Genomic DNA, 115343 nt, shown 5'->3' with positions numbered 1-115343 from the left:
TCTCCGGCGGCGACTAGATGTGGAGCCTCAACAGGTTGTCCTGGGTAAGAGCGAGCCTAGTGATTGGTGGTTTTGAGTTTAGACTTCCGTGAGGCCTGTGCCAATTGTAGCGATGAAGCCATCGTGGCAGTTCGGCGGCGCGCATGTCCGAGTTGGGATAGGCGACGGCGTAGGCCCACTCTCTGAGGGCGGTCTGGATGAAGCGTTCGGCCTTTCCGTTGGTTTTAGGCGTATATGGTCTGGTGCGAACGTGCTTGAGGCCGTTGTCGCGACAAGCTTGGCCGAATGGCTTTGATGTGTAGCAGGGACCATTGTCGGTCATGACGCGCTCGACCGCGATCCCGAGGCTGGCATAATAGGCCAATGCCGCCTTCAAGAAGGCCACGGCGCTTTCTTTCGTCTCGTCCGGCGATATCTGTGAGAAAGCGATGCGAGAGGCATCGTCGATGGCCACATGAACGCATTCCCAACCGGCGCCCCAACTCTTGCCTCTGCGCGAACTCTGGCGAGTGCGATCGCCGGTGATGCGGTGGCCGACCTCATGAAACCGGCCGAGCTTCTTGATGTCGATATGAATCATCTCGCCGGGAGCCTGGCGTTCATGACGACGCACAGGCTCGGCCGGCTCGATATCCTTGAGGCGGGAGAGGCCTGCGCGCTTGAGAACCCGGCTCACCGTCGCTGCAGATACACCGGTTTCGATCGCGATGTGCTTGCCAGTCAGGCGCTGGCGGCGAAGCGTGATGATGCGCTCCGCCAGCGCCTGACTGGTCTGCCGGGGCATGGCATGAGGTCGGGAGGAACGATCGAGCATCGCCTCTCGACCACCGGCCTTGAAACGCTCGACCCAACGGGCGACGATCTTGGCCGCGACGCCATAGGCCTGTGCTGCCTGAGCCTGGGTCAGATGCCCTTCGATAACAGCAAGCGCCATTTGTTCCCGGCGCAACGGCGTCAGTCGGGCATTCTTATGAATGTTCATTCGCGGCGATCCTTCCGACTCGAGGTGTGATAGCTCCAGTCTCCTAAATCCGCTTTGAATGGACAACCTCCCGAAAGCTCACAACTAGAGCCTGCGCGCTCCGAGTACGCCAAGTGGCGGAAACGCGAAGCTTTCATCTCGCGCAGCGTTGGAGCCGGTTGCGGCAATGGTATCTGCATCACGTGCCCGGGTCTGGTCCGAGCGATGAGTGCGGCCGGAAGTGGTTGTAATCGTCGGCCCAGCAATGGCGCTTCGGGCATAATCGCAGCCGAGGAACAGGCTTTGGTTGACCATCTCGTCCCGCATCCGGCCGTTGAAGCTCTCGACATTAGCGTTTTGCATCGGCTTCCCGGCGTGATGCCGTGCGACTCGACACTATGATCCTTCGACCTGGCAAGGATGGCATTCGAGGTGAATTCCGTGCCGTTGTCGGAGACGATCATCCCCGGTTTGCCGCGCCGTTCGATGAGGACCGACAGTTCGCGAGCGACGCGACGACGCAAGATCGAGGTGCACGGGATCGCCGCCAGGCATTCGCGGGTCACGTCTTCGACGAAGTTGAGCACGCGAAACCGCCTTCCGCAAGCGAACTGGTCGTGAACGAGATTCAGCGAGCTTCGGGCATTGGCCTTCGCTTCGACCAGGATCGGGCCACGCGTGCCGACAGTGCCGCCCCGGCTTTTCTGCTTGCGAACGGAAAGTCCTTCTTCGCGATAGAGCCCGTAGATGCGGTCGACCCCAACGGCGCTCCCCCCCCCGCCGAAGCCGCCGGTCGCCGGTCGCCGGTCGCCGGTCGCGAGGTCGCGCAATAGGGCGACTTCTTTATGATGTGGGCGCGCCTGCCCGACCAACGCTTCGATCTTTTGTCGCGCGTCATGCATGACCATGCACTCATCGGCGGCTCTAAACTGCGTGATGTCGTAGAGACAGTTCGGTTCTGCGACACCCAAACGATCGAGCTGCGCGAGCGCGCCGACCGTCCGGCGCGGCAGGCAACGTTGTGCCTGCGCTTCGGCCAGGCGACGATCAGGCGACCGCAAAACCTGCGCGAAGAAGGGCTGCCCGACGGGGTTAGGCTCAGTTGGGTCGAGGTCGTCGAACCGGACGCACCCGACGGTGTCGAGCCCTTGCATTGGCTGCTCTTGACCACCCATGCGCTCTCCAGTGCGACTGACGCCTGGCAGATCGTCGCTTGGTACAAGCAGCGCTGGATGATCGAGCAGTTCTTCCGGGTGATGAAGACGCAGGGCTTCAAGATCGAAGACAGCCAATTGCAGTTAGCGCCGCGGCTGGAAAAGCTCGTCGCCATCGCCGCCAAGGCCGCGGCAATCGTCCTCCAACTCGTGCAGGACCGCAGTGGCGGCGATCCTCACCCGGCAAGCCTGGCAGTCAGTCCCCACGAGATCAACACGCTCGCCGCCCTCGAAAGCCGCTTCAAGGGCAAGACCAAGCTGCAATCCAATCCCCATCCCAAAGCTTCGCTCGCCTGGGCCGCTTGGATCGTCGCCAAACTCGGCGGCTGGAACGGCTATGCCTCCTCCAAGCCGCCTGGACCCATCACCTTCTTCAACGGACTCAAATACTGTGCCGATGGCTGGGCCTTGCGAGATAGGTATATGCCTCAGTCGTTCGGTGGAGAAATGTTCCACTGGATCATTTGCTTTTGGTCACGAACAAAATCCAGCGACCAGCGGGCAGAGCCTTCGCGTTGGCCAGGATCGGTGCGCGCGTGCCTGCAAGTTCGCTTACGGAAGGGGGTTTCGCGTGCTCAACATCGTCGATGACGCGACGCGAGAATGCCTCGCGGCGATCCCCGGACACCTCGATCTCCGGTCGTCGCCTCGCTCGAAACTCGCAATGATCTCTCCGACAACGGCACCAAACTCACCTCGAATGCCATTCTTGCCTGGTCAAAAGACCATAGGGTCGAGTGGCTCATTGCGTCACCTCGCCCAAGATAGCGGTTGATGAATTCTCCCAGTGTTGTGGAAGTGCCGCCGCGAATCAGCCCCGTAGATTCCGGCGCTGCGGATGGCAGCAGGTAGTTGTTCCTATTGCGTCCTATCCATGCGGCGCCATCGCCCACTCGCGATTAGCCGGCACAGCCGGCCGCCTTGCGATTTGCCGCGCCGGTGCCAATGAATTGATGAAAGGCGGCTGCCATTTCGTGCGAAGACTTCGCTCCTGGTCTTGTTCGTGCGCGACCTTGGGCGCGTTCGTATTGAGATCACGGTCTACTGTTCCCCTAAGAGGCGTCATTTGGCTCGGGAGCCAGACGGTAACCGGCACAATGCCTGCGACAAGCCGCCTTTGAAAGTTGGTGTTTTCCAAGAGGTTAGCTTGGTGGTCAGCTGACCACAACCGAAATCCTCAACGGCAGGAATAACGATCAGCCGCACTTACCCAGCCCTCAAACCGCCTTGCCCGTTGGCCTTCAACAACGCCATTATCATCGGGCCAAGCGAGAATTCACCGCGCTCACTTCGGCGCGTTAGATCCCGCAGATAGCCTCCAGGAGAGTTGATGAAGTTAGCCCTTTCCAGGATGCACGCAATTGCCACCGCAGCATTCTCCGGTCCTAGCGCCTCGCAGGCATCCTGGTAGGCGGAAGGGCTTACCCCCAGCATAGATCGAACCACCACAGCGGCAGACATCAGATCTCGCCAGCTTCCCACGCCGCGCGGTGCATAGTCGCTGATCATCGGGCACGCCTTGAGCACCAATCCCAAGGGGAACGCCCTTTGCGATTCATTCTTCGGCTGAAGGCTCAAGCTCGCCTTTGCCCCCTGCTCCTTTTCGGAGCGTGGTTCAGATTCATTTACGGATTCGGGTTTTGAATTCTGTATGTGCTGCTCGATATGAGCAGCATTGGTGCTAATTTTTTCAGCATTCTCGAGGTTTTCCAAACGATTAAGCACTTCCTCACGGAGCATCTCCATTTCATTGAGAACGCTAGTGACCCCTTCAAGGGTCGGAACGCGCGGAATTCTGCTCGCGAGCGCAATGTAGATGTCCTCGGTCGTCTTCCAATCGCCGTCGGCGCCCTCGACCATTGCAGCAGTAATAAGTTTGCGAACATCCCGCCGGCAAATTGTAAGGCTCTCTTTGGCTTTCCTGAGCGAGGCTCTCTCGGCCGCCACTCTTTGCGCCAACATCGCCAACTCTTCCGATCGCGCCAGGAGGGGCGACAGGTCGAAGCCAAAAGCATTCTCGATCTGGCCATCGTCGCCCTTGCGGGCGAAGCGCTTGCCATTGGCGCTATCCTTACGGACGATCAACCCCGACTCCACCAGAATGGCAATATGCCGCCGCAACGTTGCGCCCGCCATTGCATGCGCCCGAAGCGCCAGTTGGGCATTCGAGGGGAAGACAATCAATTGTGCATCCTGACGCAACTCATTGTCAGGATAAAAACTCAAAAGTGCGTCAAGAACAGCCAGACTGTTCGACTGGATCTTGAGCAGTTCCATCGCGGCGGAAGCGTCTCTCAACACTTTCCACTTATCGGCAGCTTTTCCATGCTTGATTTCCATTGCCGCCTGGCGCCGCACGAGCGCAAGCGTCATTGGCCGCCGCCCGAACGGCGTCGCTACATTCCCCGACTGCATTGTCTCTCACCTTTCAGCAGGCAAAGGAAATTCGCTCACCAAAACGGCGCCAAAGACTCTTGACGAGGATTCGAGGAAATGCGATTCTGTTCTTGCTACAGAGACAGAAGGGCTTCCACGACGGCGACGTTGAGGGAGCTCTTTTCTTTTGCGGGTTACACTCCCTGTTTCCGTTGATGCTTTGCGCGATGCTCCTGGTAAAGCGCCGGCAAATGCTCGAGTACGAAAGCCGCGAAATCCGGCGTGGCTTTCCTGTCAATGGTAATTTCTAGCTTGCTCTTGCTCTGCGTGACCTGCGCAAGCCTGTCGCCATCGGGGGTCGACAGGACGTCTGGCAACCCGCGCGCAGTCCGACGCGGTTTCAGATGGTCGATCACTGCCTTGAACCGTTCCGACGACGGCAGCGCCTGCACCTCCTCCGAGGCAGCATATTTCGCAGCGCCTGCCGGAGGCGATGCTTTCTCAACCAGCTCTGCCAATTGCTGCCAACTTGGGCGTCCAACGCCTGGAGCGGCGCCGATGGCATCGATCAATTCAGAGGGGAGGGCGTCAACAAGCAGGAGCATCTTCGACAAGTTGCTTTTATCGATTGACATAGCCGCGATGACGATTTCTCGTGGAAACTGCTTGTTTAGCTTGTGTGCGAAACGTGCCTTTTCGATGAAGGTGAGGTCTTCGCGCTCATTGTTTTCCTGACCCTGTGCGACAACCAACTGCTCGTCCGTCAAGTCTCGAACAACCGCCTTGACCGGCAGTCCTAGCTCCGAAACGGCGCGCAGCCGGCGGTGTCCAAAGGCAACTTGGTAGTGCGCGGGTTTAACGGGATGAGGTCTCACAAGGATTGGGACCTGCTGTCCTTGCTCGCGGATGGATGCAAGAAGTCCTTCGATATCACCTTGCATGCGATCCTGAACGAAGGACGGCTCGATTGACGACGCGTTCAGTTCAACCACGGCCTGACCTTCGGCGAGACGCCGCTCGATCTCCTCGGCACGACCAAGACGATCATTTTGCTCGCGCAACGCGTTACCGATGTTTGCAGTCAGCTTCGTCGCTGGATCTCGTTCTTTTCTGGTCACGCCGAGAAGCGGCATGGAGCGAGTCTTTGCCGCTCTGTGTTCAGCAGCTGATGAGCTGTCGGGCGCGTCCGTGGTGACGTCAAGGAGGTGCTTCCGACTCATGTGGTTCTACCCCATGCTTTTTTGATTAGAGTTTCGATCTCGTCGTTGACGGCGTTCATCGCCTCTAAGGCCCGATCATAGGTCGAGCGCGTGAACTGTCCGCGCTCAACCTCAAAGAGGGTTTGATTCGTCAGGCCAGCGTCCGAAACGGCGGTCGTCTTGAGCATCGGAAAATTGAGGACATTTTCGCCGAAGATCGAACGCAGATAGCCCACCATCTGGTTCTGCGGGCCATCGCTCGGTTCAAAACGAGTGACGAGGTAGCGCATCCAATTGAACTTGAACTGGGCGCCTGCGTTCTCGATTTCCCGAAGGAGATTCGAGGTCATCGCCAGAAACTGGTTCATCGACATTACATCCAACATCTGGGGATGGACGGTGACGAGGATCGAGGTTGCGGCGGTCAGAGCTGAAAGCGTGAGATAGCCAAGTTGGGGAGGGCAATCGATAACGACGACATCGTAGTTGTCCGCGATGTCTTCGATGACCTGACTGATCCGACCGTAAAAAAGCGTGTCACCTTCCTTCCGGTTCATAAGCGCGCGCGGGGTATCGTGCTCAAACTCCATCAGTTCAAGATTGCCAGGAATTAGATGAAGATCCGGGATGTACGTTCCTCGGACAACCTGCTCGATTGGGACCTGCTCGTCATCATACCGGATGGCGCCATAGAGTGTTTCGTTCGGACCAACGTCAGTTTCTGGCTGACTGCCGAAGAGTGCGGAAAGGCTTGCTTGGGGATCAAGATCAATCGCGAGAATCCGGTAGCCACGCATTGCCAGGTACTGTGCCAGATGCGCGGCTGTCGTCGTCTTGCCCGAGCCGCCTTTGAAATTCATCACCGAGACGACTTGAAGCTGCTCCCCCGTGCGACGATGGGGCAGGTAGCGCCGGTTCCCGCGGCCAATCAGGTCCAGGTGCTTACGGATTGAATGAATATCTTCGATCGTGAACGTGCGTCGACCGCCAGGGCTCATACTAACGTGCAGTTCAGGCATTTCCGAAGCAGTTTGTCTAAGATAAGACTCACCGATGCCAAGCAATTTTGAGGCTTCTGACGGTGCAAAGGATCGAATGCCCTTTTCGGACGTCGGCGGGAAGACCTTGAGATGATGTGCTTGAAGTTGGCTGGAGAGAGCGTCAGCATGACGCTCCATCAATGCGGTCAACCCTTCGACGACCGGCGCTGTGTTTGCTGCGGTTTTCGCCATCTCAAAATCCATTTCCTGCAAGTGGCGGAACTTTTCGCGAAACCGCTAAAGTTCCGCCACTAGCTATTAGAGCCGATTCTGCATTTTGAGCAAGGGGTTTTAGGTTAACGAAAGGCTAACGTGGATAAACCCGGAACGTAGAGTAAATGGATTTTTCCGTTTATATCCTGCAGCTTAGCAAGACCGCGGTACCGATTGGTCATGGTGTGTTTTATTGTGAATCCTACAAATGTGCCCCGGCGATTTAGACGAAAAGCAGAAGACCTCGGCAAAGTCGGTGATCCCCTTGCCGCGACTCACTCGCACAAAACCGTAAGCATTCGACAACGGACGCCCGATTCCAATTAGTGCAGAGTTCCCGGCGCCTAACGGCGGCGGAGAAATTCATGCAGGTATTCGCGATCTCGACACCAAAAATTTACTACGAAGCGTAGCTGCTTCAGGACGATCATAGGCTACGTGCGAGGATCTTTTCCACTCGCACTTGGGATGTAGAAGTAGTCGACGAGTGCGAGGCAGATGGGGTTGACGCTCTCGCCCCGACTGCCATCCTGGATGTCACCGCGGCTGGACCACTTGCAGGATGTGCACGCGATTTGTCTGCGATGGGACCGACCATGCTGGTAGACGTATTTCCGTCTCTGCTCCCGAAGGGCCGCCTGAACGCCAATCCCCTGATGGTCTAGAGTTCTCGCTTTTGCGTCGACACCTCGAAGAGTGGAGGGGAGGGGAGGGGAGATGGTTCCGTTCACGAGGCAACGCTGACCTTGTTCGCCGGCATCGTAGAATGGTGCCTGGGAGGTGGTCTCAGCGAAGTCGTTGCGGTAACGGATATCAGGTTCGAGCGAACTCTTGCTAGCGTCGAATGGCCTCTCCCGCGCTTGGGGCAGCCAGAGAAGATCGTTGCCACCACCGCCATCGCAGGCACGCGTCCAGCAAACGCTGAGACCTTTCTGATGTTGCGGCCGCCCAACTACCGATCTAGTTGCCGTCATCCTTCTCGGTGCGACTCGGATTGTTGGTCTGTTCGGTTCGAACCGGTGCGCCACGAAGGATGAAGCTTTGGACGATGTGGCGATAGGCTCTTAGGAGGGTTCGCGCGGGCAGATGAGGGAAGGCGACATGGCATCTTCGCAGAGATGAGGATGCATCGAAGAACGGGCTGGTAAACCGCGGCTCGTGTTTGAGGCTGGTGGCATTGACGCGGCCCAAGCGCTCCACTCTACCTTCAATAGTTTCGTCGCTCCTTGCGCAAGGGAACACTTCTGCCGCTTGAAACGTCCTTTGCCGTTTGCGCCGACGATATCTCCGAGAAGCTTGTCAAGACCCAGGACATAAGCAAGCCCGCCAGCAAGGCACGTGATTTCATCAGCTTTCTGACTGCCGCCTGTGGTTGTTGGCTAGATTCTGGATGCAAGTAAGTGTACATATTAGGATAGTCGGTGTGTCGGGGAGCGAGAGGTCTCGTATGGAGGTTCGTGGACTCGTAATTACTTGCCCCCGCAAGGTTGAAGAATGGACATTGTCGGTTCCACTCGCCGTATCGTCCGAAGTCGGTGTGCGGATAGAGTTGTGTGGACTCTGCACACCGGAGCAACGCGTTTATCGGGGCGCCAAGCCGACTTACCCCTATTGGGGCGGGCACGAGTTGTCAGGCACGATCGTGTCTCTGCCGGACGATGTACCGGATGGCCTGCGCGTAGGAGACCGCGTTGCGGTGCTTTTAATGCGCAGATGCGGCCAATGTCGTGCCTGCCGCCTCGGACTGGACAACCACTGTGCATATTTAAATCCTAAAGCGAGAGGAGGGGTGCCGCAGGGGCCGGGGGGATTGGCCAATTTTGTGGGCGTACCCGCCTATCAGGTTTTTTCCGTACCTTCCTTTTTGGCTCCCGAGCGTGCCGCGTTAGTTGAACCTGTCGCCTGCGTGGCACGCGGCATAAATAGGGCGCGTGCAAAGGCTGGAGACACTGTGGCCGTCATCGGCGGAGGCACGATGGGCCTTCTCCATTCGATACTTCTGACAACCAAAGGATGCGACGTTTACCTTTTCGATGACGACGTGGCAACGCATGGGCCTGTGATGTCGACCGGCGCCCATGCAACGGGGTCAGTTCATTCTCTGTCTGATCCGAAACTCGTCGAGAAATTAACGGATGGCTGGGGCTTCGACTGCATCTTTTGCACGCGCTTCGGTGTCAGAGGCATTCAGGGGGCCATAGCTGCGGCGTCACGCGGTGCCAGGATTGTACTCTACCAATCGATTCCGACGTCCGATTTGTTATCGGTAGGCGCTAACTTTCTGCATTACCGGGAAATTGAACTGATCGGCACCATAGCCCAAAGCGCGGACGACGTGAGAAATGCCATTCGAACCATCGTTGAACATGCCGCACGCTTCGACGTGCTGCAGGTCAATCTTTGGCCCTCGTCAAACGCCCAAGAGGCATTCGAGCAGGCGCTCGATCCACGTGTTAATCGCGTGATGCTAGATTTCAGGTAATGCTTCTCAGCGTGCCTGCAGCGCGCCTGCAATTTCGTTGCCGATCGAGACTACTTCGACACTGTCGGGGAAATTGTCGGTACGTCCGACGCTGTCGGTCACAACGATGCGGTCGATCTGAGACCGTCCCCAGTTTTCGTTCAGCGACGGCGTGAATATGGCATGGGCTGCGGCAAGGGTTATCTTGCGAGCGCCTGCCGCTTTGAGATGTGCGGCGGCTGAAAAAGCCGTCTGACCACTGTTGATTTCGTCGTCAATCAGGATGATCGTCCGGCCAGCAACGTCCCCCAGAATCTCGACGCTCTCCCGAAAGTCATCATCGTCTCTGCGGTGCTTGCGCATGACAGCGAATGGGCAGCCGAGCAGGGCCGCCAAGTGCTCAGCTCGCTTCGCTCCGCCGAAGTCCGGTGAAACGACCATGTCGCCATCGACGGCCGCAGAACCGAGATGGCGAACTAGGGCGGGAGCGAACTGAAGATTGACGACAGGACAGGCAAATGCGGCGCACAGCTGAGGAACATGGAGTTCGAAAGTTATCAGCCGATCTATACCGAGCGTTTCGATAATCCCCGCAAGGATTCGCACCGGTACAGGTCCGCCGTCGAAGGCAGGGCGATCCGAACGCGAATATGGGAGGTAGGGAAGAACAGCGGTAATCGTGCGGGGACCCCGCGCCCGCACGGCACCAAGCGCTAGGAACAACTCGAAAAGACGATCATGAACGCTGTCAGGAAATGTTTGCACGACCACCACATTTCCGCCAAGCCCGCCGTCGCGCGGAGTGACAGCCATCTGGCCATTGCTGAACACCTGCGTGTTTAGGATCGTTATTCCTGACCGCGTGAGGGCCCGATGGACTGTTGACGCAAACTTTGCAGAGGTTTCGGTTGCTGCGATACGAAGGTCGTTCGCCGCAGGATCTGTACGATATGGTGACTCGGGCGCCATATTTACGCCAGCTCAAGATCGTTAACAGTGGGAATAGACAGCAGTTTGGGCAACACGTCGCCCCAATCATGTTGAAGTGGTACCTCGGTTTGATCAGGTCGAATGAGCTCTAGGAACTCGGACGGTATGTCTATCCCACAGATGCGCTTCATCTGCGTCAGGACGAAATATAACGCCGGCCTCATCTCGTATTTGTAACCTATCGCAGCGACCTCCGCCCAGCTAATATTCGCCATTTCTTTGTGTAGAACCGCATGAAGATCGCCGAACATCAATAGTCGAAGCGAATTATAAAGGAAGGCCTCGTGATAAAGCCTGGCCGAAAGGAACCAGACGGCGCCAGTCGCGGATTGGACCTGCAATATGCGGCCTAGACCGTTTGCAAGACGCACGCCTGACCATATGTCTTCGACATCGATGCCGACGGAGAGATTTACATGCATATCAATGAAGATGGGCATGTGCAGCTTCTTCGCGGAATCGATGTATCCCTTTACGTGGCGGTAGCGCAGCTGGCGTGGCACCGCGGGACCAGGGAACGGAGATTCAACGGATTCTATCCTTACAAACACCGGCAAGGAATAGCTTTCGCGGAAGGTTTCGTCATCGAGTTCCTTTCGTTCCGGATGCCAGTTGCCATTTGAAGGGTCGAAAATACCGTGCCGGTAGCCGAGATCGAACATGAGCCGCTGCACGCGCTGCGCGTCAGCGGGCTTGACCATGATGTCGAGATCGGTCATCGGCCGTAGGAGTGGATCGGGATAGTGGAGAAGCGCGAGATCTGGTCCCTTCACCAGGAACCAGGCGATGCCGGCCCGATCCAGCGCATCCATGATTTCTGGCAGATTGCGAAATTCGAGTGCGGACCTGACCTTTGACATGACAGTCCAGCACTGAACGTAATGCGCCGCCTCAGTAGGCAATAGTGTCAACAAATCGAGGCGGCGCAAGTGATTCTCAAGCAGCGGCACCGTCCGATTATGCTCGGCGCGCCATACCACATAGGGCCAGTTGACAGGCTCCTTGCAGAGACGGACCAAACGCTCTTCATCCTCGGGTCGTAGGTAGGCCCGGCAGGTGATCAGCAAAATAGAGTCTTCTGGTGACAACCGAAGCATCGCGGAGACTCCTGATACGGCTGCGTGATTTATTTCGAACTTTCCGGGCTGCCGAATTCGGCTAGTGTCTGCCTCAGGTCGGCGAACTGTTGTTCGAAGGAAGCGAAACTCTGGTCGACGTTTTGTCCAAGCAACTGTTCAAGGCTGAGCGTTTCTTCAGCGCGTTCCTCTTGTCCAGACATAAGCTTGTAAACCGAACTTACCGGCAGCAATCGCGACAAGAGTTCACCACCGCGGCCCGTCTGGGCGCTGTCCCGAATTTGCCGGATGCAACTTTCGGCAAGCAATCCGTCAATCACGATTACCAGCTTGCCATCCTCTTCGTCAACGGCGTAGCCAAACAGTCGGGAACTAGCCATTGCCGCTACCTCTGAACCTTCTTGAGGTCTTCCACTTCACTGCGTATCTGCAGCAATTGTGCCTGAGCCGAGAGAAGTTTGGCGAATGCGGCGGTAACCGCCTTTGCCGATTGTGTGTCGGAACCAGTCATCCTAACCGGTCCTCGCCCAATGCGGCGTCCTACAAGACCTGAATCGGCGGCGCGCGGCCAATTGGCTTTGCCAAATTTCTTCGAGGCGGTTATATCAACGTAGTAGTCTTGTAGTTCGCCGTTAGCAGCGAGTGAGCCGGATTTCGACCGTTGCGATCTGCGTGACACCTTTAGCGATTGCTCTAATTTTACAAGGCCAGCCGTCAATTGCTGAGCTTGGTCATCCAAACCCGCCTGCAGCCGGGCGAGTCCTTCCGCAAGACGAGAAATCACCTGGGCTTGCTGGGCGGCTGCTTTGTTGCCGGATCGTATCGCGTTGTTCGCAAGTGTGTGCGCCACACCCGCCGCACCTCGGAAAGCTCTGCTCATCCTCAATCCTCCACGTTATTTTTGTTGACCTGGTTAAATTACGTCGTCGACACAGCAATTATTACGTCGCGCCTCCTGCGTTAGTGAGTGTGTTGCGCAGCAGCCGCGATTTCCTCCGAGAAGTTATAGACAGGAGCTTCGGCGGCGGGCCGACGCTCTTTCGCTATAACTCCGCGGCGGTAGGTGGAATCTTTCGTCGGGTCCACCAGGGCGTACTCCGGAAAACCTCCGTTATTGTAAAGTTCCTGGCACAGCGGATAGGGCGCGTCCTTTTCACCATAGTGCGACCAGCTACTCATCTTGCAGACGCCGCGACAGACTGGATAAAACACGCAGTTGCCGCAGACGCCCTTAACCTCGCCACTCACCACCTCGCGTAGCTCATGGAAGAACGGGCTGTTGCGCCAGATTTCCATCAAGGGCATTTCGAAGGCATTGCCGGCGATCATTTCCGGATCATCGTAGGAGGCACTGCACATCGAAACTTGTCCGTTCGACAGTATGCCCAGTACGTTGTCGCCCCAACCGCAAGTATGCACGCCGTTCAGATACTTGAGAGGCATCAGAGCCGGCGGCAGAGTCATGTATGCAGCGCCACTCTCAAAATGGGGAGATTTCAAAAGATCGCCTATCAGTAGCTTGCATTCCTCCAAGCTTATCGCATTGTCCTCATGGCTGCGCGCGTTGCCCATCGGATGTATGTTGAGCAGCGTCCGATGCTTCTTGATGCCCCAGCCGAGCACCAAATCTATAATCGAAATCACCTTGTCATAGTTGTTGCGATAGGCAGTCGTCGTTACCACCGTAGAGATGTCAGTTTTTCCAAGCCGCTGCAGGACAATCGCAGTCTTGGCGAACGCACCCGATTTTGCTCTGAAAGCGTCGTGCGCCTCTGGGTCGAAATGGTCGAGGCTGATGAAGACCGTCAAATTGGGGAGCCTACTTAGCTGCTCGATCGTGAACTCGTCAAAGAGGGTTCCATTCGTCTCGAAAACCAGCTCCTTCAGCCCACAGGATGCGAGATATTCCATGACTGCCATGAATTCCTTGTGAACCATCGGTTCACCCCCGGAAACCTTAACCTTGCGCAGCCCATTGGGTAGTGCTTGCTCGATCAGTCCTTGGATCGCCTCCAGGTTGAAATCAATGCCCTTGGCCTTGGGCCCGACGCCTGCGATATAACAGTGGTGGCATCCCAAATTGCACTTGCGGGTTAGAAACAGATAGATCGTTTTAATTTCGTTTTCCGAGACGACTCGTTTCGAAAGTTCACTTGTGACGAGGGCCTGTAGCGTCTGACTGGCTACATGCACGTCCTGCGGTGTCGAAAGCCAATCAGGGGTATTCATGCGCTTGCCTCCTTACGTCTATGTTGCTGCGCTAGCACGTCATCGCACTGATCACTGGTGCGTCGTCCAATTGACGCCTGCCTTTCAAAACTTCGATTTCGAGTATGAATGCGTATCCGGCGATCTCTCCGCCTTGGGACTTGACAAAATTCCCAGTCGCCCGAGCAGTGCCACCCGTCGCTAGAAGGTCATCAGCAATCAGGCATCGCAGGCCGTCACCGATGAGGCCGGCAGTTACCTCCAGGGTTCCGGAGCAGTATTCACAGCTGTATTCAAATGAGAGGACGTCCCCCGGCAGTTTACCGGGTTTCCTTACCATGATGAAACCGCAACCGAGCCTATCAGCCAATGAGGCGCCCAAGATGAAACCACGCGCATCAACCGCCAAAATGGCATCGATTTCTGTTCCCGACACTTGGCTTGCGACGGTAGAAACGACTTCGCCCAATGCACCTCTACCAGCCAGCATAGGCGCTATATCCTTGAACAAGATCCCGCCTATCGGAAAGTTAGGAAATTCTCGTAATGCTTCTACACCGGATTGGTTAATCCGTGACGCCCCGCTATTTGGAACAGCTACAATCATTTTACTATCCCCCACATGTAACCATCTAAGAGCCTCGTAAGGTGCGATGGCCTCGCGCACTTTGTGGCCAGCCACCAGATGAGGCCCTGGCAAGCTTATCAGCGGCGGCCGCCGCCGCGCCTACCACGTTCCTCCGGGCCGGCACGGGTCCGCTCTCTGACCAGATCACGCCGGAATTCGCCAGCGCCGCGAACAGATGAAACATCAGTCGGCCGCATAATGTTGTCTCCTCGAAAGCGGCTCCGATCATGATTCGTCCAGCCCTGATCTTAGTGCCGAGTCTACTTTACGTCGCTTTGGGGTTCGTCAGGACCTTGTCAAAAGCATCCTTGACCGGCTTTGAGATTTCCTCCACCGCCCTGCTTGAGAGCTCCCGGACTTCCTTGGCGTGCTGCAAACTTGTCTCAACGCGCTTGCGGAAAAAGGTCGACTGCTGTTCGAGGATCTGCGACGGCGAATTCGCGCCCAGCAAAGCTTGCAAATGTGAGAAGCCGGCCTCGGCGTCGGCTTGCAGTGCAGCGATCGTCTTCCACCACAATTCGTTGCCGAATAGACTTGTCGTTTCGAGGATCGGAGGCAGCATTTTCTGTGTCGCTTCAGCGCCGGACGCAAATTTCAAAAGAGCCTCTGTCACCTGCTTGTTCCCCTTTTCAACGGATGCGCCGAACTGATCTGGCACCTTGAGCGGCGATGACCCCGGGTTTTCGATCGTTTCAAATGATCTTTCGGAAATCTTGGTCATTGCATTTTCCTTCTCTTTGAGTTGGTTGCAAGCTGTGACATCGGGATTGACCCCTTCCGCCGGCGGACTATGCATGGCCGCTTTGGTAGAACGCGGATCCGATGACGAACGGTCAGGTGGCCTCCGTTCCGTTCGTTTCATGAACCGGCATCATGCAGACTGCTTTCTGCCGCTTGTAACCAGGGATCAGCAAACACCATGCCAACTGCTCCGACGCGCCAAGAAGATGATTTTCTTTTATCAATGGGCGGGTTGAGGGCAGGTTGATGTGTATTTGACGGAGAGACCGGCGAACAAAACGTTCCAATCACGACAAACCTGACAAAAGTGGCGGATGCCCGACATTTGCGAGAAATGTCGACGGTTGCGCTGGGGACAAGGGAATTCACGTGGACTTCAAATCGCGCCAAGGATCATGTGCCTGTTCGTGGCTAAGGGGCGTTACTCGACTTCTCGTGAACGTCCCTGGCGGTCTTATCAACCCTTGTCCTGGTTCCTGCTTTGCACCACCTTCCGCTTGGAGCCATGAAGAGGGTCGTTGTTTCGATAATTTGAGGATGGGCTGCTTGGCGATTTGTTCGTAGCCCAGCTCGGGTCCATACGTCTCGGTACGGTTCGCCTGCCTATCCTGTTCACGGCACTTTCGAACATAAGACCGAACGTCATCAGAGCGATCGCTGTGATGCGCAACATATTTCATTTGGTACGACGTTTGCTGGTGATCGGTGACGCTGGTTGACCATAGGCTCTGATGCCGATCTCGTCGGACAAGGACGCAATTGAAGTCAACTACGGAGGTTTTCGGGACCTGACACGATGATTGGTTCGGTGCATGCGGAACGCTTGGCGGCACGAGGATGACACCGAAAAGTACGTGGGGTCAAATCAATGGAGTGAAAAATGAAAAAGTATGTTTGCGAATTCTTCGGGACCTTCACACTTGTCTTCCTCGGCTGCGGCACATTGCTTTATATGCGTCAAGAGGTGGGCCTGTTGGGTGTCGCTTTAGCCTTCGGGACGACCGTGGTTGCAATGGCCTACACGATTGGCCCAGTCTCGGGCGCGCATCTCAATCCGGCGGTCAGCCTGGGTTTCCTCGTGTCGCGCCGATTGAGAGTGTGGGACTTTCTCGCGTATGTCTCCGCCCAATGTGCAGGAGCTATCGCGGCGGCAGGCACGCTCTACCTTATCGCTATGAACAAGGTCGGCGGTTACGATATCACCCTAGAAGGTTTCGCCCAAACCGGCTGGGTAGTCTACGGATGGAGAGCTGCGTTCCTATTCGAGTTTATCGCCACGTTCCTGTTCGTAACTGTATTCCTCAAATGCACGGCTGGACGCGGCGCTGTTGCACGATTGGCGATTGGACTTGCCTTAGTTGCGATCCACCTTGGCGGTATCACCGTTTCGGGTTCTTCTGTGAATCCAGCACGATCGATCGGCCCAGCACTTTTCGCAGGAGGGGCGGCACTCTCTCAACTCTGGCTTTATATATGTGCGCCAATGCTCGGCGCTATTGCGGCCGGCCTTCTTCAGCTCAGGGGGATCGTCGCGTCAAGCGAGCCGCAAAGTCTGCGCCAATTTGAATCGCGCGAAATGACCAGCGACATATCCAGCCCGGTTTCATTCTTTCGCCACCGAAGGAGAGGTATCCCAAAAAGGGAAAGCCACTGATCGAGGAGGGGGTCTCGACCTTGACAGGGGAGCGCATCCCCAGACACTCGCCGTTGCATCCCGCATATCTTGACGCTTACTGCGATCTTCCTACGGATTGGGACCACGGTCGTCTCTGACGTATCGACAAACGTCGCATACGGATCGACAATGGCAGCCCAACGTCCAGCTATCATTGGCGGCGATCCAAAACGGCGGCGATCGCGGCCAAAGCCTCGTGTATCGCGATACTCACCGACCTTCCGCTCAAGGTTGTCAAGGGTCCGCGATACTCATCCATACCGCAGATGCGTGTCATTAGGAGCATGAATTTTACAATGGTGAGGCTGCCATATAGGACACGTTGGGCGGCGGATCTAATGGAGCAAATCTCCAGCGTCTGGGGGGTTGCGCTGGGGTGCCGATCCACACCCAAGCGCCGGTAGGTGATAGACGATACCCACAGCGGCTAGGAGCCATTGAATCGGCAATATGTTCTTTTGATACGGTGTCGCGCAAGTTTGGCATGGAGAATCATATGCAATCGCAACAATAGCCGAGTGCAGAGTCAAGCAGCGCTACTTGCATACGCGCAAATGTCCGTTAGAAGATTTCGACGACGTGGCAGCCCAAGCAGTTGCGCGGCAGCGAGTTTAGGCGGGGCGTACGTTGCGGCGAAAAACAGCCAATGGACACGCCGAAAACGGCTACTGGGCCTAAGTCGCCACGGTCGCCCTGTGAACTTGGAACCCAGGCAAATTGTATGACCGTTGGCCGTCGTTCAGCATGCCGAAGTCGGAGCGCTGATCGGAAGCTGGATTAGCCTGCATGATGAACGAGAGGTTGGAAAATGCCGCTTTCAAAGGCTCCCGTAGGCATCGTGAGATGTTGAGAATGCGAGCAAGAATTGTAGGTGGAAAGACAGTGCCTGAGGCGCCAGAGGCCGACGATCGCGATCTAGCTTTAGACTTCGCCAAAGGAATACTCATTGTCTTGGTGATTTTCGGTCACCTGATACAATATATCTTTTACGAGGGTGATGGCTTCTGGGATTCGGCATGCTTCAAATCGATCTACATGTTTCACATGCCTCTCTTTATGGCGATAAGCGGATATCTCTCTAGATCAGGGCTACTAGGCAAATCGTTCAGGCAAGCCATCGGTGATCGCGCGCTGCAGCTCCTGGTGCCGACGCTGTTCTGGTGCACCCTTTTGGAGGCAGTCAAATTGCTCATGTTTCCCCGGCCGCCGGACGCACCTGGCAACCTGTTGCAATTCATGCACGATTTCGTCGGCACATACTGGTTCATCTGGGCTGCGTTTGCTTCTTTTCTTTTGGTCAAACTTATTTCGATCTTCAACTCCGGGTCGGCACGCTCTTTGCTTGTCTCATCCATACTGGTCGCAGTTGCCCCCGTGACGTTTTCTATATTCCCTCTCATAAAGTACACCTATCCCTTTTTCTGCATGGGATTTTCATTTGCGCAGTCGAGAGATTGGTGGACGAGCATAATGCGGTATCATAAGCCACTCCTGATGATGTCCGCCTCTATCGCGGCTAGCTTGTGCTTCATGGCGTGGCGCGAGGACACCTATGTCTACAACAATCTCGCCTTAATCCAGGATCTGCAGTCGGCAAAAGATATCCTTCTGATGTTTTTTGGCTCGACAGTGGCCTCTGCAGTGATGATCGAGATTCTGCTTCAATCCTGGAAAATTGGACGCTCGAACCGGGTGGTTCGCTTTATCGCCGTGGAAGTGGGGCAGAGCACGCTCGTGTTGTACCTGGTGCAGGCTACGGTATTCCGTCTCATGGATTTGATACAATACGGAGAACAATGGGCTCCCACAATGAGGTCTGGCGCGGCGGGAATTCTCGGGACGATGATCATTGCCGTAGCACTAGCAGTTCGCTGGAGCGTGCGCGACATTCCCTATCTGTCCCAGCTCATGCTTGGAACGCCACCCCGCCTCGTTCGTTTGCCGAGCAATCCTGCGAATAACTAGCGGTGTTCAATTCTCAACCTAAACTTCGTCAGCAAGCAAGCATGCCAAGGCACGCGTTAAGGGGCCCATTTTTAAAGGATCCTTTTGCACGAAGATCGGCTGAGGTCCGACTGATGTGCCAATCACGTATCGAGAATCCGCAAACCCCTCGCGCCCAATGCTCCGCGACGACGCGGGCGCTTGACCCCCAGGGTATCGACTCCACCCTCTTTGAGGTTGCCAAAGATTCGGTTTGCTTCGCACTTGTTTGGGGTCCGCTTGCCGCCAGGTCCCGTTGTCCCTGCTAAAATCGCGAGCGTTCGCTAAGGTACCAGAAACGCTTTTCCGGCCTGTGCTAAGCAATGACCGGAAACAGCGAGTATCGCCTCAGCGGTCACACCGAGGCAGCACTGCTCCATGACGGCCGCTGCCACAGTCATCCTCTTGCCGGCGCCGACGGTACCGGCCAGCTAGGTCGTGCCGGCAGCATGATCCCCCGGGTGCCGTGTTCTGGTGCGGATAGAGAGTGAACGCGGCCGACGCACGCCGGCAACTTAAGATACACGCCGCCGAGGCGCCCAGGGGCTGGTTGTTGAAACGGTCCTAAAACCTTGCGGCCGGTCGATCCGGTGGGCATCGGACCAGGACCCGGCCCTGAAGGGCCATCTGATCTTCGTGAGCTTCCCCTTTGCCGGCTACGTCTAACAGCCGTTCACTGTGGAAATTCAGAGCGTTGTTGAGCTGTCGCCGGCGTCGCGGGGGCCTATGCCGCATTCCATTTGCCCGCGGCATTCCCCCAAATGACGGCGCTAACTGTCGAGGAAGGGAGCTCCAGCCAGTGATGCATGCGGGTCTCGGAGTCCATCACTGGGAGGCGCTGTGATCGCCAAGCAAAGAAGATCGACCGGCTGCACCTCGGCAAGCGGCCGGACATTGCGCCCAATCCGCGAATTGAGAGCGGAGCGGCTTCGGCGGGTGTCATTTGTTGCTGACGTGGCCGGAGAATAGGCTTCCGCCGCTGCACCGGGATGCCATTTCTTCGATCCCCACCGCGTCTTGTCCGGTTCACGACAACGTTGTCCTCGATCAATTCTTCATGGGCTAGCTAAGAAGCTGGAAACAATACAGATGCCGTGTTCCGAACCTCAGCGGAGGAGACTGGCATGAGTCTTGAACTCCCAGAACTACGCGGCGGGCAATCGCCTGGTGGAACGTGTGGCGTCCGGTCGAAGTCGATTTGAACCTTGAAGGGAAAATACATGGCAGGTCTGCATCAGTTCGCACGGAAAAGGGGGTATCGGCAAGTACACGGCCTCTCAAGATACTCTCACTGTCCTTGTCGACCTCGAAAAGCTGATTCCACCCCCCGCCTGATCCTCAATTCGAAAGCCCGAGACACGGTTTTACACCTGGCGGCGAATAGGTTGGTTGAGGGTGGAGTTCGCGGCGAAACCTACCGCCACTGGACTATCGCGACGGGAATCTCGCTTGTGAAGCGCTTTTCGTCAAGCCCGCCAGCGTTGCCCGCCGCTTGCCGTTGTTGTTGCGGCCGCCCCGTTTCGAGGGGCCATGTCATTCGTCCGGGCCAAGTTGCGTCGCCACAGGTCCCATCTGCCGCACCATTTTAAGGGATGGTGTTACCGGAAGCGGGTGTGGCCCTTAGTCAAACCGCATCCAACACTCAGGAGGATTTTAACTGATGTCAAACGTCACCCCTGTCCCCAACAATGCTCGATTAGATGAGAAAGATGCTCTCGCCACGCCTTTCATTAAGTGCCTCTTGCGTCTGATGCGTGCTCAAGACACCTTTGAATTGTGGCAAGAGAAATCGGACACCGATTTGCTCTGTGATTTCATCGTGACGAGGCAGCAGCGTAGGGCGATTCCTCTCATCGGGGGACCTGACCTAGAGGTGCAGTGGCGGCTTGAGATCTTCTATGCCGCCGTAGCACTTGCTATAGAGGAGCAGTCCGGACTGATGGCGTCACCGGTGTTGACTGTGAACCATGAGGGATTCGGTCGGATATTACTCACGGCGGGGCGGCTCGTAGTACTCTCGAAGACGCTCCGCGACGTACATCGATTTGGCTTCGACAACCTCCAAAAGCTCGCCGAGGCGGGAACTGGCCTGGTCGATAATGGCTTAACAACAATTAAGACCTATTCAGATGTAGCGCGCGTTTAAGTGCGGTTGAAACGGCTCATATAGGGCGGAATTCTTCGCTAATCTGCCCAGCAATCAAGCAATCCGGGGGTGTGCCCTAGCGTTCTTGGCGCGGGGGGGGGGGGGGCGACATGGAGGAACCTGCATGACAGTGCGTTCACTACTCACTACGGCTCCTCTTTGGCTCCGGCGTATCTCACAAGCACTGATCAAGCGACGTGTATTGGCTGCGCCCCTTGTTTTCTGGTCTGCCAGTGTTCGGCAGGAAGGTAGGTGGTTGGCCTTCAAATGACCTGTCACCGAATTTTCATCCGGCGTCTGACCTGCCACTGAGAATTTCTGAACCGCTCCCAAACGTTGGACCACCGGATGCTAGAGTTTTCCGGCTTCATTCAGGGAGGCGGGCTGGTTGCGCCTCCCGAATTCACCAACGAGATCGGCACCTTGTTGCCGATCGCACCATGAGGTCTTTCCTCATTGTAGTATCTACGCCAATCCTCCATCTTTTCGCGGGCATCCGCAAGGGTCAGGAACCAATGCTGGTTCAGGCATTCTGCACGGAAGCGGCCATTGAACGCTTCGATGAAAGCATTATCAGTCGGCTTGCCGGGGCGTGAGAAGTCCAACGTCACACCCTTGGAATAGGCCCGCAGGTCCAAGTCGCGCGACACGAACTCGGTCCCTTGGTCGACACGGATCGTTTTCGGATAGCCGGCTTTTTGGCACACCCGTTCAAGGGTTTGCACAACGTCTTCGCCTCTATAGCTATGACGTGGATCAAGCACCGGCACGTAGCGCGAGAAGGTGTCGACCACCGTCAGCACGCGCAGTTTCTTACCCGTTGCGAGTTGGTCGTGAACGAAGTCCATCGCCCACGTTCCGATCACCGCCGCTTCAAGTTCACAGCCGACAATGTTGCCATGCTGCTTAACCGTGACGTTCACAACCGTTTTCAATCCTCGAGCCGACAGGGCCTACACGGATCACGACCTTGGCGCCCGCCATAATCGAGCGTAAGGGCCATCAGTTCTCACTAGGTCAGCGTGCTTTCCCTCCTCAATGACCCGCCCCTTGTCCAGGACCACAATATTGTCCGCCCCACGAACGGTGCTCAACCGATGAGTGATGACTATGATGGTCTTCCCAGCGCGAGACAGATCCTCAACAACCCGCAGCACAAATTCTTCGGCTGCCGAGTCCAGAGAGGAGGTCGCTTCGTCAAGGATTAGAACGTCGGGATCCCGGTACAGGGCCCGAGCCAATGCGAGGCGCTGCTTCTCACCTCCGGAGAGGCGAACCCCGTTCTCGCCCAGATGGGCCTGGAACCGCCCGGGCCAGCGCTCGATGCACTCCCGCAGTCCTATTCGATCACAGATGCGTACGATCTTATCGAACTCCGGTTCGAACTCGCCCAGGGCGATGTTCTCGATCACGGAACCGGAGAAGACGTCTATCGATTGCGGTACTGCAGCCATGACCTTGTGCAGTGATGCGCTCGAGAAATCCTGGAGGGCATATTGGCCGATCCGAATGCATCCATCCTCAAGCTGGTAGACATTCTGCAGCAGAGCCGCAAGGGTGCTTTTGCCCGAGCCGCTCTCACCCACGACGGCCGTCAACTCTCCTTGGCGAAAGGAGACGCTTAGATCGCTGAAAACCTCCGCCTGCGCGCCATAGCGGAATGTGACGTTCTCCAGGCGAATATCTCCGAGATCGGTCTTCGTAGCATCGATGCCGCTGCTGCTTGCCGACTCCAGTTCAAAGATCTCGAAAAGTCTATCCGCCGCGATAAACGCGTCTTGAACGATCCGGTTGGTCTGGATCAGGCGGGCGACCGGCCGGGTGATATAGCCAAGCAACGTATAGCAGGACAGCAATTCGCCGGGCGTGACGGCCTGTTCGAGCGCAAGCGTGGTTCCAAACCACATCAGCACGATGGTGAACAGGACCGACAGCAACGTCGAGGCGTTGTCGCCGCAGATTGAGATCAGCCCGGAGCTGTAGACGGAATGCAGCATCTTTACGAAGCGGGTCTCCATTTTGAAGTTTGCGAAGCTCTCGACGCCGGAAGTCTTAATGGTGGAGACAGCTCCGAGTGATTCTACCAGTTGCGCCTCGAGTTTGGCGTCATTTTCCATGATGACTCGTTGGAGATTTCGATTCATCCGATTGATGGCCCAATATACCAGGATGTACATTGGAATGGCGAGCGCCACGATCAAAGCAATATTCCAGGAATAGATGAACATCATTCCGAACGAGAACAGTATCATTAAAATGTCAACAAACATGTTTATCGAAACGTCGTTCAGGAAGCTCCTGATTTTCACAGCGTCGTTCATGCGCGACACGATTTCTCCCATGCGCATGCTATCGAAGAACTTCTGGGGCAGGGCCAGGATGTGATTGTAATAGCCGAGGATCAAGCATACGTCGATCTTCTGCCCCGTCTGCAGGACGAGTCGGCCTCTTAGGAGGTTGATCAGGATCTGTATCGCTAGGATCAGCAGCATTGCGATGCTCATCAAGTTGAGCAGGTTGCGGTTTCCCGCTGGGATCACGTGATCAACGATCTTCTGAACGTAGATCGCCGTCGAGAGACTGAGGACGGTCGTCACAAGAGCGCCGACGAGAGCCTGCGCCATCACCGTGCGGTGTGGCGCGAGTAGGCGGGCGAATCGGGCGAGGGGCGACGTGGTCTCGTCTCGACGATTGAATGTGTCTGCCGGAACCAGCAAAACCAGAACGCCGGTCCATTGCTCCATGAATTCCTGATGCGGCACTTTGCAGATTTCGCCCAAGGCCGGGTCCATGACGATGACCCACTTGGCGTCGATCGCATGGACCACTACGAAATGGTGCAGGTCCTCCTTGACGACGTGCGCGATAGCGGGCTTGGGGATCTTGTACAGGCTGTCGAAGCCACCTTTGACGCCTTTCGCGATGAAGCCCAGCTTCTGCGCCGCTTCCGTGAGCCCCAGCACACTCGTACCGGAGCGGTCGGTCGACGCATACTGGCGGATGCGCGCCAATGGCAACTTGTAGCCATAGAAGGCTGCGACAGATGCGAGGCTGGCGGCGCCGCAATCCGTGATGTCACGCTGTTTGAACTTAATGGCCTTACTCGACATGGAGGCTCGCTGGCTGTTGGGACAATATTAGCGCCCCGCCAGCATCGGGTTGAGCCAATCGTCTGCCTCGTCGTAGAGCAGTTGCAGGAGAGTGCGATTGGCCAACAGAAAGCGAGCCCGCACGGTCATGCCTTTCTTCAGGTGGCCGATGGCCCCGCTTTTCAGCGCGAGTTCGCTGCGAGAGAGCGCGCACTGGACCTTGAAGACCGGGTTCCCGTCATGCAGAGTGAAGTCCTGCGCCACCTCGACCACCCTTGCTTTGATGACACCCCATTGGTTGTAGTTAAAGGCATCCACTTGGAGCCGCACCGGCTGACCAGGCTGCACAAAGCCAATGTCGTTGGGGGAGACGTAGATTTCCGCCACCAGATCGTCGTTCGGCGAGATCCAACCAACGGTTTGCCCGCTCTGCACGTAGCTTCCGTGCGCGAGGCCGGAGAACTGCTCGAGAGCACCCGATACTGGGGCGCGGATGCGGTGCAGGTCCCGTTCGTGCTCGAGCTGATGCAAGGTGGCCGTGAGTTCCTTTAAGCGCAGGTTAGCATCAAGGAGCTTCTGGTTCCAATCAGCGGTTTTGCGTCGCACGAGGATCTCGCCTTGGACCTCGATATTTTGGAGAGCGAAAGCCTTCTCGTCAACGGTCTTCGCCGGCGCCGCAGCAGCCGAGACAAGTCGCTTTGCGCGGTCGAGTTCCGCCGCGGCGTTACTGCGCGCATTTTGGTTCTCGCGCAGCAAGTTGAGAAAATGCACCCTTTCAGCCGTCGCGGATTCGGTTTGGAGGGGGGGCGAGACGCTGAGCCTTGCGCCGGAAGAAATCAGCGTTTGGAAGTCATGGGCAAGATCGCTCTTGGCATGAATGTCGGCTAAAACCCCGCTGAGCTTTTCCTCGATTACATGATCGTCAAAGGCGATTATTTCCTTCCCCTTAGCAACGACATCGTTCTCAAAGGCAAGGACACGGGAGATGCGTCCGGAGACGGGCGCTATCAGGGGCGTCTTCTCCACGATCGGGCGAATAGTACCGACACTCTGCATGGAGACCGGTATGGTAACGAGTGGCAGTGAGCCAAATGCCGCGGCGACGAAGAGCAAGATCGCCCTATAAATGCTCAAGGATCGTCCTGATCGTCGCGCCAGTATGCTTTCTGCGATGCAGCTGGCCGTTTCAGCAGAAAGGGGAACTGCTAGTCTGTAGTCACTAGGAGCCATCGAGAGCCAGCTCGCTTATCAACCAAACAAGTGTCCGTAACGTCGCAAAAACAAGTAAACCCAAAAATACCAACCTCCGGAGGTTTCAGCTGCTTCTTGAGGGGTTAATTCGGTTACACGATAGGCTGCCATGTTGTTCATCATTGGTGTCTCCGTTCAGAGCTGGATTGAGAAGATGCCAAGGTCCCCGTTGGGAGCTCCTAGCGGCGCGCAACAAAAAGGTTCAAGATTCGTGCCAATGCAGAAGGAGCGAAAAGCATCAGAAAACTGTTCTGTATGTTATTCAATGGCTGCCCTAGAGCGCCGAGACGTGCCAAACCGCACATCACGCTGTCGCAAGCACGACAAACCGAGTAGGGTTCTGAATGAACGTCCTGAACAGGATCGACAGCTCCAAAGTTCGGTGGCGACGGTACAGTTGAGACTCGGCGCTCAGTAAGCGCGCCCCCATCCGCGTAGCCCCCATCGAGTTTGCCGTCGATTTTTGTTGCTGCTGATTCACTCTGAAACCTGGTGAATTGTTGGTGGCCCTCCGCACGATAGTGGGCGCGGATGCGCCGCTTGGTGCCGCGGGCCGTCGCCTTGCGCTGTGGCGGCAAATAATAGGCCGTCGCTCGAAGCCGGAGTGCCCATGGATCGGTAACCCCGCCTGCGCCTCGACCACCCTGGCTAGCGCCCGGTCGTAGGCTTCGCTCTCGACATGCCACTGTCGAACACGGATTAACACCCACAAGGTGTGGGTGTCTGTGGCATCGGCCATCATGCGCAGGCCAAAGCTAGTCTCTTCTGCGAGGATGACGTTCATCGCAGGGCGCTCCTGTACGCAGATGACTGAATGCTTCGCAGAAGCCAGTCGCAGCATCCACGTCTGGACGTCGCCTTCGCAATCGAGCCGCCCGGAATCGTAACAGCCCGAGCTGGCGCGGCCAAGCTCGCGTAACCGGATGTCGAGGTGAGCTTGAGATTTGCCAGCTATCCTCCTGTCGCAACGGCCCCGCGAGACGATCGCTGTCGGCCACAGCCTGGGCCGGAACAAGTGCAGGTCTGAGATCGCCATAGCGTCGGGACCCGCCCAAGCATTGCCCAATAGGTCTCGTGTTTCTTTTCGCATCCGGTGGATCTTTTACTTGACACATCCGGCCATAGCATCTGCCAATAGGGACAAGGCCACGCCCTGGTAAACGTGAAATACGGCAGGATGCTAGGCCTTCAGGCCTACAGCCAGGTCTCGGATCGATACGGGTCGATCCGTCTGTCGTCCTCGTCGATCAGACGCTTGAGCCATTCCAGCGCCGCGATGGCGGACCCGATGTGCTGCATTGTTCCGGAATTCGAGCAGGCTCAGCAGCCTCGGCAACATGCGTGGATAATGAAATGCCGTAGGAGGAACGTGGCACCGCCTGGGCTCGCTGCTTAGGAACCGCCAGTCTCGTATTTGCGGACCAGAGCCGAAAGTATCGCCTGTTCGGCAATTTCGGCACCGCTCCGTCGAGGGCCTTGATCGCGGACCCGGCGATGCGAGCCAAAAGGCGCTCCTCGCTGGCCCCTTTTCAATTTCTTGGCGATCGAGGCGACGACCCTACGTTCCCATTCGCCACCATCTTGTGCACTTTGATCTGAACCCTTCAAACTGGACCAGTTTTGGTTAGAGTTTTCCGGTGCATTTTCCTGGCTGGGAAAGGGACCAGAAGACGATGAAAGCGTCGCAGTTTTCGGACGCTCAGAAGGCGTTCATTCTGAAGCAAGGTGATGAAGGCGTGTCGGTTGCTGAAATCTGCAGGAAGGCGGGGATCAGCCAGGCGACTTATTTCAACTGGAAGAAAAAATACGCGGGCATGCTGCCACCGGAGATGAAGAGGCTGAAACAGCTCGAGGACGAGAATTCGCGCCTGAAGAAGATCGTCGCGGATCTGACGCTGGACCGCGAGATGTTGCAGGATGTCATCCGCCGAAAGCTCTAAGGCCTGCTCGGAAGCGGGAGATGGTGAAAGGCATGTGCTGCGATTGGGCGATCTCGATCCGACGTGCTTGTGGAGCGTTGAACTTCGATCGATCAACTCACCACTATACCTCTCGCCGTGCTGATCAGGCCGGTCTGGAACGTCGTATTCGCGAGATCTGCGAGATCCGTGTGCGGTACGGCTATCGCCGCGTGCATGTGCTGTTGGAACGCGAGGGTTGGGGCACCAACATCAAGCGAACCTACCGCATTTACAGGGACTTGGGGCTACAGTTGCGGAACAAGACACCGAAGCGGGGGGTAAAAGCCAAGCTTCGCGAGGATCGGCACATGGCCGTCGGACCCAACGACGTCTGGGCGATGGACTTCGTTCACGACCAACTCGCAACGGGTAAGAAACTGCGCGTGCTGACGGTGGTCGACACCTTCTCGCGCTACGTGCCGGTGCTTGATCCACGTCATAGCTATAGAGGCGAAGACGTTGTGCAAACCCTTGAACGGGTGTGCCAAAAAGCCGGCTATCCGAAAACGATCCGTGTCGACCAAGGGACCGAGTTCGTGTCGCGCGACTTGGACCTGTGGGCCTATTCCAAGGGTGTGACGTTGGACTTCTCACGCCCCGGCAAGCCGACTGATAATGCTTTCATCGAAGCGTTCAATGGCCGCTTCCGTGCAGAATGCCTGAACCAGCATTGGTTCCTGACCCTTGCGGATGCCCGCGAAAAGATGGAGGATTGGCGTAGATACTACAATCCTGTTTCATAACTCCCATCTTCCTATGTCATCGAAAGGAATAGATTTTCCTGATCTGGAGGCGATCCCGCGGGGTGGCGAGGGTTCTTCCGTACACGATCGAGAATCTGACGTGCTTGCGGGGTCGCGAGTTTGGAACGGCTGAAGATCCATGGGCCATCGGGTAGCGGATGAGCCCCCTTAATATCGCCAGCCTCGGCCGCCAGACGCAGCGTCTTTGGCGATATCCCGAGTAACTTCGCCGCACCGCCCAGATTAAGCCATGGCTCAACCCCGTCGATCTGCGGACGGAAGACCGGAATCTTGCGATATGACCTCAGCGCGGTGACCCGCTCCCGTGTCCAGCGATTGCCATTGCCGGTCGTCAGTCCGTTGCGATTGAGGACACCGGCAATCACATCATCATTGGCGATCAAGACGAGCTGTTTCACAGCGTCGACAATGTCGTCAGGGGTCGCATTTCTTTGGCCACGGTGTCGCTTCGGCAGGCGCAGTTCGGTGTGGACGCCTCCAACCCAATGAATGACGAGGACGATCTCAGAGGTTCCATCATCGAGATCGGCGACCACTTCATTGATGAGCGTGCGCACGATGCGCTTCTTCAGCCTTGCATCGGTTGTCGGCGCCGTCCAGACGGCGCGAAGGTTTCCCGCAAGTGCGGTTACCTGTGATGCGGACATGGGGAACGGATGCGGCGTAACTGTCCGATGTTTGGCAATCTTGGCCTCGATCTCACCGACGCCAGTCAGCGCCTTGTTCCAGCGTGCTTCCAGCTCCGACGTCACCAGCCTATTCTCCGGATCAGCCGCGTCATATTGCCGGAATGCCCGGTCGGCTACATAGCGTGCTGCCTCGAGGTCGCGCATCAGGGCATCCTGAACCTGATCGCGTTGGTTGGCCATATTGCGTTCCGCCTCGACGGCGGCGGCAATGGCTCCTGGCTCGACCACGCCGAGAAGTGCCTCTTCGATCGCGTCATCGACCCGCAGACCGCCGAAGGCGATGCAACGTGGTTCGCCGTTGTCGAGCAACCCTCGCCAACAGGAATAGCGCGGGATGTTATGGTTGGCTCCTGTGTAACGAACCGTCAGCTTCCGGCCGCACCTTTTGCAGCGGAACAGGCCGGCAAGCAGAGCGCCGCCATGCTTCGGCGCTCCATGATGGCGACTGGCCGGTACATTGTCGCTGACCATCTTGCGGATCTCCTCCGCCCGTTCCCAACTGATGTAACCTTCGTGCGCATCCGGGATCAGCGCCAGCCATTCATCACGCGCCTTGCGGCGAATTCCAGATCGGCCATCGTATCCTGGTACGGAACGACTCTTACCATAAGCATAAGCGCCGCCGTAGATCGGGTTCGCAATCATCCGGTGGATGGTGGCATAATTTGGCCTGCGCCAGATGACGTCACCGTTGGCGCACCTGACGGGCAGGTCCAATCCCTGCTCAAGGAACCATAGCAAGGCCTGCCGGGCACTCCCGAGTTCGGTGACCTTGTCGAAGACGAGTGCGATGGCTTCCTGGATGCGCCGATTGGGATCCTTCTCGATCCTGTCACCGGCCTTTACGAAGCCGGCCGGAACAGTGACGACGAGTTCACCGCGGCGAGCCTTCTCATAGCGGGCGGAAAGGGAACGCTGACGCAAGAGATCGAGTTCATACTCGTTGAGGCTGCCCTTCAAACCCAAGAGCAGGCGGTCGTTGCCCTGGCGGGGCGCATAAACTGCTTCCTGGTCGACCAGGACGGTATCGACAACGCGGCACATCTCGATGAGTTGCTGCCAATCGCGGCTGTTCCGGGCGAAGCGCGATACCTCACGCGCGGCCACGGCGCCTACCTTGCCAAGGCAGACTTCCGCCACCATCCGATCAAATCCAGCGCGGGTCACGCCGCCGGCGGCCGAACGACCAAGGTCGTCATCCACCGTCTCTATATGTGACCATCCAAGCGCTGCCAGACGGTCGCGCATGGCGTACTGGAGGGCGCTGCTCTCTCGATTGTGCAGAACCTGGTGAGCCGAGGACTGCCGAACATAGAGGATGGCCTTCCGCTCCAGATGATGCGGCGCGATCTTCTCATGCATCATGACCGGCCTCCTTCTGTTGGCAGGCATGTCCGCACTTTGCGTGATCGACGAACAGCCGCACGATGAGCACCGTCAACGCTTGGCGGGTCTCCTCCGGCAACTCCGACCATTGCGGCGTCCCTGCCGTCTTCCCCCGCTGCGGGGCCGAGAACAGATCGAACTGGCATGTCATGGGCTGGCGAGGCATGAACATCTCTCCGACTCGTTTCGTGAGAGACCAATGCTGCGCCCATTACCGAAGATTGCGATGAGGCATCAGCGTCCTTCAGCAATCTTGCCAAAGAATGCAGGCTTGCGAGATCGACGTGCGGGACCGCCAGGCTGCGCCAACAACCACTCACTGATCGGTCGAACATCCACGACGGGACCTCAAGAAGTCGACCAGAAGAAGAACCAGAAAGGCTGCAGCGGAAAATATGCGTCCCTTTAGACACCGCCTCATGCACGTGAACAAGCCGTCCGGACCAGGGATGCCACGGATACAGAAGCTCGCGAACCTCGGTCCCGTGGGTGTTCTGTCGTCGTGTTGTACAATGAGGAAAGACCTCATGCCGCCGAACTTCCCGCGCAGTTTCTTGGCCGAAACGACGATACAGCCGCTCCCCCTAGCAGCGCCTGCACCGGCCGTCAGGCCGGTTAAGCGAAGCGGGTTACCTCGATGAAGCTTGTTTACGGAGGAAACATTTGATTGATGAAAGGATAAACGCGCGCGAGACCGGCTTCTTACTTTTGCTTTCCCACAATAAAACTCGCTAAAATTTCCTGGCTTTTCGATCGACTCTCTTTTGAGAGGAACCCACAGGTGCCCCAGAAGACGCTGGCGATTTATCAATAGATGAAGAACTTGCCGTTGCCATCCCTTCCTCAGGAAGCGTAGCTACTTGAGCGGCACTGTCAATCGCTCTACGGCAGTCATCAAGGAAGTCAGCTATATATTCATTGACATAGACAACCAACGGCTCCTTTGGAACAACAATCAGACGCCGTTTGTCCGTTTTATCCCGAGTGATGTCGATGAACCCACGCAAATGCGCTGCCTCGACATACTTTTGGCAAACAGTCTGGTTTTTGAAAGGCAGATAGCGACACGCCTGCATCTTCGTCATGGGTTTGTTATTGGCGTCCATATGATATACTTTAAGCATCAATCCAAGAATATTCCTCAGGAATAGTTTTTCTTCGGAATTTTCGCTAAAGAGATCTGACAAAAACGAGTCAATTTTCTCAAGCTTATGCTTTACGCCGACGTCGATCTGTTCTGGCGTATATATTTTTCTTCGTGTTGTCTTCGCCACGGCCACGCCTCTGCGCAATGGGTCGTTCTGTTTTCACCCAAAGCCTGTTACCGGATCCCATCGCGGCGACATTTATCATATGTATGTCTTCATAACTACGACGAATATAAGAATTTGCGGGCGGTCGTGAGACTAACCTTCATCGTGCACGAGCCCCCGCTCTTGTTTTCACATCCATTTAAAAAAACAGTTACACAAGTGTAACTACGAGTGCTATCAAAAATTCGGGAGCTTCGCTTCCGATGGAAGGTCGGTCTCTTGATTGGCCCCCGACCAGATCGCCCGCCGCCCGAGCTGGCATGCAAGAGCCCGACCTTCCGTTTTGCACGTGGCTTTTCGAACCAGGGATCCGAAATGAATAAAGAGATTTGGAAAGATTACAGCCAACCTTTCGGGACGATTGGTCCATTGATGACAGTGGGCGAAATTCTGGAAAAGAATATTGATGCGGGATACAACGCCTATGATGAGTATGCAAACGCAGCTCTTCAGAAATTTGCTCGGTATGCCTCAGAATTCCTCTCCAATCCACATCCTCATTTAGGTCGGGACGGGAGCGTTTGCCCTTTCGTTCCCGAGGCTCTGACGAAGGGGCTTTTACGGGTTGCCGCGTCGCAAGCTGTTGCAGTTGACGAAATCGAAAACGATTTGGCGCGTATGCTCGCCGTCTTCAGCCAGATGAAACCCGTAAAGTCCTTCAACGATCGAACGGGCGACTGGATCTATAAGGCCATTATCATTGCCCTTCCTGGAATACAGGATGAAGGAGAGATCATCAGGATTGGTCAACTGCAAAAACGGCTGAAGCCCGACTTCATTCAGGAAGGTTTCATGATCGGTGAATTTTATCCAGGTTGCCCGGAGCCCGGTTTGCACAACAGGATGTTTCGACCGCTCGACACAACGGTTCCAGCCTTGGCTATTCGGCATATCACCAAATATGATGCTCCTTTCATGCTCGATAGCGATAAGTGCCTGGAGGCTTACTTCAGTATTTTTGGGAACGAGGGTCGCCGCCGCATTAGGCAGCTTTTGGAGCGAACCGCCTGAAACTTACTCGCAAGAGGGCTGTACTCGCAGTCGCTGAAACAGCTATCCTCGATCGTCCTACCAGGTGAACCGGAAGGAAACGACTATGTTGGACGTTCATCCGAACGTACTTGCTGAACTGCACCAGATCGGAGCGTCGACGGTACGATTGTGGCGCTATAGTGAGTTCGCCACCCCTATTACATCTCCTTCCGATTTAGCCTCTGCTATCGGCGTTCCCGTGGGGCGCGTTGCAAAGACGATGATTATTGCCGAGCAGAAAGCGAACGATGTGATGCGCCGGTCTCATCCTGCGCGCCACCTTTGTGCCGTTTTGCTGCCATCACCTTCAAAGATTGACATGAAAGCGGTTGCTGGCACGTATGGATGGAAACGAGCCGAGCTTGCTCAGAAAGAACAGGTACTCGATCTCTTCGGCTACCCGTCAGGAAGCGTATCACCATTCGGTCTCCAGAAGATCGCTGTACTGATCGACACCGCCCTTTTTTCTTATCCTACCGTAGTCACAGGTGCGGGCAAGGTTGGAGTCGAGCTTGAGATCGACACAAGCATGCTTTGGAAGATCGGGCAGCCGTTACAGACGCGTGGACGGGCCAGTCAAACCTAACGCCTCGTCACCTTTCATAGAGATGCCGTGAGGTAGGTTATTTCTTCGGGAAAGGAAATGCGGTTCCACGTAACGGCGCCTCGATTAGAGAATGAGGGTTCAATACGTATGTTGCGTAATCGGACTCATAGTGCGCACTATAACGAAAATCGTCACACCCGTCCCAACGTCTGCACGACATCTTCACCTCGATAGCTGTGAGGCGGATCAAGCGCGGGAACATAGCGTGAGAAGGTGGCGACCACCGTCAGGACCCGCAGTTTCTTTCCGGTTGCGAGCTGGTCGTGCACGAAGTCCATCGCCCACACGTCATTTGGTCCGACAGCCATTTGCCGATCCTCGCGAAGTTTCGCCTTAACACGGCGCTTCCGAGTCTTATTCCGCAGCTGCAGTCCCAAGTCCCTGTAAATGCGATAGGTTCGCTTGATGTTGGTGCCCCAACCCTCGCGTTCCAAAAGCACATGCACGCGACGATAGCCGTAGCGCACCCGCGCTTACAGGTCTAGACCGGCCTCGGCGCGGCGAGAGATGTAGTGATCGGTCGACCGATCGAAGTTCAACGCGCCACAGGCACGCCGGATCGAGATCGCCCAATCGCGGCACATGACACCACCTCCCGCTACCCCTCAGGCCTTAGGCGGTGTGGACTCTTGGGATTCCCAAGGCTGAGCAAATCAGATTCAAGACTGTCTTTTGGAGGCAGTCATGGGTGTTTTGGATCGTCTGATCCTTCGGGACGAGCAGTGGGAGCGGATATCGCACCACATCATTGGTGACGAGCGCACACGCGGTTCGTCCGGCCGCGACAACCGCATGTTTATGGAAGCGGTGCTTTGGATTGTGCGAACGGGCTCGCCCTGGCGCGATCTGCCAGAAGTGTTCGGCGAGTGGAACAGTGTCTTCCGTCGTTTCAGCCGCTGGAGCCGGAAGGGCATCTGGTGGCGCATATTCGAGGCGATGGCGGACGATCCAGACTTCGAGTACTTGATTGTTGATTCCACCATCATCCGCGCCCATCAGCACGCTGCCGGCGCAAAAAAGGGGCTGAAGATCAAGCCCTTGGCCGCTCCCGCGGCGGATTGAGCACCAAGATCCACATGGCCGTGCGGGGTCTCGGTTGCCCGGTCCGCTTCACATTGACCGCAGGCCAGAAGGGCGATGCGCCGCAAGCCGACGCCCTGATCGAGGGCCTACCCGCCGACATCATCATGGCCGATACCGCCTATGACAGCAATCACCTGCGCAATGCCATCGCCGATAAGGGCGCCGTGGCAGTGATCCCCAACAATCCTTCGCGTGCGCGAAAATACCCGCTCGACAAACATCTCTATGCTCAGCGACACCTGATCGAATGCTGCTTTTCTAAACTCAAGCAGTTCAGAAGGGTCGCGACGCGCTTCGAGAAAACCGCCGAAAACTACCTCGCCGTCGTCACTATCGCGGCGACAATGCTATGGATCAGATAACTGTCCACACGACCTAGAGCTTTCGGCGGATGGCGTCCTGCAGCATCTCACGGTCCAACGTCAGATCCGCGACGATCTTCTTCAATCGCGAATTCCCGTCCTCAAGCTGCTTGCGCCTCTTCATCTCTGGCGGCAACATGCCGGCGTACTTTTTCTTCCAGTTGAAGTAAGTCGTCTGACTGATCCCCGCCTTGCGACAAATCTCCGCGATCGAGACGCCCTCATCACCCTGCTTCAAAATGAACGCCTTCTGAGCGTCCGAAAACTGCGATGCCTTCATCGTGTTCCGTTCCTTTTCCCAGCCAGGAAAATGCACCGGAAAACTCTAACCAAAATTGGTCCAGTTTGAAGGGTTGAGAGCAATTTCCCTATCGTAAAACCTGTGATCCTATGAAGTTAAGATGGGGAATGTTAAGGACATACAACAGCGTGCACGAAAGACGCGGAAGCCAACTGCGTCACATCTATTTCTGGTATCGGCGCTGTTGCGCTGCGGCCAAAACCGCACTGGCTCCTGATCCTTCCACCTTCGGAAGGGGCCGTGATCTCGCCTGGGTCGACCGTATGCTAGTTCGATCAGCAACCCTTTGACGGTGAAGATTCCTGGTTATTCACCTGGTGGATCAATGCCATACAAACAATCAATTTTACGAAGCCATGGGATGTTATTAAACACCTCGATTATGAATTGGGGACCCCATGATGTTGCTCCACCGAGAGCAGCCGAGGGCAAGGTCACAGACCTGGCCGGTAAATGGAGACGAACATGGCCAACGTGGAACTGCAGAAGGCGCTCTCGTCTGCCAATCAAGCGCCGAGACATAGCTCTGGGTCCTTTCTTCGCCTACTGCAGGAGCCTCGTCGCATTAAACCGAATACCAGCTTTAACACATTTGGGTCGCCACAAAAGCTGAACAACCACTATCCGATCTTGCCAATCCTTGGCTTCTCAAAAGTGAACGGAGCTGTGGGTATGCGAGATGGGGTGTTACCCACCGCGAAGTCATACATGAATACGAATGATTCAATGTCATTTCAACGTGAGCATTATGATTAGCTCATCGGCGTCAGCATCGTTTTTTAGAACCAGCAGCTTTTCGATGATTCCTGGCGAAAGACATCGGGGCCACCCTCCGGTCTTGGTCACCGAAAATTCGCCGCCAAACTTGGAGACATTTAAATGACAAACTCTCTTCCCGCAAAGCTGATGGTTGGTATCTTCGACCATTTGGACGAAGACGGAAGGGAGATTGGGCGCCAGTATGAAGATCGGATGAAGTTGGCAGAGGTCTGCGATCGCCTTGGCTTTTATGGATATCACGTCGCAGAGCACCACTGTACTCCCCACGGCAGAGGACCTTCGCCGAATCTATTTCTAGCAAGCGTAGCTCAGCGCACGCAGCATCTTCGTCTCGGTCCTTTGGTTATGCTGTTGAACCTTTATCATCCGTTACGTGCGTTTGAAGAAATTTGCATGCTGGATCATCTGAGCGGTGGCAGGCTCGAGTTGGGCATGGGGCGCGGCTCCTTACCAATCGAATGGAGCTTTTTCGGTATTGATGAGGAGGTGGCGACATCGCGCTATCTCGAAGCCAGCGAGATCGTCATCCAAGCGATGAAGGAAGGAGCTCAGGCTCTTTCCTACAAAGGCGACCACTTTGAACTAGACAAAGTCCCGTTGATGTTGCGGCCACACCAACGTCCTCAGCCTCCGAGATGGATTACAACCAGTCGTCCTGAGGTTGCGCGCTGGGCGGCTGAGAACGATACAAATCTTGCCTGCGGGGGCCCTGCTTCTGCTGTTCGCCAGATCACTGATGCCTACCGAGCACACGAGAGACGTACCGCCGGGGGCAGGAAACGGGCGCCGTTCCTTGGGTTGGTCCGAATGGTGGTGGCCGGCAGCACGACGAAGCATGCCATTTCGCTCGCGGCCCCGGCTTATCAACGGTGGCTTCGGAGCTTTAGGTTTCTGTACGAGATTAACGGGATACAGACTCCTCAGAACCTCCCGCCGGATTTTGATGCAGCAGTAGACTGTCAGTTGTGCGTAGTTGGTACTGCTGCTTCAGTTAGGCAAGATCTTCTCGATCATGTCGAGGAAGCAGGTGCTAATTATCTTCTTTGCCAGCTGGCGTTTGGTGATTTGCCATTGGAGGCTTCCTATTACACTGCAACGAGCGTTCACTCTGGAGTTATGGCTTAATCTGGACTGGCCTCAGGTTGCTTTCCGATCACAGAGATTAAGTCTCTGTGGCCGCGCCCTCAAATCGATTGAGGAGCGTCAAGGCGAATTCAGCCATCGCCGTAGGAACAGCCATTGTGGAATGGGCTGCACTATTGGATAGTTAAAAGATATGCGATTTAAGGGCCTCGATCTAAATCTCCTTGTCGCGCTCGATGCACTAATGATTGAGCGCAACCTTACTGCGGCGGCACGTAGCATTAATCTGAGCCAGCCCGCAATGAGTGCAGCTGTCCGCCGGCTCCGCTCCTATTTCCGCGATGAACTATTTACGATGCGTGGTCGTGAGTTCGTTCCAACTCCGCGTGCGGAAGACCTCGCGCCTGCGATTCGTGAGGCTTTACAGCATATTCGGCTCAATATCATACCCTGGGATAAATTTACTCCTGATCAATCAGATCGTCATTTCCGAGTAAGCTTATGCGATTTCGTTACAGTTGTTCTTTTTCAGAAGATACTGGAGCGTCTTGCGCGGGAAGCACCCGGCATTAGTTTTGACTTGCTGCCTCTTACTGACAATCCAGACGAGCTTTTGCGACGCGGCGACGTAGACTTCCTTATTAGCCCACCGCTATTCATGTCGAGCGCGCACCCTAAGATAGATCTATTTCAGGAACGACTGACTTGCGTCGGCTGCAGTAATAACAAACAACTTGAGGAAGCCCTTACTGCCGAGGAGTATTCTTCAATGGGGCACGCGGTAGTTAGGTTCGGTCGGACGCAGCAGCCTACCATAGAAGATTGCTTCTTGCAGGAGCATGGCCTCAAGAGGCGGGTCGAAGTCGTTGTTTCAAGCTTTAGCATGATCCCCGCCGCCCTAATGGGCACCGATCGCATCGCAACCGTTCCGTTACGACTAGTTGGGCTTTTTGAGGACACGATACCATTGCGGATGACTGCGCCCCCGATAGCGCTGCCGACATTCACCGAGGCAGTCCAATGGCCGGTACTTCACGACAAAGATCCGGCAAATATCTGGATGCGAGATATAATGGTTCAGGAGGCAGCGCGATTGCCGTGACCATCCTGAAACCTAGGAAGCTGGGCTGCATTGGGAGCGACGACCCGCGACGCGGCCGATTAGCTGAAGACGGCACCACCTGTGAGTGACCCGCAGGCCATTTTATCGACGAAGCTGAGCGCTACGCCCGTCGCCGATCGGCCGCCCTTCGGACGATTGCGCGACGTGCTGTCTAGCACCTTCGGCGGCAAATCGAAGGGTGCTGGGGGACCACAATTGCTCCGCACCGCAACCCGCCGCTACCGCCGCAAATACAGCAACCTAAAACCGTCGGAGCGAACTCAAAACTGGATAAAACTTGGGGGCAAGGTCAGCGGCCTTCCCCGGATGGATACCTTTGAAAAGCCTCTTTGGTGGCTGTTGAACTTATTCGGGCTCGGGCGGATCTTACTCAAGCAGGAACCTTGGTCAGGAACCGGATTGTTGTAGCAACCCATGTATTTTAGGTGCGTTGGAGGACATCATACGGGAAGCTTCCTCAACCAATATCTCCCTGAACCAGATGCTCCCTGGATCGGCATTATGGAGCGCTGGCCATTGAACAGCTTCTGTGAAGACGGGGAGCGGTAACGGAAGGTTGATGATCCGCAAAGGGAAAGTACTTTCGTAATGCTCGACTAAGCGAAGCGGTAGGTTAGCTATGCGGTTCGTGCCACGCAGGACTGGTGGTATTAAGCTAAACCCTTGCACGACGACCTCCACCCGCCTCTGAATACCATTCTCGAGCAAGAACCAGCCCTCGACCGATGGCTTCAAAAAGCGCCCAAACGCGGCAGCGACGTGTCCCGTGGAGACATATTGCTCGATCGTCAGCGCTGAAGGTAGGTCCACATTTGTCGAACAGGCTACACATACAAACTTCTCTGTGAACAGTTTTGCGCTCGGGTGTGCTCCCGAGAGAAAAAATTCAGGCACGATGAGGAAGTCGACGTCACCGCGGCTAAGCATCTCGTACGGATCACTATCCAAAGGCAGCAACTCAAAGCTGACTGCGGGCGCTTCTCGAGCAACTCGCTCAATGATTTTATTGAAGTATATCAGCATCATGAAATCGGACAGAACTATTCTAAAGCATCTGTCAGACTTCGACGGGTTAAACGGCTCCCAAGAGATGATTGAGCATTGTACCTGCAAGAGAGTTTCACGCACTGCCGAGGCAAGTCCTTCGGCACGGGGCGTCAGCCGAAGTTCTCGACCATTCATTGTAAACAATTCGTCGCGGAAATAGTCCCGAAGCCTACCAATGGCGGCACTCATTGCTGGTTGACTTAGATTGATACTACGTGCGGCAGCCGTTAGGTTGCGCTCGGTCGTGAGCGCATCCAATGCAACGAGCAGGTTTAGATCAAGGCCCTTGAAACGCATCTTTAGTCACATCCAAACAACGGATATTTTATATCCAAACAATCGATTTTTCCAGTACAGAACCTTCCAGCATAGATCCAATGAAGGTTCGTCAAAAAGGCTTAGGTTAGTTTGGTGATCAATTAAGTAGGCCGCATAGTTACGATAGACGTTATAGTTGCAGATAATCCACTTTAAATATCGAATGGCACCTTAGCAATAGGCGATGTGGAGCGGCGTCACCGAGCGACATGAAATGCTAGTGAACGGATGGGCGGAAGTAGGTTCATCATATCGCGATACCGGAGAGGCTTTGCCGTACGCTGGCTATCGACTGGCGGGCTCCTTCTGTTTGGAAGCATGTTCAAGATATTGGTGGCGTGCCAGTAATTTGTGATGAAAAGATCAACGCGCCTGAAGGCGCTTGAGGAAGAGAACGCCACACTGAAGAGACTGCTCGCCGAGCAGATCCTGGATACGGCCCCACTTCCCGAGCTCCTTAAAAAATAGAAAGGCCCGCCGCCAAGCGCGACGCCGTCGCACGCCAGAAAGCCGTCGTGGGCCTTTCGGAACGAAGTAGGTCGCCCGACTGCCGCCTTGCGTTCTCCGCTATCGAGATGCCGTCATCCGGTCGGCGTCCGCGTTACTCGCCTCGGGATCGTCAAAGCGGTTGCCGTCATTAAAAGCTAAGAATTCGGCCGGACTTGCCTAAATCGTCTTTCATAAGCCTCTATGAAGGCTTCCGGAATCGGGTCGCTAAACAATGGGAAATCAACCGGTTTGCGTAAGCCGGTGCTTGGCCGGATAGTGCCGCCATCGAGCCCCGGCCGCCATCCGGCTCCGAAAAAGAAAGCACCATACCGCGCCGCAAGCATCGGGGTCACAGGATTAAGAAGGCTTAGAAATACGGAAACTTCCGCTGCGCTGACTGAGGTATCTGCCCTTGAAAAAGACGCAACGTCGAAAAAGGCGTCTATGGCGTCCATGGCATCCCAGACGCGCAAGTCCTGCACCGCTTCGGAATATCGTTTAACATTGTGGTTCTGCTCGACTGTCAGCTTGTCGGCCGTCAGCGTCTCGTTACATCCGGCGTACTTGCGCAAAGCCGTTTCGAAAGCACGAATTCTAGCCGCGGTCTGAAGCAGCCCCTCGATCAGAAAATCGTTGTCGTTTGCGCCAAATGGCTTGGCGATGCTAGCCAAATAGTAGCGCAGCACGTTCGTGTCGATATCTGCTGCCACCTCGTCAGCCCACACAGCGTGGTCACGGCTAGTAGAAAATTTCGCGCCTTCGAGCTTATAAAAGTCCTGAATTGCATGGTTGTATGGAATCGCATAACCGCGCGAGAACAAACTAGCAGTAACGCCGATCGTGTAATAAAACCGGTTATCCTGACCCATGAAGAATACGAGTCTCGTGCTCGCGTTGCGCATAGTGTCATCGAGATCTGCGCCATTTTGCTTGCAGAGGCGTTCGATTCCTGTCTCATAGCACCACAATCCTTCAAACCAAGTCATTAAAGTTTGGCCTGCCACCTCCACCGGGGAGTTCAAAGTCACACCACGGTCGAAATGCCGCGACATCGGCAATGCCATCAGTTTTGACCGTAGCCAGTCAAGTTCTTTGCGCTTTATGGATTCCGGCCATCCGCTCGCCTCAATGGCGTGATCGAGCCCCGGAGCAAATTTTTCAAGCTCAAAATGAACCTGTCGAATCGGGCGCAAGATAAGGCTCTGGCCGCATGTCGTGTGAATCGGGTTGCGTAGTAGATTGTGTTGCAGCGCCGAGCCGCAATCTTCGCAAAGGTTACTATCTGTTGGCGCGTTACAAGCTGGACACTCTCCGACCGCGAGTGAGTCTGCGGCGAACTCTTCGCACGTCCCGCAATACAGTTGCTCTCCGTCGCGCAGCTCAACGTAGCCGGACGCTCTTAGTTGGTCGTAGATCGCCAAGCTGCGGTCTTTGTGGTCTTCGCTTGAAGTCCTTACAAATACGTCCGGTTCAATATCAACTGACCGCAGACACTGCAGAATTTCTTCAATGTGCATGTGTGCGACGTCATCAACCGGCCTGCCAAGCTTTCGGGCTTTCACCAGCGTGTAAGTGCCATGTTCGTCCGCACCTGTCACGTGATAGGCCGCGTTGCCTACCATGCGGTGGTAGCGTACGAACACGTCGGCGAGAAGGTACACGCCACCTATATGCCCAAGATGCAGCTTGCCGTTCGGGCACGGCGGCGCCGAGCAGGCAAAAAAAGTATGTTGGTTTGCTCTCAATTCAATCCCACCATATCGAAAGGAACTTTAAGCTGGTTTGAGGGCTGCTATTTTTGATCGCGTGTTTTTGGTGCGGCGCTATATAGACCATCGTGTCCCCACTGACTGCGGAGGTTTCTCCATCGGATTGAAACACGCCGCTGCCCGAGTGACCTGCCACGGTACTTTCACCCAGCAGCGACTAGAGCCCCGGCGGTTTTGAGTACGCCAAGTGGCGCGGTGTGAGCAACCGGCGGAAACGCGAAGCTTTCATCTTGCGCAGCGTTGGAGCCGGTTGCGGCGATGGTCCCGGCAAAGTCTGCCGGGGTTTTGTATCCAAGCGATGAGTGCGGCCGGAAATGGTTGTAATCGTCCGCCCATTCAGCAATGGCGCTGCGGGCATGATCGAGGCCGAAGAACAGGCTTTCATTGAGTAACTCGTCGCGCATCCGACCGTTGAAACTCTCGACATAGCCGTTCTGCATCGGCTTTCCCGGCGCGATGTAGTGCCACTCGACCTTGTGATCCTTCGACCAGGCAAGGATGGCATTCGACGTTAGTTCGGTGCCGTTGTCGGAGACAATCATTCCTGGCTTGCCGCGTCGTTCGATCAGCGTCGTCAGTTCTCGGGCGACACGTCGACCGGAGATGGATGTGTCCGGGATCGCCGCCAGGCATTCGCGCGTTACGTCATCGACGATGTTGAGCACGCGAAACCTCCTTCCGCAAGCGAACTGGTCGTGCACGAAGTCTAGCGACCAGCGGGCATTGGCCTTAGCTTCGACCAGAAATCGGAGCACGCGTGCGGACAGCACGGCGTCTGGCTTTGCGCTTGCGAACGGAAAGACCTTCCTCGCGATAGAGCCGGTAGATGCGATTGACGCCGGACGGCTCTCCGTCCCGCCGAAGCAGGACGAACAGTCGCCGGTAGCCGAAACGCCGTCGCTCATTGGCGAGGTCGCGCAGCTTCGCTCGCAATTCTACCTCCGGCGGTCGGCAGGACCGATATCGCACCATCTTCCGATCCGCAGATATAATCTGGCAGGCCCGCCGTTCCGAAAGACCCATGACGGTCTTCAGATGCGCGACGGCGTCGCGTTTGGCGGCAGGCCCTACCATTTTTTTGCAAGAAGCTCGCGAAGTGCGGCTGCATCCAGCATCTGTTCGGCCAGCAGCTTCTTCAGTCTCGCGTTCTCGTCTTCAAGCGCCTTCAGCCGCTTCGCCTCGGAGACTTCCATGCCGCCGTATTTGGCTTTCCAATTATAAAATGTTGCTTCTGAAATTCCGTGCTTGCGGCAGAGGTCGGCCACCTTCGCGCCAGCCTCCTGCTCCTTCAGCACCGCAATAATCTGCTCTTCGGTAAATCTCTGCTTCTTCATTCATCCGTCCTTTAATGGGCCGGACTCTAATCCATTCTGGAGGAAATTCGCAGTGGCAGGTCATTTGGTCTCGATGTTGCACAAGGAGCCAATTCCAGCGGCCACGAAGTACTTGGTATGCACCCGTGGGAACAACATGGGCGCTTCAATTGAACGGAAACTCAAATTTATGGCTGGCTCTGACAAATTACGGACGATCAGCGATAGTTCGGGTCTCCAGCGGGATTGCAGCATGAGGCCGGCAGTCAATACCAAAGGACATTACTGCGACTTCGCCGAATGCCGGTAATAGACATCCGCCAGAATGTGGTGGTCATGGCGGTAGACTTCGGCCATGATATTATAGAGGCTTGGATCGTGAGCCTCGAAATCTTCTGATGTGGCAATGGTGAGATTGCCTCGGCTGTAAGCCAAGTTCGTATTGAACCAAAATCGCGTGCCCTCGGCCCAATACTCATCGACGTTGTTCTCCATATAGGAACACGCCCAGAGGCCTTTCTCGTAGGCGTGCGAATAGGCACGTTCAACTCGTGCAACGAGATCAGGATCTACCGTGCGCAGCGCGTTGAAAATATTATGTGAGAATTCGTGAACAAGAATGTTCCCGCCGTAATACCGCGTGCCCGGCACGCCCATCAAATTCTCCACAGCTCCCGTCGTGTAGAGCCCGCCCATGCCGCGCGCCCTTTGTGCCCAGTAGTCTCGGGCAGTCATCTTGCCGATCGTGTTGGCGTAATCCCGCCGCTCGTCAGGGGTGAGACGTGGATCATCGGGAAGAGGCTTCTTCCAATCCCGCTGCTCGGGAATATCAGTCGTCGTCTCGTCAATTGCCATGACGCCCACCCGCGCTCCAGCCTGGATTAAAGCATCGCGGACATCACGGCGTTCTGACAACATGTAGAGGACAATGTCACGTGAGATCAATAGTGCCGTGTCTGGAACCTTGTTTGACGAAATAATAGGTATGCCCGCTGCGTCAGCATATTTGGCATAAAATGGATCCAGATTGAGTGATGTCGGTGGGCTGCGAACTATGAAAGTCTCGAAACTCGATACATCAGCCGCGGACAAAGGCGAGTCAGATAAGACATTCTCAGCGCCGCCGAGTCTGCCTGCGGATGCAGCAAGAAGGTACCCACCGCACAACACCATCCCCATCGAGCATACATCCATCATCGTGACCTCTCGTTAACGGCTGTCTTTCGTGAGACGACGCAACAACCGTGCCAGTCACTAAGTATTTCCTCGGGGGCTCATCGGCGCCGCCGGCTCTGTACCAGACCATGTGCGTGACGATCGGCATCCGGTGACCAGGGTATGACGATCACCTCATACCGTTATCTAGGAGAAAATTGCGATCTCGCGGCCGCCTCGCCAGTCCTGGGAGGCGTTTGCTGTGTCCGGGGTCCTAAAAGCTTGCACCGGAAACGCACTGATCTGCGAATCCATTCCTGTACCCATCATCTTCTCCCGAGGTCGGGATCGCCAGGCAAGTATGTCCTCTGGCAATCTTCGCCGATACCCAGCGTGCCGGTCCATGGGCTGCGATAGCCAAAGCGAACCAGGGCGTTTTGCGAGGGGAACCCCTTTCAGATTCAACAGGAGAATGCTGCTGCCTATCGCCGCGTCCCATTTTGTGTGGAATCAGACTGTCGCAAACCGAACATTCCGAAAAAACCCCTCCGCCAGGTCGGGTCGTTCGACGACTTTCGACGCCGGGATAGACCAGCCCGGTTCCGCCGATGGTTCTAATGTGATCTCGACAATTTGCCTGATTATCGCCGAAAACGTCTTTGGCTTGCTTCTGCCTGAGTAGCGAGCCTCTCAGTCATGGTCAACTTTTCAGTTCAATGTCCTGGATGCCTGATCAAGATGATCCAGCATGATGGACAAGGCGGCATGTTCACGAAGAAGTTGGAGCCCGGCCGCTTCATCTGGCGTCGGCAGCCGATGGCAGGCCGATTGATTGGAACGCATCCATTGGACGGATGAGTTCCATCCAAACAAATGATTTCACCAGCTTATACCAGTGCCATTAGAAGCGCCCCAACGAGTGCGTATCAAGTAGTTGCTCTGTCGACGCCTGGACAGAGTATTAAGTGGAGGTTTAGGTATGAGCCCTCAGGTGCGGTGGAAAGTGTGCTGGGAAAACGAGTTGGAGCTCTCTGACCACACGGAGCTCGCAGATTTCTTTCGGAAGACCTATGGGCCAACTGGAGCTTACAACGCCCTTCCATTCGAAGGTGCTCGTAGTTGGTCAGGAGCTAGGCCCGAGCTTCGCGTAATAGGCTATGATGCGCACGGTGTGGCCGCTCACATGGGGTTGTTGCGTCGTTTCGTTCGGGTTGGCGAGGTCGATCTACTCGTATGCGAGCTTGGATTGTGGGGCGTGCGTCCAGATCTTGAGGGGTACGGCATTAATTCGATGCGCATTGTTTACCCAGTGCTGCAGCAACTTGGCGTTCGGTTTGCGTTCGGCGGTGTTCGGCAGGCGTTGCGCAACCTTGTTCTCAGGCTCTGCCGAAATGGTCTTGCGACGGTTTTGGAAGGGGTACGCGTGCGATCCACCCTTGCCGATGTTTATCTCAACCTCCCGCCGACGCGCTGTGAAAACGTAATTTTGGTAGTATTCCCAATAGGATGCTCAATGAGTGATTGGCCATCGGGGACCTTGATCGAGCGGAATGGCCCTGAGCTATGAAAGAGCATGGTCCCATAGCTGAAGTTATCCGAAGAGACGGTGGCGGCCCAGTGATCGGTGCGTCTATTTAACCCTCGATGACGGACCGACCCACACGATGACACATCCCGCACCTTTCGATCTGCGAACGCTTAGACGTCAAGCGTGAGATATTCGAGACAAGCAGGACCATCAGGAACATATGCCCCGAAGCCTCGGTACCGCAATCCGGGCACCTGGTGGAAGTATGAACATCATCGGCTAATGCCGTATTTTTGCGCGCTCGCGGGTTCACGATCCGCGCTCCTCGTTCGACCCGCTAACTGACGCCACTGCCGCAGAGCACGGCATCGGAGCCTGCGCACAAGCGCACTGCCGACCATACTGCGATGGCCGACAACCCAGATCTTCTTGTTGGACAAGTCGTACACTCAGAGCTCTTCCCGGCTGTTCAGGGCCTTCCAGTGCTTGACATCCTCGCGCACCATCTCGGCGACGAGCTCCTGAACCGGGGCCTTGTGTTGCCAGCCCAGCTTCTGGCGGGCCTTGGTCGGATCACCGGCAGAAGATCAACTTCCGTCGGGCGGAGGTATCGAGGATCGACTTCAACAAGGCAGGCACCGGACGCGGAGTCGTAGCCAGTCTACGCCGGACGCCTTCCATTCCAAAGTAATGTTCACGTCGGCAAAAGCCCGCTCGAGAAATTGGCCGACACTCGTCGTCTCGCCGGTCGCCAAGACGTGGCCATCCGGTTTGTCCTGCTGCAGCATGCGCGACATGCCCTCGACATACTCACGTGCGTGGCCCCAGTCGTAGCTCCTGGCGCTGTTTTTGGCCAGCTGTCGGGCGCGGCGGGCCTGCGCGATCGAAGTTGGCTTGTTCAGCCACAAGGCGAAGCTCTATCACCTGGGCGCTCGCAGCGTCTCCCGTGCGATACGCCATTTCTCTCTTGGCTACAGGGATGTGCGATTGTCTCCTGTTTTCAAAGCTCTTTGTCCTGCTGATGGTCGCGGTCGCGCTGGCGCGCGGTCGACCTAGACATGTCCTGCGATTGATGAATCGATTGTGAGGTGACGAGAGCGACCGAAGCTGATTCAACATCCACAGCGGAGAAGTGGATGATGGGACAGGCCCTGAGCGATGATCTCCTAATACGGGTTTTGAAAGCGTCTGCGGCGGGCATGTCGGCTCGACAGGCTGCGGCTCGTTTCGGAGTTGGGATTTCGACGGCGATCCGCTGGATTGAAGAGCGAAAGAGGGTGAGTTAACTGCTCTGCCACAGAGCTGGAGACGACCTTCGGCAGTGGATGCACACGAGGAATTCGTTGTCGCGTTGATCAACGAGCGTAGGGATGTGACGCTCGATGAGATGGTTGAGCGCTTGTCCGTCGAGCGGCAGGTGAAGATCAGCCGCAGCGCACTTGGCGCCTGGCTTCGAGGCCGTGGGTGGACCTTTAAAAAAAGACCGCACACGCACTGGAGCAGGACCGACCGGACGTCCTGAAGCGCCGGCGCGCCTGGTTCGATGGTCAATTGGACCTCGATCCGGAGAAACTGATCTTCATCGACGAAACCGGCCTCTCGACCAAGATGTCACGTCTGCGCGGACGTGCATTGCGAGGTGAGCGTTTGCCGTGCCGGCGTGCCGCACGGCCATTGGAAAACAACGACTTTCACCGGTGCGTTGCGCCTCAGCGGAATGACCGCCCCATTCGTCTACGATGGCGCGATGAACGGCAACGTCTTCCTTGCGTATGTCGAACAGGTGCTGGTGCCGCCCCTGGAGATCGGCGACGTCGTCATTATGGATAACCTGCCTGCACACAAGATAGCCGGTGTCCGCGATGCCATCGAACGTGCCGGCGCCAAGCTCATGTTCCTGCCGCCCTATAGTCCGGACTTCAATCCAATCGAGAACGCATTCTCGAAGCTGAAAGCCATGTTGCGAGGCCGAGCCGAGCGAAAGATCGATGCTCTATGGGATGCGGTCGGGGCCTTGATACCGCGCTTCACTGCGGCAGAATGCGCAAACTACCTTAAGGCCGCTGGATATGACCCAGATTGAGCAGGATTTGCTCTAGCGGTGCAAGTGATGCCATCACGACACCGTCTGTCGGCTTTGTCTGATCGGCGACATTAGGTTTGTTTGGCAGTTTCCTGTGGTGGTTCGGAGTAACTTTCTGAAACCCAACAAAAGGATCTTTCCTTTGGCTCGATCGGCCCACATGGCACGGGTTTTGAAGATTGCCATGCGAGGCGGCGCGAGCTGCCTGCCTTTTACTCAGCGATGGATGGAACGAAAGAAGGAAGGCGATATGTCAGATTTGCGTCAAATCGCATTTTACGGCAAAGGGGGGATCGGCAAGTCCACCACCTCCCAAAATACGCTCGCAGCGCTTGTCGACCTCGGGCAGAAGATCCTGATCGTCGGATGCGACCCGAAAGCCGACTCCACCCGGCTGATCCTGAACGCCAAAGCACAGGACACGGTTCTGCATCTGGCAGCGCAGGAAGGTTCGGTGGAAGACCTTGAGCTCGAGGACGTGCTCAAGGCCGGCTACAAAGGCATCAAGTGCGTGGAGTCCGGCGGTCCGGAACCGGGCGTCGGCTGCGCCGGGCGCGGCGTCATCACCTCGATCAATTTCCTTGAAGAGAACGGTGCATATGACGATGTCGACTACGTCTCCTATGACGTGCTCGGCGATGTGGTGTGCGGTGGCTTTGCGATGCCGATCCGTGAGAACAAGGCCCAGGAGATCTACATCGTGATGTCCGGCGAGATGATGGCGCTCTATGCCGCCAACAACATCGCCAAGGGCATCCTGAAATATGCCCATTCCGGCGGCGTGCGGCTCGGCGGCCTGATCTGTAACGAGCGCCAGACGGACCGCGAGCTCGACCTCTCCGAGGCGCTGGCTGCCAGGCTCAATTCCAAGCTCATCCACTTTGTGCCGCGTGACAACATCGTCCAGCACGCCGAGCTCAGGAAGATGACGGTGATCCAGTACGCGCCGGACTCCAAGCAGGCCGGGGAATATCGGGCGCTAGCCGAGAAGATCCATGCCAATTCGGGCCAAGGGACCATTCCGACCCCGATTACCATGGAAGAGCTCGAAGACATGCTGCTCGACTTCGGCATCATGAAGAGCGACGAGCAGATGCTGGCCGAACTACAGGCCAAGGAGTCAGCGGTGGTTGCGGCTCAATAACTGCCGCTGTCGACAGGACGCGCTGGCCCTTGCGCCAGCGCGTCCTTCCAAGAAAGCCGCTTCGGCGACGACGACCTAACCCGAACCTTGAAAGGGGGCAGGGGCCCATGAGCCTTGATTACGAGAATGACAGCGTTTTGCATGAACAGCTCATTGCGGAAGTATTAGCGCAATATCCAGACAAGGCGGCGAAGCGCCGCAAGAAGCACCTCAGCGTCGCAACGAGCGGCGACGAGCCTGGCGATGAGCCGAAGGCCCTTTCCGAATGCGACGTCAAATCGAACATCAAGTCCATTCCGGGCGTGATGACGATCCGCGGCTGCGCCTATGCCGGTTCCAAAGGCGTGGTATGGGGGCCGGTCAAGGACATGGTCCACATCTCGCACGGGCCGGTCGGTTGCGGTCATTATTCCTGGTCGCAACGCCGCAACTACTACGTCGGCCTGACGGGCATCGACACGTTCGTGACGCTGCAGTTCACCTCAGACTTCCAGGAAAAGGACATCGTGTTCGGCGGCGACAAGAAGCTTGAACAGGTCATCGACGAGATCGAGGAGCTTTTCCCCCTCAACAACGGCATCAGCGTGCAGTCGGAATGCCCGATCGGGCTGATTGGCGACGACATTGAGGCGGTGTCGCGCAAGAAGGCCAAGGAGCACGAAAAGACGATCGTGCCGGTACGCTGCGAGGGCTTCCGCGGCGTCTCGCAATCGCTCGGCCACCACATCGCCAACGACGCCATCCGTGACTGGGTTTTCGACAAGAACGAAGTCGAGTTTGAGACCGGCCCTTACGATGTCAACGTCGTCGGCGACTACAATATCGGTGGCGACGCGTGGGCTACGCGCATTCTATTGGAGGAGGTGGGGCTGCGCGTGGTCGGCAACTGGTCGGGTGATGCCACGCTCGCTGAGGTCGAGCGCGCGCCAAAGGCCAAGCTGAACCTCATCCACTGCTACCGCTCGATGAACTACATCTGTCGGCACATGGAGGAAAAATACGGCATCCCGTGGATGGAATACAATTTCTTTGGTCCGTCCCAGATCGAAACCTCCCTGCGCGAAATAGCCAAGCACTTCGGTCCGGAAATCGTCGACAAGACCGAGGCTGTCATCACCAAGTACCGGCCCCTGGTCGATGCTGTCGTCGATAAGTACCGGCCGCGCCTCGAAGGCAAGACGGTGATGCTCTATGTCGGCGGCCTGCGTCCTCGCCACGTCATCACGGCCTATGAGGACCTCGGCATGCGGATCGTCGGCACCGGCTACGAGTTCGCCCACAACGACGACTATCAGCGCACCGGCCATTATGTGAACAAGGGTACGCTGATCTATGACGACGTGACCGGTTACGAGCTGGAAAAGTTCATCGAAGGCATCCGCCCCGACCTTGTTGGGTCCGGCATTAAAGAGAAGTATCCGGTGCAGAAGATGGGCATCCCCTTCCGCCAGATGCACTCCTGGGATTATTCCGGCCCGTATCACGGCTATGACGGCTTCGCCATATTCGCCCGCGACATGGATCTGGCCATCAATAATCCGGTGTGGGATCTCTACGACGTCCCCTGGAAAAAAGAGGCCGCGCCAGCTGAGGCGGTTGCGGCCGAATGAGAGCCTGGCCTGTCTTGGGAAGGGGCAGGCCAGGCTCTTCCCATCGGACTTGATCCGCACTCGTGACAGATGACATCCCATTGCCGCCACCGGTGCGGCGCGATGAAAAGAAAGGTGCTTACTATGCCGCAGTCGGCGGAAAAAGTTCTCGACCATGCTCCCCTGTTCCGCGAGCCGGAATACAGGCAGATGCTCGCCGAGAAGAAAGCCAATTTCGAATGCCCCCACCCGGATCAGGTCGTTGCCGATCAAAACGACTTCACGAAGACCTGGGAGTATCGCGAAAAGAACCTGGGCCGCGAAGCCCTGGTCGTGAACCCGGCCAAAGCCTGCCAGCCGCTCGGTGCCGTCTTCGCAGCCGCAGGCTTTGAGCAAACGATGTCCTTCGTCCATGGCAGCCAGGGCTGCGTCGCTTATTACCGTTCGCATCTGTCGCGTCACTTCAAGGAGCCTTCATCGGCGGTCTCGTCCTCGATGACGGAGGACGCGGCAGTGTTCGGCGGGTTGAAGAACATGGTCGACGGGCTCGCCAATACATACAAGCTCTACGATCCGAAGATGATCGCCGTCTCGACCACCTGCATGGCCGAAGTCATTGGAGACGACCTCCACGGCTTCATCGAAAACGCAAAGAACGAAGGGTCGGTCCCGCACGACTTCGATGTTCCTTTCGCCCACACGCCTGCCTTCGTCGGCAGCCACGTCGATGGCTATGACGGCATGATCAAGGGCATTCTGGAGAACTTCTGGAAAGGCAACGAGCGGAAGGAGGTTGCTCAAGCCATCAACATCATTCCCGGCTTCGACGGCTTCTGCGTCGGCAACAACCGCGAACTGAAGCGCCTGCTCGACATGATGGGCGTATCCTACATCTTCATCCAGGATGCCTCCGACCAGTTCGACACGCCGTCTGACGGTACGTACCGCATGTATGACGGCGGCACGAAGATCGAGGACTTGAAAACGGCGTTGAATGCCGAAGCGACCCTGTCGCTGCAGCACTATAACACGCGCAAAACGCTGGAATATTGCAAGGAGGTCGGTCAGGTTACGGCTTCGTTCCATTATCCGCTGGGTGTTCAGGCGACCGACGAATTCCTGATGAAGGTCTCGGAGATTACCGGCAAGGAAATTCCTCCGGCAATCGGCCTGGAACGCGGCCGTCTCGTCGACGCTATGGCAGATAGCCAAGCCTGGCTGCACGGGAAGAAATACGCGATCTACGGCGATCCTGACTTCGTCTACGCCGTTGCCCGGTTCGTCTTGGAAACCGGCGGTGAGCCGACCCACTGCCTTGCTACCAACGGCACGTCGGCCTGGGAAGCCGAGATGAAGGCGTTGCTCGCATCCTCGCCCTTCGGCAAGGATGCCCAGGTCTGGGCGGGCAAGGACCTGTGGGCGTTGCGCTCGCTGCTCTTTACCGAGCCGGTTGATCTTATGATCGGCAATTCCTATGGCAAGTATCTCGAGCGCGACACCGGCACCCCATTGATCCGGCTGACCTTTCCGATATTCGACCGGCACCATCACCACCGTTTCCCGCTCATGGGCTACCAGGGCGGCCTGCGCGTCCTGACGACGATCCTCGACAAGATCTTCGACAAGCTCGATCGCGAGACGAGCGAGCCGGGTGTGACGGACTATTCTTACGACCTGACCCGCTAGGAGCGGCGGCGGTCGGCCTTGTGAGGCCGGCCGCCTTCATCTGAACTTGGAGACCGCAATGCCCTTGCTCAATGCTAAAGTCCAGGATGTCTTTGACGAGCCTGCCTGCGAGAAGAACCGCAGCAAGGATTCCAAGGCGCGCAAAAACGGCTGTTCGAAGCCGCTGATCCCCGGGGCGGCAGCCGGCGGATGCGCTTTCGATGGCGCCAAGATCGTGCTGCAGCCGATCACCGACGTCGCGCACCTGATCCATGGGCCTCTCGGCTGTGAGGGCAATTCCTGGGACAACCGCGGATCGGCTTCTTCAGGTCCCACGCTCTGGCGCACGAGCTTCACGGCGCTGACCGAAGCAGGCGCCATTGAAAAGAAGCCTTTCGATGAGGAGGACTAAGAAATGGGTACATTGACAGGAAGTACGAATGGCCCTGCTGTCAACGAAGATGGGGATCTCGCCACCCCTTTTCTCAGATGCCTGATAAGGCTCATCCGCGCTCAGGATGCCCATGGGGCGTGGGAAGGCAAATCGGACACTGACCTGCTGGCCGACTTCATCCTCACCAAGGAGCAGCGCCGTAAGATCCCGATCATAGGCGATCCGGATCCTGATGTGCTGTGGAGGCTACAGAACTTTTACAGTTGCGTGGGGCTTGTGATCGAAGAGTGCACAGGCCTGTTGGCATCGCCGATCATGACGATCGGCCATGAGGGCTTCGGCCGCTTGCTTTTGACGACTGGACGGTTGGTCGTTCTGTCGAAGACCCTGCGCGATGTCCACCGGTTCGGCTTTGAGACGCTAGGCAAGCTCGCCGAGACCGGCACGAAAATGGTCGATGACGCTATTGAAGTTATCGAAACCTATCCCGACGTGGCGCGGGCATCATGAAATCAATTTTCGAGGAAAGAGATCATGTCAGACATTGTGGAGCAGCTGAAAAAGGTCCGCAAGCTGCAGTCCCGCGCCGCCGCTGCGAAGATGGAGTTGCACGATCTTGCCGAGGACCTTCCGATTAATTGGGCTAGAATCAAGACCATTGCAGGAGAGACGTTCGACGCCTTCGCCGAGTTGAACGCTGCGAAGGAAGAGCTCGCTGCATTGGAGAATTCACGATGACTGGCCCTTTCGTCACGCGCGACGGCTCCAGCTGGGTGCCGGAGTACCTGACCTGCATCGATGCTACAACCTGCATCGGCTGTGGCCGATGCTTCAAAGCCTGCTCTCGCGAAGTCATGCACCTCTATGGCGTCGGTGAAGCGGGTGAAATCCTCGGCATCTGCGACGACGAGGAGGAAGACTTCGATGGCGAGCTCAATCGTATGATCATGGTTGTCGATGAGGCCGGCCGCTGCATTGGTTGCGGCGCCTGCGCGCGCGTCTGCCCGAAGAACTGTCAGACCCATGTCGCGGCAGACAAGGTTACTGCGTGATCTCGCGAACAAGTCAACGCTGTTACCTTCAGATCGTTTGTTGTCTCCTGCTGCTCGTCGTCTGCGCAAACGAACGAACGTAGTTACTTCGTGTGGCATTCCATCCACAAAGTTGGCGCTGCGATGGTGGCTAGTTCGTCGCTTCTTTCAATAGGACTTTTTTAAAAGCGCGAAGTGGCGATCGCTGTCTCGTCGCCCTCGGCGATGAACTTATCCGGTTGCCAAGGCAGATGCCCCGCGATTGGATCGCCACAGATCGTGCCGTTCGTGTCCCATGCCTGATCCGCGGATGCGGCGGTTCTAATCAATGGCGGCCGGTGCAAAGAAGGCACTGCAATTGCACGCAATGTCTCGCGCAAGCTGACCGTCGAGGTAAGCACCAGTGCGCAGCTGACGGAGGCACTTGCGGCGAGGACCGCAACGCCACTTTCCACCCCGCAGGCTCAATACGATCCGACACAGGACGATCCTGAGCGCGGTTGAATTACATGCTAATTCCCTTGTCCCCAGCGCAACCGTCGACATTTCTCGCAAATGTCGGGCATCCGCCACTTTTGTCAGGTTTGTCGTGATTGGAACGTTTTGTTCGCCGGTCTCTCCGTCAAATACACATCAACCTGCCCTCAACCCGCCCATTGATAAAAGAAAATCATCTTCTTGGCGCGTCGGAGCGTAAGCCCACGGTGAAGGCCGTCTTGCGATAGAGGGCTTCTGACTGCCAGTCCTAGTGGTAACACTAGGAGTAGTCATATGACGAAGCATCCAATTGAGGTGATCACGTCTGTAGAGCGCCGTCGGCGCTGGTCACGCGAAGATAAAGAGCGCCTTGTCGCTGCGTGCTTTGAGCCAGACGCGGTCATCTCCGAGATTGCCCGCGCGGCCGGCATCCATGTCAGCCAGTTGTTCCGTTGGCGCAAAGAGCTTTGCCGGATCGACGAGCCAAGGTCTGATACGGCGACTTTGGTGCCGGTGATCGTATCCGAGGCCGCTTCGACAGTCTCTCCCGTTCAACCGGAATCGCCCACCACATCCCACCCTCGTCGGAAGCGTAGCGATGTGACAATCGAGCTTGGACGGGGTCGGCGCGTGCGCGTGGATAGCGACATCGATACGGATGCCCTTGGCCGGATTCTCGATTGCGTGCTGGGGCTGCGATGATTCCGGTTCCGAGTGGCGTGAAGGTCTGGCTGGCGACAGGCCACACCGATATGCGAAAAGGCTTCCCCGGTTTGTCGTTGATGGTGCAGGAGGCGCTGAAGCGCGACCCGATGTGTGGACACCTGTTCGTATTCCGCGGCCGCGGTGGCGGTCTGATCAAGGTGATCTGGCATGACGGCCAGGGCGCTTGCCTGTTCACGAAGAAGCTGGAGCGCGGCCGCTTCATCTGGCCATCAGCGGCCGATGGCACGGTGGTGATCACGCCTGCGCAGCTCGGTTATCTGCTGGAAGGTATCGACTGGCGGATGCCGCAAAAGACCTGGCGGCCGACGTCGGCCGGATAAGCAAAAACACTGGAATGACAGGGTCGAATATGATTCCATCCTGTCATGAGCAATGCGACCGAAGAGCTTCCGGACGACCTTGCCAGTGCGCTTGCACTGCTGGCCCAGGAACGCGCTCGACGTGTCGCAGCCGAAGCAGAAGCAGCGACCGCCAAGGCAGAAGCCGCCAGCGCAAAGGCACTCGTATCGCATTCCGAGGCGCTGATCGCGCGGCTGAAGCTGGAGATCGACAAGGTTCGCCGTGCACTCTACGGCAGCCGGTCCGAGCGCAAGGCGCGGCTCCTGGAGCAGATGGAACTGCAGCTCGAGGAGTTGGAAGCGGACGCCGGTGAAGATGAACTGGCGGCGGAGATCGCAGCCAAAGCTTCAGCCGTCAAAGCCTTCGAGCGCAAGCGTCCGTCACGCAAGCCCTTTCCCGAACACCTGCCGCGTGAGCGCGTCGTAATCGCCGCTCCCACGAATTGCGCCTGTTGTGGATCGGTTAAACTGTCGAAGCTTGGTGAAGACATTACCGAGACCTTGGAAGTCATCCCGCGTCAGTGGAAGGTCATCCAGACGGTGCGGGAGAAGTTCACCTGCCGCGAGTGTGAGAAGATCACGCAGTCACCCGCACCCTTCCATGTGACACCCCGCGGTTTTGCCGGGCCGAACCTGCTGGCGATGATCCTGTTTGAGAAGTTCGCCCAGCACCAGCCGCTCAATCGCCAGAGCGAGCGCTACGCCCGCGAGGGCGTCGACCTCAGCTTGTCGACGCTGGCCGATCAGGTTGGAGCATGTGCCGCGGCGTTGAAGCCCATTCACTCCCTGATCGAGGCGCATGTCCTTGCTGCCGAACGTCTGCACGGCGACGACACGACCGTGCCGATCCTGGCCAAGGGAAAGACCGATACGGGCCGCATCTGGACCTATGTCCGGGACGATCGGCCGTTCGGAGGGCTCTCTCCGCCGGCGGCCCTTTACTATGCCTCGCGGGACCGACGGCAGGAGCATCCGGAGCGCCACCTGAAGACCTTCAACGGCATTCTGCAGGCGGACGCCTATGGCGGCTACAATCCGCTGTTCAAGGTTGATCGCGATCCAAATCCTCTAAGGCAGGCGTTTTGTTGGGCACACTCGCGGCGTAAGTTCTTCGTGCTCGCCGACATTGCCGCAAATGCCAAGCGTGGAAAGAACGCCGCGCCGATCTCGCCTATGGCGCTCGAAGCCGTCAAACGGATCGACCGCCTGTTCGATATTGAGCGCGAGATCAACGGGCTTACGGCCGATCAACGCCTGGAGCGTCGCCGGAGAGACTGTCTGCCACTCGTCGATGATCTGCAGGTCTGGCTTCAAACCGAGCGGGCAAAGCTCTCACGCAGTTCTCCGGTGGCGGAGGCGATCGACTACATGCTCAAGCGCTGGGATGGCTTCACATCATTTCTGCAGGACGGCCGGATTTGCCTGACGAATAATGCGGCAGAGCGAGCGCTCAGAGGCTTTGCGCTCGGCAGAAAATCCTGGCTCTTCGCCGGATCAGACCGCGGTGCAGATCGTGCGGCCTTCATGGCCACATTGATTATGACGGCAAAACTCAACGACATCGATCCGCAGGTGTGGCTGGCCGACGTTCTTGCCCGCATCGCTGATACGTCGATTACCAGGCTGGAGCAGTTGCTTCCGTGGAATTGGACGCCGCCGACCGTCAACGCTCAAGCGGCCTGACCTGCGGCCTTCACCGGAGCCTTACGTCGGAGCAGTTGGCATGGTGTTTGCTGATCCCTGGTTACAAGCGGCAGAAAGCAGTCTGCATGATGCCGGTTCATGAAACGAACGGAACGGAGGCCACCTGACCGTTCGTCATCGGATCCGCGTTCTACCAAGCGGCCATGCATCCGCCGGCGGAAGGGTCAATCCCGATGTCACAGCTTGCAACCAACTCAAAGAGAAGGAAAATGCAATGACCAAGATTTCCGAAAGATCCTTTGAAACGATCGAAAACCCGGGGTCATCGTCGCTCAAGGTGCCAGATCAGTTCGGCGCATCTGTTGAAAAGGGGAACAAGAAGGTGACAGAGGCTTTTTTGAAACTTGCGTCCGGCGCTGAAGCGACACAGAAAATGCTGCCTCCGATCCTCGAAACGACAAGTCTATTCGGCAACGAATTGTGGTGGAAGACGATCGCTGCACTGCAGGCCGACGCCGAGGCCAGCTTCTCACATTTGCAAGCTTTGCTGGGCGCGAATTCGCCGTCGCAGATCCTCGAACAGCAGTCGACCTTTTTCCGCAAGCGCGTTGAGACAAGTTTGCAGCACGCCAAGGAAGTCCGGGTGCTCTCAAGCAGGGCGGTGGAGGAAATCTCAAAGCCGGTCAAGGATGCTTTTGACAAGGTGCTGACGGACCTCAAGGCGACGTAAAACTGAGGAGACCCTAGAAATACCGCGCGGTGATCTGCCCGGTGAAGAAACACCTGAAGTTCGCACTCGCTTCGATGACCGCCCGGTAACCCCGATCTTTCCCATTCATCTTCTGTGCACGGCTGATGCGCGGGACCATGTCTATGGCGCTTATATTCGCGCCCGAATGCAGAGCCCGCTTGAGCAACTCATTGTTGGCTGCGGGATAGAAGAAAGCGATTAGCGTCTTTTCAGGCGACAGCAGGGCGACCTCATTGATCGAGGCGCACCTTGACGATCACGTCGGCGGCCGCGGCGAGGGCCTGTGGAATTGGAAAACGACCACGACTTCCGCGTTTCGGTAGGCTTCGCTCGAGATTCCCGCCGTTAGGCCGGCACCAGTTCCACTGGCGATCAACAAACTATCGCCGGGGGCCAGCGCATGGAGCGAGCCGAAACCGTGGGATGGCTCGACCGGCGACAGCACGCGGACACCAATTTGTTTCACCCGTTTTGCGTATCAGTCATTCTTGCTCATTTCCTTGTGGCACGTCTCTTCGAACAGCCGGGACCGCGGCTCGACCCATGTCAGAACGAGATGTTAGGCGGGTTCGAAAGTGCTGACTTTCACAGCGGACAAAGATCCGGCTGATTCTGGCCTGAGACGTCATCATTGATTTGGGACAAGGAAGCCGGCGCGGCCGGAGATCATAAAGCATCCTGTTTTGAAAAGGGATGCGAAAATGTCTGATGATCTGATCGCCAAATACGGCGATGCGCGGGTTCCGCGTTATACGAGTTACCCGACGGCGGCGGCTTTTTCTGCAGCCGTGGGGCCGGATGAATATGCCGGCAATCTCGCCCATATCGCCGCGGCTGGCCCGGTTTCGGTTTATCTCCACGTCCCGTTCTGCCGTTCGATATGCTGGTACTGCGGCTGCCACACGACCATCACCCGGCAAGACGCTCCGGTCGCCGACTATCTCGACGTGATGAAGGAAGAGATCGAGCTCGTCTCTTTTGCGGCCGGAAACGACGTGCCCGTCAAGTACGTGCATTTCGGCGGCGGCACGCCGTCGGTCATGAAGCCGCAGGAATTTTCGGCTCTAATGGCAAAGCTCAGGAGTGCCTTCACGTTTGAAGCGAAAGCCGGCGTCGCAGTCGAGATCGACCCTCGCACATTGGTCGCCCCCATGATCGATGCGCTCGCCGAAAACGGCGTCGACCGCGCAAGCCTCGGCGTCCAGAGCTTCGATCCGATCGTGCAGGCCGGTATCAAGCGGCTGCAATCCTTTGAGCAGACGGAAAGGGCGGTCGCCGGGTTGCGCTCAGCAGGCGTCAGCAGCATCAACTTCGACCTAATTTATGGCCTTCCGAAACAGACTGTCCAATCTTGCATCGAGACGGTCCGGCTGGCTGCAGAACTGCGTCCCGAACGTTTCGCCGTTTTCGGTTACGCTCACATACCCGCTTTTAAGAAACATCAGCGCCTGATCGACGAAGCATCGCTGCCGGACGCAAAACAGCGGAACGAGCAGGCGGAAGTGATCGCCGAGGAGCTCCAGAAGGCCGGATATCTGCGCATTGGGCTCGATCATTTTGCACTGCCGAACGATCAGTTGGCGCTCGCCGCGCGCAACAGAACGCTGAGGAGAAACTTCCAGGGCTATACCACGGATGATTGCGATAGCCTGATCGGCCTCGGCGCATCTGCGATCGGGCGGCTGCCGGCCGGCTATATGCAGAACCACGTGCCTCTCGGCCTCTATGCCGAGCGAATTGCCTTCGGGGTGCTGCCGACCGCCAAGGGATATCTTCTCAGCGAGGAGGACAAGCTTCGGGCGAGGGTCATCGAGAGGCTGATGTGCGATTTCGAAGCCGATCTCGGCCAGTTGAGCAGCGGATCGGGTTTCGACACCGGCTTCCTTGTCGAGCGCAACGACCGTCTCGGCGAGCTCATGGCCGACGGCGTCGTGACGATCAGCGGTGAGCGGATTGTCGTATGCGAGGAGGCGCGCTTCATGGTCCGTGCAGTCGCGGCGGCATTCGACGCCTATTTTAGCTCGCACGGGCACACGCACAGCAAGGCAGCCTAGTACTTGTCGCCGGAAGTGTGCATCGGTTCCGGCGACACGAAACGCATCAAAGGCCGCGCGAGAAGACATCGAGTTCCCGTTTCTCGATCGAGGACCCTGCAGTTATCTTCCCAGGAGTCCCGTCGACAACGGCACGTCGAGGAGGATCGACGTCGCAAGTTCGTGTGAAGCAGGGCGGGCGCACTCACAAATACGGTCATCGGGCCGCCCTGTCACAAGTAGATGGGCGCCCGTATCACCGCCTGGACGTCGAGGTCGTTATCGTCGAGCTTTTCGGCTCATTCAAATACAGCTCGATCTCGGCAGGCCCTGGCCCAGGGTATCGTTGGCGACTGACGTCGAACCTTTAAGGTGGCGTGGGCAAGCGCCGGTCCGCAGAGTTGTGCCCATCGCGATTATGGCGGCCGCGCAGGCGCCTGAAGGAGCCTTTTCGCGAGGTGAGCTACCGAGCGCCACATGATCGACGGCTCTCGCCCTCTCACGAACGCGGTTGTTCGAGCACGTCGAAGGACGAGGCAGGGGTCTCCTAGTTGTAGGACTTGCCTGCCGCGGGGATTTCGATCAAACGTTCGACGGCGCCTTCCGTGCAATTCTTGGGTAACCAGAACGAGACCCCGGGTTTTGGCTGGCATCTCCTTCGCGACTGCCGCGCAAAAAAACGACCTCGTTATATTCGTCGTCAGCGAGATTGCCGCCGGGCTAGTGATCTTGCCCACGCGTTCCTTCACAGGTCTGCCGTGCAGATCATAGCTCTTTTCACAGGCCACATTCACTTTCTCGACGGTCCCACCAGGTTTCGGCATCGGCTTTGCCGACAACCGTGTCCGACCACTGCCTTGGACGTCTTGCCTGACAGCGCCTGGCTCTGCTCGATGCTCACTGAGCATCAGCTGCTCCTGGCGAGGCAAACAGCTGCCACGAAAGCCATCGTCATGGGCTGCGCGGTCATCCGCACCTGCTGTGTCTCACTGGGTGATGTTTGTGAGGTCGGCATCGAGCCGCTTGCGCACCATGTTCGGCACCTTTGCAGTCTTGATCGCTTCGAGATTGGGCGGACTGTCACCCACCTGGATCAGGGCAACCATGCCCATGCCGGAATGTGGGGTGCATTTCAGGACATAGACGCCTGGAACATCGAATTTCGCGCGATATAGCTCATTCGGCTTTGACTTGAAGTCGGCAACGCCATCCGGAATGAGGCCTTTGAAGGTTTCGACGTTGTGGCCCTTGTCGGTGGGGATGAAGGTGACGGTGTCGCCGGGGGCGATCTTCAGGAAGCCAGGCTCGAACACCATCGCGCCTTCCGTGCCTTTGTTGAGCATCCGAACCTGGTGGTCGGCCGCCATCAACGGCGCTGCCGAAACAATCAAGGCTGCCGCTGCAGCGATCAGACCGAATTTTAACCGCATTTGCAAGCTCCTTTTCTGCGAGACCCAATCAGCCTCATGAATGTGTCTTAGCAGATGCCGGAATTGGGCTCTTTGACGCCCGTCAAATTCGGGGAAAAAAGGCAGAAGGTCCCAATTTTTGCCTGCTTGCCCAGCGCCCTTGCGAGGGACATGGCAGCCTGCAAGCGATGTAGGAATCACCGAAGGACAAGCACGCTCGGCGAACGTCGGCGCTGCTGAACAGCTTAGGATTGCCGTGACTGAGCTCATATCGCGTCGAGAAGTTCGCGGAGGGCATGAATGTCGATCCCGCGGCTTGTCGCGTGTGTTGAGGTTTACCCTCTGACAGAAATCCTCGGAAAAATCATCAGTGTCGCCCGATAACCGTACCAGCGGGCAAGATTGACGTTCCGCAGGTCGTGCCTGCCCTCGGGAATAACGATGTTGCGCGACGCAAGTTTCGTAACGGTGTGGGCCAGGGTCTCAATGGTCAGGCCGAGATGATCCGCAATGTCTTGACGATTCATGGAAACGCGCAACGGACCTTGGCGGACGCGGGTTGCGCCGGAATGCAAGCTTCACGATGAAGCTGCAGGGGCGCTCCTCGGCGTTCTTCTTCGGCAACAGCACCATCTGTTCATGCGAAGCGGCCGCCTCCTGCCAGAGCAACGAGAGCTAGGTCGAGCGAGCGCATTAGACCGAGCGACTTCCCCGTGGAAACTCATGTGCGATATCCGGCGGATCTTGCATTTCGTGACGGCCTCAGCCGTAAATAGGAAATCGTTTTGCAGCGACGCGCCGTTGAGATCGCCGGCGAATTGAAGAGCGATTATCACCCGACGATCTTTCGCCGATGATACGAAGCAGGCGCACGACACCTTCTTCCACCTGGACAAGATGGTTGCTTATCACCCTCCCACCAAATCGCCTTACCGGCTGCGACGGCCTCGGCCGCCGAGCCTACGAACAGCGAAGAGAGGGATTGGCCGGCATGTATGGCTTCGCGCCCCTTCGCGCCATTGTCGAACGCGTGGTTGTTCTGCACAGCATCTTCATCGCCCCTTGTGGCAGTGGGTGCGGTAGAAAGCAGCTGCGTCACACGGGAGTAAGCGGGCGGTGCCAAAGGGGGAAGTTTGCAACAGAGTGTAACAACGTCGGTTCGTCCACCGCTTCCAGTCCGCTTGTTGATGTAGATCAAGGAGCCGTTCCCGTCTTCGTGACAGTCCTGCCTCGAAATCCGAGAAAGCCGGCCGCGAGGCGGTCGTCTGCGCACTGGAGACGACATCATGAATTACACGACAGAAACGATGGTGATCGCGGTCGCAGCGTTTCTGGCGCTGCTCGCGGCCGCATTCGCGCACGATCATCTGTTTGCAGTCCATATGGGTATACTTTGCCTCTGCCTGGTTGCGGGAACGCTGCTGCTTGTCAGAAACGCAGAGTTTTCGCCGACGGGCCAACAGCGCAAAACAGAGCTTACGGGCTATTGCGACGAGGTAATCCGCTACGGCCTGATCGCTACGGTGTTCTGGGGCGTCGTCGGCTTCCTCGTCGGCGTGATCATCGCGCTGCAGCTCGCCTTTCCCGACCTCAACATCGCGCCCTATTGGAATTTCGGAAGATTGCGGCCGGTTCACACATCGGCGGTGATCTTCGCCTTCGGCGGCAACGCGCTGATCATGACATCCTTCTATGTGGTGCAACGCACCTGTCGCGCGCGTCTCTTCGGAGGAACACTCGCCTGGTTCGTCTTCTGGGGCTACCAGCTGTTCATCGTGATGGCTGCGACCGGCTACGTGATCGGCATCAATCAGTCGCGCGAATATGCCGAGCCCGAATGGTACGTCGACCTGTGGCTTACCATCGTCTGGGTCGCCTATCTGGCCGTCTATCTCGGAACGATCCTGAAGCGCAAAGAGCCGCATATCTACGTGGCAAACTGGTTCTATCTCAGCTTCATAGTCACCATTGCGATGCTGCATGTGGTCAACAACCTCGCTGTTCCGGCGTCGTTCCTCGGCTCCAAGAGCTATTCTCTCTTCTCCGGCGTCCAGGATGCACTCACCCAATGGTGGTACGGCCACAACGCCGTCGGCTTCTTCCTCACCGCCGGCTTCCTGGGGATGATGTACTATTTTGTGCCGAAGCAGGCCAACCGGCCGGTTTATTCCTACCGGCTGTCGATCATCCACTTCTGGGCCCTGATCTTCATGTATATCTGGGCCGGCCCGCATCATCTGCATTACACGGCGCTGCCTGACTGGGCGCAGACGCTCGGAATGGTCTTCTCCGTCATGCTCTGGATGCCCTCCTGGGGCGGCATGATCAACGGTTTGATGACCCTTTCGGGCGCCTGGGACAAAATTCGCACCGACCCGATCATCCGGATGATGATCGTCGCCATCGCATTTTATGGGATGTCGACCTTCGAAGGCCCGATGATGTCGATAAAGGCGGTCAATTCGCTCAGCCACTATACCGAATGGACGATCGGTCACGTGCATTCCGGAGCACTTGGCTGGGTGGGTATGATCACCTTCGGGGCGATATACTACCTGACGCCGAAACTGTGGGGGCGCGAGCGCCTCTACAGCCTGCGGATGGTCAACTGGCACTTCTGGCTCGCGACGCTCGGGATCGTGATCTACGCCGCGGTGCTCTGGGTCGCGGGCATCCAGCAGGGGCTGATGTGGCGAGAATACAATTCCCAGGGCTTCCTCGTCTATTCCTTCGCTGAAACGGTCGCGGCGATGATCCCCTATTACGTGCTGCGTGCCGTCGGCGGAGCACTCTACCTAGCGGGTGGCCTCGTCATGGCCTGGAACGTGTTCATGACGATCCGCGGCCACCTGCGCGACGAAGCGCCAATCCCGACCAGTTTGGTGCCCCAGGCACAGCCTGCCGAGTGAGGTGAGACATGGCATCGTTACTTGATAAACATAAGACCCTCGAGAAGAACGCGACGCTTCTTCTGGTCGGCTCGCTGCTGGTCGTCAGCATTGGCGGCATCGTTGAAATCGCACCGCTGTTCTACCTGCAGAACACGATCGAAAAAGTGGAAGGCATGCGGCCCTACACGCCGCTAGAGCTCGCCGGACGGAACATCTACATCCGTGAAGGCTGCTATCTCTGCCACAGCCAGATGATCCGGCCGTTCCGTGATGAGGTCGAACGTTACGGCCATTATTCGCTCGCCGCGGAATCGATGTACGACCACCCGTTCCAATGGGGATCCAAGCGGACAGGGCCCGATCTGGCCCGCGTCGGGGGGCGTTACTCGAACGAATGGCACGTCCAGCATCTCGCAAATCCGCGGGCCGTGGTGCCGGAATCAATCATGCCGAGCTACGCCTTCCTCGAAGAGAAGGAGGTGACGGTCAGGAGTATCGGAGAGGACCTCAAGGCCAATGAGGACGTGGGCGTGCCTTACAGCGACGACATGCTGGCGAATGCCGAGGCCGACATGAGAGCCCAGGCCGATCCGAACGCGGACACGGCGGCTCTACTCAAGCGCTACCCAAATGCGAATGTCGGCGATCTCGACGGCGATCCAACCCGGCTGACCGAGATGGACGCGCTGGTGTCCTACCTGCAGATGCTCGGAACGCTGGTTAATTTCTCGACCTATGACGACGCGACCGGCTACCGGTGAGGTGATCCATGGAAACTTACACTGCAATGAGACACTTCTCCGACAGCTGGGGCCTCCTGGCAATGGCCGCATTCTTCGTCGGCGCGGTCATGCTCACCCTTCGCCCAGGTAGCAAGCAGACGGCCAAAGATGCCGCCGATATTCCCTTGAAGGACGATTGAGATGTCGCAAAAGCATATCGATGAACTGAGCGGCGTCGAAACGACGGGTCATGAATGGGACGGCATCCAAGAGCTCAACAATCCCATGCCGCGCTGGTGGATCTGGACCTTCTACGTGACGATCCTCTGGGCGATCGGCTACGCCATCGCTTACCCGGCCATCCCGATGATCACTTCCGCCACTAACGGCTATCTCGGTTATTCAACGCGCGCCGAGCTGCAGCAGGACCTCAATCTCGCTAAGTCATCGCAGACGGAGTTCCATGACCTGATCGCTGCCAAGACAGTGGAGGAGATCGACGCGGATCCTGCTCTTCGTAAATTCGCGATCGCTGGCGGCGCATCCGCTTTCAAGGTGAACTGCGCGCCCTGCCATGGATCGGGAGCGAGCGGCGGTCCGGGGTTTCCGAATCTCAACGACGACGACTGGCTGTGGGGCGGGGATCTGAATGCCATCCAGGCCACGATCTCTCATGGCATCCGCTTCGACGGCGATACGGATAGCCATTCCTCCGAAATGCCGCCCTTTGCCGGTGTTCTGGAGCCCATCCAGATGAAGCAGGTCGCCGCCTTTGTCTGGGGGCTGACCAATACGCCCTCGGATGTCGGTCTGGCGGCGGCCGGAAAACAGGTTTTCTTCGACAATTGCGCCCCATGTCACGGCGAGGACGCCAAAGGAAAGGTGGAAATGGGTGCGCCGGATCTCGCCGACGCAATCTGGCTGAAGTCGCGGGGTGAAGACGCCATCCTTCGTCAGGTTGCCTCTCCCAAACATGGCGTAATGCCTGCCTGGGCAGCGCGCCTGGGGGACACAACGGTAAACGAGCTTACTATTTTCGTTCATGCGCTCGGCGGCGGCACGTAAGGAGAAGAGACATGACAGCCCACGACCGCAATCCGATCCTCCCTCTCTACGGCACGCCGCGTGCTGTTATCCGATCGCGTGTCTCAGCCCGCGCCCAACAGATGCCTGCGTCTTCGGAGCAGGACGACCCTGCAAAAATCGGCAATTCGATGGTGAGTTTGATCTGCCTCAAAGACCACAAGCAGACGAGCCGATAGTTTCAGCTCCTGTGGAGGACGTCCCAGCGGTTTCTCCGCCGCTGTCCTCCGGCCACGCCCTTACTCTGGGGCGTGGCCTTTTCGCTTCTGCACGGTCGTTCTTGATCTGCATCAAGGAACGGATCCGCCACGGCTGGGAAAAGAGTGGTGAAAATCGGACAGGTCCTATGAATCTCTATACCCGCCCTAATCTAAATGACATTGACCACGTTCGCGTCGAACCCGTCAACGCCCGGCGCAACCGCCAGCCTCTCTATGCGCCGCGCAAGAAGATCTTTCCGAAACGAGCCGAAGGGCCCTTTCGCCGGTTCAAATGGGTCTTGATGCTGCTCACGCTTGGCACCTATTACCTCGCGCCGTGGATTCGCTGGGACCGCGGTCCCTATGCGCCCAATCAGGCAATCCTCGTCGACCTCGCCTCGCGGCGCTTCTTCTTTTTCTTCATCGAGATCTGGCCGCAGGAATTCTACTATGTGGCGGGCCTGCTCGTCATGGCGGGCTTCGGCCTCTTTCTCCTCACCGCCGCTGTCGGCCGCGCCTGGTGTGGCTATGCCTGTCCGCAGACCGTCTGGGTCGATCTCTTTCTCGTCGTCGAACGCGCTGTCGAAGGCGACCGAAACGCTCGGATGAAGCTCGATGCCGACCCCTTCACTTTCGACAAGCTCAGGAAGCGGGTGATCAAGCACGCGATCTGGCTGCTGATCGCCATCGCCACGGGCGGAGCATGGATCTTCTATTTTGCCGACGCGCCGAGCCTGGCGGCTTCACTGTTTGACGGCAGCGCTCCTGCCGCTGCGTATGCCACGATCGCCACCCTGACCGCGACGACCTATGTGCTTGGCGGCCTCATGCGCGAACAGACATGCACCTATATGTGTCCGTGGCCGCGCATTCAGGGCGCGATGCTGGATGAGAATTCGCTTGTTGTCACCTACAACGACTGGCGGGGCGAGCAGCGGTCGCGCCATGGCAAGAAGGCTCAGGGTCTGCCGGTGGGCGATTGCGTGGACTGCAATGCCTGCGTCGCCGTCTGCCCGATGGGGATCGACATCCGCGACGGCCAGCAGATGGAATGCATCACATGCGCCCTCTGCATCGACGCCTGTGGCGGCGTCATGGACAAGCTCGGGAAGCCACACGGCCTGATCGCCTATGCGACGCTCAAGGAATATTCGAGCAACATGTCGCTTGCTACTGACGGAGGACGGACAGCCATCCAGCCCTCCAATGTCCGAAACGACGACGGAAGCTTCATGCCAGCTGTCCGGAATTTCGACTGGCGCATCATCTTCCGCCGAAGAATTGTCTTCTACGGTGTCGTCTGGGCATCGATCGGCGTCGCCATGGTCGTCCATCTCGCCTTACGCGATCGGCTCAGGCTCAACGTTATCCACGACCGGAACCCTCAATATGTTCTGGAAAGCGACGGCTCCATCCGAAACGGCTACACGCTGCATGTCCTCAACATGGTGCCGAAGCCGCGGGACGTGACCATCACCCTCGTCGGGCTGGAGGGGGGCACAATGCGCATTCCCGAGTTCGGCGGGCAGGATGCCCGCAGCTTCACCGCTCACGTCGAACCCGACGCGGCCACGACGCTCAAGGTCTTCGTCACGCGCGCCCCAGACGGGGCAGAGATCAACGAATTCCTCTTCGTCATCGAAGATATAGGTCAAGACGCAGGTCAAGCCGACCGGGCGAGCTATCGCGCGGCGTTCAACGCGCCGGGAGACGTGAAATGAAGACTTCTACTCAGGGCTTTACCGGCTTGCACGTGCTGCTTGCCACCTCGGCATTCTTCGCCGTAGTGATCGCCGTAAACGCCACCATGGCCTTCTATGCTGCGTCCAGCTGGAGTGGCATCGTCGTGGAAAACACCTATGTGGCCAGCCAGGAATTCAACACCAGGGCGGCAGCGATGAAGGCAATGGCCGCCTCCGGCGTCGAGGGCGCGCTCGTCGTTAAGGGCAGCCAAATCCGTTACGACATCCACGACCAGGCCGGCACGCCTGCGATCATCGATGATGTCACGCTGAACTTCAAACGGCCCGTCGGCGATCATGAGGATTTCCGCGTGACGCTCCGGAAGACGGGCGAAGGGCGGTTCGAAGCCGATCACCAGGTTGTCGCCGGCGACTGGATCGTCGAGGCCATATCGAGAATGAACGGGGCGGTCGTCATGCATGAGGCCAAACGCTTCGACACCGCGGAGTTCCGCCAATGACCTGCTGCTCGATGGATGCGGAAAGCGTTCTCGGCCTCAGCGCGACATCCGCCAGCGCCGAGGAGGTATGCCTTGCAAGCCACCCGCTCGGGGCTGGGTTACGCCAGGTCGACCTCAGCGTGCCCGACGTCCACTGTGGCGACTGCATATTGACCCTCGAAAAAGCGCTGTCGGCGCTTGCGTTCGTCAGGAAAGCCCGGGTCAATCTCACCGCCAGGCGTGTCACCTGCGTCTATCAGGAAGAGATCGAGGCGAAGGCGACCGATCCCTCCGAAATCCTCGCCGCGATCACCTTGGCCGGATACCGCGCCCATCTCATCACGTCGACAGCACCCGAAACCGACAGGATCCGGAACCAGCTACTGCTGGCGATTGGAGTTTCCGGCTTTGCGGCCGCCAACATCATGATGCTCTCGGTGTCGGTATGGTCGGGCGCCGATGCGGCCACGCGCGACATGTTTCACTGGATCTCGGCGATGATCGCGGCGCCGGCGCTGGTTTATGGTGGACGCTTCTTCTTCAAATCGGCCTGGAGCGGGCTCAAGCGTAGGCGCACCAACATGGATGTTCCGATCTCGCTTGCAGTGACGCTGTCCTATGCGGTCTCCCTATGGGAAACCATGCACCATGGCGAACATGCCTGGTTCGACGCGTCGGTGTCTCTGCTGTTCTTCCTGCTGATCGGCAGAACCCTCGATCATGTGATGCGGGAAAAAGCCCGCGCCGCGATCAACGGGCTTGCCAGACTGGCGCCGCGCGGGGCGCAGCTGATGATGCCGGACGGGTCGCGGCACTACATCCCGGTCGAAGAGATCGCCGTCGGGGATAACATCGCGATTGCCGCCGGCCAACGCATTCCCGTCGATGGCATGATCGTCAGCGGCGAGAGCGATGTTGACCTCTCCATCGTCACCGGTGAAAGCAGCACGGTCGCCGTCGCCGCAGGCAGCGCGCTGAATTCGGGTGCGATGAACCTGACCGGTTCGCTCGTCCTGCGGGCGACCAAAGTGGCAAGGGATTCGCTTCTTTCCGAGATCATCGGCCTGATGGAAGCGGCCGAGGGCGGCAGGGCTCGTTATCGCCGGGTCGCCGATCGCGCCGCAGCACTTTATTCTCCCGCCGTGCACCTGTTGGCGCTGGCCTCCTTTCTCGCCTGGGGCTTGCTTGGGGGCGATTGGAAACAGGCCATGCTGGTCGCGGTCGCGGTGCTGATCATCACATGCCCCTGCGCATTGGGCCTTGCTGTACCGGTGGTCCAGGTGGTCGCCGCCGGCGAACTTTTCCGCAGGGGCATCGTGGTGAAGGACGGTTCGGCGCTCGAAAGACTGGCCGACGCGGACATCGTGGCCTTCGACAAGACCGGCACCCTGACGATGGGCCGGCCCCGCCTCGTCCGAATCGACTCGATCGCGGGCAATAGAGCCATCGTTTGCGCAATGGCGGCGCATTCACGGCATCCGCTTTCCCAGGGTCTGGTGCGGGACATAGACATCTCTTACCCCTTCGCCTTCGACAGGGTCACGGAAATCGCCGGCGGGGGGCTGGAAGCCTGGCAAGGAGCGGACTTCTATCGGCTCGGCAACCGGGCCTTTGCCTGCGGAACCGGGCTCACGCCCGCGGGCGATACTCCGTTTTCGGAGGTGGTCCTGTCGAAAAACGGCGTCGATCTCGCCCGTTTCCTGTTTGACGACACGCTTCGTCCGGGCGCCGCGGAGACTTTCCGCCAGCTCGCTGCAGCCGGTATCGAAACGTTGATAGTATCCGGCGACAGGCAGGCCGTCGTCGACAACACAGCGCGGGCTCTCGGTATCGGCAAAGCTCTGGGCGACCTGGGGCCGAAACAGAAGGTCGAGGAACTCCAGAGGCTGGGCGCCGAGGGCTATCGCGTGCTCATGGTCGGCGACGGGATCAACGACGCACCGGCGCTGGCCGCCGCGCAGGTCTCGATGGCGCCTGCAACCGCATCCGACGTCGGCAGGCAAGCCGCCGACCTTATCTTCTTCAACGATCGTCTCGATGCCGTTCCTGAGGCAATCGCCGTTGCACGAAGATCCGCCAGCCTCATTCGCCAGAACTTTGCTCTCGCCATCGGTTACAACGTGCTTGCGGTACCGATCGCAATCGCCGGCCTGGCAACGCCGCTGATAGCGGCGGTGGCCATGTCGACTTCGTCGATCATCGTCGTGACGAATGCGCTGCGATTAAATGCCTTCGGCCTACGGAGCGAGCCGCTTGCCGGCGGACGTGCGGAAGTTGAAACCGCATGAACATGCTGATCTATCTGATGCCGATCGCACTGCTGATGGGGGGAATGGGTCTCCTGGCGTTCCTCTGGTCGCTGACGAGCCGCCAGTACGAGGACCTTGAAGGAGCAGCTTGGCGAATCCTCGTCGAGGACGAAACCGATTGCAAAAGACCTTGAACCGCTCACGGCCGAAACGAAAGGAAGATCGATGCTATCGAGACATCCCATACTTTTGCGATCTGACCTGTTTCACGGCCTGGACAAAGCAAGGATAGAAGAACTGGCCGACACGGCTCAGTTCCAGATCTTCGCACCGGACGAGCGGATCATCGCCGAGGGCCAGCAGGCGTCGTTCGTCTATTGCGTGATGCGCGGCTTCGTGCGACTTTCGAAGTCGGAATCCGCGGGGCGCCAGGCAGATATCTGCATCTGCGAACCGGGTGAGACGTTCGGTGAATATCTCCTGTCGGCAGGCGGCTCCTACACCTACAGCGCATGGTCCGCCGACGGCGCAGAGGTCGCGTTGTTCGACCTTGTGGAGTTGCGGGCGCTTGCCGACCGGGACCCCGTCATGCGTCGCAACGTCATGCGCATCATGGCCCGGCATCTGCTCGGTGCCATGGATTGCATAGCGGGAGACCGGCTGCACACGGCTGCACAGCGTGTTGCGAATTACCTCGTCAGCCGCTGCCCGGCCTCAGCATCGCAGGCCACCTTTCGCCTGCCTTACCGGAAAAGAATTCTGGCCGGCAAACTCGGGGTTGCGCCCGAAGCCCTTTCGCGGGCTTTCGCTGCCCTCGGTCCTGCAGGGGTCGAAGTCAGAGGCAGGGTCGTCGTGGTTGACAGCGTCGATCTGCTGCGGAAGGCGTGCTGACCTCGGGGCAGGGCGATAACCGCGCCGGAATTCGACAACCGTCAATATGGCGATCGCTTGCTCCGTTATGGCCAGGCGCAAAAAAGCACCAGGACGGATTGTTTTTGTGATCTCGACTGTCTTCATCGCTTGCTTCAGGCCTTGTCCGCATCAACGGTGGCGCTGACGACACATGCGGATACCGTCGGACTGGCGGGCTTAATAGGGAAGTGCAGACGAACGGGCGCAACGAGCACCAACATGCGACGGAGAGCGTCCGGCGCTATTCTTCGAGGGGCCGTCGCGAGATAACCCATGCTGATGGTGCTTGCGAAGAGGTAGATGAACAGGCCCTTCGCGAGATAATTCTCAAGCGTGCCTGCCGCGGCAAATCCATTTTGCCAAACGAAGAAGCCCACGGCGGATCCAATTGCGAACCCCGTCGCCAAACGCGTGAGTATGAACCTGATCATGCGAGGCATGGCACCACCTCAGACTTAGTCATTACAAATGGCCGGGCAACGGAAATGCTGGCTGGCCAATTGAGTTTTGTCAACGACTGGCGCAAGCCGTCATGCAAGCAGCGGCGGGAGCCGGAGACTACAACAGTGCATCTTCTGTCTTTCGCAGCCGGCGTTATCACGCCTGCGAATGCGTCGAGGCTGAGTGAGTTGCGAGTTGCAAGGACGATGGGCGCTAAGGACCTAGCGCGGCGGCGGCTTCTGTGGTCGCGCGGTTTGCCAGACGTGTCGGGATGCGGGAATAAAGAACGGCACCGGCCACGCCCACGACCGCATAGAGCACGAAATCAGCTTGATGGCGATCTGTCGACCAAGCCCGACGAACGCCCTCGCATCAGGCAGGGCGTCGGCTAAGGCGCCGACGAGGCTGTGGCGCGCGAACGTCCTCATCCCATCGGAATCGCCGACGTGCGAGCTTGCTATGCCAATGGTGCGGGTCGAGCGCACGGTGCCGTTTCCATTCACCGAAGGCGCCCAATAGCTACCCTTCACAACAATGATCCGGCAAGCCTTTGGACGCGCGAGACGCTAGGAGAAGATGCGCCCCGGCCTTGTCTCGTCGGGTGCTGCGCCCACATCGCGATCCAGTGAACACCTCTCCTCAATCCTGCGAGGGCGCCGAGAATTTGTTCAGCGGAGTGCCGGTTCATCAAGCCGGCTCATGCTCGGACGATTCATCAGTCAAGATCAAGCGAGTCGGATTTTTCAAGTCGAACTCAATAACACGTGGCACGAAGAGACGGGCATAGCGCGTAAAGGCGCTGGTCGGCGGAAAGCGAATTACCGTATCGCATCGGGCGAGAAGGTACATCTCTGTAAGAGCAGAGATACCACCGTCCACTCCCAGCGATGCACTGTGTAATGGCCCGGCCTGGGCCGCCTGGAAGCATTTCGGGATAGTGATTAGATCGGGGAACACACCGAGTAAATGGTCCCGTACCTGCGCGCTGTCCGTACACAAGAAAACCATCACAGGGCGTCGATGCGGTAGCGCTTTGGCCTTCTCGATGGCAGTGCACACCTGGCGTAAGGCCAACTCCGGATCGGCCCAGTAGGGCGTATGGTCCATTATATCTTCGCCATTGCCATGCCGTACGTGCACACCGATGATACTGCGCCCCTTGAAGTGCTCCTGATAGATGGCGTGAATACGAGCCTGAATTTCAGGTCTAAGGTTGAGGCTCTGAAATATCTGGCGTTCGGCAGCTTGGTCGCACCGCCACATTAAACAGGCATCACAGACTACCGTGTTGGCATCAGTATCGTCCTGGGCTTGAAGAAGCTCGGTCAGTTCGTCACGTTCCCGGAAAATTTGCTCATCGGGGCGGTAAACGCTCTCGATTGAGGGCTTGTTCCACCATGATGGGAAGAACGGTCCCGGAAATGAGAACTGGTTGATCTGGTCATCGCAAATAACCCGTACGCCAGCAATATCTTGAATCGGCTCGAAGAACACCGTAAAAGCGTTCGTGAAGGGTTGATTGAGATAGCAGGAGCCACGCCAATCGATGGCCAGCGTCCGCCCCGTTCGCTGTGCATAGCGCCAAGCTGCCGCCAGCGACCAGAGACAATCACCGAAACCAGTCCGCCGTCGAGAAACAACATACCGATCCCTCTTCAGGTCGCCAGCGAGCATGTTCGTTGCCTTGTTCTGGAAAAGCGCATCGGCTTAAATCCTGCTGAAATTTTGCATATCAATTCCCGGACCTGCATCAACGCTCGTGATTCTCGCCAATTTTATGCATGACCCTTCGTCGCACAGATTTACCATTTTACGCCAGACTGGAAGTTGCGGCGCCATACGCCTTTTCAGTCCGGGCATTGAAGCCGCCGCATAGCCCTCCGTCATCGTTCAGTCGTTTATCTCGCACCCGATCCAACCCATCGGCATCGCACTTGGCTCGGAGCGAGAGGCCGGAGCTTACGTTGCGGTACGGCTCATGTTGGCGCGCTTCGCCGATTCATCGAGGGTGGCGCCGATCTAGCCAATTCCCGTCCTTTCCCGCTACCTGATCTCTATTTCATGCGTCTTCTGGAGCATCCTGGGGAATCCGTAAAATCGATTGTTTGGATAATCTCCATCCGCTTGATGGATAAGTGTGGCCACCATTGCGTCACGGCTGCCACCGTGGCGGCGATGCTGGCGAGTCTCACAACTGCGGCTCGCTGGACAAGCAGTCGATGATCGTGCCGCGGCCCAGGTTGTTGATTCAGACGAGCTCGGTTACCTCCACTTGGAGGCCCATCGCGCCCGTTTGTTTTCCAAATGTGTTCCGCGCTACGACAACAGCTCGATCCATAGTCGCGTGGTCGTCACAGCATTATTGGACCGCCTGCTTTCACCTCTCGACGGTGGTCACCATCCGGGCGACAGTTATCGGCTTAGCCAAAAGCGACGCTCCGACCGTCTGCGGAAGATTGGGGCCAGTGCTCGGATCTAACGAAACGCAAACCGATGGGGTCCGTTCTTCAATTCGGCAAGTGGGACTAGTTCCTCGAGTCGTTTGACAGCCATAGCCGATCAATTCTATCCGGCGCTTTCAGGCTTCCGGAAGGTTTCAATCTGCTCCGGAGCTTTACCCAGAGTAGGTTAGAAAGCCGCCAATGCCGAGCCATGATAAGTTCGTCAAGGGAGCGACGACGGAAATCCGGCGTCAGCCACGACAACAGGCTCGGTCCGTTAGCAGGAACTGTGGCTCGAATTTTATCTATGGCGTGGATGGGTATCATCCAAACAATCGATTTTACGAATTGAATGGCATGATCCATTAGACGAGCATCTTGACGGAAATCAAGTCGTCGATGGCGCGCCAGTGGTGTAGAGGGGTCAAATGTGTGGCTTTGGAATGTAATGCTAGCATAAGCGTTCGATCAGCCCATTGCATCATCTTGCAATCGTCGATAGGTCGGGGTTCGCGACCAATCGTCACTTTGATCGCAAGATCGATCGTTTTGGCAAATCGGCAAAGATTATGAGGCCTTTGCATGCGATTTACGTGCGTTGGGAACCGTTGCGGAAAAGGAATCGCAACTCCGACCATGTCGAGGGAATTTACATTCGCACTCGGTACAGTCCGCAACGAGCCGCGTATTGACAGATTCAAACGAGGCGGTCTGGTGACCGCTATTTTGGGAAACGGCGTACGCTACACGCTGCCACACGCGCGTTTCGACCTGCGTCCACGCGCGGCGTCATCATCCTACCTTTGGGCGGCCGGTCTCCGAATGGCCACCAGGATAATTTACCGGAAAGGACGAGAGCAATGACGCACCTCGATTGCTCGTGCGAAGTGCACGGTGAGCGCGATGACGGCACTGGTCGTCACAGCGTTTATTTGACGTTCGACGACGGTCCGCATCCATTTTGTACACCGGAGATTCTCGATATTCTGGCTGAACACCGGGTGCCGGCAACATTCTTCGTCATCGGCGAGTTCCTGGCCGATCAATCGAAATTGATCCAGCGAATGATTGCAGAGGGGCATGAAGTCGCCAACCACACAATGACGCATCCAGACCTGTCTGACTGCGAACCCGACGAGGTGCAACGTCAGATACTCGAGACAAACAGAGCCATAAAAATGGCGTCGCCTCAGGCGGTGGTGCGGCACATCCGAGCTCCTTACGGCATCTGGACCGAAGAAGTGCTCAAGGCTTCGGCGAATGCGGAACTCACTGCCGTGCACTGGTCGGTAGATCCGCGAGACTGGTCTCTTCCCGGGGCCGACGCCATTGTTAATGATGTGCTGCAGTCTGTCCGGCCGGGGTCAATCGTGCTCTTGCACGACGGTTGTCCCTCCAGTGAAATGCAGCAAGGAGCTGACCACAGTCTGCGCCACCAGACTATCATGGCGTTATCTAGCATAATTCCAGCTTTGCATGATCGCGGCTTTGTATTTCGCTCGCTTCCTCGGGAGTTCTGAAGATCCGATGGATATGCTTGACACAACCAGCACTGTCGCCGTCTCGCTTTATGCACTTCTCTCGACTGCATATAAAAGCATGCAGGCCGTTTATTCTCTGCCGACCGATGTTTCATTGGCGTCCCACGGCTTGGGCGGCTTTGACGAGCTGCCCAGCGTAGATGTCATCGTGCCAAGCTTCAACGAGGATCCCCGCACGCTTTCGGAGTGCCTGGCTTCTATTGCGGGTCAGGAATACGGGGGAAGGCTGCAGGTTTACCTAGTTGATGACGGTTCCGAAAATCGCGAGGCTTTGCGACTTGTGCACGAGGCCTTCGCGCGAGACCCCAGATTCAATATTCTCCTGCTTCCCCAGAATGTCGGCAAACGGAAGGCACAGATCGCTGCGATACGCCGCTCTGCTGGAGATATGGTGTTAAACGTCGACTCCGACACGATCCTCGCATCTGATGTCATCAGGAAGCTCGTGCCTAAAATGCAAGATGCGGCTGTCGGCGCGGCCATGGGACAGTTGACGGCCCGCAACCGAAACGACAGTTGGCTGACCCGTTTGATCGACATGGAGTACTGGCTGGCTTGCAACGAGGAGCGTGCGGCACAAGCTCGCTTCGGTGCCGTTATGTGCTGCTGCGGTCCATGTGTTATGTACCGTCGCTCTGCGCTCGCTTCGCTGCTTGACCAGTACGAGTCACAGTATTTTCGGGGAAAGCCAAGCGATTTCGGTGAGGATCGGCATCTCACCATTCTCATGCTGAAGGCAGGCTTTCGAACAGAGTACGTGCCGAGCGCCATCGCAGCGACAGTCGTTCCGAACAAGCTAGGACCGTATCTGCGCCAACAACTACGCTGGGCGCGGAGCACGTTCCGGGACACGTTGCTTGGGCTGCGCCTGCTGCCCAACCTCAATCGCTTCCTTACGCTCGACGTCGTCGGACAGAACCTCGGACCGCTGCTTCTGGCACTATCAGTGCTGACGGGACTCGCACAGCTTGCATTGACGGGCACCGCGCCTTGGTTGGCAGCCCTGATGATTGTGGCCATGACGATGATCCGCTGCAGCGTTGTAGCGCTTCGGGCCCGCCAACTACGGTTCCTCGGATTCTCTCTGCATACATTCATCAATATTTTTCTGCTACTGCCCTTGAAAGCCTACGCGCTGTGCACGCTGAGCAATAGCGACTGGCTGTCGCGCAGCTCTGCTGGCAACTCGAATCAACATCCGACGGCTGATGCACGCACTACAGAATGTTCTGGACATGCGACAGCGCCTCGAAGGCTCAAGCCCGCCCGCCATCCTGCCAGGCGAACGACGTCTGACTGCATGTGCAGCGACGAGTAAGATCTATTTACCGAGGTGAACGAGTTGACACAGAGCGACAATTATCAATTGCTGAATCGGGAACTGGCTGCACCCGATCCATGGGGACTCGACGCCAATCCATTCGAGCGTGAGCGTCACACGCAAATGCTCCGCTTGGCGCTTGCCCAGGGATCCATCTCAAGTGCGCTCGAAGTGGGATGCGCTGCCGGCGCATTTACGGTGCAGCTAGCCCCCCACTGCAAACGGCTCACCGTGATCGATGTTGTGCCTCAGGCTATAGAAAGATCGCGTCGACGCATAAGGGGTTCTCCGCACATCAGCTGGATAGTCTCTGATGTTCAACAGTTTTCACCTGACGAGAGGTTTGATCTGATCGTTGTGGCGGAAGTGCTCTACTACATCGGAGGAATAGCCGAGATGAGAGGGGCTGTTCGGAATTTAGTGCGGATGCTTGCGCCAGATGGATATCTGGTTTTCGGATCGGCGCGCGACGCCAACTGTCGTCGCTGGGGCCACGTTGCTGGTGCTGAGACGATCCTCGGCATGCTGAACGAAACTTTGCTCGAGGTAGAGCGGCTTGAGTGTCGGGGTGAGTCGGTCAACGAAGATTGCTTGCTCGCCTGTTTCCGAAATCCGTTTTCTGCCTCCTAACGGCTCAACCCTCGACGTTCAGACATGGAGACACTATGCGCATCTGTGGTATCAAATTGACCCATGACGGAGCGGACGCGCTTGTCGAGGATGGGTGGCTCGCCTTCTGCGTCGAGCAGGAGAAGCGGGGCAGCAACCCGCGATATGAAACTGTCGACAATCTCGACGCGATTGGCGCCGCTTTGGCGCAACACGGTCCGGATCCACGCGTTCTTGATCAAATCATCATCGACGGCTGGGGTGCAATGCTGAAAGTTCTCTCGAATCCGTCGAGGGCTCCGGTCTCGTTCCAATGACAGGGCATTTCCCTGCAAGAACTATCCTCGTGATAGGTGCCGCGCGGCCACCGCAGCCCGTGGCTCCGCCTCGTGGCGCCGATCTGCCTGGAGGACCCGTGCGCCTTATATAGTCAGCCCTCGAACTCCGGATTGCGAAATGTTGTTTAACCATCAGACCCGGATGAGATGCCAGGACAGAATTCCGGCTGTTGTCCATCTCGATGAATCTGCACGATTTCAGACCATCCCAGGCACTCTCTCCGTGAAGGCGCCGAGCTACTCTTCGAATGTAACAAGCTCAGGGACATTCGGCTGCTCTGCAACACGAGTGCCAATTACCACGGACGAGGCGTTTTCCCGGATTCTGCTGCAGCCCTTTAATGGAGACGCAATGAACACATACGGTGCGATGGACCAGGAAGAACCCAACCAACCGAAGAAATGCCGGTCAACGGCGCCCGACGGTCAGATGAGCGCATGTTCATGACCGCAATAGATTTTTCCGACGTAAGTAAGACATATGGCGACAAGGCCGTGGTCAGCGCGCTATCGTTCCGCGTTTCCCCGGGGGAATGCTTCGGGCTGCTTGGACCGAACGGCGCGGGCAAGAGCACGATCGCACGCATGATCCTTGGCATGACAGCCCCTGATGCGGGGAAGATTACCGTGCTCGGCGTGCCGGTGCCTGCCCAGGCTCGCTTGGCGCGAAAGGGTATCGGCGTGGTGCCGCAATTCGACAACCTTGAGCCTGAATTCACTGTGCGCGAGAATCTGCTGGTCTACAGCCGCTACTTCGGCATGAATACACGCAAAGTCGAGGCGGTCATGTCGTCGCTCCTTGAGTTTGCACGCCTAGAGAGCAAGGTGAATGCGCGTGTGTCTGAACTTTCAGGCGGCATGAAGCGGCGCCTGACGCTAGCGCGTGCGTTGATCAATGACCCGCAGCTACTTGTCATGGACGAGCCGACCACCGGTCTCGACCCGCACGCGCGCCACCTGATCTGGGAGCGCCTGCGTTCCCTGCTTACGCGCGGCAAAACGATCATCTTGACCACCCATTTCATGGAAGAAGCCGAACGGTTATGCGATCGACTCTGCGTACTCGAAGGAGGTCGCAGCATTGCCGAAGGGCGTCCGCATGACCTGATCGATGAACTGATCGGGTGCGAAGTCATTGAGATCTACGGCGGCGATCCGCATGAGTTGGAATCGCTGGTCGGGCCATATGCCGATCGCATCGAAATTAGCGGCGAGACCCTTTTTTGCTATGTGTCCGACCCGGAGCAGGTGCGTGTGCGGTTACGGCAGCGCGCGGGCTTGCGCATTCTGCAGCGTCCGCCGAATCTTGAGGATGTATTTTTGCGGTTGACCGGGCGCGAGATGGAGAAGTGAACGATGGATGAAGGTTGTGCTGCGGCTCTGCCCGCCAACGCTTTTAACTGGATTGCGATATGGCGACGCAACTATCTGGCATGGAAGAAAGTAGCACTTGCGTCAATTGTTGGAAGTCTGGCCGATCCTATGATCTACCTGTTTGGCCTCGGCCTTGGCCTCGGAATTATTGTGGGTCGCGTTGACGGCACAACCTACGTTGCATTCTTGGCGGGCGGCATGGTGGCGACAAGCGCGATGACGTCTGCGACGTTCGAGACGATTTACGCGGCCTTTACGCGAATGCACGCCCAACGCACCTGGGAAGCCATGCTCTACACACAAATGACACTTGGGGACATCATCCTGGGTGAGTTGGCATGGGCAGCGAGCAAGGCATTTCTTGCCGGTACGGGAATCATAATCGTCGCCACCGTGCTAGGCTATGCGACGTGGCCATCAGTCGTCTATGTGCTGCCAATTATCATGCTCACTGGATTTGCATTCGCGAGCCTTGCGATGGTAGTCACGGCGCTTGCGCCCAGTTACGAGTATTTCATTTTTTACCAGACGCTCGTCCTCACACCAATGCTGTTCTTGTGCGGCGCGGTGTTTCCAATCACGCAACTGCCCCAGACTTTTCAGCAGGTAGCGCAGTTCTTGCCTCTAGCGCATGCGATCGACCTCATACGCCCGGCAATGCTTGGGCGCCCCGCGAGCAGCATGGGCCTGCATATAGGCGCGCTTTGCATCTACGCGCTTTTGCCGTTCTTCCTGTCGGCAGCGCTGTTGCGTCGGCGCCTGATGTCTTGACGCCACTCGCCACCACGCCAGGAGGGGTATTGCGATGCAGTGTCTTGAAAAGACCCGCAGAGCTCTGAAGATAATCATCATAGTCCGGGAACAAACGAACCCATGTCGGCGCCGGCGAGACGATGCAGGTTTTTCGCTCTGCAACTGGCCGAACTCGGAAGCAAACACCCTTCAGGAAGATCCGGCGTGTATCAGGAGAAAAGCAAATGAAGGTCATCTCAATCGCTACGGCGCTCTTTGCTCTGGCGTGTCCCGCGAACGCGTTCGAAAACAAAGCGGTCGCGGCTACGCTTATCTTAAGGACCGATCGTACGATTGCCGGTCAGCCCATCATCGTTCCACGGAAGGATGTCGAGGTCATCGCTTCGATTTATGAGATTGCGCCCGGTGCGACGTTACCAATTCATCAGCATCGCTATCAGCGCTATGGCTATGTGCTTTCGGGGGAGATCACGGTCACCAATACAGAATCTGGGAAAGAAAGCATTTTCACGGCAGGGGATTTTATCGTCGAGTCCTGGGGCATATGGCATAAAGGGGCGAACAACGGCACCGAGCCGGTAAAGCTGCTCGTGATCGATCAGGTGGAAAAGGGCAGTGAGAATGTTCTGCCGCAAAAATAAAGACGTTGAGGTATTACCGGAGGGCAATCTGGCGCCACGGCTCGGATGTGGTGAACCCGTCCCATATTAGGGGTTGGTTTGCCGCTCCTTGCTAATGTCGATTGGAGCTGCGTGAACCTTCGACTTGCGTCGTCGACAAACTGTCGAGGAGGTTGTTTCATTGGTCGGCTGAACGGCGGGCGTAGGAGAGCATCTGTCCAGTTCCTCCATACTTGGTCGTCAGTCAGCGCGGCTGTTGGGCCAGCGGCGACAGGATCATCGATCATCCGTGAGACTGTAGCGGCGGCGTTTCAAAGAGGCTCCTCATTCCGACGCCATGAATCACGCCGAACGACAAAACCACGAAAGAATGCTAGGAAATCCTGAGACGTCTCATTACCTCATGGGGCGAAGGCATGCGGGATGCTTCCTGGCATAGCACGTCCCGCATCCAGAGGCTTGCCTGATCACTATTGTGAAGCGCGGGCCATTGGAGGGCCTGTGTGAACGCGGGCAAAGGTAGCGGAAGGTCAGCGATCCGCAGGGGTATTGTCTTTTCGAGCTGCTTGACCAGGCGTAAGGGCATTGTCGCTATGCGCTCGGTCCCTGAAAGCATGAACGGAACCATGCTGAAGCCCTGCACGACTACTTCGACATGTCTCTTAAGCCCGTGCCCAAGCAAACACCATTCCTCGATGGAAGCAGCGTTCCCAAACTTCACCACAACGTGCCCCATCGACATATACCTCTCGAGTGTAAGTTGCTCCGAGAGTAGCTTGTTCGAGCGGCAGCCCACGCACACGAGGGTCTCCTCGAATAACGCCACCTTAGGATGTGCGCGCGACATGAGCAATTCCGGAAAGATGAGAAAATCGGCGTCACCGCGCCGCAAGTAATCATCGTAGTTATCGGCGATCGGCAGCAACTCGAAGCTGACGGCGGGCGCTTCTCGGGCGACACGCGTCACGACCTTTTCAAAAAAAACGAGTGCGGCGTAATCGGAAAGAATGACTCTGAAGCAGCGATCCGATTGAGCAGGGCAAAACGGATCCCAGGATATGATCGAAACCTGGATGTGAAGCAGAGCCTCGCGGACCGAAGGCGCGAGCCGCTCCGCACGCGGGGTTGGAACGAGTTCGCGACCGACCATGGTAAAAAGGTCGTCATTGAAATAGGTGCGTAACCTGCCGACGGCCGCGCTCATGGCCGGTTGGCTCAAGTTGATGCTGCGCGCTGCCGCCGTGAGATTACGCTCGGTCATCAAGGCGTCGAGTGCGACGAGGAGATTCAGATCAAGGCCCTTGAACCGCATGTCTTCATCCATAGCGAGGTGGCGAGATAAAAGGTGAAAAGGCTTGGTCTCGCAGTGTGCGGCGCCACGAGAGATCAGCAAGCAAAGGGTCGCCTAAAATTGAGAAAGTATCGATGTTCCAGCCGCCGTGGCTTTGATGGTCTTACTGCTACCTTCAACCGACACGATTCAGTGGTGCCTGATCATTCTGGCGAGTAGCAGTGTTTTCCGCGGATAAAGGTTTCGGTCTGCGACGTCGATCACTTCGGCGCCTTCAATATGTACTTCGGGGGGTAAGACGCACTCGTAGCACTCACCTTCTTCGGCAGGAGTATCTTGGCAATTGAAGTCTTGAGTGTGCTCCGCTGAATGGGCTTTGTCAGCACCATTCAGGTTTGCGCGGGGGTCACTTGCCGCCGGGCCACAATCTTGGTTACGATCATCTGCTGCAAGTGACGGCCCGGCCCGCAATGTCAATGCGAGCAACGCTGCAACGATGACGTAGTAACCAATAACCTTCATGAGACGTTTCCTTTCTTCGACTAAGGCCAGGCGATACCAGGTAGGATTGATGCCATTCCCGCCGCCAGTGCTTCGGGGCTACAGGCGTTGTTGGATTGGTTGAGAGCCTTTCAACGGATCATACCCGGTGGAGTGGAGACGGCCGTCTATGGAGCATCCGCGAAAATTGGTGAAATCTATTGTTTAAATGCGAGTCATCCATTTGATGCATGTAGACGACGTCTTGCCTGCCCGAGCCAACAAGTGTCGCCAAACCCACTGTTTTCAGGGGCGCCTTTTCACCCAGTCCTTCTATCCTCAGTGGGCTTGCGCATGTCGTTGCCGCCATCCCCTTCATCCGGGATAGCAAAGGGCGCCGCGTGCGGGAGGGACACCCCTGCGTCTCCCGTCAGGCTACGACATTTTGTTCGATCGGCTGCCTTGTATGGAGAAGACCGGATTCCTGACGTTTCAGTGTCATCGTTTGCAATGAGATAGAGGTAATGGCCGCAAGCCGGCTGGGTCGACCACGTTTAGCTTCCATCGCGGAACGTCGCCATTAGCTTTCGACGTTCATTTCGAATGATCGTAGCGTGATGAACAAGTCGGTCCACCGCGGCAAGCGTCATGGCCGGGTCCGGAAAGACGCGGTTCCATTCTCCAAAGGGCTGATTGGCGGTGATGATGATGGACCGCCGCTCATATCTTGGGAGATGAGTTCGAAGAGCACGCGGGTTTCGGCCTGGTCCTGGTGACGTAGGCCAGGTCGTCGAGGATAAGCAGATCGAACTTGTCGAGCTTTGCGACGGCGGATTCGATCTGGAGTTCACGCCGTGCGACCTGCAGTTTCTGGACGAGGTCGGTCGTGCGAGTGAACAGCACCCGCCAACCGTTCTCGATCAGCGCGAGGTCGAGGGCCGCGGCGAGATGGCTCTTTCCGCCGCCCGGCGGACCGAACATGAGGATATTGGCACCTTTCGCGACCCAGCTGTCGCAGCGGCAATGGCCATGACCTGGGCCTTGGAGACCATAGGGACTGCATCAAAATCAAAGCTGTCGAGCGTCTTTTCCGGTGGCAGGTTTCGCCTGGGCAAAATACGCCGACGCTTTGCGCAGAATCTCGTTGGCCTGACGAAGCTCGCGGCTCTCCCGCTCAAGAGCATTCATATTCTCGGCGACATCGTTCGGCCGGCCTGCTCGCTTACCGCTATCGACCTCGGTCTTCTTCACCCATTCGTGCAGCGTGCGTGGCCGGCGAGCAGCCGATCTTGGCCGCGATAGATGAAACGGCAGCCCACCGCGCGGGGTGCTCGGCTTCGTGATCCAGCACCATGCGGATGGCACGCTCACGGACTTCAGGCGAGAATTTGTTCGTTGTCTTGCTCATATCGGCTCCAATCTCTCATGAGTTGAAGCCTCCGGCAAACTCGGCGCGGTTCTTGAATCCCAAAAAGGGAACCGGCTATAGGCTTGTGTTTTTAAGCAAAACGTCACCCTCCACTCCTAGGTCCTGTTGACAAAGTCAGCAGTGATAATGCGATAAGATGGCTCCTAACGGAGGATTTGATGTCTGGAGCTGATCGGGAAATACGACTTCGACTTAGTGTGCAACGCGCCTTGCTCGGGGCCGTATCATCGACGCTCGCCGCCGTTACGTGTGGCTGGAGTGGCAACGAGATTGTCCTCGAATTCTTGGTCGATCCCGATTTCAGCGATGATGACCGCGAACGCATGGAGGTAGTCGCATCCGAGGTCATCTCGGATTTCGGTTATGAAACAATAATGACTGTCTTCACATCCCCACCATCGGATGGACCGAAGGTTCCGGTTGATAGGCGATGGTGGGCTTACAGGCGATTTGAGCCATTGCTGGGCTAAAGGCGTTCCATGAAGTGCGGCAGCCAGATTTTTGCGGCGGCCAGCAAAAGGAACGCTTCGAAGGAAGTTCGGGTCTTGTCGTAACGGGTGGCAATCCGTCGGAACTGTTTGAGCCGGTTGAACATTCGTTCGATGCGGTTGCGGTCTTTATAAACTTTGAAGTCGCAGGAAGGCGGGTCTTTCCGGTTCGCTTTTGGCGGAATCACGGGCCGAATGCCGTGGATCAGCAACTCTTCGCGGGCGGAGTCGCCGTCGTAGCCCTTGTCAGCAAGGAATGATTTAGGTTTGCCAACGGGTATGGTAAGAAGCGCTGGAACGGCGCTAGCTATAATTAGAAGCCTCGCCACCTGTCAGGACAAAGCCGAGAGGACGTCCCTGACCGTCTGCGCGGGCATGGACTTTTGTCGTAAAGCCGCCGCGTGATCGACCAAAACCCTCCTTATAAGTCCCCCTTTAGCGCCCGCAGCCTGCGAATGGCCGCGAACCGTGGTGCTGTCAATCATATGTTGCCAGTCATGGGTCAATCCAAGTTCGACAAGCGTTTCCAGAAGTGCGTCCCAAACACCTTGTTCGGCCCAGCGGCGGAAACGAACATAGACCGAATTCCACTTTCCATATCGCTCGTGCATATCGCGCCACGGACAGCCGACGCGCAGAACATGGAGCATCCCGTTAAAAAAGCGGCGGTTGTCGTGGGATGGCCGAGACTTGCGACCACGCTCGGTCGGCAATAGCGGTTCGACAATCCGCCATTCCTCATCACTCAAATCGCCTCGTGCCATAGCTGCTTCCTAAAAAGCAGTCTTGAATCACGCCTAGGCTGATTTGGGAATCCACTTTGTCAACAGGACCTAGTCTCAACCGAAATCGGAGGGTCAAACCGAACCCACTCGTACTCAGAAAGATGGTTCTTGGGACGGCGTATCGAGCCCGAGAGATCCCATTCCTTAGCGCTGTCATTGCCATTGCTGGGATGAAACTCGATCATCCCGTTTCGGTCGCTGATCGCAACCTCGGATAGCCTCATCCGATCCCGATCAGAACCCATTTTCTCCTTGAAGCGTGCAGCGGCTCTGGGGTCTGGCTCAAAGCAATAGAGCTGGGCGCTCGGAAGAAGGCGCAGAAAGCGTTGAGCATCGCTTCCGTCATTGCACCCAATGTCAAAGATTACAGGGTTAGGCTTATCGAGAAGCGAAACGATCTGTCGATGTACGTTTAACTCACACACCGGATCCATCACAGTCTCCTTAACTTTTCGAAGTGCCCCTGCTGAACGAGCTCGGACAGGATATCACTGAAATACCGAGCCATTTGGCCCTTCTTTCGACATGGTTGTTGACGCGTCGCCGTGCGATTAGGTGGGCACGGCGCATTGTCGGTCGCGGGCTTTGCTATTCGCGAGTTTGTTTGGCGTAACGACGCGACCCCAAGCTATGCTGAAAGCCCACTAGTCACCGAGGCCTCAGCGGGGACGGATACCTGTGATTTGCGGCCACGTACCGGGCTTAAGCATATGCAACGCTGCTCCCAAATCTGCCGAAGTTCATTTAGGAAAGTCTCACGACTACCTGAAACAGGCGCGATTCCATCCAAAATGTCGCCAACCAGGGCTTCTCCCTCAATCCTAATTAGCTGTTCAAACAACTCCGGTGAAATACGCACGGCCTGCAGGCTGGAGGCGCCTGTGCGGATCTCACATACAGTCTCTTGCCGATCCAGGGTGGAATATGCACGCGCCTGATGGAGACTTGCGTAAGGTGGCAAGGAAACTGCTAGTTTATTCCACTCCTCCATCGTTGAGATTCGCTTCTTGACGAGAAATGGACCGATCACAAGTGCATCCAGGTCGGTCGTCAAAAAAGTCGTTACGGCATCCCTAACCGAATCCACTACCGGCTCGGCGTTGTTGTTAAACGACGTGTTGAGCAAGATCGGAACGCCGGTTCGCTTCCCGAAAGCATTGATTAGCTCCCAATATGCGGGATTTGTCTCGCGTGACACTGTCTGCAAACGAGCCGTACCATCTACGTGCGTGATGGCGCCTAGCGAACTACGCTTGGGTTCGCGCACAGACACTACGAAATTCATAAAAGGAAATTTGCGCAAGGTACCTGGCAGATCAAAAAATTCCACGGCGTCCTCCTCCAATACCGAGGGAGCAAATGGGCGGTAGCCTTCCCGCTTCTTGACCATCATATTAATTCGATCCTTGTTTGACGCCGGCCTCGGATCAGCAAGAATACTCCGGTTGCCTAGCGCCCGTGGACCGAACTCCGAACGCCCCTGCACCCAGGCGATCACGGCGCCATCCGCAATCCATTCGGCTGCTTTGCCTGTCACGTCATCACTCCGTTCAATTTCGAGATGCTGGCCCCAAGCAAAAAGTTCCTCCTCCACGCTTCCTTCGCTCTCCAGGTCGGGTCCCCAATAGACGTTTTGCAAACGCTCACGAGGTGCCGGATGCCCCAGATCATGAGACGCCATCAATGCGGCGCCTAGTGCGCAGCCAGCGTCATGGGCAGCCGGTTGCACGAAGATGTCGTCAAACATCCCCGAGTACAGCAGCTTGCCATTCAAAGTGCAGTTGTGAGCCACTCCTCCGGCCAAACACAGTCGTTCGATGCCCGTAACCTTGGTGTAATGCCGTAGGACGTGGAACACGATCCGTTCCAGTGCTTCCTGCAGTGAAGCACTCACATCTTTATGCTGCTGCGTGAACGGCATGCCTTTCTGGCGTATTTGAATGTTACTGAGCAACGTAGGACCAACTCGGTCGAGATGGACCCGATAACCACCGTCGTCTAGGAGTTCGTAAAATTGTTCGAAGATCTCGCGGTACGAAGCGGGATTGCCGTAAGGTGCCAGACCCATGATCTTATATTCATCGAACGCGCCATAACCTAGGTAGCGGATCGTTTCCAAGTATAGCAGCCCTAGAGAATCATTCTCCGGAAATGTCACGAGTGGCTCAATCTCCGTGCTGGAACCAATCGCCAAAAGCCCCGAAAGAAAGTCTCCACCGCCGTCAATTGAGAGGACCAAACTTCGCTCGAAGCCCGACATGAAAAACGAGCTCACCGCGTGCGACATATGGTGGCTCACGAACGACACACGTGAGGGATCAATTTCGGCACCAAATTCTTGCCCGAGTAATCCGCACAACAACAGTCTCGCGTCCGGTATTGGGGTACTTGGGTGAGAGAGGCGCACGCGCTCGAGCACAGCGTTGCAATAGGCCTCGGTCGCATAATACGCGATGCGGTCGATGTCGCTCAGGTGAACACCTGCAGATGCGAGGCAATATTGAATCGAACGCGTTGGTAACTTGTTGGAGTGCTTGATCCGGTTAAGGCGCTCCTCCTCGACCGCCGCTATCACTCGCCCGTCGCGAACGAGAACCGCAGCCCCATCGTGCATAAAGGTGTTCGGTAGATCGAACGAATTTTCGTAGACTCTGCTTAGACCGCCACTGAGCCCTAGACACAGCATGTTGCTCTCCAGTTCGTTTCGAAAGGTAGGTCGCTCTGGTCTGGCCACCGGCTTTCGCAGTTTCATAGGGTGGCGCTTGACAGTGCAGCTAGAGCTCACGGGTCGAAGCCGAAATCAGATCGTGACCGGATCGGTGAGATTGCCGACAATCGGCGCTAACAGAGCCCCAGACCGAAGCATTTGCGGCAGTAACGCCGCGTAACGTATCCACATTACCCAGTCCTTCATCTTTCCGCCCGACAGCCACAACGACGTTTGGTGGTCGCTGCAAAGGTCGCAGACCGTATCCTTGCAGCGGCGAGTGCGCCTGCGTTGGCTCCGAGGCATAGCACACAGAATTCCGCCGCCGGCCTCCGTCATTCGCATATGCGCCAGCACCGAACTCAGCTCCCACGCGGTGGGGCCGCCATTGATAATCACGTCGAACGGCGCCCACGGCGTGAGAACCGATCTGCAACAAACGCTAGAAGGGGAAGCAGTAGAAAGATGACCAGCGCGCGGTGAAGACGAATAGGAGGCGGCATCGACCGGGGCAAAAGTGCGTCCCGTGAGAGCCCACTGAAACGTCGAGAAGCAACGACCAAGATTCTACCCGATCACGTCGAGCGCAAGATAACGATCGAGACCAGGCAGCAGACCGACTGCCTCATCTCGTTTTCCCAGCACAGTCTCCACGGCACCCGAGGACCCATTTTAAGAACTCCGAATTACGGCTTTTACAAAACGCTTCTTCAGCGTCTTCTAATGGCAACCGTTTCGATCAGTAAAATCGATTGTTTGGATGGAATGCATTCACGAAAACGATGGCGTGACTCAGCAGTGAAGCGAGCGGCGACCCCATCCTTCTCTCTATGGCGGCCGTGTGCAAGGCAGATCCGCCTGTGACATTCGACCGACAAACTCCTCGTGTCTTGTCATAAAAGCAACACTCCTTCGCTACTCTTGTTTCAGCCGACAAAGCCAAGCCGCATGTTCGTCTCGGCACATCAATGAGCCTAATGGCGGCGCTAGCTGCAAGGAAACTGCGTTCGGTCTTGGTCAGCACCGCCGCTGCGAGTGCCGCGAAACGTGGGCCAAGCGCTTCAACATTTTCCCCGGCGTAAGTGCGCAGCATCTGGTCTTTGAAGCGCCAGCCGACGAAGGAGAAGCCTGGGTTGGTGCGCGGCTCCTTCACCACTTTAGGGACCGGGACGATAAATCGGCAGAGGCCGCGGTAACTCCAAAAAATAATGCGGCGCTAAAAAATTGGCCTCAGGCTAGACCGTGGGTATAGACTGGTAGTCCGGTAGGCGCTATTCGTGCTGTTCCAGCATAACATCAGCCACCCCGTGGATTCTCCAAGGCCTCTTATATTGAAAAAAGTGCAACGCAGTTTTGCCGTCGAGTACAAGAACGGCAGGCGAAAACTTGATGCCAGATCGAACTCGATCTGGGGCAATGTGGATCTAAAGTCAGTCGCGCGCGATCTAGAGGAAGAGGCATTGCCTTTTCTGTCAGGTAGCTCTCAGAGTGGCAAACCCGACAGCGAAATGTCTTTGCCGGAACAAGATCAGGCCGAGCAGTTGTTGACAGCGCCTCTCGGGCCGTCGACAACTGCATCAGATACACAGGAGATGAGCATGGCCGACGAGACTAATACGACAACCAAGGTCGATGGACAGACCGTTGTCGAAACGCCTAATGCGCCGAAGAAACAGCGCAAACCGCGCGCCAAAAAAGTCGCGGCACTCGAGACCGCGTTAGCTGACGCTACGGCAGAGCCGGCAGCTGCGCTGGCCGGGGACGGTGGTGTGAAGAGGAGAGGGCGCAAGACAAAGGCTATCGAAGCTGCGGCGAGCGCCAAACGCGCACCTGTGCGCCGTGCTCCGAAGGCGGTGCAGGCAGCGCCGGCTGCCCCGATGACGGCGAGCGATGAAATGGCAGACCTTTTGCAGTTGGAAGAGGAAAATCAGCGGCTGCGCAAGCTTCTTGCTGGAAAACTTCGCGCTGAAAATGAAGATCTGCGCAAACGGCTCAAGCTCGATTGATATAAGCAGCCGGTCAATAAGCGACCGGATCTACATTCTTATCGAGACAAACAATTCGGCAACGGTAATGCTGTTGCCGGACCCCAAACTCACTGCCTGCTTGCGGGATAAAACGCGAGGTCGGATAGATGGCGTCTCCCTGGAAACTTCTTGCCCGACTGATCTCACCGGGTCGCGAACAAAAGCGAGAAAACGGCTCGGACCAGAAGGTTACGCCGGACACATTGGCCATTGCCGGTCCGACCGAAACGCCTGCCGAGAAGAGCCTGATAAGCGCCGTTCGACCGGCAAGCGAGGGGCCTCCCCGTCACGGCCATTCTCCTGCAATTTCCACCGAGTTTGTTGTTTCTAAGGAAGTCGGAATCGGTGGCCACGATCAGGTCGAAGGCCAAGATGCCAAAAACGTTGAGGCGGCCGATCCACCTCCATTCGGCGGGCTTAGTACCGACATCGCCGCTGGGCACGATGCTACGAGGCTCGAGCGAACTCTCGAGGTCGCCCCGCGTAAGAAGGCATCAGCCGCGATTGCAAACGCTGCCCCGGCAGTTCACACTGCGGACCAGATGAGCCTCGACGAAGACATCAGGGTGCTCAGGAGGCAGCTAGCCAGAAAGCTAAGGCTGCAAAACGCGCAGTTGAGAACAATGCTGGAGCGGTTTGAACGGTGACCTGTCGCAGTGCAACAACCTGTCGCCCTGGGCATGTAGTGGAGCCAACGGCAGCATCACCTGTGTACGGCAAGGACAAATAATTGGGGTCCGAACACGGTCCCATTTCGTCGAGATCAACGACAAGAGTGTTTAGGCCATGTTCTAGGCATTTAACCGCGCTCGATCGCCACCGTGAACATCGAGCCTGCCGCAGGTTTCCTGGATGCGCGTCTCCGCCGCCTGCGCAATCGAAGCCGCATTGGTGGCGTCAAGCTGAACTGTCCGGGCGTCTGGTCCGTTTTGAACGAAGGTGTCGCCTGCTTCAAGTTGGCGCGCGCAACCGAGCCGGTGAAGCCGTGCTGCGCCAGACCTTTCACGATATTTGACGGCGGATTTCTTTGCCAGTGGCGAGAGCTGAACTGTGACGCGATCGAGACCGACACATGCCATGGACTGCGAATTCAGCGATCGATTTAAAATCGAGCAATTGGGGGCTTGCCTCCTGCCTAACATCTCGACGAACTCGAGCTCGATTAAGTGATCACTCCAAGGTCCTCCGTTTGCCAGTCTAGATCGGCTGGCGGCCAAGATAAGCATCGAACGCGGCAGCGACATGGCGAAGGGCAGAGCGACGTTCGTGCCGCACACTGACTAAACCGTTGTCAAACTCAACGATCCCATCCTCAGCCAGAATCTCTAGCTGCTTAGCTGAACTCACTAGATGGGTCTGATCAAATCCCTGAGCCGTACAGATTGCTGATATGTCCGCCTCCAAGTAGCACATGAGCTGTTCGATGATTGCAGCTCTTACGCGATCCTCGGTAGCTAAACGGTAGCCCCTTGAGATCGCCAAGCGGCCGGATGCTATGTGCCGGTTATAACAGCTTTGCGTGAGATCGTTTTGAACGTAACCGTCGCCGCAACGACCAATGGCGGACGCGCCCAAACCGATGACAGTTGAGCAGGTTTCGGCAGAGTAACCAAGCGAATTTCGGCGCAGACGACCAGCTCTCTGTGCTATTGCAAGCTCGTCATCCGGCAAAGCAAAATGGTCGAGACCAATTTGCAGATAGCCTGCTGCAACTAACGTATCGGCCATGGCTGAGGCCTGCTCAGCTCGCGCGGCTATATCGGGCAGTGCTGCTGTGTCAATCAAGCGCTGATTTTTTCGAAAAGATGGAACGTGGGAATAACCGAAAACCGCGAGGCGGTCGGGACGCATCGCAATAGCTAACATAGCGCTCTCGAGACAGGACTGGACGGTTTGGTTCGGCAAACCGAACATCAAGTCGAAATTGATACGCCTGACCCCATACAGGCGGAGGTTTTCGACGGCGGTCATCACTTGCGCCTCGCTCTGAATCCGGTTGATCGCTTTTTGTACGACGGGATCGAAGCTCTGCACACCGACGCTTGCGCGATTCACACCGGTTCTTTCTAGGGCTTCGGCCATATCGGTGGTGAACGTGCGCGGGTCGACCTCAACGGCAATGGTTGCACCTCGCTCAAGCGCAAAACGGCCGCGCAGGAGTTCCATTAGCGACAGGAAGTCTGCCGATGGCATAATGGTCGGGGATCCGCCGCCAAAGTGCACGTCACCCACGGAGAGTGCCTGCGGCACTTGCTCGGCGACCAGGCGGATTTCCTCGCGCAGCATTGCTAGATAATCGGTTATCAAAGTGTCCCGACGAGTGATGCTAGTCGGAAAACCACAATACCAGCACATCGAGCGGCAGAATGGAATGTGGAGATAGAGCGAGACAGCGTCATCAGTTCCCTGGCTTCTCAGCCATTGCTCATAAGTGTGGGCGCCGATTTCTGGAGAAAACTCCTGTATTGTTGGGTAGATAGTATACCAAGGCAACTGCGCCCCGCTATTTGTGTTCGGAACGAAAATCGACGACGGTGCGCGCAAAGACTTTCGCCTGCAGTCCGTGTCACGTTCACATACAATATTTGACACGTTTTTTTCCTTCGAAAGCGTGGTCCTATTGGGCACATGCCACGCCCGGAATGGACTTGATGTTCGATTTGACGTCGCATTCGGAAAGGGCCTTCGGCTCATCGCCAGGCTCGTCGCCGCTCGTTGCGACGCTGAGGTGCTTCTTGCGGCGCTTCGCCGCCTTGTCTGGATATTGCGCTAATACTTCCGCAATGAGCTGTTCATGCAAAACGCTGTCATTCTCGTAATCAAGGCTCATGGGCCCCTGCCCCCTTTCAAGGTTCGGGTTAGGTCGTCGTCGCCGAAGCGGCTTTCTTGGAAGGACGCGCTGGCGCAAGGGCCAGCGCGTCCTGTCGACAGCGGCAGTTATTGAGCCGCAACCACCGCTGACTCCTTGGCCTGTAGTTCGGCCAGCATCTGCTCGTCGCTCTTCATGATGCCGAAGTCGAGCAGCATGTCTTCGAGCTCTTCCATGGTAATCGGGGTCGGAATGGTCCCTTGGCCCGAATTGGCATGGATCTTCTCGGCTAGCGCCCGATATTCCCCGGCCTGCTTGGAGTCCGGCGCGTACTGGATCACCGTCATCTTCCTGAGCTCGGCGTGCTGGACGATGTTGTCACGCGGCACAAAGTGGATGAGCTTGGAATTGAGCCTGGCAGCCAGCGCCTCGGAGAGGTCGAGCTCGCGGTCCGTCTGGCGCTCGTTACAGATCAGGCCGCCGAGCCGCACGCCGCCGGAATGGGCATATTTCAGGATGCCCTTGGCGATGTTGTTGGCGGCATAGAGCGCCATCATCTCGCCGGACATCACGATGTAGATCTCCTGGGCCTTGTTCTCACGGATCGGCATCGCAAAGCCACCGCACACCACATCGCCGAGCACGTCATAGGAGACGTAGTCGACATCGTCATATGCACCGTTCTCTTCAAGGAAATTGATCGAGGTGATGACGCCGCGCCCGGCGCAGCCGACGCCCGGTTCCGGACCGCCGGACTCCACGCACTTGATGCCTTTGTAGCCGGCCTTGAGCACGTCCTCGAGCTCAAGGTCTTCCACCGAACCTTCCTGCGCTGCCAGATGCAGAACCGTGTCCTGTGCTTTGGCGTTCAGGATCAGCCGGGTGGAGTCGGCTTTCGGGTCGCATCCGACGATCAGGATCTTCTGCCCGAGGTCGACAAGCGCTGCGAGCGTATTTTGGGAGGTGGTGGACTTGCCGATCCCCCCTTTGCCGTAAAATGCGATTTGACGCAAATCTGACATATCGCCTTCCTTCTTTCGTTCCATCCATCGCTGAGTAAAAGGCAGGCAGCTCGCGCCGCCTCGCATGGCAATCTTCAAAACCCGTGCCATGTGGGCAGCAGCATATAAAACAGCTGTTTTGCTGATCTTCAGCTATTTAGTTCCGAACTTTCGAAGGCGGGATCGACAAACTCTTGTCTCGAAACCGCCAAACTGGACGAAGCGGCTGCGAGGTCTTGTCGGTTGGAAATCGCTTGCGTCAAAGATCAACAAATCTCGTCCGTATCCTTACATCTCAGGCGAGGGACAGAAGTAGTGTGGCAAGTCGTAGAGCCAAGCAGATCGGTACCGTCTTGACGGCCGATCGGCTTCGCACCACGCGTCGAATCAAGGCCGGATGATCAGCAGAACGCATATGAAGGCACAGTAGAGATTGTCGCTTACAACAAACTCGCTGTTATGCTGTCTCCATGAACAAATAGGGGGAATGCCGACAGCTTGGCAGCTGCAGTCTTGCAGGCCCGGATTGTTTCGCCATTGGCTGAGATTGACAACGGAGCCGGTTTCGATCGTCAGCGGGCCAGATTCTGAGGAAATGCTCGAAGGCTACAGCAAAGATCGTGAGCAAGCTATCAAGTTAAAGCGCTAGTCGCGGACGCTTTTTTCCGGCCATACGCTCAGCTCCGACAAATTGTGGATCGCGTAGTCGAATACGGCGAAGAGCTTAAGGCAATTTTAGTAGGTGCTATCAGAATTGACCGATGATCATTATCCGACGACGACATCACCGCTCATCTTTAGGAAAGTGGCATTTGCGCGTGCCCGCACAGTCGTAATATCGGGAGCAATAATCCCCCGTATCGGTTCAACGTCGCCGGACAAGCCCGCCAAGTTGCATCTGTGGCCTTCACGTTTTCAAGATCTCGCGCCCGACGAACTCTGCCGCTCCAGAAAGACTTCCGCTTTCCTCAGGGAGAAAGCATTCATTAAAATCGCCGCATTCCTTGCAGCTGGGAGCGCTACAAAGGGAAAAGCCTTCAGCTTCGCAAATCTTGCGGTAAAAATACTTCTTCCACCTCATGTTGTTGGTGTTGCCTGCCACCAGCGCCGGAAAATGCGCGAACAGCAATCTCCTAAGTTCGGCTTTGTCAAGCAAGCCGAGATCCCGCCAGAGGTGGTCTTCGCGCATGGAACGTCGCGCAATGATCTTAGCAAAACGCACGCCCTCAGGGTCGCCTGGCCGCACATGCCCTAGGAGCATATCGCGCAACAGTTGCTCCTCCGCATCAGGCACGCAATCACTCGCCTCTTGCAGGGCAAAAGCGCGGATAAGCCTTGCCGGGAAACTGCGGGCTGGTATATCCCGCAGCTCCCTAAGCGAAAGGCCGGTTGCCTCGGTCGCGGTGGCAATCCCCATCTCAATTTCTTCAAGTGCGCGCGAAAAAACGCGGAAGAGCACATAGTCATCAAAATATAACTTGAGACCCATCTGGCATGGTCGGCTGAAATAGCGTGTTTGGCAATCGTCGCAGTGGTCGACGGCTATGCCGGTTTGACGTGCGGCGTCCGCAGCTGGCACCGCCACCGTCGAGACCCCGATGTGATGCACATTTGGCATGCGCTTCGTCGCTTTCTCCAATAATCGAATTCAGTTGGCTGCTTTGATCCCCGCAAGGCGAGCATTCAAAGGTTGTGCCAGCTTGAGCAAGTGACAGTTGAAGCCGGCTTTTCAATCACTCGATCGCCCGTGCAGCGGGGAGGCGATCCCGCCTCCCAGTTATCGCCAAACGGACAAACGCAGGCTTTCAATCTGCGGCGCCGATCGAGCAGTCTGAGTGTAGCAATCTGAGGGAAGATCAAAGATCAATTGCTGCGCAACGACGTGTTAGCCGCCGATAGAGTTATCATATGTCTCTTCGATAGTCCTCAGAGTAGTTGGAGACCGGCACTGAACGTCTTCCGACCTTCAGTGTTGACCTTTGTCCAGTTGAACGGGAGGCCTTCGGCAACGTAGTAAACGCCGCTTTGAGGCGTCAGCTTTCCGTTTCTCGAGCCCATGTCGCCACGCTCGCGGACTCTCAGCGAATCGGCGCGATAGAGTTCATTCTCCTGGATCCTATCATTCGTCATTGCGCTCATAGGAGCACCGGGGAGCGGCGATCAATACGCACTTGCAGGCCTTCCAGTGCGCCCGCAACGATGAGGCCCTTGTTCGCCACTCGGTCCATCGGAACAAACACAGGATCAAGCACCGGCCGGCAACATTCAAAACGTCGCGCGGCTTCCGTCATCGTTATTGACGGCGAACGATAAGGTTTACTACCATCGCCTCCCAAAAGCGCTATCTGCCCGGCAAGAGGGATCGGGTACCCGTCAAAGATCGTAAAGGCGGTTAACCCAACTCGCAAAGCTTCTTCGCCAACAAATAGCGAGTGCATGTCGTCGAAGCGGATCATCTGAATAAGATCACTGCCAATTAAACCGGCGATCGATGCAATGCTGTTGCGATCAGGGAGCTCAGCGGCGCGAAAGATCGCACTTTCTGGCTCCAACAGATACACAAAATTTTCCATATCCTTGCCTTCTAAATTCTTGAAAAGAGCTCGTGCCCAGCTGCTTTTGACGGGAGCGAAAGCGACTCGTGCATCAACTTGGGATAGCGACAACGCGCGGCAATATGCAGATTTCAGCGTGCTGTGTAAATGGTCCTGCGCCAATTCGGTTCGGTTCAATTCAAGCCAGGCTCCGGACGCGTCGCTCCGATGTCGCCCAGCCAGTTGATTCTATTGAGATATTTTAATGGGCGTGTTTTTATTCCGGCCAGCCCCCATACCAACTCCGGGCCAAACATGAACGCGACGATGTTAGACCATACCGGCAGCCGCGAGTCGACTAAGCGGGTTCAGCAATCGAACGCGGCGGCCATCGGCGTCGCCGCACGTATGGCTCGAATTTGTCCCAAATTTGCGGAACGGGATCCCGACCTTGGGCAAACTATGCAAACGGGTGCGTGTTCCAAGTTTGACGAGATCTGTACGTTGTACGAATACCCGGCAGAATTAGAAATCATTTCCCATGCTGCAGACGCGAGAGCCTGAACTCGAAGCTAACGAGTGGAGCTTCTATCAAGGCACCCCTTACGACGTATAAAGCAGAAAGAAAATTTGCAATCGGCGAGTCCATCCGAGCATCACGACATTTGGCTAGCGCAACCGGGGCAACAGCCGCGCTCACTGTTGGCTGACTTAAAGTGTGCTGAAAGCCGCGGTCGCGAGTTCGCGCTCGGTCCCCAGGCGTTTTCGGTGCCGCGTTTTTAGCGTTATTCAAAACGCGGATGATGGCATCCAATCAATCTATTTTGCCTGATTAGCGACCTTGGTGCATGACCAAGGTGTCTCACCAAACAAGCCGATCGCGACCTCAGCGGAGAACGTACAAAAATGCAATAGATAGGAAGCGGCAGATTTTATTGCGTATCCCGGAGAGATACTGGCGCCGCCTTGTTGCTCGCTATGGCGGCGGCCTTCGGAGTCTGGCGAACAGGATTTGCCGAGTCGGAAGCCGCGAAAGAAGAAGTCGTCACTTTGGCGTATTCGCGCTGACCCAACTTTTGGCAACCTATGGCACTCACGGCGAAGTCATGCACGTTCATAGCGTGGACGAATCGGGCGAAACGTCAGCGTCGACGCAGTTCAAGTATTGGACGAACGAACGGGAGCAAGGCCTTGTCCTTTAGAACTTTTTTTTGCATCCTGCTACTGGTCACGTGCACCAGCGCTGTTTCGGCCTACGCCGCGTCGCTTTCCATCTTCAAAGCGTTCGCCGTAACACTAGCGGCTTCGGTTTTCCTTCAGGTCGTTTATTTCTTGAGCCTGCTATTTATGTCCTTCCGGCCCACGCGCGAGAGCGACAGGTCGATACATTCAGGAACTCGGCAGGCAAACCAGCCACAAAAACATGATCGCGATGAAACTGAGCTGACCTGCCACTGAATTTTCATCCGGCGGCGATTAGAGCCTCGGCGGTTTTGAATACGCCAAGTGGCGCGGTGTGAGCAACCGGCGGAAACGCGAAGCCTTCATCTTGCGCAGCGTTGGAGCCGGTTGCGGCGATGGTCCCGGCATAATCTGCCGGGGTCTGATATCCGAGCGATTAGTGCGGCCGGAAATTATTGTGATCGTCCGCCCATTCGGCAATGGCGCTTCGGGCATGATTGAGGCCAAAGAACAGGCTTTCGTTGAGCAGTTCGTCGCGCATCCGACCATTGAAGCTCTCGGCATAGCCGTTCTGCATCGGCTTTCCCGGCGCGATGTAGTGCCAGTCGACTTTGTGATCCTTCGACCACGCGAGGATCGCATTCGAGGTGAGTTCAGTGCCGTTGTCGGAGACGATCATCCCCGGCTTGCCGCGTCGTTCGATCAGCGTCGTCAGTTCTCTGGCGACACGGCGGCCGGAGATCGACGTGTCCGGGATCGCCGCCAGGCATTCGCGCGTTACGTCATCGACGATGTTGAGCACGCGAAACCTCCTTCCGCAAGCGAACTGGTCGTGCACGAAGTCTAGCGACCATCGGGCATTGGCCTTAGCTTCGACCAGAAATCGGAGCACGCGTGCGGACAGCACGGCGTCTGGCTTTGCGCTTGCGGACAGAGAGACCCTCCTCCCGATAAAGGCGATAGATGCGATTGACCCCGGACGGTTCTCCCTCCCGCCGAAGCAGGACGAACAGTCGCCGGTAGCCGAAACGCCGCCGCTCATTGGCGAGGTCGCGCAGCTTCGCTCGCAACTCGGTTTCCGGCGGTCGGTTCGACTGATAGCGGATCGTCTTGCGGTCGGCGGATATGATCTGGCAGGCCCGCCGTTCCGAAAGACCCATGACGGTCTTCAGATGCGTGACGGCGTCACGCTTCGCGACAGGCCCTACCATTTTTTTGAAAGAAGCTCGCGGAGTGCTGCTGCGTCCAACATCTGCTCGGCCAGCAGCTTCTTCAGTCTCGCGTTCTCGTCTTCAAGCGCCTTCAGCCGCTTGGCCTCGGAGACTTCCATGCCGCCGTATTTGGCTTTCCAATTATAAAATGTTGCTTCTGAAATTCCGTGCTTGCGGCAGAGGTCGGCCACCTTCGCGCCAGCCTCCTGCTCCTTCAGCACCGCAATAATCTGCTCTTCGGTAAATCTCTGCTTCTTCATTCATCCGTCCTTTAATGGGCCGGACTCTAATCCATTCTGGAGGAAATTCGCAGGGGCAGGTCAGAGCAGTCCAACGTCCCCCAGCTTGACCTAAGGCGTAAACGGCGCACCCCTTAGTTAGCGGTGTAGGTATTGACCCAATTCATCAGGCTAAAGCTCAATTCGATGTCATGGAACTACTCAACAACCTCCAGCAACCGAGGACCGCTTTCTTCACCACGGTGCGGCGGTCCATGAGATGCTGCATTGGTCTCCCGATTGCTTCATCTTCGGCAGGAGGCTTCTGGATTGGGCATCGTCTGGTTTAGAAAGCACCTCCGACTCAGGCGACTGTTGCCGACCGCCGCTCCTGATTAGATGACATGTTTCCGGAAGAGAACATGCTTCGAAATTTGAGCGTTTCCCGTTGCCTTTTCTACCTACGCCGATCGAGAAGCTCGACCGTCTCGGTAAGCGCGGGGGTGGAAACATTAAGAACAACGTCAACGAGATGACTACAAGCTCAGAACTTGCATTTGGCGGAAATAAGCTCCGCAAACTTTACTACCGGAGGGTCGAGGCGGGTCCAGTCTGATTTGCCCAGAGCCGGCGCTTTTAACGCGGCGGCCTCGGCGCAGTCGACGACGTTCCCGCCCATCGGACGAAAACTGGCGGGGCAACTTCGACGTCGAAGATGGCGCGGATTGTTGCACGAAAGCCCGCCGCGAGGGCATCCCATGCAGGTCGCCGACTATCGGACGCAGACCGGCTTAGAGCAGTCTTTTGTCAGACATGTACTCCGCGGTTGTCGGCATTGAGACTGAATGGCGGGAGCTTGACACTACGCGCTGCTACGAAATGCCTGCTGAACCCACGAATTCACTTCGGCACGCGATTTGCTCTGGTCACGGTATGTCGCCAATCGCAGCGCGATGGTCTTCGGGCGGCGCATCGCTGTTCGCGTCTCGTGAGTTCCGATGGTTTGCTGGGCAATGATAGTGGCTCGGTTGTGTGTGCCGGGAAAATGTGAGGAGTGTTAGATGCGATCTAGAGTTCTTCGTTTGCGACCCACAACAATCGCCCACGTCGCGAGCGGTACAGCCAAAGCGGCAGACCTTGAGCCAGGCGGGAAGCCGGGGGTGTGGGACTGGACTGGAAGTTCTGTTTGCGGACGGGTCGGTGGGCGGGTGCGGTCGAACCTGCTGCGCCAATTCCTACGGTCGGCCGACCTATGGCGATACCGACATGTTCGATTTCAACCGGCTGCAAAACCCGCACCTGCCGCTCGGCCAGGGGCCGCATCTGTGCCTGGGCGCTGCGCTGGCGCGCCTGGAATTGGGAAGTGTCTTCCCCCCGCCGTTCGTGCGGCCGGAGGATCTGGCGCTGGCAATCGCCGCAGAGGGCGTGGTCTACACGTTGCCTTAACTCATTTGCTGCCCGCAGTCTGCCCATCATCTTCCGCCCCTTCCGGGCTTAAAGAGTGAAGCGTCACCATGTCCGAACAATCCTTGCCGACGCTGCCGATGTGGCGGGTCGATCACATCGAGCCCTCGCCCGAGATGTTAGCGCTACGCGCCAAAGGTCCGATCCACCGCGTGCGCCTTCCGTCCGGGCACGAATGCTGGTGGGTGACAGGCTATGACGAGGCCAAGGCGGTTCTGTCTGACGCGGCATTCCTGCCCGCGGGAATGCCTCCGGCGGATTTCACCCCCGATTCGGTCATTCTCGGTTCGCCGGGATGGCTGGTCTCGCACGAAGGGGACGAGCATGCTCGGTTACGCACGATCGTGGCGCCGGCCTTCAGCAACAGCAGGGTGAAGCTGCTTACGCAGCAGGTCGAGGCGATCACCGTGCAGTTGTTCGATACGCTGGCGGTTCAGCCCCAGCCCGCAGACTTGCGACGCCATCTCTCCTTTCCGCTTCCGGCCAAGGTAATCAGCGCGCTGATGGGCGTGCCCTTCGAGGAACACGCCTTTTTCGCAGGGCTCTCCGACGAGGTGATGACGCACCAGCATGAAAGCGGCCCGCGCAGCGCGTCCGGCCTGGCCTGGGAAGAGCTCCGCGCCTACATCCACGGCAAAATACGGGGCAAGCGACAGGATCCGGGCGATAACCTGCTGACGGATCTGCTAGCCGCGGTCGACCAGGGCAAAGCGACCGAGGAAGAGGCGATCGGCCTCGCGGCGGGCGTGCTGGTGGCGGGGCACGAGAGCACCGTCGCGCAGATCGAATTCGGCCTGCTGGCCATGTTTCGCCATCCGCAACAGCGCGAACGCCTGGTCCGCGATCCTTCCCTGGTTGACAAGGCGGTGGAAGAAATACTGCGCATGTATTCGCCTGGCGCGGGGTGGGACGGCATCATGCGCTATCCCCGGACCGACGTTACCATCGCGGGCGTGCATATACCCGCGGAGAGCAAAGTACTGGTCGGCCTGCCGGCGACCTCGTTTGATCCGTGCCATTTCAAAGACCCGGAAGTCTTCGACATCGGACGCGACGCAAATCCCCACCTGGCGTTCTCCTACGGGCAGCACAATTGCATCGGGGCGGCGCTGGCGAGGCTGGAACTGAAGGCCATATTCGGTTCGATCTTCCAGCGCTTTCCCGCGTTGCGCCTGGCCGTGGCGCCCGAAGAACTGAAGTTGCGCAAGGAGATCATCACCGGCGGGTTCGAGGAGATGCCGGTGCTCTGGTGCGGACGCCCCCCGGCATCGCAATCTTCTCATTTGGCGGCGCCTGGCGCGCACCGGTCAGATCAGCCACTCGACAGGTAATCAAGATGGACGTGCAAGACACCACGGCAGCATGCCACGACGCCTTCGCCGAGCTGGCGTCGCCAGCATGCATCCAAGACCCGTACCCGTTCATGCGGTGGTTGCGAGAGCACGATCCGGTGCACCGCGCGGCGTCGGGCCTCTTTCTGTTGAGCCGCCACGCCGACATCTACTGGGCGTTCAAGGCTACGGGCGATGCGTTTCGGGGGCCGGCGCCATCCGAACTGGCGCGCTATTTCCCGCGTGCGGCGAGCAGCCTGTCGCTCAATCTGCTGGCGTCTACGCTAGCCATGAAGGAACCACCGACGCATACGCGTCTGCGCCGGCTGATTTCGCGCGATTTCACCGTGGGCCAGATCGACAACCTGCGGCCGAGCATCGCGCGCATCGTCGCAGCTCGCCTGGATGGCATGGCGCCCGCACTGGAGCGAGGAGAGGCGGTGGACCTGCATCGGGAATTCGCACTGGCCTTGCCCATGCTTGTCTTCGCTGAATTGTTCGGCATGCCCCAAGACGACGTTTTCGAGCTCTCAGCGATCGTCAGCGCCATTCTAGAAGGCCTGAGCCCGCACGCCAGCGATCCACAGCTCGCCGCGGCGGACGTGGCCAGCGCCAGGGTGAAGGCCTATTTCGGCGACCTCATACTGCGCAAGCGCGCCGATCCCCGCCGCGACATCGTGTCGACACTGGTCGGCGCACACACCGACGACGCCGATACGCTCTCGGACGCGGAGTTGATCAGCATGCTGTGGGGCATGTTGCTGGGCGGCTTCGCCACCACTGCTGCGACTATCGACCATGCGGTGCTGGCGATGCTGGCCTACCCCGAGGAGCGGCACTGGCTGCAGGGAGACGCCGCAGGGGTGGAGGCATTTGTAGAAGAAGTACTGCGCTGCGAGGCGCCCGCCATGTTCAGCTCCATTCCGCGTATCGCCCAGCGCGACATCGAACTGCATGGCGTGGTGATCCCGAAGGACGCGGACGTGCGCGTGCTGATCGCGGCCGGCAATCGCGACCCGGACGCTTTCGCTGATCCCGACCGCTTCGATCCGGTGCGGTTCTACGGCACCAGGCCTGGCATGTCGAGCGACGGAAAGATTATGCTGAGCTTCGGCCACGGCATCCACTTCTGCCTAGGTGCTCAACTCGCCAGGGTGCAACTGGCCGAGAGCCTGCCGCAGATCCAGGCTCGCTTCCCCACGTTGGCCTTGGCCGAGCAGCCGACCCGGGAGCCCTCAGCGTTCCTTAGGACGTTCCGCGCGCTGCCGGTGCGGCTGCACGCGCAGGCGGCGGCTGAGGTTCGCGTCGTGGTCGACCAGGACCTGTGCGGAACCACTGGTCAGTGCGTGTTGACGCTGCCGGGCACCTTTCGTCAGCGCGAGCCGGACGGCGTGGCGGAAGTGTGCATGGCGACGGTCCCGCAGGCGCTGCACGCCGCCGTGCGCCTAGCAGCCAGCCAGTGCCCGGTCGCGGCCATTCGGGTGATCGAAAGCGAAGCCGGCGATGACCATTGCACCAACCCCGGCCCTACGCCCTCTCCGGCAGACGCTGAGCGACATGCAGCGAAAGACCTACGCAATCCAGGAGAACATGATGGAACGATTTAAAGGCAAGGTGGCCGTGGTGACCGGCGCCGGCGCCGGGATCGGCAAGGCATGCGCCCTCGCCATCGCGCGCGAGGGCGGCAGAGTGGTGGTGGCCGACATTGATGGCCCCGCTGCCATCGCCTGCACCGCACAGATCGCAGCCGAAGCGGGCCAAGCGCTGGCCGTGGCCATGGACATCGCAGATGCGCAGGCGGTGGCAGAGCTGTTCAAAACGGCGAAGCGGCGCTTCGGTGGGGTCGACGTGCTTGTGAACAATGCGAGCGCCATGCATTTGACTCCGCACGACCGCGCGATCCTCGACCTGGACGTGGCGGTCTGGGACCAGACCATGGCGACCAATTTGCGCGGCACGCTCCTTTGCTGCCGGCAGGCCATCCCACAAATGATCGGCCGTGGTGGTGGCGCGATCGTGAACATGTCATCGTGCCAAGGGCTCAGCGGCGACACCGCACTGACGTCATACGCCGCGTCGAAGGCCGCAATGAACATGCTGTCGGCCTCGCTTGCCACCCAATACGGACACGCGAAGATCCGCTGCAACGCGGTTGCGCCAGGTCTTGTCATGACCGAACGTCTCTTCGCCAAGCTGGACGAGTGCATGCAACGGCATCTACACCGGCACCAGCTCCTGCCGCACGTCGGCCGCCCCGAGGACGTAGCCGCGCTGGTCGCGTTCCTGCTCTCGGAGGAGGCTGCGTTCATCACCGGCCAGGTGGTGTGCATCGACGGCGGCATGTTGGCGCATGTTCCAACCTACGCCGACGGTGGCAGCAGCGCGGCTCGGCCGGCCGGTGACGCCGCCGAAGCAGCCGCAGCGTCGCATTGGTGATGGACATGCTGCTCAACCCGCTGAACCGCTGGCGCCGGCTACGGGACGACATCCCGGTCATGCCTGGCGCTTTCCCCCTGGTCGGGCATCTTCCCGCCATCGTCTGCGATCTGCCGCGCCTGCTGCGGCGCGCGGAAAGGACCCTAGGCAGCCACTTCTGGCTGGACTTCGGCCCGGCCGGACACCTGATGACATGCCTGGATCCAGATGCGCTCGCATTGCTCCGGCACAAGGAAGTGTCCTCGGCACTGATCGAAGAGATGGCGCCCGACATCCTTGGCGGAACGTTGGTCACTTTGGACGGTAGCGCGCACCGGCAGGCGCGCGATGGGATAAAAGCGGCGTTTCTGCCGAGGGGTCTGACCGAGGCCGGCATTGGCGAGCTGTTCGAACCAATTATTAGGGCTCAGGTCAAGGCGTGGCGCGACCGCGGTGAAGTCGCTATCCTGCCAGACACCCGCAACCTGATGCTCAAACTCACCTTCAGTCTCATGGGCATCCCCGCCCAAGACCTGTCGGAGTGGCATCGCAAGTATCGGCAACTGCTACAATTGATGGTCGCGCCCCCGATCGACCTGCCGGGGATGCCCTTGCGACGCGGCCGCGCCGCCCGCGATTGGATCGACGCGCAGTCGCGCCAGTTCATCCGGGACGCGCGCGCGCGCGCCGCGCGCACCGGGTTGATCAACGACATGGTGAGCGCCTTCGATTGCAGCGATGGCGCGCTCTCCGATGACGTCCTGGTCGCCAATATCCGCTTGCTGCTGCTTGCCGGCCACGAGACCTCCGCCTCGACGATAGCCTGGATGGTGATCGAGCTGGCGCAGCATCCAGAGCTGTGGGACGCCCTGGTCGAAGAGGCGCAACGCGTGGGCGCGGTGCCGACCGGGCACGAGGACCTGGCGCAATGTCCGGTCGCAGAGGCGCTGTTTCGGGAGACGCTACGAATGCATCCGGCTTCCTCGCTCGTACCGCGTCGCGCGATGCAGGAATTACAACTCGGCCAGCGGCGCATTCCTTCGGGCACTCATTTGTGCATCCCACTACTGCATTTCTCGACCTCGCCGCTGCTGCACGAAGCGCCCGATCAGTTCCGTCTGGGGCGGTGGCTGCAACGCACGGAGCCGATCCGGCCGGTGGACATGCTGCAGTTCGGTGCCGGCCCACACGTCTGCATGGGCTATCACCTTGTATGGCTGGAGCTGGTGCAGTTCAGCATCGCCTTGGCATTGACCATGCAGGAGGCCGGGGTGCGGCCGCGATTGATGAGCGGCGTCGAAAAAGGCCGGCGCTATTACCCGACCGCACATCCGTCCATGACAGTCCGCATCGGATTCTCATGAGCTGGGATCCTCTGCCCCGTGTCAAGAGGCAGCGGCGACGACGATGGGCGGCATTGCTGCACTCGGCGCGCGCGCGCGCGGTGCGACGCCGGCAGCACCGCGGCGGCTCGCCGCTCGCCGCGGCATTCTCTGTCAGGTAGAAGGAGATGAACAACATGCAGAAGGGTTCCACGCTAAACGACGACCGAACTGGCGTTTCCCCGTTCGGCGGATCGGGCGCGCAGGCGTGCGGCGGATTGCCGGTGCGCGCGTCCATAGGCATTGGCGCGCTATGCGCCGTCGCGGAGGATGCCGCGCTTTACTCTGTACCGCGCACTGGATCGCTATCGCGCCTGTTTCGGCCTTGTATTGTAGGTGGTCGAGGATGACACGCCAGCGGATGACGCGACGCTGGGCAAGCCCCCGGCAAGCATGCGGCGGAGAAGAAAGCAACCGGCGTGCCGATCACGAAGCTGCATGCAGCGCCCCAGTCAGTGCCGGGCCTATGGCCAGAGGCCGAGGAAGCCATCACCTCGCTGCGCCCGCGTGCGGAGCGGTTGGCGCAGGCCGTGCAGCGGGCCAAAAGGGTATCTGTTCAAGCACGCGCCGTGCGCATTGGCGCCGGTCCGCACGGAGGCGCCGCCGTACCGCTGCGATCGGCCGGCGGCACCGCTAGATGCTACATTGTGTTCGATTCCACGGCGCAGATCGGAGCGGTTGCCCACCGCGGACCGCCGCCAGCATAGGTGCGCTTCGCCGCGCTTCTCGTCAACTGCCTGCAGAGGGAACATCCCGCATGAGTGCGCTGTCCGAACAGATCCTTTCTGAATTGCGCCACTTGCTGAACGAGACGCGCGATGGCGGCAGCGTGAGTCCGTCCGTTTACGACACGGCGCGCGTTTTGCAGTTCAGCGGCAACGTCACCGGTCGGCAGAACGGATACGCGTGGCTCATGGCGCAGCAACAGGCCGATGGCGGGTGGGGAAGTGCTGACTTCCCACTGTTCCGCCATGTACCCACGTGGGCGGCGTTGCTTGCATTGCGGCGTGCCGATCCTCTTCCCGGCGCTGCGGACGCAGTTCAGGCTGCAACGCGGTTCCTCGAGCGCCAGCCGGATCCCTACGCGGATGCGGTGCCGGAAGACGCGCCGGTAGGCGCGGAGCTGATCCTGCCGCAGATCTCCGGCGAGGCCACATCCTTGGTGGGCGACGTGGTGTTTCCGCGCTACCCGGCGCTGTTGCCGTTGCGGCAAGCGTGCCTGGTTAAGTTGGGGACGGTGGGACCGCTGCCGAGCGGCCATCCGTTGTTGCACTCCTGGGAAGCCTGGGGGACGTCGCCGACCACGGCATGCCTGGACGACGACGGCAGCATCGGCATCAGCCCGGCGGCAACCGCCGCGTGGCGTGCGCACGCCCTCACACAGGCGAGCGCGCCACAGGTCGAGCGTGCCGACAGGTATCTTCAGGCCGCATCGCGCGCGGCGCGCAGCGGCATCGAAGGTGTCGTTCCCAGCGTCTGGCCGATCAACGTGTTCGAGCCATGCTGGTCGCTGTACACTCTGCATCTGGCCGGGTTGTTTTCGCATCCCGCGCTCGCCGAGGCGGTGCGCGTGATCGTCGCGCAGCTCGATGCCTGTCTGGGCGTGCGCGGTCTGGGTCCGGCCTTGCACTTCGCGGCCGATGCGGACGACACTGCTGTTGCGTTGTGCATCCTGCACCTAGCAGGACGCAACCCGGCTGCCAACGCGTTGCGCCACTTCGAAATCGGCGGGCTGTTCGTTACCTTCCCCGGCGAGCGCAATGCCTCGGTGTCGACCAACATCCACGCCCTGCATGCGTTCAGACTGTTGGGAAAGCCCACCGCCGGTACCAGCGCTTACCTTGAGGCCAATCGCAACGCGGACGGTCTATGGGACAATGACAAATGGCATGTTTCGTGGCTGTATCCCACCGCGCATGCAATCGCTGCGCTCGCGCAAGGCGCGCCCCAGTGGCGCGACGAGCGCGCGCTGGCGGCGCTGTTGCAGGCGCAGCGCGACGACGGCGGCTGGGGCGCGGGTCGCGCGTCAACATTTGAGGAAACCGCCTATGCGCTGTTCGCGTTGCACGTGATGGATGGGCGCGAAGAGCCGACAGGGCGCGCCCGCATCGCGCTGGCGGTCGCGCGCGCGCTGGAGTGGATGCTCGCTCGCCATGAGGCGCATGAATTGCCGCAGACGCCGCTGTGGATCGGCAAGGAATTGTATTGCCCGACCCGGGTCGTGCGCGTGATCGAACTCGCCGGCTTGTGGCTGGCTCTTCGTTGGGGGCGGCGCATCCCGACCGAGGGAGCAGGAGGAATGGCGCAATGATCCCGACGGAAAGCGCGCTGCAGCAAGTACTGGAGTGGGGGCGTTCCCTGACCGGATTCGCCGACGAGCATGCCGTAGAAGCAGTTAGGGGCGGACAGTACATCCTGCAGTGTATCCAACCGAGCTTGCACGATATCAGCGCCCGCACCGGCCGAGATCCGCAGGACGAAAAGCTGATCGTGGCGTTTTATCGCGAGTTGGCGCTACTGTTTTGGCTCGACGATTGCAACGACCTTGGCCTGATCGCGCCGGAGCAGCTGGCCGCGGTGGAGCAGGCGCTGGGGCAGGGCGTGCCATGCGCGGTCCCCGGTTTCGAGGGCTGCGCTGTGCTGCGCGCTTCCCTGGCCGCGCTCGCCTACGATAGGCGCGACTATACTGAGCTTCTAAACGATACCCGGTGCTACTGCGCGGCGCTGCGCGCCGGACCCGCGCAGGCGGCGGGGGCTGAACGCTGGTCGTACGCCGAATACTTGCACAATTCCATCGATTCGATCGCCTACGCGAACGTGTTCTGTTGCCTGTCGTTGCTATGGGGGCTGGACATGGCGACCCTGCGCGCGCGTCCGGCGTTTCGCCAGGTGCTGCGGCTCATCTCCACGATAGGGCGCCTGCAGAACGATCTGCATGGATGCGCCAAGGATAGGGCGGCGGGAGAAGCCGACAACGCTGCCATCCTGCTCCTGCAGCGTTATCCGGCTATGCCTGTGGAGGATTTCCTCAACGACGAGCTGGTCGGCCATGCGCGCATGCTGCACCGAGTGATGGTGAAAGAACGCTTTCCTGCACCATGGGGACCGTTAATCGAGGCCATGGCGGTCATTCGCGCGAAGTACTACCAGACCTCGATCAGCCGCTACGGCAACGATGCGGCGGGGGGAGGCCAGCGTGCGCCGGCGTGAACGCGCGGGAGGCGGCGGCGTGCGCGCGGCGCCCTCGGTCCGATCCGACGCAACGCCAACGCCCAATACGGCGGATCGAGCGAGCGGGTGCGACGACGCCCTGACCCGGCGCAAGGACGACCATCTGGACCTCGTGCTGGATCGGCGAACGGCGCCAGCCACGGTCGCTGCCGGCTGGGAGCAAATCCGGTTCGAACACTGCGCACTGCCCGAGCTGGACCTGACGCAGATCGAACTGCGCACATCGCTGTTAGGCAAGCCCATACGTGCGCCGCTGCTGATCAGTTCCATGACCGGCGGAATGCCACGCGCAAAGGCCATCAATCGGCACCTGAGCGAGGCGGCGCAAGCCTTGGGGATCGCCATGTGCGTCGGTTCGCAGCGCGTGAGCCTCCAATCGCGCAATTCCCAGGGGCTGACGCGCGCCCTACGCCGCCTGGCGCCTGACATTCCCTTGCTGGCCAATATCGGCGCTGCGCAACTGCGCGAGGCCGACGGCCTTGATCTGGCGCGCCGGGCTGTCGATGCGCTGGAGGCTGATGGGCTGATCGTCCATCTCAATCCGCTGCAGGAAGTGCTACAGCCGGATGGCGACCGCGACTGGCACGGCGTACTGGCGCAGGTGGCTCGCGCCGCGCGTAGCGTGGGCGTGCCGATCGTGGCCAAAGAAGTCGGGTGGGGCCTGTCCGCCTCGGTGGCCTGCGCGCTCGTCGAGGCGGGTGTTGAGGTGATTGATGTCGCCGGAGCCGGCGGCACCAGTTGGGCCGCGGTGGAGGGCGAGCGCGCCCGCGATGCCGCCGGCCGTGCAGTGGCGATGGCGTTTGCCGATTGGGGGATCCCGACACCGGCCAGCTTGCAGGCGGTCCGTCGGGCACTGCCAACGGTGAAGCTTATCGCGTCCGGCGGGATCCGCGACGGCGTCGACGTGGCCAAGGCCATTCGCCTGGGTGCGGACATTGCCGGGCAGGCAGCCGGCGTGCTGCCGGCGGCTACGGTATCGACCGAAGCGGTCGTTGCGCATTTCGAGGTCGTCATCCGCCAGTTGGCCGTCGCCTGCTTTTGCACCGGCTCACCTGATCTGGCGACGTTGCGCCAGGCGCGCTTGTTGCCCTCCGCGCACTTGTTGCCCTCCGCGCATCCGCCAGTCGGATGATGCCGGCGTCGCCCGCTCTGTCGGCCGGCCCTCCAAGCTGGTTGCAAAAACCGTTAACGCTAAAGCTAGACCTCTAATCCACCTTGGCCCAGCGGTTCGATGCAGGGAACGAAATGTTCATGAAGCAGCTGTTGACGATGAAGCGGTAATGATGCCGCCGGCTAGGTTATGCGTACCGTAACTCGGGCTTACAAAGGCGCGCAATCCAGCGCCGTTTGTTGAATCAGACCGGCTTTTCCCGGTCCAGCCACGCCTTTGCAAAGTGCATGATTAAGCCAGTCAACGAAGGACCGTTTTTGAGGGCTGGCAGGAATGGTGTCACCTATCTGTTCGAGATACGCATAAAATCTGGCGGCTGCGCTGTCCAATCCTTGGCCGCGAACGATACTGGGTCGATTCAGCTGCGTGTCCACGGCAGGCAATTTGCCAAGCACTTCTGCGCGGCCGACTGTATCTGCGATGTCGTCGGCGATCTGATACGCGTGCCCGAGCAATTCCCCCACCTTAGACCATGGGGCCGGATCTGCACCACTTGCCAGGGCACCGCAAGTGGCCGCCGCGACAAAGAGGGAGCCGGTCTTGTAATGGTGATAGCGGTCGATTGGGACGTGCGTCATTGCCTCCATCGACTGTCCGGCGATCAGTCCGTGACTGGGGCCGACCGCCTCCGCAACCACCTCGATCATGCGCGCGCCCAACTCAGGTGTTAGCGCAGCCTGCAAGCTGAGGTATTTGAAAGCCATCACAATCAAGGCATCGCCGGTCAAAACGGCGATAGGCTCTCCGAAAAGCCGGTGCACCGTTGGTCTGCCGCGGCGTAGCGCCGCGTTATCGAAGCAAGGCAAGTCGTCATGCACCAACGAGGCACAGTGCAGCAATTCAATTGCTGCCGCGGCTCTTGTCGCCAGCTCAGGATCTTTTTCGCCGCACACATAGGAGACTTTCAAGCAGAGCTTGGGGCGCATCCGGGAGCCCCCTGGAAACACTGCCGCGTCCAGCGCTCCACGCAGGTGAGCCGGCGCAGCCGGACTTAGAGCAGTATCCATGGCAGCTCGCAGCGCTTGCTCGATGAGCTTGTCGCTATCGCCAACCACGTCGGCTTGGTGATTCGAAATCATATCGCATCTCCACTTTTGAGACGAAAACGAAAACGGGCCTAGTCCAACCGGTGCCAAACAAAAGGCCGATTTCGCTGTGTCTCTTCAGGTTCTAAGGCACCGTTAAGTTTAGCGGATTGCGGCGGCCAACATGCGGCACCGGCGTGACCAATGAAACCGTGTGCCAGTGGGAGCCTTAACTCGGCAAGGCGATCTCCCACTGGAATCCCTTGAAGCAGTCTCATTCGTGGCGACCTGACATCTGAACGTCGGTTACTTCGATCGCGCGCGAAGAACATTGGCTCCGGCGGCGCTGTCGGCCAGAATGGCATCGCTCTCAACGTCTTGGTCCAAAGCTGAAGAGGCTCCCGCGCTGAGCAGTGGCTGGTGACAAAGCTCTTTGGATCGGCTGCACGCCGCCGCGCGTGATGATCGCTGACGAGCTCCGTTCGTACGGTACGACATGGGCGAAGATGGGCCTTACATCTAAAGGTGTTGGTCATCGTCGATAGTAGCCACTGGAGCTTGGACCGGAACCATTGCTGGCAGAGATCTGGGCTCCTACAAGCAATTGGTGTGCCACCAGATCATTGTTAGTGAATGTTTCAATGGCGACAGAAGGCGTCTTCCGGTGCTCACCGTGTGTCGGGAGTCGCGGATTGTGCCACTCCGCCTAGTATTTGAACAGCGTCAACCTTGCGAGCGATCCGTCCGAAGGCCAACCCAGCATTGGAGTGATTTGGGTTGAGGTCACAATGCACGTCGGCGCTTGCATCATGCCAGCCTGTCAATGTGCGCGATCGCACACGACTGTCAGCTTTGCGTCAATTACGATCGAACCGATGCTTTTGACGTTTCACGAGGTTACGCTGCCGATAGACCCAGCGTGAGAAGACGACTGAGCCTTCCAGTTGTTCTTCGGCGCGATGTTGCCGAAGCCTTACACTCGACCGGCTTGGCGAGGATTTCAGCGCTGCCGTAGCCCTTGTCGGCCGGCAGGAAACCGCTTCGAAAAGTCGGTCCCCTACCGCCTTTTGCTAGCGGACTAAAAGGGCGGAGCAGGTGGATCTATACAGCGCTTTCTTTCAAAGCCCTGGTTGCGCCTTGTGTTCGTCAGCGATCAGGAGCGCCTTCGGCTCCACATGCTTGGCGACGGCCGCCCATGCATCCTTGCCGTTCTCGTCCAGGATCACCCGCGTCACCGTTCTGTTCGGTGCATGGCGGTTGGCCTCCCTCAGCGCCAGAACTCACATACGCTTGCCGTTCTGATTTTCCTTCTTGCGCCCGTCCTTGCGCTCTTCCTTCTTGTCACCTTGCGGAGGACGCCGCCCACATACTTGCCGTCGATCTGCACCGTACCGTGCAGCTTGATCGCATCACGGCGAAGGTCGGCTGCCTCCCGGAGCTTCTGCAGCAGGAAGTAGGCGGTCTTGTACGTACCCATCCGGCGAAGGCCGTCTGTCCTGACTTGCTGATTGGCTTTAAGTCCATGCCTTATGTCATGCGCTACAATCATTTCCCCCATTGAGGTCTTGTCCGTCGACGATCTTGGTCGCCGACGGGATTGGTCGGACGAAGAGAAGGTTCGGATCGTCGAGGAAAGTCTACAAGGCTTTCGGAAAGGCTCGGTGACGGCGCGGCGATATGGATTGTCACGGTCATTGTTGACCCGTTGGCGTCGGGAATACCGTAGTGGTCTTCTGAGCAGTTCCGCTACAACGGGCTTCGTGCCACTTACGATTTCGCCACCGGCGGCGGCATCTTGCGAGGTAGCCTCACGGCCGCGATTTGAAGACGACATGACGATCGAGATCGGCCTGCCGAATGGCCGACGGCTGACGATCCCAGCCTCGCTTGATCCGACCATTCTTGCCCGCCTGTTGCCCGTCGTGGATGGGTCATGATCGCGTTTCCCGCGGGGGTAAAGGTGTGGATCGCGGGCGGGGTGACGGACATGCGTTGCGGCATGAACAGCCTGGCGCTGAAGGTTCAGCAAGGTCTTGGCCGCGATCCTCATGGCGGCGAAGTCTTCTGCTTCCGGGGTCGCAAGGGTGACCTGATCAAGGTCCTCTGGCATGACGGCGTCGGCATGTCGCTTTACCTGAAGCGGCTGGAAGCTGGAAAGTTCATCTGGCCGGTCAGCCAGAATGGCTCCGCCGTGCCTGTATCGTCGGCGCAGCTCGGCTATCTCCTGGAAGGGATCGACTGGCGCAACCCGCGCTGGACGCAGCGGCCTTCGAAGGCAGGCTGACCGCCTGCATTCCTCTGTTTTTGTTGGGCTTTCGGCATGCGGCATGGTAGCTTTCGGCCATGGATGATGCTGCTTCGGAGATAGCCAGACTGCGCGCCGCGCTTGCGGCATCGGAAGCGCGTGCCGCCTCTGCCGAGGCCGACCTCGCACAGGTGCGCGCGGTCGTGACGACGTCTGAGGCGATGATCCGGCATCTCAAGCTCGAGATCGCCAAGATACGTCGCGAGCAGTACGGCCAGAGCTCGGAGCGCCGCGCCCGGCTGATCGAGCAAATGGAATTGCAGCTCGAAGAACTTGAAGCCGACGCCACCGAAGACGAGATCGCTGCGGAACGCGTGGCGACGAGAATCACAAATGTCTCCGCTTTCGAACGCCGCCGGCCGGCCCGCAAGCCGTTTCCCGAGCACCTGCCGCGCGAGCGCCTGGTCATCGATGCCCCGTCGACCTGCACCTGCTGCGGCTCGCACCGCATCGTGAAGATGGGCGAAGACATCACCGAGACGCTGGAGATCATTCCGCGCCAGTGGAAGGTGATCCAGACGGTGCGCGAGAAGTTCACCTGCCGGGACTGCGAGAAGATCAGCCAGCCACCGGCCCCTTTCCATGCGACACGCGGGGATGGGCAGGACCGCACCTGCTGGCGACGATCCTGTTCGAGAAGTTCGGCCAACATCAGCCATTGAACCGCCAGGCTGAGCGCTACGCCAGGGAAGGCGTCGCTCTCAGTCTCTCCACACTGGCCGATCAGGTCGGAGCCTGCACGACGGCCCTGCAGCCGATCCATGACCTGATCCGTGCCCATGTTCTGGCCGCCGAGCGGCTGCATGGTGACGACACCACCGTGCCGCTTCTGGCCAGGGGAGCAACAAAGCAGGCGAGGCTCTGGACTTACGTCCGCGATGACCGCCCTTTCGCGGGCGGCGCGCCTCCCGCCGCACTCTTCCACTTCTCTCCCGATCGCGAGAAGACCCACCCCAACACGCATCTCGCCGGATGGCACGGCACCCTGCAAGCCGATGCCTATGGCGGCTACAACGACCTCTATCGTGCCGACCGCCGCCCCGCGCTGGTGATCAGCGCACTTTGCTGGAGCCACGCGCGGCGCAAATTCTTCGAACTCGCTGACATCGCCGGCAACGTGCGCAAGGGCAAACCTGCCCACGAGATATCGCCCGTCGCGCTTGAGGCCGTTGCCCGCATCGACGCGCTCTTCGACATCGAGCGCGGCATAAACGGAATGCCTGCCGAGGATAGGCTCGCAGCGAGGCTGCAACATGCTCGCCCGCTCGTCGAAGAACTGCACGATTGGCTCATGGCCCAGCGCGGGCAAATGTCGAAGCACAACCCCGTCGCCGAGGCGATCAACTACATGTTCGAGAAGGAGGGTCGCTGGGAAGCCTTCGCCCGGTTCCTCGACGACGGCAGACTGTGTCTGACGAACAATGCCGCCGAACGAGCCCTGCGCGGCGTTGCCGTACCTGAGTCATTGTGCACTCCCTCTTTAAGTATCTGTAAACATTGGAAGCGTCTCGGTGTCAGCAATGCGACACGGGCGGCCCTTTCGGGCTATCGCGGCTTGGACGGTTGCCGAAGTCAGATTGCTGGCCCGGATTTGATACGGCGCGCCGGGAACCACCTGCTCGGCAGACAACACGTTCGTCTTGATCAGGTGGCGTATTCGGTGGTTGGTCACGCCCAAAACCGCCGCCGCCTCTGTCATGGTCAGCCATTCGCCCTCTTTATCGGCTGATTTGTACGCGTGAATGGCCCGGACCCGCCTTACTGAAGCGACCCGGTGTGCAGTCCAGGTTTTTCCTTGCCCCGTGGGCATTCCCATTCGATTGAGCGACGCGGCGATATGTTCATCGGACCAGCGTCCTGCCATGCTCCGCATCACTGCCAAAGCATCTTCCGTTGTGGCGCACCCGTGTTCAACCGTCTGGGGCTTGCGAACCTTGAGCTCCGAATGCTGACCGCCTTTCCAATGGATGGTCAGCACCACGTCGCGCACCTCATCATCGACATCGACAACAATGTCGGCGATCAATGTACGTAGCAGTTGCTGGCGCACGCGCATGGTGACATCCGGCGACTCCCAGGCCGCCTGCAGATTGTCGGCGAGGTTTGCGAAAGTGCCTGGGTCAACTTCGATGGTTGAAGGACTTTCGGTAGGCCTGCGCACTTCCAGATCACGGACGCGGCGTAGCGCCGTTTCCCAATTCTTCTCAAGCTGTGCAGCTATCAGGCGGTTGTCGGGATCGCATGCCGCATAGCGGCGCTCGGCGAGGCTAGCCTCGTAGCGGGCCTGTTGTAGCTCCAGATCGTGAATGTGGCGCTGGTCTTCCTGTCGCTCCCGGTGCATCCGCTCTGCTTTAAAAGTCGCCTCGATCGCTAATGGTTCTACCGCGCGCAACAACTCGCGCGCAACCGCCGCATCGACCTTCGAGCCGCCGAACGTCATGCAACGGGGCAAGCCCATCATCAGGTTCTGTTTATAGCAGCGATAGACAGGATTTTGTGGATTTCCCGTATAGGCAACACTCAGTCGCCGTCCAGACCGTCC

The 115343-nt window shown here is 57.8% G+C and carries 87 protein-coding genes and 28 pseudogenes (1 of these 115 cut by a window edge); 63 read left to right on the top strand and 52 right to left on the bottom strand.

Annotation, left to right across the window (positions count from 1 at the left end):
* Window positions 1–13 precede the first annotated feature (13 nt).
* Both QMO80_RS28455 and QMO80_RS28450 read right to left on the bottom strand, forming a co-directional pair.
* Window positions 14–982, bottom strand: coding sequence for an IS481-like element ISRel2 family transposase (locus tag QMO80_RS28455; protein ID WP_011053284.1), 969 nt, complete (start codon window positions 980–982; stop codon window positions 14–16).
* 84 nt (window positions 983–1066) lie between these two features.
* Window positions 1067–1722: pseudogene (locus tag QMO80_RS28450) on the bottom strand (integrase core domain-containing protein); the annotation flags it as partial.
* A gap of 84 nt (window positions 1723–1806) precedes the next feature.
* Here QMO80_RS28450 and QMO80_RS28445 point away from each other — a divergent pair.
* Window positions 1807–2766, top strand: coding sequence for an IS4 family transposase (locus tag QMO80_RS28445; RefSeq protein ID WP_011053283.1), 960 nt, complete (start codon window positions 1807–1809; stop codon window positions 2764–2766).
* Window positions 2723–2916, top strand: a pseudogene (locus QMO80_RS28440) (IS3 family transposase); the annotation flags it as partial. The gene QMO80_RS28445 and the pseudogene QMO80_RS28440, both read left to right, overlap by 44 nt.
* Before the next feature lie 465 nt (window positions 2917–3381).
* On the opposite strand, the gene repC reads toward QMO80_RS28440, so the two are convergent.
* The 3 genes from repC to repA form a co-directional block, all read right to left on the bottom strand.
* On the bottom strand, window positions 3382–4590 hold the full coding sequence (gene repC / locus QMO80_RS28435; RefSeq protein WP_011053503.1) for a plasmid replication protein RepC: 1209 nt from the start codon (window positions 4588–4590) through the stop codon (window positions 3382–3384).
* A gap of 155 nt (window positions 4591–4745) precedes the next feature.
* Window positions 4746–5771: a plasmid partitioning protein RepB gene (repB, locus tag QMO80_RS28430; protein WP_004672729.1), complete on the bottom strand. Its 1026-nt coding sequence runs from the start codon at window positions 5769–5771 to the stop codon at window positions 4746–4748.
* A complete protein-coding gene (gene repA / locus QMO80_RS28425; protein WP_011053501.1) occupies window positions 5768–6982 on the bottom strand; it encodes a plasmid partitioning protein RepA in 1215 nt (404 codons plus the stop codon). Before repA ends, repB begins: the two co-directional genes overlap by 4 nt.
* A 434-nt stretch (window positions 6983–7416) precedes the next feature.
* Between repA and QMO80_RS28420 the strand changes: the two are divergent.
* The 3 genes and pseudogenes from QMO80_RS28420 (at window position 7417) to QMO80_RS28410 (ending at window position 9485) form a co-directional block, all read left to right on the top strand.
* Window positions 7417–8040 (top strand): annotated as a pseudogene (locus QMO80_RS28420) (acyl-homoserine-lactone synthase).
* Window positions 8041–8393: 353 nt separating this feature from the next.
* Window positions 8394–8795, top strand: a pseudogene (locus QMO80_RS28415) (alcohol dehydrogenase catalytic domain-containing protein); the annotation flags it as partial.
* A gap of 18 nt (window positions 8796–8813) precedes the next feature.
* Window positions 8814–9485 carry a medium chain dehydrogenase/reductase family protein gene (locus QMO80_RS28410; protein ID WP_237350518.1) on the top strand — a complete coding sequence of 224 codons (672 nt, stop codon included), beginning with the start codon at window positions 8814–8816 and terminating at the stop codon, window positions 9483–9485.
* A gap of 6 nt (window positions 9486–9491) precedes the next feature.
* Here the strand turns inward: QMO80_RS28410 and prs are convergent, their stop codons facing one another.
* The 7 genes from prs to QMO80_RS28375 form a co-directional block, all read right to left on the bottom strand.
* Window positions 9492–10433 carry a ribose-phosphate diphosphokinase gene (gene prs, locus QMO80_RS28405; protein ID WP_011053499.1) on the bottom strand — a complete coding sequence of 314 codons (942 nt, stop codon included), beginning with the start codon at window positions 10431–10433 and terminating at the stop codon, window positions 9492–9494.
* Window positions 10434–10435: 2 nt separating this feature from the next.
* Window positions 10436–11551, bottom strand: a complete 1116-nt coding sequence (locus QMO80_RS28400; protein WP_004672715.1) for a nucleotidyltransferase family protein — start codon at window positions 11549–11551, stop codon at window positions 10436–10438.
* 29 nt (window positions 11552–11580) lie between these two features.
* Complete coding sequence (locus QMO80_RS28395; RefSeq protein WP_004672714.1) at window positions 11581–11910, bottom strand: hypothetical protein; 330 nt, start codon at window positions 11908–11910, stop codon at window positions 11581–11583.
* 5 nt (window positions 11911–11915) lie between these two features.
* Window positions 11916–12410: a hypothetical protein gene (locus QMO80_RS28390; RefSeq protein ID WP_004672713.1), complete on the bottom strand. Its 495-nt coding sequence runs from the start codon at window positions 12408–12410 to the stop codon at window positions 11916–11918.
* Between the two features lie 80 nt (window positions 12411–12490).
* Window positions 12491–13759: a radical SAM protein gene (locus QMO80_RS28385; protein ID WP_004672712.1), complete on the bottom strand. Its 1269-nt coding sequence runs from the start codon at window positions 13757–13759 to the stop codon at window positions 12491–12493.
* A 31-nt stretch (window positions 13760–13790) separates the two neighbouring features.
* Entirely contained in the window at window positions 13791–14345 is a 555-nt protein-coding gene (locus QMO80_RS28380) for an adenine phosphoribosyltransferase (RefSeq protein ID WP_004672710.1), read from the bottom strand.
* 286 nt (window positions 14346–14631) lie between these two features.
* Entirely contained in the window at window positions 14632–15087 is a 456-nt protein-coding gene (locus QMO80_RS28375; protein WP_018247122.1) for a phasin, read from the bottom strand.
* Between the two features lie 900 nt (window positions 15088–15987).
* Between QMO80_RS28375 and QMO80_RS28370 the strand changes: the two genes are divergently transcribed.
* The 4 genes and pseudogenes from QMO80_RS28370 (at window position 15988) to QMO80_RS28355 (ending at window position 20911) form a co-directional block, all read left to right on the top strand.
* Window positions 15988–16761, top strand: a complete 774-nt coding sequence (locus QMO80_RS28370) for an aquaporin (protein WP_004677031.1) — start codon at window positions 15988–15990, stop codon at window positions 16759–16761.
* An 873-nt stretch (window positions 16762–17634) separates the two neighbouring features.
* Window positions 17635–18747 carry a nodulation factor fucose acetyltransferase NolL gene (gene nolL, locus QMO80_RS28365; protein WP_309506638.1) on the top strand — a complete coding sequence of 371 codons (1113 nt, stop codon included), beginning with the start codon at window positions 17635–17637 and terminating at the stop codon, window positions 18745–18747.
* Window positions 18748–19998: 1251 nt separating this feature from the next.
* Window positions 19999–20144, top strand: a pseudogene (gene nifH / locus QMO80_RS28360) (nitrogenase reductase); the annotation flags it as partial.
* 281 nt (window positions 20145–20425) lie between these two features.
* Window positions 20426–20911 carry a NifX-associated nitrogen fixation protein gene (locus QMO80_RS28355; protein WP_004677039.1) on the top strand — a complete coding sequence of 162 codons (486 nt, stop codon included), beginning with the start codon at window positions 20426–20428 and terminating at the stop codon, window positions 20909–20911.
* A 371-nt stretch (window positions 20912–21282) separates the two neighbouring features.
* Here QMO80_RS28355 and QMO80_RS28350 read toward each other — a convergent pair.
* From QMO80_RS28350 to QMO80_RS28330, 5 genes and pseudogenes are all read right to left on the bottom strand, one after another.
* Window positions 21283–21765 (bottom strand): annotated as a pseudogene (locus QMO80_RS28350) (IS3-like element ISRel21 family transposase); the annotation flags it as partial.
* Window positions 21766–21873: 108 nt separating this feature from the next.
* Window positions 21874–24021: a peptidase domain-containing ABC transporter gene (locus QMO80_RS28345; protein WP_004676279.1), complete on the bottom strand. Its 2148-nt coding sequence runs from the start codon at window positions 24019–24021 to the stop codon at window positions 21874–21876.
* 27 nt (window positions 24022–24048) lie between these two features.
* Window positions 24049–25134: an HlyD family secretion protein gene (locus QMO80_RS28340; protein WP_008533948.1), complete on the bottom strand. Its 1086-nt coding sequence runs from the start codon at window positions 25132–25134 to the stop codon at window positions 24049–24051.
* 114 nt (window positions 25135–25248) lie between these two features.
* The gene (locus QMO80_RS28335; protein ID WP_004676277.1) at window positions 25249–25374 is read right to left on the bottom strand and encodes a hypothetical protein; all 126 of its coding nucleotides are present in this window, start codon (window positions 25372–25374) and stop codon (window positions 25249–25251) included.
* A 462-nt stretch (window positions 25375–25836) separates the two neighbouring features.
* Window positions 25837–26099, bottom strand: a pseudogene (locus QMO80_RS28330) (Tn3 family transposase); the annotation flags it as partial.
* Between the two features lie 825 nt (window positions 26100–26924).
* On the opposite strand from QMO80_RS28330, the pseudogene QMO80_RS28325 reads away from it, so the two are divergent.
* A pseudogene (locus QMO80_RS28325) lies at window positions 26925–27943 on the top strand (IS3-like element ISRel21 family transposase); the annotation flags it as partial.
* A gap of 23 nt (window positions 27944–27966) precedes the next feature.
* On the opposite strand, the gene QMO80_RS28320 reads toward QMO80_RS28325, so the two are convergent.
* From QMO80_RS28320 to QMO80_RS28310, 3 genes are all read right to left on the bottom strand, one after another.
* Complete coding sequence (locus tag QMO80_RS28320) at window positions 27967–30030, bottom strand: recombinase family protein (protein ID WP_011053488.1); 2064 nt, start codon at window positions 30028–30030, stop codon at window positions 27967–27969.
* A complete protein-coding gene (locus QMO80_RS28315; protein ID WP_011053487.1) occupies window positions 30020–30217 on the bottom strand; it encodes a hypothetical protein in 198 nt (65 codons plus the stop codon). The genes QMO80_RS28320 and QMO80_RS28315 overlap by 11 nt, the downstream gene beginning before the upstream one ends.
* A 565-nt stretch (window positions 30218–30782) precedes the next feature.
* A complete protein-coding gene (locus QMO80_RS28310) occupies window positions 30783–31325 on the bottom strand; it encodes a hypothetical protein (RefSeq protein WP_011053486.1) in 543 nt (180 codons plus the stop codon).
* A 354-nt stretch (window positions 31326–31679) separates the two neighbouring features.
* Between QMO80_RS28310 and QMO80_RS28305 the strand changes: the two genes are divergently transcribed.
* Window positions 31680–32375 (top strand): DUF6875 domain-containing protein, encoded by a 696-nt coding sequence (locus QMO80_RS28305; RefSeq protein WP_004677746.1) that lies wholly within the window; start codon window positions 31680–31682, stop codon window positions 32373–32375.
* Window positions 32376–32460: 85 nt separating this feature from the next.
* Window positions 32461–32982 carry an aminoacyl-tRNA deacylase gene (locus QMO80_RS28300; RefSeq protein ID WP_004677747.1) on the top strand — a complete coding sequence of 174 codons (522 nt, stop codon included), beginning with the start codon at window positions 32461–32463 and terminating at the stop codon, window positions 32980–32982.
* Between the two features lie 155 nt (window positions 32983–33137).
* Here QMO80_RS28300 and QMO80_RS28295 read toward each other — a convergent pair.
* Window positions 33138–33587, bottom strand: a pseudogene (locus tag QMO80_RS28295) (IS3 family transposase); the annotation flags it as partial.
* Window positions 33588–33687: 100 nt separating this feature from the next.
* On the opposite strand from QMO80_RS28295, the gene QMO80_RS28290 reads away from it, so the two are divergent.
* Window positions 33688–34448 (top strand): IS5-like element ISRel13 family transposase gene (locus QMO80_RS28290; protein WP_092755085.1). Its coding sequence is split into 2 segments (ribosomal slippage): window positions 33688–34015 and window positions 34015–34448, totalling 762 coding nucleotides; the frame shifts between segments, so codons are not numbered across the junction.
* Between the two features lie 19 nt (window positions 34449–34467).
* On the opposite strand, the pseudogene QMO80_RS28285 reads toward QMO80_RS28290, so the two are convergent.
* A pseudogene (locus QMO80_RS28285) lies at window positions 34468–34728 on the bottom strand (transposase); the annotation flags it as partial.
* 900 nt (window positions 34729–35628) lie between these two features.
* Between QMO80_RS28285 and QMO80_RS28280 the strand changes: the two are divergent.
* The 3 genes from QMO80_RS28280 (at window position 35629) to QMO80_RS28270 (ending at window position 38143) form a co-directional block, all read left to right on the top strand.
* A complete protein-coding gene (locus QMO80_RS28280) occupies window positions 35629–36654 on the top strand; it encodes an LLM class flavin-dependent oxidoreductase (RefSeq protein WP_011053483.1) in 1026 nt (341 codons plus the stop codon).
* Between the two features lie 151 nt (window positions 36655–36805).
* Window positions 36806–37714 carry a transcriptional regulator NodD3 gene (gene nodD3 / locus QMO80_RS28275; protein WP_004677763.1) on the top strand — a complete coding sequence of 303 codons (909 nt, stop codon included), beginning with the start codon at window positions 36806–36808 and terminating at the stop codon, window positions 37712–37714.
* Between the two features lie 81 nt (window positions 37715–37795).
* A complete protein-coding gene (locus tag QMO80_RS28270) occupies window positions 37796–38143 on the top strand; it encodes a hypothetical protein (RefSeq protein WP_011053482.1) in 348 nt (115 codons plus the stop codon).
* Here the strand turns inward: QMO80_RS28270 and nodD2 are convergent.
* Entirely contained in the window at window positions 38123–39079 is a 957-nt protein-coding gene (gene nodD2, locus QMO80_RS28265; protein WP_004677768.1) for a transcriptional regulator NodD2, read from the bottom strand. The genes QMO80_RS28270 and nodD2 overlap by 21 nt on opposite strands.
* A gap of 384 nt (window positions 39080–39463) precedes the next feature.
* Between nodD2 and QMO80_RS28260 the strand changes: the two are divergent.
* Window positions 39464–39633: pseudogene (locus tag QMO80_RS28260) on the top strand (IS3 family transposase); the annotation flags it as partial.
* Window positions 39634–39744: 111 nt separating this feature from the next.
* Here QMO80_RS28260 and QMO80_RS28255 read toward each other — a convergent pair.
* The 4 genes and pseudogenes from QMO80_RS28255 to QMO80_RS28240 form a co-directional block, all read right to left on the bottom strand.
* Window positions 39745–41274, bottom strand: a complete 1530-nt coding sequence (locus QMO80_RS28255) for a class I tRNA ligase family protein (protein ID WP_237353193.1) — start codon at window positions 41272–41274, stop codon at window positions 39745–39747.
* A gap of 227 nt (window positions 41275–41501) precedes the next feature.
* Window positions 41502–42692: pseudogene (locus QMO80_RS28250) on the bottom strand (IS3 family transposase).
* Window positions 42693–42953: 261 nt separating this feature from the next.
* Window positions 42954–43868, bottom strand: coding sequence for a hypothetical protein (locus QMO80_RS28245; RefSeq protein ID WP_010034735.1), 915 nt, complete (start codon window positions 43866–43868; stop codon window positions 42954–42956).
* A 64-nt stretch (window positions 43869–43932) separates the two neighbouring features.
* Window positions 43933–44141, bottom strand: a pseudogene (locus QMO80_RS28240) (insulinase family protein); the annotation flags it as partial.
* Window positions 44142–44805: 664 nt separating this feature from the next.
* Here QMO80_RS28240 and nodA point away from each other — a divergent pair.
* Complete coding sequence (gene nodA, locus QMO80_RS28235; protein ID WP_004679687.1) at window positions 44806–45393, top strand: nodulation N-acyltransferase NodA; 588 nt, start codon at window positions 44806–44808, stop codon at window positions 45391–45393.
* Between the two features lie 410 nt (window positions 45394–45803).
* On the opposite strand, the pseudogene QMO80_RS28230 reads toward nodA, so the two are convergent.
* Window positions 45804–46184 (bottom strand): annotated as a pseudogene (locus QMO80_RS28230) (GDP-mannose 4,6-dehydratase); the annotation flags it as partial.
* 309 nt (window positions 46185–46493) lie between these two features.
* Here QMO80_RS28230 and QMO80_RS28225 point away from each other — a divergent pair.
* The 12 genes and pseudogenes from QMO80_RS28225 to QMO80_RS28170 all read left to right on the top strand — a co-directional run bounded on the left by QMO80_RS28225 (window position 46494) and on the right by QMO80_RS28170 (window position 57175).
* A pseudogene (locus QMO80_RS28225) lies at window positions 46494–47437 on the top strand (IS630 family transposase).
* A 250-nt stretch (window positions 47438–47687) separates the two neighbouring features.
* The gene (gene nifH / locus QMO80_RS28220) at window positions 47688–48581 is read left to right on the top strand and encodes a nitrogenase iron protein (RefSeq protein ID WP_004675840.1); all 894 of its coding nucleotides are present in this window, start codon (window positions 47688–47690) and stop codon (window positions 48579–48581) included.
* Between the two features lie 107 nt (window positions 48582–48688).
* Window positions 48689–50191 (top strand): nitrogenase molybdenum-iron protein alpha chain, encoded by a 1503-nt coding sequence (gene nifD / locus QMO80_RS28215; protein ID WP_010023084.1) that lies wholly within the window; start codon window positions 48689–48691, stop codon window positions 50189–50191.
* A 123-nt stretch (window positions 50192–50314) separates the two neighbouring features.
* The gene (nifK, locus tag QMO80_RS28210; protein WP_004677342.1) at window positions 50315–51856 is read left to right on the top strand and encodes a nitrogenase molybdenum-iron protein subunit beta; all 1542 of its coding nucleotides are present in this window, start codon (window positions 50315–50317) and stop codon (window positions 51854–51856) included.
* A 58-nt stretch (window positions 51857–51914) separates the two neighbouring features.
* Window positions 51915–52205 (top strand): annotated as a pseudogene (locus QMO80_RS28205) (nitrogenase component 1); the annotation flags it as partial.
* A 45-nt stretch (window positions 52206–52250) separates the two neighbouring features.
* Entirely contained in the window at window positions 52251–52739 is a 489-nt protein-coding gene (locus QMO80_RS28200) for a NifX-associated nitrogen fixation protein (RefSeq protein WP_009991126.1), read from the top strand.
* A 24-nt stretch (window positions 52740–52763) separates the two neighbouring features.
* Window positions 52764–52967, top strand: coding sequence for a CCE_0567 family metalloprotein (locus tag QMO80_RS28195; RefSeq protein ID WP_009991124.1), 204 nt, complete (start codon window positions 52764–52766; stop codon window positions 52965–52967).
* The gene (fdxB, locus tag QMO80_RS28190; protein ID WP_004677870.1) at window positions 52964–53281 is read left to right on the top strand and encodes a ferredoxin III, nif-specific; all 318 of its coding nucleotides are present in this window, start codon (window positions 52964–52966) and stop codon (window positions 53279–53281) included. Before QMO80_RS28195 ends, fdxB begins: the two co-directional genes overlap by 4 nt.
* Window positions 53282–54031: 750 nt before the next feature.
* The gene (locus tag QMO80_RS28185) at window positions 54032–54439 is read left to right on the top strand and encodes a transposase (protein WP_080956205.1); all 408 of its coding nucleotides are present in this window, start codon (window positions 54032–54034) and stop codon (window positions 54437–54439) included.
* Window positions 54436–54783: an IS66 family insertion sequence element accessory protein TnpB gene (gene tnpB / locus QMO80_RS28180; protein WP_008536653.1), complete on the top strand. Its 348-nt coding sequence runs from the start codon at window positions 54436–54438 to the stop codon at window positions 54781–54783. Before QMO80_RS28185 ends, tnpB (QMO80_RS28180) begins: the two co-directional genes overlap by 4 nt.
* Before the next feature lie 45 nt (window positions 54784–54828).
* Window positions 54829–56484, top strand: coding sequence for an IS66 family transposase (locus tag QMO80_RS28175; RefSeq protein WP_016736070.1), 1656 nt, complete (start codon window positions 54829–54831; stop codon window positions 56482–56484).
* 235 nt (window positions 56485–56719) lie between these two features.
* Complete coding sequence (locus tag QMO80_RS28170) at window positions 56720–57175, top strand: phasin (RefSeq protein ID WP_011053475.1); 456 nt, start codon at window positions 56720–56722, stop codon at window positions 57173–57175.
* A 13-nt stretch (window positions 57176–57188) separates the two neighbouring features.
* On the opposite strand, the gene QMO80_RS28165 is transcribed toward QMO80_RS28170, so the two are convergent.
* A complete protein-coding gene (locus QMO80_RS28165; protein ID WP_085994811.1) occupies window positions 57189–57395 on the bottom strand; it encodes an NAD(P) transhydrogenase subunit alpha in 207 nt (68 codons plus the stop codon).
* Window positions 57396–57897: 502 nt separating this feature from the next.
* On the opposite strand from QMO80_RS28165, the gene hemN (QMO80_RS28160) reads away from it, so the two are divergent.
* Window positions 57898–59250, top strand: coding sequence for an oxygen-independent coproporphyrinogen III oxidase (hemN, locus tag QMO80_RS28160; RefSeq protein ID WP_016737481.1), 1353 nt, complete (start codon window positions 57898–57900; stop codon window positions 59248–59250).
* Between the two features lie 965 nt (window positions 59251–60215).
* Here hemN (QMO80_RS28160) and QMO80_RS28155 read toward each other — a convergent pair.
* Both QMO80_RS28155 and QMO80_RS28150 read right to left on the bottom strand, forming a co-directional pair.
* A complete protein-coding gene (locus QMO80_RS28155) occupies window positions 60216–60659 on the bottom strand; it encodes a pseudoazurin (protein ID WP_004674399.1) in 444 nt (147 codons plus the stop codon).
* A 306-nt stretch (window positions 60660–60965) separates the two neighbouring features.
* Window positions 60966–61683, bottom strand: a pseudogene (locus QMO80_RS28150) (cyclic nucleotide-binding domain-containing protein); the annotation flags it as partial.
* 241 nt (window positions 61684–61924) lie between these two features.
* Here QMO80_RS28150 and ccoN point away from each other — a divergent pair.
* The 10 genes from ccoN (at window position 61925) to QMO80_RS28100 (ending at window position 70856) form a co-directional block, all read left to right on the top strand.
* Entirely contained in the window at window positions 61925–63547 is a 1623-nt protein-coding gene (gene ccoN, locus QMO80_RS28145) for a cytochrome-c oxidase, cbb3-type subunit I (RefSeq protein WP_004674403.1), read from the top strand.
* Window positions 63548–63555: 8 nt separating this feature from the next.
* Complete coding sequence (gene ccoO, locus QMO80_RS28140) at window positions 63556–64290, top strand: cytochrome-c oxidase, cbb3-type subunit II (RefSeq protein WP_004674404.1); 735 nt, start codon at window positions 63556–63558, stop codon at window positions 64288–64290.
* Between the two features lie 8 nt (window positions 64291–64298).
* The gene (locus QMO80_RS28135) at window positions 64299–64451 is read left to right on the top strand and encodes a cbb3-type cytochrome c oxidase subunit 3 (RefSeq protein WP_004674411.1); all 153 of its coding nucleotides are present in this window, start codon (window positions 64299–64301) and stop codon (window positions 64449–64451) included.
* Between the two features lies 1 nt (window position 64452).
* Window positions 64453–65316 carry a cytochrome-c oxidase, cbb3-type subunit III gene (ccoP, locus tag QMO80_RS28130; protein WP_004674413.1) on the top strand — a complete coding sequence of 288 codons (864 nt, stop codon included), beginning with the start codon at window positions 64453–64455 and terminating at the stop codon, window positions 65314–65316.
* An 11-nt stretch (window positions 65317–65327) separates the two neighbouring features.
* Window positions 65328–65513: a hypothetical protein gene (locus tag QMO80_RS28125; RefSeq protein ID WP_283201252.1), complete on the top strand. Its 186-nt coding sequence runs from the start codon at window positions 65328–65330 to the stop codon at window positions 65511–65513.
* A gap of 167 nt (window positions 65514–65680) precedes the next feature.
* Window positions 65681–67255, top strand: a complete 1575-nt coding sequence (ccoG, locus tag QMO80_RS28120; RefSeq protein ID WP_011053473.1) for a cytochrome c oxidase accessory protein CcoG — start codon at window positions 65681–65683, stop codon at window positions 67253–67255.
* The gene (locus tag QMO80_RS28115; RefSeq protein ID WP_011053472.1) at window positions 67252–67737 is read left to right on the top strand and encodes a FixH family protein; all 486 of its coding nucleotides are present in this window, start codon (window positions 67252–67254) and stop codon (window positions 67735–67737) included. Before ccoG ends, QMO80_RS28115 begins: the two co-directional genes overlap by 4 nt.
* Window positions 67734–70004 carry a cation-translocating P-type ATPase gene (locus QMO80_RS28110; protein ID WP_011053471.1) on the top strand — a complete coding sequence of 757 codons (2271 nt, stop codon included), beginning with the start codon at window positions 67734–67736 and terminating at the stop codon, window positions 70002–70004. Before QMO80_RS28115 ends, QMO80_RS28110 begins: the two co-directional genes overlap by 4 nt.
* The gene (gene ccoS, locus QMO80_RS28105; protein ID WP_011053470.1) at window positions 70001–70159 is read left to right on the top strand and encodes a cbb3-type cytochrome oxidase assembly protein CcoS; all 159 of its coding nucleotides are present in this window, start codon (window positions 70001–70003) and stop codon (window positions 70157–70159) included. The genes QMO80_RS28110 and ccoS overlap by 4 nt, the downstream gene beginning before the upstream one ends.
* Before the next feature lie 31 nt (window positions 70160–70190).
* Window positions 70191–70856 carry a Crp/Fnr family transcriptional regulator gene (locus QMO80_RS28100; protein ID WP_011053469.1) on the top strand — a complete coding sequence of 222 codons (666 nt, stop codon included), beginning with the start codon at window positions 70191–70193 and terminating at the stop codon, window positions 70854–70856.
* Window positions 70857–71131: 275 nt separating this feature from the next.
* On the opposite strand, the pseudogene QMO80_RS28095 reads toward QMO80_RS28100, so the two are convergent.
* Together QMO80_RS28095 and QMO80_RS28090 are read right to left on the bottom strand one after the other, a co-directional pair.
* Window positions 71132–71317, bottom strand: a pseudogene (locus QMO80_RS28095) (hypothetical protein); the annotation flags it as partial.
* Window positions 71318–72005: 688 nt separating this feature from the next.
* Window positions 72006–72992 carry a nodulation protein NodZ gene (locus tag QMO80_RS28090; RefSeq protein ID WP_010025697.1) on the bottom strand — a complete coding sequence of 329 codons (987 nt, stop codon included), beginning with the start codon at window positions 72990–72992 and terminating at the stop codon, window positions 72006–72008.
* Between the two features lie 1627 nt (window positions 72993–74619).
* On the opposite strand from QMO80_RS28090, the gene nodB reads away from it, so the two are divergent.
* From nodB to QMO80_RS28050, 8 genes and pseudogenes are all read left to right on the top strand, one after another.
* The gene (gene nodB, locus QMO80_RS28085) at window positions 74620–75279 is read left to right on the top strand and encodes a chitooligosaccharide deacetylase NodB (RefSeq protein ID WP_011053465.1); all 660 of its coding nucleotides are present in this window, start codon (window positions 74620–74622) and stop codon (window positions 75277–75279) included.
* A gap of 7 nt (window positions 75280–75286) precedes the next feature.
* The gene (nodC, locus tag QMO80_RS28080) at window positions 75287–76618 is read left to right on the top strand and encodes a chitooligosaccharide synthase NodC (RefSeq protein WP_011053464.1); all 1332 of its coding nucleotides are present in this window, start codon (window positions 75287–75289) and stop codon (window positions 76616–76618) included.
* A gap of 15 nt (window positions 76619–76633) precedes the next feature.
* A complete protein-coding gene (gene nodS, locus QMO80_RS28075) occupies window positions 76634–77251 on the top strand; it encodes a nodulation methyltransferase NodS (protein ID WP_011053463.1) in 618 nt (205 codons plus the stop codon).
* Window positions 77252–77286: 35 nt separating this feature from the next.
* Window positions 77287–77490 (top strand): annotated as a pseudogene (locus QMO80_RS28070) (carbamoyltransferase N-terminal domain-containing protein); the annotation flags it as partial.
* A gap of 129 nt (window positions 77491–77619) precedes the next feature.
* Window positions 77620–77907: pseudogene (locus QMO80_RS28065) on the top strand (carbamoyltransferase C-terminal domain-containing protein); the annotation flags it as partial.
* 99 nt (window positions 77908–78006) lie between these two features.
* On the top strand, window positions 78007–78921 hold the full coding sequence (gene nodI / locus QMO80_RS28060) for a nodulation factor ABC transporter ATP-binding protein NodI (RefSeq protein ID WP_010024000.1): 915 nt from the start codon (window positions 78007–78009) through the stop codon (window positions 78919–78921).
* A gap of 3 nt (window positions 78922–78924) precedes the next feature.
* Entirely contained in the window at window positions 78925–79713 is a 789-nt protein-coding gene (locus tag QMO80_RS28055) for an ABC transporter permease (protein WP_011053461.1), read from the top strand.
* 206 nt (window positions 79714–79919) lie between these two features.
* Window positions 79920–80336 carry a cupin domain-containing protein gene (locus QMO80_RS28050; protein ID WP_010020624.1) on the top strand — a complete coding sequence of 139 codons (417 nt, stop codon included), beginning with the start codon at window positions 79920–79922 and terminating at the stop codon, window positions 80334–80336.
* Between the two features lie 352 nt (window positions 80337–80688).
* Here the strand turns inward: QMO80_RS28050 and nodD1 are convergent, their stop codons facing one another.
* The 9 genes and pseudogenes from nodD1 to QMO80_RS28005 form a co-directional block, all read right to left on the bottom strand.
* Entirely contained in the window at window positions 80689–81627 is a 939-nt protein-coding gene (gene nodD1, locus QMO80_RS28045) for a transcriptional regulator NodD1 (protein WP_029532439.1), read from the bottom strand.
* A 168-nt stretch (window positions 81628–81795) separates the two neighbouring features.
* Complete coding sequence (gene nolE / locus QMO80_RS28040; RefSeq protein WP_010022281.1) at window positions 81796–82128, bottom strand: nodulation protein NolE; 333 nt, start codon at window positions 82126–82128, stop codon at window positions 81796–81798.
* Between the two features lie 388 nt (window positions 82129–82516).
* Window positions 82517–83186: pseudogene (istB, locus tag QMO80_RS28035) on the bottom strand (IS21-like element helper ATPase IstB); the annotation flags it as partial.
* Between the two features lie 13 nt (window positions 83187–83199).
* Window positions 83200–83494, bottom strand: a pseudogene (locus QMO80_RS28030) (transposase); the annotation flags it as partial.
* A 487-nt stretch (window positions 83495–83981) separates the two neighbouring features.
* On the bottom strand, window positions 83982–84332 hold the full coding sequence (locus tag QMO80_RS28025) for an IS5/IS1182 family transposase (protein WP_011053457.1): 351 nt from the start codon (window positions 84330–84332) through the stop codon (window positions 83982–83984).
* A gap of 3 nt (window positions 84333–84335) precedes the next feature.
* Complete coding sequence (locus QMO80_RS28020) at window positions 84336–84767, bottom strand: IS5 family transposase (protein WP_283201251.1); 432 nt, start codon at window positions 84765–84767, stop codon at window positions 84336–84338.
* 59 nt (window positions 84768–84826) lie between these two features.
* On the bottom strand, window positions 84827–85222 hold the full coding sequence (locus QMO80_RS28015; protein WP_011053455.1) for an FkbM family methyltransferase: 396 nt from the start codon (window positions 85220–85222) through the stop codon (window positions 84827–84829).
* A 194-nt stretch (window positions 85223–85416) separates the two neighbouring features.
* On the bottom strand, window positions 85417–87474 hold the full coding sequence (locus tag QMO80_RS28010; RefSeq protein WP_011053454.1) for a carbamoyltransferase: 2058 nt from the start codon (window positions 87472–87474) through the stop codon (window positions 85417–85419).
* A gap of 760 nt (window positions 87475–88234) precedes the next feature.
* A complete protein-coding gene (locus tag QMO80_RS28005; RefSeq protein WP_011053452.1) occupies window positions 88235–88651 on the bottom strand; it encodes a hypothetical protein in 417 nt (138 codons plus the stop codon).
* Window positions 88652–88826: 175 nt separating this feature from the next.
* Between QMO80_RS28005 and QMO80_RS28000 the strand changes: the two genes are divergently transcribed.
* Both QMO80_RS28000 and QMO80_RS27995 read left to right on the top strand, forming a co-directional pair.
* Window positions 88827–89501, top strand: a complete 675-nt coding sequence (locus QMO80_RS28000) for a transcriptional regulator (RefSeq protein ID WP_283201254.1) — start codon at window positions 88827–88829, stop codon at window positions 89499–89501.
* Window positions 89502–89629: 128 nt separating this feature from the next.
* Window positions 89630–90169, top strand: a complete 540-nt coding sequence (locus tag QMO80_RS27995; RefSeq protein ID WP_004679185.1) for a hypothetical protein — start codon at window positions 89630–89632, stop codon at window positions 90167–90169.
* Between the two features lie 550 nt (window positions 90170–90719).
* On the opposite strand, the gene hemN (QMO80_RS27990) is transcribed toward QMO80_RS27995, so the two are convergent.
* From hemN (QMO80_RS27990) to QMO80_RS27965, 6 genes and pseudogenes are all read right to left on the bottom strand, one after another.
* Window positions 90720–92066: an oxygen-independent coproporphyrinogen III oxidase gene (gene hemN, locus QMO80_RS27990; protein ID WP_080712026.1), complete on the bottom strand. Its 1347-nt coding sequence runs from the start codon at window positions 92064–92066 to the stop codon at window positions 90720–90722.
* Window positions 92067–92154: 88 nt separating this feature from the next.
* Window positions 92155–92352: pseudogene (locus QMO80_RS27985) on the bottom strand (hypothetical protein); the annotation flags it as partial.
* Window positions 92353–92459: 107 nt separating this feature from the next.
* A complete protein-coding gene (gene nifH / locus QMO80_RS27980; protein ID WP_004675840.1) occupies window positions 92460–93353 on the bottom strand; it encodes a nitrogenase iron protein in 894 nt (297 codons plus the stop codon).
* Window positions 93354–94239: 886 nt separating this feature from the next.
* On the bottom strand, window positions 94240–94950 hold the full coding sequence (locus tag QMO80_RS27975) for a nitrogen fixation protein NifQ (protein ID WP_008536495.1): 711 nt from the start codon (window positions 94948–94950) through the stop codon (window positions 94240–94242).
* Between the two features lie 517 nt (window positions 94951–95467).
* The gene (locus tag QMO80_RS27970; protein ID WP_011053448.1) at window positions 95468–96064 is read right to left on the bottom strand and encodes a hypothetical protein; all 597 of its coding nucleotides are present in this window, start codon (window positions 96062–96064) and stop codon (window positions 95468–95470) included.
* A gap of 1264 nt (window positions 96065–97328) precedes the next feature.
* A pseudogene (locus QMO80_RS27965) lies at window positions 97329–98519 on the bottom strand (IS3 family transposase).
* A 1227-nt stretch (window positions 98520–99746) separates the two neighbouring features.
* Between QMO80_RS27965 and QMO80_RS27960 the strand changes: the two are divergent.
* From QMO80_RS27960 to fni, 8 genes and pseudogenes are all read left to right on the top strand, one after another.
* A pseudogene (locus tag QMO80_RS27960) lies at window positions 99747–99923 on the top strand (cytochrome); the annotation flags it as partial.
* Between the two features lie 68 nt (window positions 99924–99991).
* Window positions 99992–101272 carry a cytochrome P450 gene (locus QMO80_RS27955; RefSeq protein ID WP_011053445.1) on the top strand — a complete coding sequence of 427 codons (1281 nt, stop codon included), beginning with the start codon at window positions 99992–99994 and terminating at the stop codon, window positions 101270–101272.
* Window positions 101273–101277: 5 nt separating this feature from the next.
* On the top strand, window positions 101278–102879 hold the full coding sequence (locus QMO80_RS27950) for a cytochrome P450 (RefSeq protein ID WP_011053444.1): 1602 nt from the start codon (window positions 101278–101280) through the stop codon (window positions 102877–102879).
* The gene (locus QMO80_RS27945) at window positions 102866–103708 is read left to right on the top strand and encodes an SDR family oxidoreductase (RefSeq protein ID WP_011053443.1); all 843 of its coding nucleotides are present in this window, start codon (window positions 102866–102868) and stop codon (window positions 103706–103708) included. The genes QMO80_RS27950 and QMO80_RS27945 overlap by 14 nt, the downstream gene beginning before the upstream one ends.
* Window positions 103708–105051 (top strand): cytochrome P450, encoded by a 1344-nt coding sequence (locus QMO80_RS27940; RefSeq protein ID WP_011053442.1) that lies wholly within the window; start codon window positions 103708–103710, stop codon window positions 105049–105051. Before QMO80_RS27945 ends, QMO80_RS27940 begins: the two co-directional genes overlap by 1 nt.
* 775 nt (window positions 105052–105826) lie before the next feature.
* Window positions 105827–107380: a hypothetical protein gene (locus QMO80_RS27935; protein ID WP_012489559.1), complete on the top strand. Its 1554-nt coding sequence runs from the start codon at window positions 105827–105829 to the stop codon at window positions 107378–107380.
* Complete coding sequence (locus QMO80_RS27930; protein ID WP_008536520.1) at window positions 107377–108279, top strand: hypothetical protein; 903 nt, start codon at window positions 107377–107379, stop codon at window positions 108277–108279. The genes QMO80_RS27935 and QMO80_RS27930 overlap by 4 nt, the downstream gene beginning before the upstream one ends.
* Window positions 108266–109432 (top strand): type 2 isopentenyl-diphosphate Delta-isomerase, encoded by a 1167-nt coding sequence (gene fni / locus QMO80_RS27925; RefSeq protein WP_016737499.1) that lies wholly within the window; start codon window positions 108266–108268, stop codon window positions 109430–109432. The genes QMO80_RS27930 and fni overlap by 14 nt, the downstream gene beginning before the upstream one ends.
* A gap of 188 nt (window positions 109433–109620) precedes the next feature.
* On the opposite strand, the gene QMO80_RS27920 is transcribed toward fni, so the two are convergent.
* On the bottom strand, window positions 109621–110550 hold the full coding sequence (locus QMO80_RS27920; RefSeq protein WP_008536525.1) for a polyprenyl synthetase family protein: 930 nt from the start codon (window positions 110548–110550) through the stop codon (window positions 109621–109623).
* A 251-nt stretch (window positions 110551–110801) separates the two neighbouring features.
* Between QMO80_RS27920 and QMO80_RS27915 the strand changes: the two are divergent.
* Window positions 110802–111011, top strand: a pseudogene (locus QMO80_RS27915) (IS6 family transposase); the annotation flags it as partial.
* A 603-nt stretch (window positions 111012–111614) separates the two neighbouring features.
* On the opposite strand, the gene QMO80_RS27910 reads toward QMO80_RS27915, so the two are convergent.
* Together QMO80_RS27910 and QMO80_RS27905 are read right to left on the bottom strand one after the other, a co-directional pair.
* Window positions 111615–111731, bottom strand: a complete 117-nt coding sequence (locus QMO80_RS27910; protein WP_008536526.1) for a transposase — start codon at window positions 111729–111731, stop codon at window positions 111615–111617.
* Between the two features lie 32 nt (window positions 111732–111763).
* Window positions 111764–112054 (bottom strand): hypothetical protein, encoded by a 291-nt coding sequence (locus QMO80_RS27905; protein WP_008536527.1) that lies wholly within the window; start codon window positions 112052–112054, stop codon window positions 111764–111766.
* On the opposite strand from QMO80_RS27905, the pseudogene QMO80_RS27900 reads away from it, so the two are divergent.
* The 3 genes and pseudogenes from QMO80_RS27900 to QMO80_RS27890 form a co-directional block, all read left to right on the top strand.
* Window positions 112005–112211 (top strand): annotated as a pseudogene (locus tag QMO80_RS27900) (transposase); the annotation flags it as partial. The gene QMO80_RS27905 and the pseudogene QMO80_RS27900 sit on opposite strands and share 50 nt — an antisense overlap.
* Window positions 112212–112429: 218 nt before the next feature.
* A complete protein-coding gene (tnpB, locus tag QMO80_RS27895) occupies window positions 112430–112780 on the top strand; it encodes an IS66 family insertion sequence element accessory protein TnpB (protein WP_016737501.1) in 351 nt (116 codons plus the stop codon).
* 59 nt (window positions 112781–112839) lie between these two features.
* A protein-coding gene (locus tag QMO80_RS27890; RefSeq protein ID WP_237350495.1) for an IS66 family transposase occupies window positions 112840–114530 on the top strand; the annotation gives its coding sequence in 2 pieces (ribosomal slippage) (window positions 112840–113392 and window positions 113392–114530; 1692 coding nt in all).
* A gap of 723 nt (window positions 114531–115253) precedes the next feature.
* Here the strand turns inward: QMO80_RS27890 and QMO80_RS27885 are convergent.
* A pseudogene (locus QMO80_RS27885) lies at window positions 115254–115343 on the bottom strand (recombinase family protein) (its annotated part continues 1008 nt past the right edge of the window); the annotation flags it as partial.

The sequence above is a fragment of the Rhizobium sp. BT03 genome, from assembly GCF_030053155.1.
Classification (GTDB): Bacteria; Pseudomonadota; Alphaproteobacteria; order Rhizobiales; family Rhizobiaceae; genus Rhizobium.
The sequence above is the reverse complement of the archived record's forward strand: the minus strand, read 5'-3'. Positions and strand labels throughout refer to the sequence as shown.

Bases quoted from the DNA above. Each gene is read 5' to 3' on its own strand.
- ccoP (WP_004674413.1), top strand. From the start codon at position 64,453: ATGTCGCAAAAGCATATCGATGAACTGAGCGGCGTCGAAACGACGGGT.
- QMO80_RS28010 (WP_011053454.1), bottom strand. From the start codon at position 87,474: ATGCTGTGTCTAGGGCTCAGTGGCGGTCTAAGCAGAGTCTACGAAAAT.
- nifD (WP_010023084.1), top strand. From the start codon at position 48,689: ATGAGCCTTGATTACGAGAATGACAGCGTTTTGCATGAACAGCTCATT.
- QMO80_RS28115 (WP_011053472.1), top strand. From the start codon at position 67,252: ATGAAGACTTCTACTCAGGGCTTTACCGGCTTGCACGTGCTGCTTGCC.
- QMO80_RS28020 (WP_283201251.1), bottom strand. From the start codon at position 84,767: ATGGCACGAGGCGATTTGAGTGATGAGGAATGGCGGATTGTCGAACCG.
- QMO80_RS28110 (WP_011053471.1), top strand. From the start codon at position 67,734: ATGACCTGCTGCTCGATGGATGCGGAAAGCGTTCTCGGCCTCAGCGCG.
- ccoN (WP_004674403.1), top strand. From the start codon at position 61,925: ATGAATTACACGACAGAAACGATGGTGATCGCGGTCGCAGCGTTTCTG.
- nolL (WP_309506638.1), top strand. From the start codon at position 17,635: ATGCGAGCAAGAATTGTAGGTGGAAAGACAGTGCCTGAGGCGCCAGAG.
- QMO80_RS27975 (WP_008536495.1), bottom strand. From the start codon at position 94,950: ATGCCAAATGTGCATCACATCGGGGTCTCGACGGTGGCGGTGCCAGCT.
- QMO80_RS28175 (WP_016736070.1), top strand. From the start codon at position 54,829: ATGAGCAATGCGACCGAAGAGCTTCCGGACGACCTTGCCAGTGCGCTT.
- QMO80_RS27930 (WP_008536520.1), top strand. From the start codon at position 107,377: ATGATCCCGACGGAAAGCGCGCTGCAGCAAGTACTGGAGTGGGGGCGT.
- repC (WP_011053503.1), bottom strand. From the start codon at position 4,590: ATGCAGTCGGGGAATGTAGCGACGCCGTTCGGGCGGCGGCCAATGACG.
- ccoO (WP_004674404.1), top strand. From the start codon at position 63,556: ATGGCATCGTTACTTGATAAACATAAGACCCTCGAGAAGAACGCGACG.
- QMO80_RS27950 (WP_011053444.1), top strand. From the start codon at position 101,278: ATGGACGTGCAAGACACCACGGCAGCATGCCACGACGCCTTCGCCGAG.
- nodD3 (WP_004677763.1), top strand. From the start codon at position 36,806: ATGCGATTTAAGGGCCTCGATCTAAATCTCCTTGTCGCGCTCGATGCA.
- QMO80_RS28380 (WP_004672710.1), bottom strand. From the start codon at position 14,345: ATGATTGTAGCTGTTCCAAATAGCGGGGCGTCACGGATTAACCAATCC.
- ccoS (WP_011053470.1), top strand. From the start codon at position 70,001: ATGAACATGCTGATCTATCTGATGCCGATCGCACTGCTGATGGGGGGA.
- QMO80_RS28375 (WP_018247122.1), bottom strand. From the start codon at position 15,087: ATGACCAAGATTTCCGAAAGATCATTTGAAACGATCGAAAACCCGGGG.
- nodI (WP_010024000.1), top strand. From the start codon at position 78,007: ATGTTCATGACCGCAATAGATTTTTCCGACGTAAGTAAGACATATGGC.
- QMO80_RS27920 (WP_008536525.1), bottom strand. From the start codon at position 110,550: ATGATTTCGAATCACCAAGCCGACGTGGTTGGCGATAGCGACAAGCTC.
- nifH (WP_004675840.1), top strand. From the start codon at position 47,688: ATGTCAGATTTGCGTCAAATCGCATTTTACGGCAAAGGGGGGATCGGC.
- QMO80_RS28400 (WP_004672715.1), bottom strand. From the start codon at position 11,551: ATGCTTCGGTTGTCACCAGAAGACTCTATTTTGCTGATCACCTGCCGG.
- QMO80_RS28015 (WP_011053455.1), bottom strand. From the start codon at position 85,222: ATGGATCCGGTGTGTGAGTTAAACGTACATCGACAGATCGTTTCGCTT.
- nodD2 (WP_004677768.1), bottom strand. From the start codon at position 39,079: ATGCGTTTCAAGGGCCTTGATCTAAACCTGCTCGTTGCATTGGATGCG.
- QMO80_RS27945 (WP_011053443.1), top strand. From the start codon at position 102,866: ATGGAACGATTTAAAGGCAAGGTGGCCGTGGTGACCGGCGCCGGCGCC.
- QMO80_RS28050 (WP_010020624.1), top strand. From the start codon at position 79,920: ATGAAGGTCATCTCAATCGCTACGGCGCTCTTTGCTCTGGCGTGTCCC.
- nifK (WP_004677342.1), top strand. From the start codon at position 50,315: ATGCCGCAGTCGGCGGAAAAAGTTCTCGACCATGCTCCCCTGTTCCGC.
- QMO80_RS28280 (WP_011053483.1), top strand. From the start codon at position 35,629: ATGACAAACTCTCTTCCCGCAAAGCTGATGGTTGGTATCTTCGACCAT.
- fdxB (WP_004677870.1), top strand. From the start codon at position 52,964: ATGACTGGCCCTTTCGTCACGCGCGACGGCTCCAGCTGGGTGCCGGAG.
- nodC (WP_011053464.1), top strand. From the start codon at position 75,287: ATGGATATGCTTGACACAACCAGCACTGTCGCCGTCTCGCTTTATGCA.
- QMO80_RS28055 (WP_011053461.1), top strand. From the start codon at position 78,925: ATGGATGAAGGTTGTGCTGCGGCTCTGCCCGCCAACGCTTTTAACTGG.
- tnpB (WP_016737501.1), top strand. From the start codon at position 112,430: ATGATCGCGTTTCCCGCGGGGGTAAAGGTGTGGATCGCGGGCGGGGTG.
- QMO80_RS28090 (WP_010025697.1), bottom strand. From the start codon at position 72,992: ATGCTCGCTGGCGACCTGAAGAGGGATCGGTATGTTGTTTCTCGACGG.
- QMO80_RS28100 (WP_011053469.1), top strand. From the start codon at position 70,191: ATGCTATCGAGACATCCCATACTTTTGCGATCTGACCTGTTTCACGGC.
- QMO80_RS28195 (WP_009991124.1), top strand. From the start codon at position 52,764: ATGTCAGACATTGTGGAGCAGCTGAAAAAGGTCCGCAAGCTGCAGTCC.
- QMO80_RS27995 (WP_004679185.1), top strand. From the start codon at position 89,630: ATGGCGTCTCCCTGGAAACTTCTTGCCCGACTGATCTCACCGGGTCGC.
- nodD1 (WP_029532439.1), bottom strand. From the start codon at position 81,627: ATGCGGTTCAAGGGCCTTGATCTGAATCTCCTCGTCGCACTCGACGCC.
- QMO80_RS27955 (WP_011053445.1), top strand. From the start codon at position 99,992: ATGTCCGAACAATCCTTGCCGACGCTGCCGATGTGGCGGGTCGATCAC.
- repA (WP_011053501.1), bottom strand. From the start codon at position 6,982: ATGGCGAAAACCGCAGCAAACACAGCGCCGGTCGTCGAAGGGTTGACC.
- QMO80_RS28335 (WP_004676277.1), bottom strand. From the start codon at position 25,374: ATGATGAACAACATGGCAGCCTATCGTGTAACCGAATTAACCCCTCAA.
- QMO80_RS28200 (WP_009991126.1), top strand. From the start codon at position 52,251: ATGGGTACATTGACAGGAAGTACGAATGGCCCTGCTGTCAACGAAGAT.
- QMO80_RS28445 (WP_011053283.1), top strand. From the start codon at position 1,807: ATGATGTGGGCGCGCCTGCCCGACCAACGCTTCGATCTTTTGTCGCGC.
- QMO80_RS28125 (WP_283201252.1), top strand. From the start codon at position 65,328: ATGACAGCCCACGACCGCAATCCGATCCTCCCTCTCTACGGCACGCCG.
- hemN (WP_016737481.1), top strand. From the start codon at position 57,898: ATGTCTGATGATCTGATCGCCAAATACGGCGATGCGCGGGTTCCGCGT.
- QMO80_RS28305 (WP_004677746.1), top strand. From the start codon at position 31,680: ATGAATAAAGAGATTTGGAAAGATTACAGCCAACCTTTCGGGACGATT.
- QMO80_RS28345 (WP_004676279.1), bottom strand. From the start codon at position 24,021: ATGTCGAGTAAGGCCATTAAGTTCAAACAGCGTGACATCACGGATTGC.
- QMO80_RS27905 (WP_008536527.1), bottom strand. From the start codon at position 112,054: ATGGGGGAAATGATTGTAGCGCATGACATAAGGCATGGACTTAAAGCC.
- nolE (WP_010022281.1), bottom strand. From the start codon at position 82,128: ATGAAGGTTATTGGTTACTACGTCATCGTTGCAGCGTTGCTCGCATTG.
- QMO80_RS28185 (WP_080956205.1), top strand. From the start codon at position 54,032: ATGACGAAGCATCCAATTGAGGTGATCACGTCTGTAGAGCGCCGTCGG.
- QMO80_RS28455 (WP_011053284.1), bottom strand. From the start codon at position 982: ATGAACATTCATAAGAATGCCCGACTGACGCCGTTGCGCCGGGAACAA.
- QMO80_RS28155 (WP_004674399.1), bottom strand. From the start codon at position 60,659: ATGCGGTTAAAATTCGGTCTGATCGCTGCAGCGGCAGCCTTGATTGTT.
- QMO80_RS27940 (WP_011053442.1), top strand. From the start codon at position 103,708: ATGGACATGCTGCTCAACCCGCTGAACCGCTGGCGCCGGCTACGGGAC.
- QMO80_RS28385 (WP_004672712.1), bottom strand. From the start codon at position 13,759: ATGAATACCCCTGATTGGCTTTCGACACCGCAGGACGTGCATGTAGCC.
- QMO80_RS28370 (WP_004677031.1), top strand. From the start codon at position 15,988: ATGAAAAAGTATGTTTGCGAATTCTTCGGGACCTTCACACTTGTCTTC.
- QMO80_RS28300 (WP_004677747.1), top strand. From the start codon at position 32,461: ATGTTGGACGTTCATCCGAACGTACTTGCTGAACTGCACCAGATCGGA.
- repB (WP_004672729.1), bottom strand. From the start codon at position 5,771: ATGAGTCGGAAGCACCTCCTTGACGTCACCACGGACGCGCCCGACAGC.
- QMO80_RS28315 (WP_011053487.1), bottom strand. From the start codon at position 30,217: ATGCCTCGCCAGCCCATGACATGCCAGTTCGATCTGTTCTCGGCCCCG.
- QMO80_RS28170 (WP_011053475.1), top strand. From the start codon at position 56,720: ATGACCAAGATTTCCGAAAGATCCTTTGAAACGATCGAAAACCCGGGG.
- QMO80_RS28355 (WP_004677039.1), top strand. From the start codon at position 20,426: ATGTCAAACGTCACCCCTGTCCCCAACAATGCTCGATTAGATGAGAAA.
- ccoG (WP_011053473.1), top strand. From the start codon at position 65,681: ATGAATCTCTATACCCGCCCTAATCTAAATGACATTGACCACGTTCGC.
- QMO80_RS28135 (WP_004674411.1), top strand. From the start codon at position 64,299: ATGGAAACTTACACTGCAATGAGACACTTCTCCGACAGCTGGGGCCTC.
- nodB (WP_011053465.1), top strand. From the start codon at position 74,620: ATGACGCACCTCGATTGCTCGTGCGAAGTGCACGGTGAGCGCGATGAC.
- QMO80_RS28245 (WP_010034735.1), bottom strand. From the start codon at position 43,868: ATGATGGATGTATGCTCGATGGGGATGGTGTTGTGCGGTGGGTACCTT.
- QMO80_RS28395 (WP_004672714.1), bottom strand. From the start codon at position 11,910: ATGGCTAGTTCCCGACTGTTTGGCTACGCCGTTGACGAAGAGGATGGC.
- QMO80_RS28390 (WP_004672713.1), bottom strand. From the start codon at position 12,410: ATGAGCAGAGCTTTCCGAGGTGCGGCGGGTGTGGCGCACACACTTGCG.
- QMO80_RS27935 (WP_012489559.1), top strand. From the start codon at position 105,827: ATGAGTGCGCTGTCCGAACAGATCCTTTCTGAATTGCGCCACTTGCTG.
- nodA (WP_004679687.1), top strand. From the start codon at position 44,806: ATGAGCCCTCAGGTGCGGTGGAAAGTGTGCTGGGAAAACGAGTTGGAG.
- prs (WP_011053499.1), bottom strand. From the start codon at position 10,433: ATGGCGCCCGAGTCACCATATCGTACAGATCCTGCGGCGAACGACCTT.
- QMO80_RS28320 (WP_011053488.1), bottom strand. From the start codon at position 30,030: ATGATGCATGAGAAGATCGCGCCGCATCATCTGGAGCGGAAGGCCATC.
- nifH (WP_004675840.1), bottom strand. From the start codon at position 93,353: ATGTCAGATTTGCGTCAAATCGCATTTTACGGCAAAGGGGGGATCGGC.
- tnpB (WP_008536653.1), top strand. From the start codon at position 54,436: ATGATTCCGGTTCCGAGTGGCGTGAAGGTCTGGCTGGCGACAGGCCAC.